97 protein-coding genes, 2 tRNA genes and 1 pseudogene (2 of these 100 cut by a window edge) are annotated in these 115343 nt (G+C 56.5%); 45 read left to right on the top strand and 55 right to left on the bottom strand.

Annotated features, from left to right (window positions below; genetic code table 11):
• The 16 genes from EDC27_RS07540 to EDC27_RS07465 form a co-directional block, all read right to left on the bottom strand.
• Window positions 1-354 carry the 5' portion of an NADH-quinone oxidoreductase subunit N gene (locus tag EDC27_RS07540; RefSeq protein ID WP_123289991.1) on the bottom strand. 1068 nt of this gene lie to the left of the window's left edge, so 354 of the gene's 1422 nt are visible here — the first part of the coding sequence; the start codon lies at window positions 352-354; its stop codon lies beyond the left edge, outside the window.
• Between the two features lie 22 nt (window positions 355-376).
• Window positions 377-1858 (bottom strand): complex I subunit 4 family protein, encoded by a 1482-nt coding sequence (locus EDC27_RS07535; RefSeq protein ID WP_245994335.1) that lies wholly within the window; start codon window positions 1856-1858, stop codon window positions 377-379.
• A 61-nt stretch (window positions 1859-1919) separates the two neighbouring features.
• A complete protein-coding gene (locus EDC27_RS07530) occupies window positions 1920-3839 on the bottom strand; it encodes an NADH-quinone oxidoreductase subunit 5 family protein (protein ID WP_123289990.1) in 1920 nt (639 codons plus the stop codon).
• A gap of 67 nt (window positions 3840-3906) precedes the next feature.
• Window positions 3907-4215: an NADH-quinone oxidoreductase subunit NuoK gene (gene nuoK / locus EDC27_RS07525; protein ID WP_123289989.1), complete on the bottom strand. Its 309-nt coding sequence runs from the start codon at window positions 4213-4215 to the stop codon at window positions 3907-3909.
• The gene (locus EDC27_RS07520) at window positions 4212-4739 is read right to left on the bottom strand and encodes an NADH-quinone oxidoreductase subunit J family protein (protein WP_123289988.1); all 528 of its coding nucleotides are present in this window, start codon (window positions 4737-4739) and stop codon (window positions 4212-4214) included. Before EDC27_RS07520 ends, nuoK begins: the two co-directional genes overlap by 4 nt.
• The gene (locus EDC27_RS07515; protein ID WP_123289987.1) at window positions 4736-5176 is read right to left on the bottom strand and encodes a NuoI/complex I 23 kDa subunit family protein; all 441 of its coding nucleotides are present in this window, start codon (window positions 5174-5176) and stop codon (window positions 4736-4738) included. Before EDC27_RS07515 ends, EDC27_RS07520 begins: the two co-directional genes overlap by 4 nt.
• A gap of 60 nt (window positions 5177-5236) precedes the next feature.
• Window positions 5237-6223 carry an NADH-quinone oxidoreductase subunit NuoH gene (gene nuoH, locus EDC27_RS07510; RefSeq protein ID WP_211334828.1) on the bottom strand — a complete coding sequence of 329 codons (987 nt, stop codon included), beginning with the start codon at window positions 6221-6223 and terminating at the stop codon, window positions 5237-5239.
• A gap of 83 nt (window positions 6224-6306) precedes the next feature.
• Complete coding sequence (locus EDC27_RS07505; RefSeq protein WP_123289985.1) at window positions 6307-7428, bottom strand: NADH-quinone oxidoreductase subunit D; 1122 nt, start codon at window positions 7426-7428, stop codon at window positions 6307-6309.
• Entirely contained in the window at window positions 7421-7894 is a 474-nt protein-coding gene (locus tag EDC27_RS07500; protein WP_170161678.1) for an NADH-quinone oxidoreductase subunit C, read from the bottom strand. Before EDC27_RS07500 ends, EDC27_RS07505 begins: the two co-directional genes overlap by 8 nt.
• Window positions 7895-7896: 2 nt before the next feature.
• The gene (locus EDC27_RS07495; RefSeq protein ID WP_123289984.1) at window positions 7897-8412 is read right to left on the bottom strand and encodes an NADH-quinone oxidoreductase subunit B; all 516 of its coding nucleotides are present in this window, start codon (window positions 8410-8412) and stop codon (window positions 7897-7899) included.
• Window positions 8385-8774, bottom strand: coding sequence for an NADH-quinone oxidoreductase subunit A (locus tag EDC27_RS07490; RefSeq protein ID WP_123289983.1), 390 nt, complete (start codon window positions 8772-8774; stop codon window positions 8385-8387). The genes EDC27_RS07495 and EDC27_RS07490 overlap by 28 nt, the downstream gene beginning before the upstream one ends.
• Window positions 8775-8785: 11 nt before the next feature.
• Complete coding sequence (locus EDC27_RS07485; protein WP_123289982.1) at window positions 8786-10639, bottom strand: NADH-quinone oxidoreductase subunit NuoF; 1854 nt, start codon at window positions 10637-10639, stop codon at window positions 8786-8788.
• 10 nt (window positions 10640-10649) lie between these two features.
• Window positions 10650-11120 (bottom strand): NADH-quinone oxidoreductase subunit NuoE family protein, encoded by a 471-nt coding sequence (locus tag EDC27_RS07480; RefSeq protein WP_211334814.1) that lies wholly within the window; start codon window positions 11118-11120, stop codon window positions 10650-10652.
• Window positions 11121-11255: 135 nt separating this feature from the next.
• A complete protein-coding gene (locus EDC27_RS07475; RefSeq protein WP_170161677.1) occupies window positions 11256-12380 on the bottom strand; it encodes an ATP-binding response regulator in 1125 nt (374 codons plus the stop codon).
• A gap of 191 nt (window positions 12381-12571) precedes the next feature.
• A complete protein-coding gene (locus EDC27_RS07470) occupies window positions 12572-12994 on the bottom strand; it encodes a response regulator transcription factor (RefSeq protein WP_170161676.1) in 423 nt (140 codons plus the stop codon).
• A gap of 155 nt (window positions 12995-13149) precedes the next feature.
• Window positions 13150-13734, bottom strand: a complete 585-nt coding sequence (locus EDC27_RS07465) for a GNAT family N-acetyltransferase (protein WP_170161675.1) — start codon at window positions 13732-13734, stop codon at window positions 13150-13152.
• 273 nt (window positions 13735-14007) lie between these two features.
• Here EDC27_RS07465 and proC point away from each other — a divergent pair, with 273 nt between their 5' ends.
• The 5 genes from proC (at window position 14008) to EDC27_RS07440 (ending at window position 19446) form a co-directional block, all read left to right on the top strand.
• Window positions 14008-14841 (top strand): pyrroline-5-carboxylate reductase, encoded by an 834-nt coding sequence (proC, locus tag EDC27_RS07460; protein ID WP_245994332.1) that lies wholly within the window; start codon window positions 14008-14010, stop codon window positions 14839-14841.
• Between the two features lie 205 nt (window positions 14842-15046).
• Window positions 15047-17203: an acetate--CoA ligase family protein gene (locus EDC27_RS07455; RefSeq protein WP_123289977.1), complete on the top strand. Its 2157-nt coding sequence runs from the start codon at window positions 15047-15049 to the stop codon at window positions 17201-17203.
• A 122-nt stretch (window positions 17204-17325) separates the two neighbouring features.
• Window positions 17326-17751, top strand: a complete 426-nt coding sequence (locus EDC27_RS07450) for a Crp/Fnr family transcriptional regulator (RefSeq protein ID WP_123289976.1) — start codon at window positions 17326-17328, stop codon at window positions 17749-17751.
• Between the two features lie 11 nt (window positions 17752-17762).
• A complete protein-coding gene (locus EDC27_RS07445; RefSeq protein WP_123289975.1) occupies window positions 17763-18266 on the top strand; it encodes a hypothetical protein in 504 nt (167 codons plus the stop codon).
• Window positions 18267-18321: 55 nt separating this feature from the next.
• Window positions 18322-19446, top strand: a complete 1125-nt coding sequence (locus EDC27_RS07440) for a sodium ion-translocating decarboxylase subunit beta (protein WP_123289974.1) — start codon at window positions 18322-18324, stop codon at window positions 19444-19446.
• A 213-nt stretch (window positions 19447-19659) separates the two neighbouring features.
• Here the strand turns inward: EDC27_RS07440 and EDC27_RS15795 are convergent, their stop codons facing one another.
• The 8 genes from EDC27_RS15795 to EDC27_RS07400 form a co-directional block, all read right to left on the bottom strand.
• Window positions 19660-19860 (bottom strand): hypothetical protein, encoded by a 201-nt coding sequence (locus tag EDC27_RS15795; RefSeq protein ID WP_148045707.1) that lies wholly within the window; start codon window positions 19858-19860, stop codon window positions 19660-19662.
• A gap of 325 nt (window positions 19861-20185) precedes the next feature.
• Window positions 20186-20890 (bottom strand): ABC transporter ATP-binding protein, encoded by a 705-nt coding sequence (locus tag EDC27_RS07430; protein WP_123289972.1) that lies wholly within the window; start codon window positions 20888-20890, stop codon window positions 20186-20188.
• Between the two features lie 5 nt (window positions 20891-20895).
• Window positions 20896-21615, bottom strand: a complete 720-nt coding sequence (locus tag EDC27_RS07425; protein ID WP_123289971.1) for an ABC transporter ATP-binding protein — start codon at window positions 21613-21615, stop codon at window positions 20896-20898.
• Window positions 21612-22598, bottom strand: a complete 987-nt coding sequence (locus EDC27_RS07420; protein ID WP_211334813.1) for a branched-chain amino acid ABC transporter permease — start codon at window positions 22596-22598, stop codon at window positions 21612-21614. Before EDC27_RS07420 ends, EDC27_RS07425 begins: the two co-directional genes overlap by 4 nt.
• 16 nt (window positions 22599-22614) lie before the next feature.
• Entirely contained in the window at window positions 22615-23490 is an 876-nt protein-coding gene (locus EDC27_RS07415) for a branched-chain amino acid ABC transporter permease (protein ID WP_123289970.1), read from the bottom strand.
• Window positions 23491-23670: 180 nt separating this feature from the next.
• On the bottom strand, window positions 23671-24864 hold the full coding sequence (locus EDC27_RS07410) for an ABC transporter substrate-binding protein (protein ID WP_123289969.1): 1194 nt from the start codon (window positions 24862-24864) through the stop codon (window positions 23671-23673).
• Window positions 24865-25149: 285 nt separating this feature from the next.
• Entirely contained in the window at window positions 25150-26121 is a 972-nt protein-coding gene (locus EDC27_RS07405; protein ID WP_170161674.1) for a queuosine 5'-phosphate N-glycosylase/hydrolase, read from the bottom strand.
• A 325-nt stretch (window positions 26122-26446) separates the two neighbouring features.
• On the bottom strand, window positions 26447-27781 hold the full coding sequence (locus tag EDC27_RS07400; RefSeq protein WP_123289967.1) for a CCA tRNA nucleotidyltransferase: 1335 nt from the start codon (window positions 27779-27781) through the stop codon (window positions 26447-26449).
• 93 nt (window positions 27782-27874) lie between these two features.
• Here EDC27_RS07400 and EDC27_RS16755 point away from each other — a divergent pair, with 93 nt between their 5' ends.
• On the top strand, window positions 27875-28006 hold the full coding sequence (locus EDC27_RS16755) for a hypothetical protein (protein ID WP_281273129.1): 132 nt from the start codon (window positions 27875-27877) through the stop codon (window positions 28004-28006).
• 350 nt (window positions 28007-28356) lie between these two features.
• A complete protein-coding gene (locus tag EDC27_RS07395; RefSeq protein WP_123289966.1) occupies window positions 28357-29871 on the top strand; it encodes a 2-isopropylmalate synthase in 1515 nt (504 codons plus the stop codon).
• 214 nt (window positions 29872-30085) lie between these two features.
• Here EDC27_RS07395 and EDC27_RS07390 read toward each other — a convergent pair whose 3' ends face one another.
• From EDC27_RS07390 to rlmD, 4 genes are all read right to left on the bottom strand, one after another.
• Window positions 30086-31261, bottom strand: coding sequence for an AI-2E family transporter (locus EDC27_RS07390; protein WP_123289965.1), 1176 nt, complete (start codon window positions 31259-31261; stop codon window positions 30086-30088).
• 47 nt (window positions 31262-31308) lie between these two features.
• On the bottom strand, window positions 31309-31896 hold the full coding sequence (locus EDC27_RS07385; protein WP_123289964.1) for a tetratricopeptide repeat protein: 588 nt from the start codon (window positions 31894-31896) through the stop codon (window positions 31309-31311).
• A 385-nt stretch (window positions 31897-32281) separates the two neighbouring features.
• Entirely contained in the window at window positions 32282-34534 is a 2253-nt protein-coding gene (locus EDC27_RS07380) for a PBP1A family penicillin-binding protein (RefSeq protein WP_170161673.1), read from the bottom strand.
• A gap of 13 nt (window positions 34535-34547) precedes the next feature.
• Window positions 34548-35966, bottom strand: coding sequence for a 23S rRNA (uracil(1939)-C(5))-methyltransferase RlmD (rlmD, locus tag EDC27_RS07375; RefSeq protein ID WP_123289962.1), 1419 nt, complete (start codon window positions 35964-35966; stop codon window positions 34548-34550).
• A 137-nt stretch (window positions 35967-36103) separates the two neighbouring features.
• Here rlmD and EDC27_RS07370 point away from each other — a divergent pair, with 137 nt between their 5' ends.
• Genes EDC27_RS07370 through EDC27_RS07360 form a run of 3 tightly spaced genes read left to right on the top strand, consistent with a single transcriptional unit; the run spans window position 36104 to window position 39578 of the window.
• Window positions 36104-36961 carry a UbiA-like polyprenyltransferase gene (locus EDC27_RS07370; protein ID WP_123290136.1) on the top strand — a complete coding sequence of 286 codons (858 nt, stop codon included), beginning with the start codon at window positions 36104-36106 and terminating at the stop codon, window positions 36959-36961.
• A gap of 44 nt (window positions 36962-37005) precedes the next feature.
• On the top strand, window positions 37006-37743 hold the full coding sequence (gene ubiE / locus EDC27_RS07365) for a bifunctional demethylmenaquinone methyltransferase/2-methoxy-6-polyprenyl-1,4-benzoquinol methylase UbiE (protein ID WP_170161672.1): 738 nt from the start codon (window positions 37006-37008) through the stop codon (window positions 37741-37743).
• Window positions 37740-39578 carry a menaquinone biosynthesis decarboxylase gene (locus EDC27_RS07360; protein ID WP_123289960.1) on the top strand — a complete coding sequence of 613 codons (1839 nt, stop codon included), beginning with the start codon at window positions 37740-37742 and terminating at the stop codon, window positions 39576-39578. Before ubiE ends, EDC27_RS07360 begins: the two co-directional genes overlap by 4 nt.
• A gap of 7 nt (window positions 39579-39585) precedes the next feature.
• Here the strand turns inward: EDC27_RS07360 and EDC27_RS07355 are convergent, their stop codons facing one another.
• Window positions 39586-40536: a ketopantoate reductase family protein gene (locus EDC27_RS07355; RefSeq protein ID WP_123289959.1), complete on the bottom strand. Its 951-nt coding sequence runs from the start codon at window positions 40534-40536 to the stop codon at window positions 39586-39588.
• Between the two features lie 1026 nt (window positions 40537-41562).
• On the opposite strand from EDC27_RS07355, the gene EDC27_RS07350 reads away from it, so the two are divergent.
• On the top strand, window positions 41563-43893 hold the full coding sequence (locus tag EDC27_RS07350; RefSeq protein ID WP_211334812.1) for a cysteine synthase: 2331 nt from the start codon (window positions 41563-41565) through the stop codon (window positions 43891-43893).
• Between the two features lie 73 nt (window positions 43894-43966).
• Here EDC27_RS07350 and EDC27_RS07345 read toward each other — a convergent pair whose 3' ends face one another.
• On the bottom strand, window positions 43967-44983 hold the full coding sequence (locus EDC27_RS07345; RefSeq protein WP_407923346.1) for a KamA family radical SAM protein: 1017 nt from the start codon (window positions 44981-44983) through the stop codon (window positions 43967-43969).
• A 78-nt stretch (window positions 44984-45061) separates the two neighbouring features.
• On the opposite strand from EDC27_RS07345, the gene EDC27_RS07340 reads away from it, so the two are divergent.
• The 8 genes from EDC27_RS07340 to EDC27_RS07305 all read left to right on the top strand — a co-directional run bounded on the left by EDC27_RS07340 (window position 45062) and on the right by EDC27_RS07305 (window position 58893).
• Window positions 45062-46315 carry an AmpG family muropeptide MFS transporter gene (locus tag EDC27_RS07340; RefSeq protein WP_211334811.1) on the top strand — a complete coding sequence of 418 codons (1254 nt, stop codon included), beginning with the start codon at window positions 45062-45064 and terminating at the stop codon, window positions 46313-46315.
• Window positions 46316-46392: 77 nt separating this feature from the next.
• Window positions 46393-49785, top strand: coding sequence for a M14 family metallopeptidase (locus EDC27_RS07335; protein WP_123289956.1), 3393 nt, complete (start codon window positions 46393-46395; stop codon window positions 49783-49785).
• A 13-nt stretch (window positions 49786-49798) separates the two neighbouring features.
• Entirely contained in the window at window positions 49799-51367 is a 1569-nt protein-coding gene (locus EDC27_RS07330) for an ABC transporter substrate-binding protein (RefSeq protein ID WP_123289955.1), read from the top strand.
• 17 nt (window positions 51368-51384) lie between these two features.
• Window positions 51385-52395 carry an ABC transporter permease gene (locus tag EDC27_RS07325; RefSeq protein ID WP_123289954.1) on the top strand — a complete coding sequence of 337 codons (1011 nt, stop codon included), beginning with the start codon at window positions 51385-51387 and terminating at the stop codon, window positions 52393-52395.
• Window positions 52388-53227, top strand: a complete 840-nt coding sequence (locus EDC27_RS07320) for an ABC transporter permease (protein ID WP_123289953.1) — start codon at window positions 52388-52390, stop codon at window positions 53225-53227. Before EDC27_RS07325 ends, EDC27_RS07320 begins: the two co-directional genes overlap by 8 nt.
• Complete coding sequence (locus EDC27_RS07315; protein ID WP_123289952.1) at window positions 53224-54201, top strand: ABC transporter ATP-binding protein; 978 nt, start codon at window positions 53224-53226, stop codon at window positions 54199-54201. The genes EDC27_RS07320 and EDC27_RS07315 overlap by 4 nt, the downstream gene beginning before the upstream one ends.
• Window positions 54174-55169 carry an ABC transporter ATP-binding protein gene (locus tag EDC27_RS07310; protein ID WP_245994330.1) on the top strand — a complete coding sequence of 332 codons (996 nt, stop codon included), beginning with the start codon at window positions 54174-54176 and terminating at the stop codon, window positions 55167-55169. The genes EDC27_RS07315 and EDC27_RS07310 overlap by 28 nt, the downstream gene beginning before the upstream one ends.
• Before the next feature lie 142 nt (window positions 55170-55311).
• On the top strand, window positions 55312-58893 hold the full coding sequence (locus EDC27_RS07305) for an AAA family ATPase (RefSeq protein ID WP_123289950.1): 3582 nt from the start codon (window positions 55312-55314) through the stop codon (window positions 58891-58893).
• 185 nt (window positions 58894-59078) lie between these two features.
• Here the strand turns inward: EDC27_RS07305 and EDC27_RS07300 are convergent, their stop codons facing one another.
• From EDC27_RS07300 to EDC27_RS07290, 3 genes are all read right to left on the bottom strand, one after another.
• Window positions 59079-59402: an HNH endonuclease gene (locus EDC27_RS07300; RefSeq protein ID WP_123289949.1), complete on the bottom strand. Its 324-nt coding sequence runs from the start codon at window positions 59400-59402 to the stop codon at window positions 59079-59081.
• Window position 59403: 1 nt separating this feature from the next.
• Window positions 59404-59985 carry a chalcone isomerase family protein gene (locus EDC27_RS07295; protein WP_123289948.1) on the bottom strand — a complete coding sequence of 194 codons (582 nt, stop codon included), beginning with the start codon at window positions 59983-59985 and terminating at the stop codon, window positions 59404-59406.
• 376 nt (window positions 59986-60361) lie between these two features.
• Entirely contained in the window at window positions 60362-61816 is a 1455-nt protein-coding gene (locus EDC27_RS07290; protein WP_123289947.1) for a DegQ family serine endoprotease, read from the bottom strand.
• Between the two features lie 137 nt (window positions 61817-61953).
• Between EDC27_RS07290 and EDC27_RS07285 the strand changes: the two genes are divergently transcribed.
• Window positions 61954-62274 carry a hypothetical protein gene (locus tag EDC27_RS07285; protein ID WP_123289946.1) on the top strand — a complete coding sequence of 107 codons (321 nt, stop codon included), beginning with the start codon at window positions 61954-61956 and terminating at the stop codon, window positions 62272-62274.
• 1 nt (window position 62275) lies between these two features.
• Here EDC27_RS07285 and EDC27_RS07280 read toward each other — a convergent pair whose 3' ends face one another.
• A complete protein-coding gene (locus tag EDC27_RS07280; RefSeq protein WP_123289945.1) occupies window positions 62276-64465 on the bottom strand; it encodes a RelA/SpoT family protein in 2190 nt (729 codons plus the stop codon).
• A 182-nt stretch (window positions 64466-64647) separates the two neighbouring features.
• On the opposite strand from EDC27_RS07280, the gene EDC27_RS07275 reads away from it, so the two are divergent.
• Together EDC27_RS07275 and EDC27_RS07270 are read left to right on the top strand one after the other, a co-directional pair.
• Window positions 64648-64721 (top strand) — tRNA-Gln (locus tag EDC27_RS07275).
• Window positions 64722-64728: 7 nt separating this feature from the next.
• A tRNA-Glu gene (locus tag EDC27_RS07270) sits at window positions 64729-64804 on the top strand.
• A 72-nt stretch (window positions 64805-64876) separates the two neighbouring features.
• On the opposite strand, the gene EDC27_RS07265 is transcribed toward EDC27_RS07270, so the two are convergent.
• The 4 genes from EDC27_RS07265 to EDC27_RS07250 all read right to left on the bottom strand — a co-directional run bounded on the left by EDC27_RS07265 (window position 64877) and on the right by EDC27_RS07250 (window position 67601).
• Window positions 64877-66025 carry a hypothetical protein gene (locus EDC27_RS07265; RefSeq protein ID WP_123289944.1) on the bottom strand — a complete coding sequence of 383 codons (1149 nt, stop codon included), beginning with the start codon at window positions 66023-66025 and terminating at the stop codon, window positions 64877-64879.
• 146 nt (window positions 66026-66171) lie between these two features.
• Complete coding sequence (locus EDC27_RS16750) at window positions 66172-66306, bottom strand: hypothetical protein (protein ID WP_281273128.1); 135 nt, start codon at window positions 66304-66306, stop codon at window positions 66172-66174.
• Between the two features lie 57 nt (window positions 66307-66363).
• Window positions 66364-66690, bottom strand: a complete 327-nt coding sequence (locus EDC27_RS07255) for a hypothetical protein (protein WP_123289942.1) — start codon at window positions 66688-66690, stop codon at window positions 66364-66366.
• A 68-nt stretch (window positions 66691-66758) separates the two neighbouring features.
• On the bottom strand, window positions 66759-67601 hold the full coding sequence (locus EDC27_RS07250) for a DUF169 domain-containing protein (RefSeq protein WP_123289941.1): 843 nt from the start codon (window positions 67599-67601) through the stop codon (window positions 66759-66761).
• A 461-nt stretch (window positions 67602-68062) separates the two neighbouring features.
• On the opposite strand from EDC27_RS07250, the gene EDC27_RS07245 reads away from it, so the two are divergent.
• The 14 genes from EDC27_RS07245 to EDC27_RS07180 all read left to right on the top strand — a co-directional run bounded on the left by EDC27_RS07245 (window position 68063) and on the right by EDC27_RS07180 (window position 89318).
• Window positions 68063-68704 (top strand): poly-gamma-glutamate hydrolase family protein, encoded by a 642-nt coding sequence (locus EDC27_RS07245; RefSeq protein WP_170161670.1) that lies wholly within the window; start codon window positions 68063-68065, stop codon window positions 68702-68704.
• Complete coding sequence (locus EDC27_RS07240) at window positions 68701-69825, top strand: glycosyltransferase family protein (RefSeq protein WP_123289939.1); 1125 nt, start codon at window positions 68701-68703, stop codon at window positions 69823-69825. The genes EDC27_RS07245 and EDC27_RS07240 overlap by 4 nt, the downstream gene beginning before the upstream one ends.
• A 43-nt stretch (window positions 69826-69868) precedes the next feature.
• Window positions 69869-70540 (top strand): ABC transporter permease, encoded by a 672-nt coding sequence (locus tag EDC27_RS07235; RefSeq protein WP_211334810.1) that lies wholly within the window; start codon window positions 69869-69871, stop codon window positions 70538-70540.
• Between the two features lie 5 nt (window positions 70541-70545).
• The gene (locus EDC27_RS07230; protein WP_123290134.1) at window positions 70546-71280 is read left to right on the top strand and encodes an ABC transporter ATP-binding protein; all 735 of its coding nucleotides are present in this window, start codon (window positions 70546-70548) and stop codon (window positions 71278-71280) included.
• Window positions 71281-71414: 134 nt separating this feature from the next.
• Window positions 71415-76139, top strand: a complete 4725-nt coding sequence (locus tag EDC27_RS07225; protein ID WP_170161669.1) for an FtsX-like permease family protein — start codon at window positions 71415-71417, stop codon at window positions 76137-76139.
• Window positions 76140-76142: 3 nt separating this feature from the next.
• Window positions 76143-78125 (top strand): DUF6785 family protein, encoded by a 1983-nt coding sequence (locus tag EDC27_RS07220; RefSeq protein ID WP_123289936.1) that lies wholly within the window; start codon window positions 76143-76145, stop codon window positions 78123-78125.
• A 153-nt stretch (window positions 78126-78278) separates the two neighbouring features.
• Window positions 78279-80243, top strand: a complete 1965-nt coding sequence (locus EDC27_RS07215; protein WP_123289935.1) for an OPT family oligopeptide transporter — start codon at window positions 78279-78281, stop codon at window positions 80241-80243.
• Window positions 80243-81616 carry a TIGR04282 family arsenosugar biosynthesis glycosyltransferase gene (locus EDC27_RS07210; RefSeq protein WP_123289934.1) on the top strand — a complete coding sequence of 458 codons (1374 nt, stop codon included), beginning with the start codon at window positions 80243-80245 and terminating at the stop codon, window positions 81614-81616. The genes EDC27_RS07215 and EDC27_RS07210 overlap by 1 nt, the downstream gene beginning before the upstream one ends.
• The gene (locus EDC27_RS07205) at window positions 81588-82730 is read left to right on the top strand and encodes an iron-containing alcohol dehydrogenase (RefSeq protein WP_123289933.1); all 1143 of its coding nucleotides are present in this window, start codon (window positions 81588-81590) and stop codon (window positions 82728-82730) included. Before EDC27_RS07210 ends, EDC27_RS07205 begins: the two co-directional genes overlap by 29 nt.
• Window positions 82730-83923: a two-component system sensor histidine kinase NtrB gene (locus EDC27_RS07200; protein ID WP_123289932.1), complete on the top strand. Its 1194-nt coding sequence runs from the start codon at window positions 82730-82732 to the stop codon at window positions 83921-83923. The genes EDC27_RS07205 and EDC27_RS07200 overlap by 1 nt, the downstream gene beginning before the upstream one ends.
• Window positions 83920-85263: a sigma-54-dependent transcriptional regulator gene (locus EDC27_RS07195; protein ID WP_211334809.1), complete on the top strand. Its 1344-nt coding sequence runs from the start codon at window positions 83920-83922 to the stop codon at window positions 85261-85263. Before EDC27_RS07200 ends, EDC27_RS07195 begins: the two co-directional genes overlap by 4 nt.
• A 309-nt stretch (window positions 85264-85572) precedes the next feature.
• Window positions 85573-86739, top strand: a complete 1167-nt coding sequence (locus tag EDC27_RS07190) for an iron-containing alcohol dehydrogenase (RefSeq protein WP_123289931.1) — start codon at window positions 85573-85575, stop codon at window positions 86737-86739.
• A gap of 462 nt (window positions 86740-87201) precedes the next feature.
• Window positions 87202-87492: a glutaredoxin family protein gene (locus tag EDC27_RS07185; protein WP_245994328.1), complete on the top strand. Its 291-nt coding sequence runs from the start codon at window positions 87202-87204 to the stop codon at window positions 87490-87492.
• Window positions 87493-87581: 89 nt separating this feature from the next.
• Entirely contained in the window at window positions 87582-89318 is a 1737-nt protein-coding gene (locus tag EDC27_RS07180; protein WP_123289930.1) for an aldehyde ferredoxin oxidoreductase family protein, read from the top strand.
• 247 nt (window positions 89319-89565) lie between these two features.
• On the opposite strand, the gene EDC27_RS07175 is transcribed toward EDC27_RS07180, so the two are convergent.
• The 9 genes from EDC27_RS07175 to EDC27_RS07125 all read right to left on the bottom strand — a co-directional run bounded on the left by EDC27_RS07175 (window position 89566) and on the right by EDC27_RS07125 (window position 99174).
• Window positions 89566-90015 carry a response regulator gene (locus EDC27_RS07175; protein ID WP_123289929.1) on the bottom strand — a complete coding sequence of 150 codons (450 nt, stop codon included), beginning with the start codon at window positions 90013-90015 and terminating at the stop codon, window positions 89566-89568.
• Window positions 90016-90118: 103 nt separating this feature from the next.
• A complete protein-coding gene (locus EDC27_RS07170; protein ID WP_123289928.1) occupies window positions 90119-91345 on the bottom strand; it encodes an MBL fold metallo-hydrolase in 1227 nt (408 codons plus the stop codon).
• Between the two features lie 217 nt (window positions 91346-91562).
• On the bottom strand, window positions 91563-91982 hold the full coding sequence (locus EDC27_RS07165; RefSeq protein ID WP_123289927.1) for a hypothetical protein: 420 nt from the start codon (window positions 91980-91982) through the stop codon (window positions 91563-91565).
• Window positions 91983-91995: 13 nt separating this feature from the next.
• A complete protein-coding gene (locus tag EDC27_RS07160) occupies window positions 91996-92280 on the bottom strand; it encodes a hypothetical protein (protein ID WP_148045706.1) in 285 nt (94 codons plus the stop codon).
• Between the two features lie 7 nt (window positions 92281-92287).
• Window positions 92288-92515, bottom strand: coding sequence for a hypothetical protein (locus tag EDC27_RS07155; RefSeq protein ID WP_123289925.1), 228 nt, complete (start codon window positions 92513-92515; stop codon window positions 92288-92290).
• A gap of 20 nt (window positions 92516-92535) precedes the next feature.
• Entirely contained in the window at window positions 92536-93003 is a 468-nt protein-coding gene (locus EDC27_RS07150; RefSeq protein ID WP_123289924.1) for a hypothetical protein, read from the bottom strand.
• A gap of 17 nt (window positions 93004-93020) precedes the next feature.
• Window positions 93021-94433, bottom strand: a complete 1413-nt coding sequence (locus EDC27_RS07145; protein ID WP_123289923.1) for a CaiB/BaiF CoA transferase family protein — start codon at window positions 94431-94433, stop codon at window positions 93021-93023.
• 1 nt (window position 94434) lies between these two features.
• On the bottom strand, window positions 94435-95922 hold the full coding sequence (locus EDC27_RS07140) for a CaiB/BaiF CoA transferase family protein (protein WP_123289922.1): 1488 nt from the start codon (window positions 95920-95922) through the stop codon (window positions 94435-94437).
• 978 nt (window positions 95923-96900) lie between these two features.
• On the bottom strand, window positions 96901-99174 hold the full coding sequence (locus tag EDC27_RS07125; protein WP_170161668.1) for a sigma-54 interaction domain-containing protein: 2274 nt from the start codon (window positions 99172-99174) through the stop codon (window positions 96901-96903).
• A 348-nt stretch (window positions 99175-99522) separates the two neighbouring features.
• On the opposite strand from EDC27_RS07125, the gene EDC27_RS07120 reads away from it, so the two are divergent.
• Window positions 99523-99705 carry a hypothetical protein gene (locus EDC27_RS07120; protein WP_123289918.1) on the top strand — a complete coding sequence of 61 codons (183 nt, stop codon included), beginning with the start codon at window positions 99523-99525 and terminating at the stop codon, window positions 99703-99705.
• Between the two features lie 159 nt (window positions 99706-99864).
• Window positions 99865-100817: pseudogene (locus tag EDC27_RS07115) on the top strand (IS481 family transposase).
• Between the two features lie 502 nt (window positions 100818-101319).
• Here EDC27_RS07115 and EDC27_RS07110 read toward each other — a convergent pair.
• The 7 genes from EDC27_RS07110 to EDC27_RS07080 form a co-directional block, all read right to left on the bottom strand.
• On the bottom strand, window positions 101320-102855 hold the full coding sequence (locus tag EDC27_RS07110; RefSeq protein ID WP_123289917.1) for an HDOD domain-containing protein: 1536 nt from the start codon (window positions 102853-102855) through the stop codon (window positions 101320-101322).
• Between the two features lie 25 nt (window positions 102856-102880).
• Window positions 102881-103852, bottom strand: a complete 972-nt coding sequence (locus EDC27_RS07105; protein WP_170161667.1) for a tRNA dihydrouridine synthase — start codon at window positions 103850-103852, stop codon at window positions 102881-102883.
• A gap of 13 nt (window positions 103853-103865) precedes the next feature.
• Window positions 103866-104201 (bottom strand): ferredoxin-thioredoxin reductase catalytic domain-containing protein, encoded by a 336-nt coding sequence (locus EDC27_RS07100; RefSeq protein ID WP_123289915.1) that lies wholly within the window; start codon window positions 104199-104201, stop codon window positions 103866-103868.
• Window positions 104198-104452: a glutaredoxin family protein gene (locus EDC27_RS07095; RefSeq protein ID WP_123289914.1), complete on the bottom strand. Its 255-nt coding sequence runs from the start codon at window positions 104450-104452 to the stop codon at window positions 104198-104200. Before EDC27_RS07095 ends, EDC27_RS07100 begins: the two co-directional genes overlap by 4 nt.
• Window positions 104453-104583: 131 nt before the next feature.
• Window positions 104584-105324, bottom strand: coding sequence for an amino acid ABC transporter permease (locus tag EDC27_RS07090; RefSeq protein WP_211334808.1), 741 nt, complete (start codon window positions 105322-105324; stop codon window positions 104584-104586).
• Entirely contained in the window at window positions 105321-106127 is an 807-nt protein-coding gene (locus EDC27_RS07085) for a transporter substrate-binding domain-containing protein (RefSeq protein WP_123289912.1), read from the bottom strand. Before EDC27_RS07085 ends, EDC27_RS07090 begins: the two co-directional genes overlap by 4 nt.
• Complete coding sequence (locus EDC27_RS07080) at window positions 106124-106951, bottom strand: TIGR02757 family protein (RefSeq protein WP_170161666.1); 828 nt, start codon at window positions 106949-106951, stop codon at window positions 106124-106126. Before EDC27_RS07080 ends, EDC27_RS07085 begins: the two co-directional genes overlap by 4 nt.
• Before the next feature lie 219 nt (window positions 106952-107170).
• Here EDC27_RS07080 and EDC27_RS07075 point away from each other — a divergent pair, with 219 nt between their 5' ends.
• The 7 genes from EDC27_RS07075 (at window position 107171) to EDC27_RS07045 (ending at window position 114941) form a co-directional block, all read left to right on the top strand.
• Window positions 107171-107872 carry an HD domain-containing protein gene (locus EDC27_RS07075; RefSeq protein ID WP_123289910.1) on the top strand — a complete coding sequence of 234 codons (702 nt, stop codon included), beginning with the start codon at window positions 107171-107173 and terminating at the stop codon, window positions 107870-107872.
• A gap of 53 nt (window positions 107873-107925) precedes the next feature.
• Complete coding sequence (locus EDC27_RS07070) at window positions 107926-108711, top strand: ATP-binding protein (protein WP_123289909.1); 786 nt, start codon at window positions 107926-107928, stop codon at window positions 108709-108711.
• A 35-nt stretch (window positions 108712-108746) separates the two neighbouring features.
• Entirely contained in the window at window positions 108747-109064 is a 318-nt protein-coding gene (locus EDC27_RS07065; protein ID WP_123289908.1) for a cupin domain-containing protein, read from the top strand.
• A gap of 228 nt (window positions 109065-109292) precedes the next feature.
• A complete protein-coding gene (locus EDC27_RS07060) occupies window positions 109293-109901 on the top strand; it encodes a helix-turn-helix domain-containing protein (RefSeq protein WP_123289907.1) in 609 nt (202 codons plus the stop codon).
• Between the two features lie 521 nt (window positions 109902-110422).
• Window positions 110423-111733, top strand: a complete 1311-nt coding sequence (locus EDC27_RS07055) for a bifunctional folylpolyglutamate synthase/dihydrofolate synthase (protein ID WP_123289906.1) — start codon at window positions 110423-110425, stop codon at window positions 111731-111733.
• A gap of 2 nt (window positions 111734-111735) precedes the next feature.
• The gene (locus EDC27_RS07050) at window positions 111736-113985 is read left to right on the top strand and encodes an LPS-assembly protein LptD (protein ID WP_123289905.1); all 2250 of its coding nucleotides are present in this window, start codon (window positions 111736-111738) and stop codon (window positions 113983-113985) included.
• A complete protein-coding gene (locus EDC27_RS07045) occupies window positions 113985-114941 on the top strand; it encodes a YbgA family protein (RefSeq protein WP_245994327.1) in 957 nt (318 codons plus the stop codon). Before EDC27_RS07050 ends, EDC27_RS07045 begins: the two co-directional genes overlap by 1 nt.
• A 3-nt stretch (window positions 114942-114944) precedes the next feature.
• Here the strand turns inward: EDC27_RS07045 and leuB are convergent, their stop codons facing one another.
• A protein-coding gene (leuB, locus tag EDC27_RS07040; protein WP_245994326.1) for a 3-isopropylmalate dehydrogenase crosses the window boundary here: on the bottom strand, window positions 114945-115343 show its 3' end. 708 nt of this gene lie beyond the right edge of the window; the window shows 399 of its 1107 coding nt (coding positions 709-1107); its start codon lies off the right edge, out of view; its stop codon occupies window positions 114945-114947.

Here is a 115343-nt window from a genome sequence, read left to right as displayed (position 1 = left end):
GCTCACCAGCATCATCATGGCCAGGGTGCAGACGGAGAGCAAAAAGTAAAACTCGCCGTGCTTTCTCGGCTCAATGCCCTGTAGCTCATTGCACACCAGAACCACAAAGAACATTCCCAAGGCCAAGAACACCTTGAACACTTGGCTGAACAGATCCACCCTGTAGGAGTCGAAAAACAGGAACCCCTCCATGCGGGCGCACGCCACCGTCACCGCCAGCCCGATGCCCGCCAAAGGCACCGCCCAGCGGTAGAGACGCCTCGGGTCCGCTTGCTTTTCCAAAGAACAGATGAAAAACACGGACGCCACGGCCACATAATACAGTTCAGGGGTAAACAGGGTCCATTTCATCATGACCAAATCATCCCTCGTCTCGCTACAGGCTGTTCACGAAAGGAACCACGGCACTTTGAATCACGTCGAGAATGAGCCTTGGGAAAAGGCCATAGAAAATCAAAATGCCCACCAAAATAATGCGCGGAGACGCTAAGAAAAGCGGCACATCGGGAATGTGTTCCCACTTGGGATTCTTGTCCCCGTAAAAGGTTTTCTGCACCACACGCAGCATAAAAAGAGCGCTTACCACCAGCCCCGAGACCGCCAAAATGCCACGCACAGGATAGGTTTTCACCGCAGAAATAAACACCAAAAGCTCTGCCCAAAAACTGCTCATGCACGGCACGCCGATGCCGCAGAAGGCTGCCACGATGAAGAAGGCCGACGCCTTGGGCATGGTTTTCGACAAACCACCCAGTTCCGGAATCATCTTGGTGTGGGTCTTGTCGTAGATGTAGCCCACAGCAGAGAAGAAAAGGGCAGTCATGATGCCATGAGAAAACATCTGAAAGACGGCGCCGTTGATGCCATCCACCGTCATGGTGGCCAGGCCCAGGCCCACAATGCCCATGTGGGACACACTGGAATAGCCAATCACATACTTCAGGTCCGTCTGGGCCAAACCCACAAAGGCTCCGTAGACAATGCCGATGGTCGCCAGCAACGCCATCAGATCCGCCCAGTACACCAAGCCTTCAGGACACAGGGTCATGCCCACGCGCAAAATGCCGTAAGCCCCCAGTTTCATGAGCACCCCCGCGTGGATCATGCTCACCGCCGTGGGCGCCGCCACATGGCCCACGGGAGACCATGTGTGGAACGGCCACACACCCGCAAGAATACCGAAGCCAAGGTAGAGCATGACAAAGGCGATGCGCTGCACTTGCACGTCAAAGCCCAATCTCTGCAGTTCAAAGAGATCAAAGGTGGTGCCGCCGGCCACGGCCCAGAGATACAGAATGCCCGGAAGGATCAACGCGCTTCCCGCAAGCAGGTACAGAGTGAGTTTCATCGCGCCGTATTCCTTGCGGGTGCTGCCCCAGATGGCAATGAGCGGGTACATGGGAAAGAGCGAAACATCATACCAGACGAAGATAAAGAACAGGTCCATGCTCATGAAGACGCCATAGACGCCGGCCACCAGCAGGTACGTCAAGGCAAAGTATTCCTTGACGCGCTTGTCCAATTCCCACATGGTGAGCACGCCTGTGAAAAGCACCACGGCCGTCAGCAGAATCATGGGCACATTCATGCCGTCCGCCGCCAAGAAATAGTAAATGCCCAGGCTCTTGACCCACAAGACTCGCTCCACGAACTGAAGGCCGCCTTTTTGCGGGTCAAAGGTCAGGTAAAGGTACAGGCTGAGCGCCAGCCCTAGGGCGGCAAAACCCAGACTCACCTGCTTGACCAACTTGGGCCGGTCATGGGGAATGAAAAGGATGACCAAAAGGGCCACCAGCGTGGAAAAGAGGATCGCCGAGAGAATCGGAAACTGCGCAAATTCCATTGCTGTCATAAGCATGCCCACTCGCGTCTAAACGTTCCCTTCGCTCGATTCGCGCCGCAGCCTCAGGTCGCCGCCCCTACAAGGCAAACACCAAGACCAGCACCCCTATGGCGGCTACCATGAGCACCAAATTGTATTGGAGCATCCCCGACTGAAGGAAGCTCACCGCACGGCCCCCTCCAACCGTAAAGCGACAAATGCCGTCGATGCCTCCGTCGATGACGCGGCGATCGTTTCGCGTAAAAATATTGGTGAAGCCACAGTAGACCAAAAGATCCAAAGCCTTGCGGTAGAAATGGTCCATGTACCAGCGGTTGGCAAAAAGCGCTTCCACAGCCGGAAACTTGCTGAGAAACCCTTTTTGCGAGGCCTTTTTCCAGCCAAATTCCAGGTAGGCGAAAAACACACCGCCCACCGCCAAGCTCACCGCCGTGATCAACAGCAGGTAGTGGCCCAGTCCATGGCCTCCATGTTCCGGCGCTTCATGGCCATGGGCCACGGCTCCGTGCCCCAGGAGGTAGCCCTGCAATTCGTTTTGAAAAAAGCCAAGCCCCAGCGTGATGGTCGCCAGAATCATGCACGGCCAGGCCATGGTCCAAAACACATGGCCATGATGACCCCCGCTATGATGGTCTTCATGATGAGGAGCCCCTTCGGCCGACGGGCGCGGAAAGAGAATGAAAAAAATCAGCCGGAAACTGTAGTAGGCCGTCATGAGCGCGCCGAGGAGTCCGGCCCCGAGATAAATCTTGTTGGGATACCCGGCCAGCACGCCGAGAATGGCTTCCTTGCTGAAAAAGCCGCTAAAAGGAAAGATGCCCGCCAACGCCAGGGCGCCGACCGTCATACAGATCATGGGAATGGTCAACTTACGGCCTCCACCCTGCCCAATTTCCCGCATATCGTTGGTGTGGTACTCGTGAATGAAGATGCCGGAACACAGGAACAACAAGGCTTTGAAACCGGCATGGGTGGTCAGGTGAAACACTCCGGCAAAGTACCCCCCGGCCGCCAGGCTCATGACCATGAACCCAAGTTGGCTCACCGTGGAGTAGGCCCAAACCTGCTTGATGTCATAGGTGACCATAGCCATGGTGGAGGCCAAAAGCATGGTGATGGTGCCGATAATGAGCGCCACCGCCATGGCATCGGGTGAAGCGGCAAAAAAAGGAAAGATGCGACTCATGAGATACACGCCCGCGGCGACCATGGTGGCCGAATGGAGCAACGCACTCACCGGCGTGGGACCTTCCATGGCGTCCGGCAACCAGGTCAGGAGCGGAAACTGGGCGCTTTTGCCCACTACGCCGCAAAAGATCAGCAGAGCGCCCAGGGTCACCACCCAGGGGTGAATGTCCCCGGCCTGCGCTGCTGCGTTCATGTGTTGAATCCCTAAGTCTCCGAAACCCAAAAGGACGGTGATGATGCCCAAGAAGAAGCCAATGTCTCCGAGCCGGGTCATGACAAAGGCCTTCTTACCGGCCTGCGACGCGCTCCACTTTTCATAGTAGTAGCCGATCAGCAAGTAGGACGCGAGCCCCACCAGCTCCCAGAAGATGTAAAGCTGCAGCATGCCCGGCGCGATGACCATGGTCATCATGGCCCAGGCGAAAAGAGACTGAAAGGCATAGTAGCGGCTGAAGCCGGGATCCCCGTGCATGTAGCCGATGGAATAGACCTGCACGAGAAAACTGATGACCGCCACAATGGTCAGCATGAGCAGACTCAGACGATCCAAAAGGAATCCAAAGGGAATGACCATGTCGCCGGAAATGATCCAAGCCCATTGGTATTCCACGGCCTCCGGGGCGTGGCGCAGCGTGAGGAGCAGGTACAGGGTACTGCCCAAACACACCGTAATGGCACTCACCGAAATGGCGCACGAGACTCTCGGGTAGGCTCGAGTAAAGATGAGGATCACCGCCATGGACAGAAACGGTAAAGTGGCACAGGTCAAAGCCGCGGTTAATACGGAATCATGCGGTAGCCACATCATGAACATCGTCCTTCACACGCTGAAGTTACGGATGAGAAAAAGCACACCAACCATGACGCCTGGGCTCTCAGCCGCGCAACCGCTGAGCCCGTTCGATGTTGATGGAGCGCAGCCTGCGGAACAGCGCCAGAATGAGGCTCAACCCGATGGCCGCCTCCGCCGCCGCAATGCCCATGACAAACAGGGCCACAATCTGACCCACAGCCGGCTCGGGCGCCAGAAAGCGGTTAAAGGCCATGAAATTGAGATTTGCGCCGTTGAGCATGAGTTCGATGGAGATGAGCATGCCGATGAGGTTTCGGCGCATGAGCACCCCGAACAGTCCCAGGCTGAAGAGTGCCGCCGCGATGATCAAATAGACGCTGAGTGAGTTCACGAAGACAACCTCCGGCTGAATCCTGTGGTCACTATGGCACCGATGATGGCCACCAGCAGCACCAGGGAGATGACTTCAAAGACCAGCGCGTAGCGCGTGAGCAACAAGTGGCCGATGGTTGTGATGGTCCAGTCCGCCCCCCGTTCCGCCGCCGGTTTCCACGCCGTTTTCCAGGCCACGGCCGCGATGGCCACAAAGAAAATGGAAGCCGCGCCGATACCCGCCGCCAGTTTGGGCATGCGCCTTTTGGGCACTTCCAGATGCAGAGGGCGGGAGAGCATGATGGCAAAGACGATAGCGATGCAGATGGCTCCCACGTAGATTAGAAGCTGCATCAAAGCGAGAAAGAAGCTTCCCAGGTAAAGAAAAAGCGCCGCCACACCGCTCAGGCACGCAATGAGGCCTAGGATGTTGTAAACAATGTTTCGAGGAAACACCGCCAGAGCGGCGCCTCCAATGACAATGCCCACCACCACCCAAAAGACGGCATGGGCCAAGCTGTCGACAAGTAAAGACCCGCTCATGATCGGCTTTCCTCCATCCTCAAGACCAAGTCCACCACACCATCCCATCGAGAATCGCCGGCCAATTCGAATTCCGTAGAAAACTTCAGGGTCTGGGTGGGGCAGCTTTCCACGCACAGTCCGCAGAGGCTACAGCGCGTGAAGTCGATGACATAGTGGGTGGCGATCTTGCCACTGCGGGCGTGCGCCTTCACCCCTTGAACCTTGATCACGTTCGACGGACAGACCCTCTGGCACGTTCCACAAGCAATACAACCGTGGGTTCCTGTTTCCGGGAAAATTTTAAATTCAATGTGCCCTCGGTATGCCGGGGACATTTCCAGGCGCTTTCGAGGGTACTGCACCGTGACCACCGGCTTGAAAAGAGCCCGGCCCGTCACCTTCATCCCTTCGATGAGGCTCCAGCCTCCCAGCACGATGTCTTTCCAGTATCCCATAGCCGCCCTTTAACTCCGCTTATGCCTTTGTCGTCCTATCGTCCTTAGCCCCTGGTCCCATCACACGATCTTGAGCACCAAGGCCGTGATCACCAGGTTGAGCATGCTGAGGGGAATGAGCACTTTCCAGGAAAAGTTCATGAGCTGATCGAAGCGCACGCGCGGAAACGTCCATCGAAACCACATGAGCACAAAAAGCAGCACATACGTCTTGGCCAGGAACCAAACCACGCCGGGAATCTTGAAGCTGAACCCAAAGGGCCCGTGCCATCCTCCAAGAAAGAGGCTCGTCGCCACGGCGCAGACGATAAACATGTTGGTGTATTCGGCCAAGAAAAAGAGGCCAAAGCGCATGCCGCTGTATTCCGTATGAAACCCGGCCACCAGCTCCGATTCCGCTTCGGGAATGTCAAAGGGGGCGCGGTTCGTTTCCGCTGTTGCGCAGATAAAGTAAATGATGGCCGCCACAGGCTGCAGAAACACGAACCAGATGCGCTGTTGCGCCATGACCAATTCACTGAACCGGAACGAATTCACCATGAGCACCACGCTCATGACCGAAAGAAGCAAAGGAATCTCGTAGGCCACGGCCTGGGCTACGGAGCGAATCGCCCCGAGAAGCGCGTACTTGTTGTTGGAGGCCCAACCGCCCACCAAAATGGCCAGCACACTGAAGGTGGAAAAGGCAAAGATCAACAGCAACCCCACATTCATGTCTCGAATGATGAGGTTTGGCCCAAAGGGCAGGACCAAAAAGGCCACCAGAACCGGCATGAAGACCAGGACGGGGGCGAGCGCATACAGCTTGCGGTCGGCTCGCGACGGCGTGATAAGTTCCTTACCCACCAGTTTGATGCCGTCCACAATGGTCTGCAGCAAACCGTGCGGCCCCACTTCCATGGGACCCAGCCGGACCTGAATGTGACCGGCCACTTTACGCTCCAGCCAAACGAGAAAGAGGGCATTGAGCTGGCTGAAAGCAAGGACGATGACCAGGCCCACAATGAGCCTCAGCCAAAAGGCACCCGAAGTTGCGGTGGCTTCCATCATGTGCAAACAATCTCCTTCCAGAGGTTGGTGCGGGCCGTCTTTTTCACAACCCAGGATTCATGGGCGGTCCCAAAGCCCCCTCAGCGATCGATTTCCGGAACCACAATATCGATGCTGCCCAGGATGGCGATGGTGTCAGCCACCAGGGTTTCCCTCAAAACCTCGGTCAAGCAATGGAGGTTGCCGAAGCTAGGCACCCGCACATGGACTCGATACGGATAAGGGCTGCCATCACTCACGAGATAGTAAGCCGTCTGCCCTCGGGCGCTCTCAAAGGCAAAGTACACATCGCCTCGAGGCGGCGTGAGCTTCAGCCGCACGCGTTCCTGGCGGTACGCTCCACCGGGAAGCTGATCCAAAGCCTGCTCGATGATGCGGCAGCTCTGCTCCATCTCTTCCAGGCGCACGCGATACCGGTCCAGAGCGTCCCCCTTGGTCCCCGTGGGAATCTCGAAATCGAACCTGTCGTAGACCTCGTAGGGTTCCACCTTGCGCATGTCAAATGGCACACCGGCGGCACGAAGGTTCGGCCCGGTGACGCCGAAACGGCGCGCCAGGTCCTTGTCGATGATGCCCACATCACGCACCCGGTGAATGAAGATGATGTTCTTGGTCACCAGATTGTGGTAATCCGGCCACCGGCTTCGCAGCCTTTTGATGAAGGCTCGAGTCTGGTCGATGAACACCTCATCCACATCGCGAGCCACGCCGCCAAACCGGCAGTAGCTGTACGTCAGCCGAGACCCGCTGACCCGGTCCAGAATGTCCAAGATGTTTTCACGATCGTCGAAGCAGTACAGGAACGGGGTGAAAGCCCCCAGGTCCATGAGAAAGGTGCCGAACCACAAAAGATGGCTGGAAATGCGGTTGAGTTCCGCGCAGATCACTCGAATGTACTTGGCCCGCTCCGGCGGATCGATCCCGGCAAGCTTTTCCACGGCCAGGCAAAACCCGTGGTTGTAGAGCAGCCCTGAGAGATAGTCCATGCGGCTGGAATTGGGCATGAACTGCAGGTACGTGCGGTTTTCTCCCATCTTCTCATGGCCGCGATGCCCGTAGCCGATGATGGGATCCGCTTTCAAAATGTATTCGCCATCCAGGGTGAGAAGCACGCGCAAGACACCGTGCGTGCTCGGATGCTGAGGCCCCAGGTTGAGACTGTAGAGCTGCTGCTGGACCGGTTGAGGAAAGTGTTCAGCCATAAACCTCTTCCCGTTTGCGGTAAGCGTGAACCGTACCGAAATCCTTGCGAAGCGGATAATAGTCCGCGTCTTCCGGAAGCAGAAGCCGCCTGAGATCGGGATGTCCACGGAAGCTAACCCCGAAAAATTCCCAGGCTTCGCGTTCTTGCCAAAGGGCCGAGTCGAAGATGCCTGTCACCGAGGGGACTTCGCCGTCATGCGGGCACAAAACCCGCACCGCCATGCGCGCCCGCGGTTCGTAGGTGTTCATATGATAGACCAGTTCCAGCGTGTCTTGAAAATCCAAGCCCGTCAAAGACTCCAGGTAAAAACCGCACGCATTGAAAATCTTCATGACCGATAACAAGGATTCCGGAGTACAGGAGATGGTCCAGGAAACCCCGGATCGAAACTCCACATCCTCCCGAAGAGCCCCCTCTCCAAGCTGTTCCCGAAGGCGCCGCACCGCTTCGTCTTTTGCCGCCATGATCAACTCACCTTTTCCAATCGTCGAAAACGACGCAACACGTTGCGCTGTTCCCCTTTGGTGATCTTGTCTTCCAAAGCCAGGATGCCCTGAATGAGGCCTTCCGGTCTGGGAGGGCATCCCGGAATGTGAATGTCCACAGGCACGATGAGGTCCGCTCCGGGAACAATGGCATATTGGCCCTCATAGGCAAAGGGGCCGCCGGAAATGGCGCAGTTGCCCATAGCAATGCACCATTTGGGGTTGGGCATCTGGTCCCACAACATCTGAATGGCCGGAGCCATCTTCTTGGAAATGGTCCCGGCGACGATCATCACGTCCGACTGGCGCGGCGACGGCCGAAACACCCCCGCGCCGAACCGATCCAAATCGAACCGTGCCGCCCCCGTCGCCATCATCTCAATGGCGCAACACGCCAGCCCAAAGGTCATGGGCCAGAGGGAATTGGCCCGGGCCAGATTGAGAAGGTCGTCCAGCAGGGCGAACTGGATTACCGGCTCTGTTCTTTGACTTTCCACTCAAAAACTCCTTTTCGCCACGCGTAGACAATCGCCAAGGACAGAATGCCCAAAAAGAGGACCACTTCGATGAAATCCCGAAAGGCATACTGCCCATAAGCCAGCGCCACTGGAAACAAATAGAGAACATCCACGTCAAAGGCCAAAAAAATCAGAGCGTAGATGTAATAGGCGGCCGTAAACTGAATCCAGGCGCTTCCGATGGTCTCCATACCGCTTTCGTACGTCTCGTCGCGTCGACGCCCCATGCTGCGCGGCACGATCAAGTGCGAAAGGATAATGGGAATCACCGCGAAGACCACCCCCACCACGAGGTAAAAGGCGACGGCCAGAAAGTCTTGAACCAGGGCTTGCGGCACCATAAAACGTCCTCTTATTCGATGTAGATGGCTTTGAACTTGCAAGTCTCAATACAAACGCCGCACCGAACGCACACTTCTTCGTCGATCACATGGCATTCCTTAATGACGCCGATAATGGCGTTTTCCGGGCAGCGCCGCCGGCATGCGCCGCAGCCCGTGCACTTGTCCGTATCGATCATGTACTGAATCAGAGGTTTGCAGATCTTGGCCGGGCACTTCTTGTCGTAGACGTGGGCTTCGTATTCTTCGCGAAAATACCGCAGCGTGCTGAGCACCGGGTTTGGAGCGCTCTTGCCCAAACCGCACAGAGCCGTTTCTTGAATGGCGTGGCAAAGCTCTTCTAGTTTCGTCAGGTGCTCCGGGGTGGCGCGCCCCTCGCACATGTCCACCACCAACTCATGCATGCGCTTGACGCCCACGCGACACGGAATGCATTTTCCGCAGGATTCCTCCACAAGAAAATTCAAAAAATACCGAGCCACATCCACCATGCAGGTGACTTCGTCCATGACGATCATACCGCCCGAACCCATCATGGATCCGGCTTCCTTGAGCTTTTCAAAGTCCACCGGAAGATCGATGAGCCGTTCCGGCACGCAGCCTCCGGAAGGGCCACCCGTCTGCACCGCCTTGAACTTGCGTCCTCCCGGAATGCCCCCGCCAATGTCCTCGATGATGGTGCGCAGCGGCGTCCCCATGGCCACTTCCACAAGGCCCGTGTTGTTAATTTTGCCGACCAGAGAAAAAATCTTTGTGCCCTTGCTGCGCTCCGTGCCAATGGAAGCGAACCACGCGCCGCCGTTGTTGATGATGAGCGGCACATTGGCCCAGGTCTCCACATTGTTGAGGTTGCTCGGCCGATTCCACAGGCCCTTTTCCACAGTATGAATGTGCTTGCCACGAGGCTCCCCAATCTTGCCCTCCAACGACGCCATGAGCGCCGTGGATTCGCCGCAGATGAAAGCTCCAGCGCCCCGGTTTACGTGAATGTCCAAACTGAAATCGGTTCCAAGAATCCCGTCGCCCAACAGGCCGTACTCCTTAGCCTGCTCAATGGCCCACAAGGCGTTTTCCACCGCCATGGGATATTCAAACCGCACGTAGACGTAGCCCTCCTTGGCCCCAATGGCGTAGCCCCCAATGATCATGCCCTCCAGCACTTGGTGGGGGTTGCCTTCCAAAAGCGAGCGGTCCATGTAGGCACCGGGATCCCCTTCATCGGCATTACACATAACGTATTTGATATCCCCATGAGCTCGCCGGCAGGACTCCCACTTGACTCCCGTGGGAAAGCCGCCGCCCCCTCGGCCGCGAAGCCCGGAAATCTTCACTTCCTCGATGACCTGCTCCGGGGTCATGGAAGAAAGCACTTTGGCCAGGGCCGAATAGCCGCCCCGGGAAATATAGTCTTCAATGTCCCGCACGTAGTTGCTGCCGGTGTCTCTGAAGACGAGGCGCTGCTGCTTGGCAAAAAAGGGAATCTCATACTCATGGACGATGCGATTCCCCGTGGTCGGATCCACATAGAGAAGATCCTCAATGACCTCATCGCCCAGCACGCTGCGCTCCACAATCTCTGCCACCCGCTCCGGCTTGACCCGCTGGTAAAAAACTTCCTCGGGCTCAATGACCACAATAGGCCCCGCCGCGCAAAAGCCGTTGCACCCCGTGGGCACCACCATGTACTCGCGCGCAACGTTTCTTTCCGACAACACCTTTTCAAAAGCATCCACCAGTTTATGACTTCCCTGGGAATGACACCCTGTGCCGTTGCACACGCGAATCCGCTTGCGAATGTGTTTGCGCTTTTCCAGAATCTGCTGCCGCAACGCGTCCAGATCTTGAATGCTTGTGAGCCGCTTCATGGTTTGTCACCTACGCGCTCTTGGCCTTGATCTCTTTGATCAGCGAGGCCATCTTGTTCGGGGTCATTTCACTGTGGGTTTCCCCACTGATGACCACCACGGGTGCCGACGCACACGCCCCCACACAATTGACCGTCTCCAAAGTCAGGGCCAAATCTTCCGTGGTCTGCCCCGGGTCCAAACCCAAATCCTGCCGCACACGATCCAACAGCTTGGGCGCGCCTTTCACGTGGCAAGCCGTTCCCGTGCACACCTGCACCATGGTGCGGCCACGGGGCATTAGGCTAAACACCTTGAAAAAATTGGCCACACTGTAAATTTGGTTTATGGGCATGCGTAACCGCTCGGAAATCCTCTGTAGGCTCTCCTTCGGCAGATAGTTGAACTTATGGTTCACATCCAACATGATCTGCAAAAGGGATTCCGGCTTGGCACCCCACTGATCAATGACCGCATCCACGTCCTGAAGCATCTGTTCCATACAGGAAAGCCTCCACACATCGTTGCGCCGGGGCCAATCCAGGCGGGACTATCGAACACAACCCCATAAAGCATGTGATTTTTTGCTCAACATATCTTTCAGGTCAAGGAGAAAGTTGTGCGTTTGTTAACACCCTCACGCACGCCGGCTCGAGTCGTCCTCTTGCCCTCGAACCACATTGAGCGGAAAAGCGAACACGGAGCCTCGCCCTTTCTCGCTGTCCACCGTCAAAGTGCCGCCGTGAGCCCGCACCACCTTTTGGGCGATGGTCAGGCCCAGGCCCGTTCCTTGTTGTGCGCGAATCTCTCGATCCTTGCCGCGATAAAACTGGTTAAAAATAAAAGGAATTTCCTTGGCATCGATCCCCACGCCCGTATCCTCCACCTCGACCAGAACACAGGACCCTTGTGAGTGAGCTCGAATGGTCACGGATCCTCCGGGGCGGTTGTAGTTGATGGCATTGGCCACCAGGTTGCTCAGGGCTTCTCGCAGCGAGTCGGTGTCGGCAAGCACGGGAGGAAGGTCTGCAGGAAGGTCCACCTGAAAAGTGATTTTTTTTTCCTGAGCCGCCCATTCCAAACCCTTGAGTGCCGCGTCCACACAGGGAGCCAGATTCGTCGGTTGGAGTCGTTTTACGATGTCACCTTCGCTCAGGCGGCTCATGTCCAGCCAGTCGTTGATGAGCTGCATGAGGGATTCAAGGCGTTCTTTGGCGCGATCGAGCATTTCCCGTTGGGCGTGGTCCAAGTCGCCTCCAATGCCCTCGAGAAGCACCTCGAAATATTGTAAAATGGCCGCCAGGGGTGAGCGCAACTGATGCGTGACCATGGTGACGAAATTGCGCTCCATCGCTTCCTTTTCTTCCCGAAGCGCTCGCGATTCCAGATCCAGGCGCCGCTTTTCCAGTCCTCGGCGCACCACAATGAGCAGTTCTTCGGGCGTGAAGGGCTTAGGCAGGTAGTCATAGGCCCCTTCCTTGACGGCCGCCACGGCGCTTTCGATGGTGGCATGGCCCGTGATGAGCACCGTGACGATACTGGGGTCCAATTCGCGAATGCGTCGCACCACTTCGACCCCGTCCATTTCGGGCATCTTGAGGTCCACCAGGACGAGATCGCAGGGCTCATTTAGAAGTTTTTCCAAGCCTTCGCGGCCGCTGGAGGCCAGGCTCACCTGCATGCCCTCTCGAGCCAACACGCGACGGCACGAGACGCGGGCGTTTTCCTCATCATCGATGACCAGAATCTTTGGAACATCCACAGGCACGCGCCTTTATGAATTGTCTTCGATGCGCCGAGAAATGATCATGGTCCTTTCGCGAGGCGGCTCGTGGCGCCACGACGCCCGCTGCCATCTTTCGTCCCACCGGCTGCGCGCTCGCGTTGACCCCACCTCTTGACCACGGTGCGGACGCAAACTCTCTGTGGACGACATTGGCTCTCTTTTGAAACTCATGAAGACCGACGCCGTGCCAAAAGATCCGCTACCCGATCCAGAAGCTCTTTGGGCTTGAAGGGCTTGTCCAGATACTCGTCGGGTTCGGACAGGGTCCCCATGTCTTCCGCATCATCAAAGGCAAACCGGGAGCCCGTATCCGCCCGAACGCTGGACACCATCAGAATGGGAATGTGTTTAAAAGCCGACAGGTTCGGGTCCGAGCGCACGCTGCTCATTAGGCTGAAGCCTTCGAAAATGCTTTCCATCATAATGTCCAAGATAATCAGATCTGGCTTTTCCTCTTGAACCTTACGAAGACCTTCCTTGCCATCCGAAGCCACAACCACCTCGTAGCCGTCGGCCAGCAAGATCATCTTCGTCGACTTGGCAAAATCCGCGTCATCATCCACAATCAGAATCTTTGCCTTGGTCGCCATGAGCTCTTCCTCCAGCCTTTCAGGCCTCTCGCGTCGGGAAGGGTGGCACACGCACATGTGAAATGTTTTCCTAAGCTACCGGAACCCCCCTTGTGTGTCAACGGAATATGGGCTAGCCTAAAGCGGTTGCGCCTTTCGGGCCGTCGGCTTCCAGGTCAAAAGAGGTAGAAGAAGTCTTCCTCCAGATCGAAGCGCAGCCTCTTGAGCATCAGGGCCACATCCTTGGTCTTGCCGTCTCGCGTCATGAAGTAGTCTTCCAGGGTGGCCTTGACTTCAAAACCCAACTGGCGAAAGGCTCGCAGGGCCAGTTGGTTTTCTACAAGTACTTTGGCCTTAAGGAAGTACAGGCCTTGGCGCGTGCCGATTTCGATGAGTTCTTTGATGAGCGACGAACCCAGGCCCAACTGACGATGGTCGGCACCCACCACCACGTAGATTTCGGCCACGTGCCTGTAGGCGCCGGCCATGCGGTTGAGCGAGGCGAGGCCGATGAGGCGGGTTTGAAGACCGTTCCAGGCGGCCAGAGGAAGGACGCGAGCCAAATCGAGCTGGCGAATCCAGGTCCCCACGGTGCGGGGATCCGGCACCTGGTCGCGAAAGCCTTCCACTTCATGGTCAGGTATATCGTGAAAAAAAGCGCGCACCGCTTCTTCGTCGTCTCGAACCAGCGCTTTAAAAAGGACCGGCTCCCCGTTGTTGAGAAGGCTTTCCCTGGGCTTTGGGGCTTCAAAGCGCGTCATCTTTTGCATCCTCCGGCCTCGTTGCGGGAAAATGTTCTGTGCCGCTCATGCTGCCAAAGGTCTTGTGCGCATCCAGTATCCTTTACTGGAAATCGTCGTGGCGCACAAGGTTTAAGCCGACTCGGACCACGATCTTTTCAACCCCCTGAATCCGATCTTTATCAAGAAAGTCCGGAGTCCCTTGCGGGAGCGCGGCATTGACGACGGAAAAAAGGAGCCGACACGGTTTTTCGGGACAACCCTTTGGACGATCCTTTTTGAATGGAGGAGGCCATGAACATTGGTTTCATCGGTGGCGGCAACATGGGGGAAGCTCTCATACGGGGTGTGATTCAGGCTGGCGTCGTTTCTTCCGATCGCATTCAGGTCTACGATGTGGCTGCCGAGCGCATGGATTTTCTTGCCCAGACGTTCGGAATTCTTCGAGCCGCCTCCCTTTCCCAATGTGTGCGAGCGTGCGATACGGTCGTTCTAGCGATCAAGCCCCAAAATGTGCCGGAAGTGCTCGAGCAGATGGGGCTTGCGGCAACCCATCGTCCTCTACTGATCAGCATCGTGGCCGGCATTCCTCTCTCGCGACTGGAAGCCGCTTTGCCCTCGGGAACTCCCGTGATTCGTGTCATGCCCAACACGCCGGCTCTTGTCCTTTCGGGGGCCAGCGCCTTGGCGCGGGGTCGGCATGCTGAAGACGTCCACATGGCATCGGCCCTCAAAATTTTTCGCGCCGTCGGTATCGCCCACGAAGTGCCGGAAAAGCTTCTCGATGCGGTCACGGGTCTTACGGGAAGCGGCCCAGCCTACGTGCTCTGTTTTCTGGAAGCCTTGATCGACGCGGGGGTGCTCATGGGACTGCCCCGCCCTATTGCGGCGGATCTCGTCATTCAAACGGTGCTCGGCACGGCACTCATGGTTCAAAAGACCGGAAAACATCCGGCCATCTTGAAAGACATGGTCACGTCCCCAGGTGGAACCACCATTCATGGATTGGAGATTTTGGAATCGCGAGCGTTTCGAGGGGCCGTTTTAGGCGCCGTGCGGGCGGCCACGGAACGGTCCACAGCTCTGGGGCTTGCCCAGAGCGCGCCCAAACCTGGCGCGGCGGCCTAGCAACATGTCCCAAGGTGTTTTTGCGGCTCAATCCTATGCCGAAGACTTATGAGCCCGTCACTTCAAAAACAAGAGAAGGCCACGGACGTTTGTTGCGGGCATCCTTTTGGTGCGTGAGTCACTTCCGGCCAAGCAAAAAGCCATAAACTATGGACAATGAAAATCCCCGCTGTCGCAGTAAATTCGAGAACACCAAGGAGGCGGTATGAATGCGTTTCTGAATCCGGCATCGGTCTTGCTCGTGGGCGTGACGCGCCAAACAGGGGTCGGCGCGTACAACAACCTGGAAGTGATGCGCCGGTACGGCTACAAGGGCCCCATTTTTGTGGTCCATCCTTCGGCTAAGGAAATCCTCGGCCATCCTTGTTACGGCTCGGTCTCTCATGTGCCGCAGGTGCCCGAATTGGCCGTGGTGTCGGTGGGTCGAGACCGCGTGCTGCCGGTGGTCAGAGACTGCCTTCACAAGGGTATCCGGAACCTTGTGATCATCAGCCAGGGGTTTGCCGATGCCGACGACACGGGACGGGCTCTTCAGGAAGAATTAGTCCGGCTGAGCCGTCAAGGCGGGGCCCGAGTGCTCGGGCCCAACACCATGGGGATTCTCAACGCCTTTGACGGCTTTAGCACAGCGTTCATCGACATTCCTCGAGACCCCTGCCCTCCGCCTCTGACCCTTGTGGCCCAATCGGGCGTGCTTCAAGTCGGCATTGAATCCTTCACCGGGCGGCTCGGCAAGGCCATCGACATCGGCAACGGCTGCGATATTCACTTCGTGGACGCACTGCAGTACTGTGCTCAAGATCCGCAGACAGAAATCATTGTGCTCCACATGGAAGGTATGCGGAATGGTCGCCGTTTTCTGGACATCGCCGCATCCATCAGCGCTCATAAACCCATCATCGTGCTGAAAACGGGTCGAAGCCAGGCGGGCGCTCGAGCGGCCCTGTCGCACACGGGATCTCTTGTGGGAGAAGACGCCGTTTTTGATGCGGCGTTTCAGAAGGCGGGTCTTCTTCGCGTGCGCAGCATGGTGGAATTAAGGGCCGTGGCTAAGGCATTTTTACATTTTCGCCCCATGGCCGGACCCAACCTGGCCGTGCTCACCGCCACGGGCGCCTGCGGCATCATGAGTGCTGATGCCTGTGAAGACTTCGGGCTACAGCTCGCTCCCTTTCCCGAAGAGGCTCGAGAAGGTCTTGAAAATCCCAAAATTCCTTGGCATCGCTTGGGCAATCCCGTGGACCTGTGGCCCTTGGGTATGGTGGGCGGCTCCTTTCCGCACGTGCTGGAAAAGGCCGCCACGGCCCTTGTGGCGCGACAGGACACCCATGCCACTCTCGCCATCTTTCCGCGCATGTCTTCACCTTTGCACGACAATTTGCGGTTCGAGGACGTTCTGCGCCGCGTGCAAGAAAAAAACGTGTCCCAAAAACCTTTGGCCTGCTGGGTTTACGGGGATGGTGCAGAGGAAGAATCGCGTGTTCTGGACCGCATTCCCGGGGTGGCCTGTTTTCCGAGCTTAGATGAGGCCGTCATGGGCCTTGCGGCCACGTACCGATTTGCCCAATGGCGCCAAAAAATGGCCATCAAGGCGTCGGCCCCTGAACCACCGAAAGTGTCGACCGCCCACGGCTCCACAACACCACGCACGCAGGGCCATGAGGAACTGGGGCCTGCCATGGGCAAGAACCTTGAAGACAGAATCACCGGTCCCAATGGCGTGGTTTTGGGCGATGAGGCCTTGGGATGGCTTGCCCGTTTTGGCATTTCCACGGTGCCGTCCACGGTGGTCACAAACGCCGACGGTGCCGTGCGCTGGGCCAAAGAAAACGGATTTCCCGTGGTGCTCAAGGTGGTTTCTCCACAATGGGTGCACAAATCCGACGCCGGCGGAGTTATGACGGACCTCGGCGATGCCGAGGCCGTACGCCGTGCCTTTGAAAAGCTCCTGGAACGTTTTCGAGCCACCACGCCGCAAGGGCACCTGGACGGCATTCAAGTGCAAAAGCAGATCAGCGGATGGGAAATGCTTCTCGGCCTGAAGCGCGATCCGCAATTTGGCCCCCTTGTGGTCGTGGGCCAGGGTGGCCTTTACGCCGAGGTCTTCAAGGACGTTCAGCGCGCTCTGGCCCCCGTCTCGGCCGATGAGGCCCGGTTGATGATCAGCTCTTTGCGACTGTTTCCGGTGCTTCAAGGCGTGCGAGGGCGGCCTCCCGCGGACCTGAAAGCTCTTGTGAATGCTGTGGTGCGTCTTTCGGACCTGGCATGGCATCATGAGGAAATCCAGGAACTGGACATCAATCCTCTGTTCGTTAGCGACAAGGGTTGCTGGGCCGTGGACTGTCGTATGGTGATCGAGTAGGATTGTCGTTGAACCCAAAGGCACACGATCGTAAACAATGACCAGGCGATGGGAGGCTTCCGCGTTGACGAGTGGGAAAGCCCTGAAGTTTGTTTTAAAGCTATGCGAAGGAGCACGGGTCCATGGTGGAAGTTTCCGAATTGGCACAAAGCCCTTTTCTTGCGGACATTCCGGAATCGGACATTCAACAGCTTGCCCAGATCGCCATCCTTTCCAATTTTCATGAAGGAACCGTCCTTTTTCAAGCGAAACAGCCGGCACGGTCTCTTTTTATTCTGAAATCCGGTGCAGTCCTTCTGTGTTTTCCTAGCGGCCGAGCGTTGGTGGTGCGCCAAACCGGGCAAGCTCTGGGATGGTCCAGCCTGGTCAGCCCTTTGCACTACACGGCCACGGGCATCTGTTTGGCGGATTCGGTGTTTTATGAGTTCCGAAATGCCGAACTCTTTGATCTGTTTCGCATGAATACGCCTCTAGCTTCCCGAATCATGGCCAAGATCGAAGCAGTCATGCAGGAAAGAAAACCGTATCGGCGACGAAAAGCAGCCTGAAAGGGGAGGTTATGCGGGGACTGTCGGCCATTACCGCCGCCAATGGATGGATGACGACCCTTGCGGGACTGAGCATTGTGTTCGTGGGGCTGTGTGTTTTGGCTGTCTTTCTCACGTACCTGGTCAGTCTTCTGGCGTGGTGGGACAAGTTGGTAGAGCGGCTGAAAACACCGCGGCACCGTCCGGAAATTCAGGCGCCACAGGTCACGGCGGCTGCGCCTTCTGGAGAGGCTGCGGCACCGGCCTCTTTGCCCAAAGAAATCGTCTTGGGACCCGAAGCCTTGGAAGCCTACCACGCCTTTAAGCTTCTCACCCAACGGGAGGGCCAGGCGTTCTCCCTATCCAAACTCATCGAGCAAGCGGAAAAGCGAGGTCTTCCCCGACCTCACTATCATTTGAACCAGTTCTTGCTTCAGGGCCTCATCGAGGAACTCTCGGGGGAAGATCAGGGATTTTACCGGTGGGCCTCATCTCTTGTGGTCCGCTCCGAAGAAACAATCCACGCTTCGACGTAAGGACCTCGCTTCAACCCTCACAACGCGCTCAAAAAAAGAGAAAGGAACGCGACGCATGGAGACGATCCTGCACTTTCTCGCCAACACCGGCTTTGGGCTTGTGGACTATCGACACGTTCTCATGATCCTTGTGGGCTGTGTGTTTATCTACCTGGGCATTGCCAAACACTATGAGCCCCTCTTGCTGGTCCCCATCGGCTTTGGCATTCTCATGGGGAACGTCCCGGTGTTCAAGGGATTCGGCTTGGGTATCTATGAATCCGGCAGCGTGCTCCATTACCTCTACTTTGGGGTCCGTCAAGGCCTTTATCCTCCTCTCATCTTTCTGGGCATCGGCGCCATGACCGACTTTTCCACCATGCTGGCCAGGCCAATCCTCATGCTGCTGGGCGCTGCCGCGCAAATGGGCATTTTCATCACGTTTCTTGCGGCGCTGGCTTTGGGGTTTCCGGTAAAGGAAGCAGCTTCCATTGGCATCATCGGGGGCGCGGACGGTCCAACCGCGATCTTTCTGACTTCCAAACTGGCTCCGGAATTGGTCGGGCCCATCGCCATCGCCGCCTATTCTTACATGGCCCTTGTGCCGGTCATTCAACCGCCCATCATGAAGTTGTTGACGACCCGAAAGGAACGCCTGATCCGCATGAGTGAGCCTCGAACGGTGAGCAAGCGGGAAAAAATCATCTTTCCCGTCGTCGGCTTTCTCCTCTGCTGTTTTCTCGCTCCGGCCGCTTTGCCTCTCCTGGGCATGCTTTTCTTTGGAAACCTTCTCAAAGAAAGCATGGTCGCCGAGAGGCTCGCCCATACCGCTCGCACAGCGCTCATCGACATCGTGACCATTTTACTCGGTGTGACCGTCGGCGCCTCCACCCAGGCCGATGTGTTTTTGACGGCAAAATCCGTGGGCATTTTTGTTCTTGGCGCAGCCTCTTTCATGGTTGCCACGGCCTCGGGTGTTCTCTTTGCCAAAATCATGAACCTCTTTCTCAAGGACAAGATCAATCCGCTGGTGGGCGCAGCGGGCGTGTCGGCTGTCCCCGATTCCGCCCGAGTCGTGCAAATGATCGGGAACAGGGAAGACCCTACCAATTTCCTTTTGATGCACGCCATGGCTCCAAACATCTCCGGGGTGATCGGTTCGGCCATTTCCGCGGGTATCCTCTGGTCTCTTTTCGTCTAGGCCTATTCATCGTGAAGGCCATACACACACAGGGAGGCTGAGCCATTTTGTTTTGATCGAAGAATGGGTGTCCTCGCCCGCCGTGGCCATCCATCCTGAAGAAACCATGCCAAAAGCGGTGAACCTAAAGAAAGACAGAGGCATTCGTCTTATGCCCGTTCTCAAGCAGGGACGGCTTTCGGCGCCATCGCCGACACGGACACCAAAGGGGCATCACCCTTCGGTGCGACGCTGCTCGAAATTCATGAACTGCTCTACCCGCTGGCCCGGATCACAGTTCAGGGCATCGTGAATAAGAACCTTGTCACGATTTCTGAAAATTTCACGGTGGAAGAAACCACAGAAAGGATTCTGGAATACGACATTTTCGGGGGGTACTGTGGTGGATGAGGCGGGCAACGTGGTGCGCGTCATCCCGCGAACCGACATCCTTAAGGTGCTCATTTCCCTATGCGGCCTGCGGCCTCGAGGGATCCAGTTCGCCTGTGAGATCCAAGACTGCCCTGGGTCCGTCAACAAGGAACTGGCAGATGTCCTTTGAGCCGCTGGCGGCCGCATGGCCAGCATTCTCAGTTCTTACGACCGAGCCCCTGCCGGCAATCGTCTTGTCTCCATTCGAGCTTTCAGGAAATTTACTTCCAGACACCAGAAGCTTCGCCGAATGGGCGGCGAAAAACCAAGGGGCGCGCCGCAAACAAAGCGGCCCCTTGGATCAACGACATGGATACTCGGCGCACGTCTAAAGCCCGAGAAAAGCCTCTTTAACCCTTTCGTCTTCGAGCAGCTCGCGGCCGTTGCCTTCCATGACAAGCCGGCCGTTTTCCAGCACATAAGCACGGTCGCACAAGGCCAAGGTCTGCTTGACGTTCTGTTCCACCATGAGAATCGTCATGCCCTTGCGGTGAATTTCCTGAACGAGACGAAAGATTTCTTGTGTCAGCCTCGGGGCAAGCCCAAGAGACGGTTCATCAAACAGAACCATGCGCGGCAGGGACATGAGGCCTCGTGCAATCGCGCACATCTGTTGCTCACCGCCGGATAAGGTCCCTGCAAGCTGCGCGGTGCGTTCCCTGAGTCGAGGGAACAGCTCAAAGACCCACTCCAGGGTTTCCTTGCGCTTGGCCTTCGCTTCACGGCTCAAAGCGCCCATTTCCAGATTTTCCAAAACGGTCATCTCGGGAAAGAGCTGGCGGCCTTCCGGAACGTGTGACAAACCGAATCGGATCACTTCGTACGGCTGCAGCCGGTCCAAGCGCACATTTTCGAAACGAATCGTGCCGCGTTTCGGCCGAATCAAGCCGGAAATGGTTTTCATGAGGGTGGATTTTCCCGCGCCGTTGGAACCCACCAAGGCCACAAATTCATTGGCCTTCACATGGAAAGTAACGTCCCACAGGACCTGAACATCGCCGTAAGCGACGTCTAATTGCTCCACCTGCAGCATGCCCGTTAATCCTTTCCGAGATACGCTTCGATCACCGCGGGGTCATTGGCCACCTCCTCGGGGCGGCCTTCAGCAATGCGCTGTCCATAATTGATACACAGAATGCGGTCGCACAGGCTCATGATCACCCGCATGATATGCTCCACGATGATGATGGTGATGCCTGAGTCTCGAATTTTGCGGATCAATTTCACCCCATCGGCCTGCTCCTGAGGTGTCAAGCCCGCCATGGTCTCATCGAGAAGCAGCAACTTGGGCTCGGTGGCCAAAGCGCGAGCAATTTCTAAGCGCTTGCGATCTCCAAGGGGCAGCCCTTTGGCGGAAGCGTCCTTTCTATCGATGAGGCCGCAAAATTCTAAGATCTCCAAGGCCTTTTCCCGACTCTTTGTCAACGAGTCCGTGTGGTTAAAGGCCGCCGTCATGACATTTTCCAAAACCGTCATGCGGCGAAGCGGCTTGACCACCTGAAAGGTCCGTGCAATGCCGAGCTTGCAGATTTTCCACGTGGGCAACCCGTTCAAGGACGTCCCTTGAAACCGAATCTGCCCCGAGGTGATGGGATAATAGCCGTTGATGAGATTGAACACCGTGGTCTTGCCCGAACCGTTGGGCCCGATCAGCCCAAAGATTTCGCCTTCCTGAACATGAAAGCTCAGGTTATTGACGGCTCGAAGACCGCCAAAGTCCTTAGTGAGCTCCTGGGATTCAAAAAATGGTGTGCTCATGAACCCTTTCCTACGACCCCCGGCGCGGATGGGCCTTTTGACGACCACAATCGTCGAATCTTGTCCCAATCGCCGACAATCCCGTTGGCCAAGTAAAGAATCACGAAAATGACCAGCAACCCGAACGCCAACACATGAAGTTCACTGACCCAGCGTGGCGCTAGGCCAAAGAAGGCACTGCGAAAAGTTTCCTGCAAAAGCACCATGATGAAGGCGCCAAGAGGCGGCCCCCACAGGGTGCCCACCCCCCCGATGATCCCGACCAGAATGGCCATGATGGAGATGTGGTGAAGAGAAAAAACCACTTCGGGGTCGATGAACGCCATGTAATTCATGTAAAAGGCCCCCGCCAGTCCGGTAAAAAAAGAACTGATGATCAAGGAGAGGCTCTTGTACCGAAAGGCATTGACGCCCATGGATTCCGCCGCGTCCTCATCCTCCCGAATGGCGACAAAGTAATAGCCCCACTTGGATCGCATGACCACGTGAATGGCCAGCAGGCACATAAGGGCGATAAAAAGGGCGAGGTAGTAGTAGGGAAGTTTGCTGCGAAAGGTTTGCATGAGCAAAATCCCCTGCATGCCTCCGGTGAAGCTGACCCACACCACGGCAATCAACCGAATGATCTCACCGACGGCAATGGTGGCCAGCGCAAAATAAGGCCCTCGCAGCCGAAAACAAATCCAGCCGATGACAAAGCCTATGAGCGAGGCCACGGGCCCGCCGAAGATCATGCCCCACCAGGCGGAGACGCCTAATTTATACGAGCACAACCCCGCCGTATAAGCACCGATGCCGAAAAAAATGGCATGCCCGAAGGACACCTGCCCTGTGTACCCGGCCAATAGGTTCCAGGACGACCCGATGACTACCCAGATCAAGGCCAAAATGATCACGTGCTGGTAATACTCCGATCGGACAAGGAGGGGAAAGACAAGGGACGCCGCCACAACCGCAGCGACCTGCCACCGCATGAGCTTCATGGTGCCTCCGTGCTTTTCAAATCTTGGTCAAACGCTTCAATCCGCCAGGCAAAAAGATGAGCACCAGCAGAAAGATTACCATGCCTACGGCATCTTTGAGGGCCATGGACACATAAGTTGCCCCCAGCGACTCTGAAATTCCCAAAACCACCCCCCCGACGATAGCTCCCACGGTACTGCCCAGTCCGCCCAAAATGGTGATGACAAAGGCTTTAAGTGTAAAGGCTCCCCCCAAATCCGGAAAAAGGTAATAAATGGGAAGAAGCAACGTGCCGGCGGCGGCCACTAACGCTGCCCCTAGTCCGTAGGTGAAAACGGTGATCCTCTCCGCGTTGATCCCAAGGAGCAACGCCGCTTCTTTATTCTGAGCCGTAGCGCGAACGGATTTGCCCATGTCCGTCTTGAGCAGGAAAACAAAAAGACCAATGGTCAGCAACACGGCAATCCCAAAGGCGATGCACATGGGCAGGTTGAATGCAATGGAGCCCAGATAGAGTGACATGGAGGTGTAGGCCGGGCGCACGGATTTGTAATCGGAATGGAAGATCAGGCGCGCAATCTCCGTCAGCACCATGCCGATTCCCACGGTCATCAGCACCTGGTTTTCGGGAAGAATGGCTTCCACTCTAATCAATGGGTTCAAAAGAAAGCGCTGAATGAGTGCACCCAGGACGAATAAGGCCGGCATGGTCACCAGCAATGCCACATAGGGATCCAGATGCGCATATTCATAAAGCACATAGGTGATGTACATGGCCACCATCATGAGCTGGCCGTGGGCCAGATTGATGATTTTCATCACGCCCATGATGAGCGTCATCCCTATGCCGACAAGTGCGTAAATTCCCCCTATCAGGATTCCGGCGACCACGGTTTGCACAAACACACCCATAGGGTCTTATCCTTGCTGGCTGAGCTGTTTTAAAGATGACTGTGCTGCGCCCACACGCGATCCTAGCGAAAGCGGCAGCCTAAACCGTCCGTCAAGGGCTGCCGCTTGCGGGGGGATGTCGCGTGGTCTAAAGGATTCTCGGACAAACGCATGCCGAGGTGTGTGACGAGATCTAGGCCTTTACTTCCACTCGGCTTCCCAGTCGATGGGATAAACATACGGTTTGCTGGCCAAGTCCGTGGGCCAAACCAGTTCCAATTGGCCATCAATCCATTGGACCAGGTAGGTGGGCAAACGATTCTGGTTGGTTTTCTTACCATAAGAAACAAACTTCACAGGGCCGAAAACCGTCATCAGATCGGTTTCCGACAGAGCTTGGCGAATGTCATCGGCACTCATGGATTTGGCTCTTTTTAGAACATCGGCAATGACATACGCCGCTGCATAGGCTTCGGCACCGTGGTATTCCGTAGGCTTATTATAGGCAGCCACGAACTTGTTATAATAATCCATGGCGCCGGGGTAGTTAAGCGTCTGGTACCAGAGGGTCGCCGAAAAGACCTTTTCCGCCGCTTTGCCGGCATTCTTCGGGAATTCAGGCAAGGTAAAACCGGCGGCTCCACCCACGAAAACCTTGGGTTGAATACGCAGCTCCATGGACTGGCGCATGAGCAGCGCGGCGTCCATCACATAGGAGATCATGTAAATGAGGTCAGGATTCTTGTTTTTAACTTTGACCAAAATGGGCTTGAAGTCCACTCCTCCGTGCTCGTAGCCTTCCTCAAGAACCACTTGAATACCTAGCCGTTCACAAATTTTTCTGAATTTAGCGGATCCCGAACTGCCGAAGTTGGTGTTCTCATAAAGGATGGCGGCGGTTTTCGGTTTCACCACTTCGGTGAGAAAGGATTCCAAACCCTTGGGATATTCGCTCACTGGTGGGTTCAACCGAAAGATGTATTCCCAATTTTGCTCGGTAATTTTGTCATCCGCTCCCGTGTTGACCAAGAAGGGAACGCGATTCTGCTGCGCCACACCGGCAATGGCAAAAGTTTCGGAACTGCCGTATCCTCCGCCCAGCATGAGCACCTTATCTTTGTTGATGAGTTTCTCCGCGGCCGAACGGGCCACTTCCGGGCGTCCCGTGTCGTCTTCGTAAAGAAATTCCAGCTTTTTGCCGTTAATACCTCCCGCATCGTTGATTTCCTTCAGAGCCATATCAAAGGAAAGCTTTTCGATCTCGCCGAACTTGGCCTTTGCCCCTGTCAGGGGAAGAATGATGCCCACGCGAAGCGCTTCCTCACCCCTAACGGGAACCACCCCCATCGCCCATACAAAACTTAGACACAGCGCCGCCACCAATAGCTTTTTCATGGTGCTTCCTCCCCTTTAGCCTTACCTTTTGTGATTCTTCAACCTTTTGCCAAGGATAAAAGCCCACATTCTGGAAATCAGGCCGCTAAATGAGTCACAATCCGTCAGGTGCCGGGCTAAGTGCCGAAAATGACAGGGGGGGATTGACGTAAACCACACTCATGAGAAGGAGTTTGTGCAGCCAGAGCGATCAGGAGCCTTCCCCCAGACTTCCACGGTTGAGAGTATCGGCCACAGGTTTGTTTGTCAAGCTTTTCACGAAGTCCCTGGCTTCTTTGCAAAATTTCAGTAAAAAATCGTGCGGCATCGGTGGTACGGGCGCCGGCGAAAAAGGTCCAGCTGACCCAGCGACCAGAGCCAGTGGTCCACATGGACACTGGTGATACGGCGATGCCCACGACGATGAAAAGCGTCTTTAAGTTTCTCGACGGCCACCAGCGTCATGGCACGAATTTCAATTTCCTCCCGACATCCCGAAGCAAGGAGCGCCTGATCGTCGATCTGTTGGGCCAAGTCGTCGCGGTATTGAAGGATTTCTAGCTCGCGAAGCACCTGGGGCAGTTTGTAGTCGGCAAAGGCCGTCAGGCGATCCATGTCCAGGAATCGGCCCGGCCCTTGTCCCTCAAACGCTGCGTGCAGATCGGCTGCAAAGATCTGAGCCCTTTTCCAAAAATAGACGGTCTGCCCGTCCACGAAAAAGTGGTCTCGAAAACTTGGGAAATCTTCCACCAACCGCGCCGCCAGTCGGCAGGCCGATCCCTGGGCCCACGCAATGAGGTGCATGACGTCCCCGCGCCACTTTTCCACGAGCACCCGTCCGGCCTCTCGAAGATTGTCCAGCCGAGCGCGCAACAAAGGGATTCGCCCGCGACCAGCAAGAATGCCTTCCAAATCTTTTAAAGTTAAGGATTGCAGATACCGAGCGTTCGTCAGAGGCGTTCCTTCCTCGTAAGCCTTTTTCAAGGCTGCCGCCAAGCCGCAGTAACCCGAATACCAGGTGCCGTCCATCTCCACTTCCCACAAGGGGTCGCCGGGGTCGGGCCAGAAACAGTGGTTGAGCACGTCCAGAACAAAAATCCAGCGGGCCGTCTCTTCCGTCCCATCCCAATAGTGAAAGGGCTGCTTCCATGACGGGACCTTTTGCACAAGATGTCCCCAGGTTTCGACAGCGGAATCCACCGCGTCGTGGTTCAAAAAGACAAACTTAGCGCGCGCCGCCAGCCAGGCAGCGGAGCCTAAAACAGGAAACTCAAACACCTTAGCTCTCCCTCTTTCTCTCTCGCAACGCACATTCCCTTCTTAGGACATCCCGGCCGACCAGAGGGCAACGCAAATGGGGAAACTCGTTTTCGCCGTTTTGGGTTTCCCGATATCAAAACTCAGAGACCCTCAGGCGGCCAAAGAGTCGCATGGGTGCCAAGCTGCTTCAATCCGGTTCGAAAACGGCCGTTGTCGAAGCATGAGGAGCCGCAAAAACCGATCGCGCCTTGCGGCGTTTTACCAAAACCCAAAGGAAATCGCATGATCGAATCAGCCCCTGCGGTCTCTATGAAATGCTAGAGGGTGACCTCTCTGGCATAAATCAAGATGTGACCCCCATGGCTTTTTCTTCCAGCCATTTTAACAGAAAATCGCGGTCGTTTTTGGCAGGATCCCTGAGCACCAGCTGAAACGCTTGGTTCAAAATGTGACCGACTTCGGGGCCTTGAGGCGTCCCGGTCACCTGCATCACGTCCCGGCCGTTGATGGCAAGCGCCTTGGGGCTCAAGGCCGGTTTCTCGTCTAAAATCCGTCGAATGCGAGCTCGAAGCCTCTCCACGCCATTGAGAGCCTCACTTGGCACGCCGTGGGCCAGCCGGTCCGCTCGCATAAGCTCCAGCAAATCGTCCACCAGAGGCAGCCCGACCCTGCGAATCAGCCGCCGCACCGCCGCGTCTTTCCAGGCGTCGGTATCATGCACCATGTGGTTTTCCACCAAAAGAACCACGTCGTCGGTCAATTTTTTGGAAGTGAGCCAGCGCTCCAGAATGTCCCGAGCCATGAGGGCGCTTTGTTTTTCATGACCATAAAAACGATAGGTGCCGCCAACCTTTGCGCGCACGCGCGGCTTGCCAATATCGTGCAAAAGGGCCGCCAAGCGCACGCGCAGCTGCGCTGGGCTATGATGAACACACAGGAGCGTGTGCCGGTAGATGTCGTAGCGATGATAACTGTTTTGTTTTTTTCTCCAACCTTCCAGCAACTCTGGAAGGAAAACCGCCATCAGGCCTGAACGGCGGCATAAGTCCAAGCCTTCCATGACGTGAGGTCCCAAAAGAAGCTTCCAGAATTCGTCCCGTATTCTTTCGACGGCCACGTGGCGCAACCAAGGTGCCGCATCGCGCATCGCTGCCCGCGTTTTGCGACTCACTTGAAAGCCGTATCGACTCACCAGACGGGCCGCTCGAAGGGGGCGCAGGGGATCTTCCCGGAATCGTTCCAGCGGATTTACCACGCCTCGAAGCCTTCGCGCTTTCAGATCCTTCAAGCCGCCAAAGGGGTCCAAAAGGGTGCCGTCGGGATAGGAGACGGCCAAGGCGTTAATGGTCAAATCTCGCCGTTCCAAATCTTTGTCAATGCCCCCGTGGCCATTGAGCGCCCATGAGGTGATTTCCACCATCCCGTCCGGTGTGACAACATGAGCGGTGCCGTGTCGCAACCCGAAAGTCACCACGCGATAAGGGGGACTGAGGATCGTGAGAATGTCCTGTGTGGGAGCGTTGGTGGAAAAATCCCAGTCGGCGGGAGGTACGCCCAGCACGTGGTCCCGTACCGCGCCCCCCACAAGCCACACGGCGTAGCCCGCCTGTCGCAGGCGTTCGGCCACACCGGCCACGGCATCGGGCATCTGCTCAAAAATACGGGGTATGTTCTCCATGTGCTTCAAAATTTCCTTGATCTCGGTTTTTTTTGCCTATATTAGATAGCGTGTCGGCGATGCTCAAGCGAAGTCAACATGAAGGAGAAGGCCGTGGACGCCATTCGCGTAATGGAAGAAGCCAACCGCATCATCGAAGATTTTCCATTGCACCAGTATGTTCTGTATGTCATGCTCTTTCTGTTGGAAATCGCCATCGCTTTTTGGATCGCTTTGAGTTTGTAAAATCGCGTGAGCGCCTCGAAGGCTTTTCCGCCGAAAAGACGCCGTAAACAAGGAATGCAACCTATGCAGCAAAGCCTATTGCGCCAACTTAGCCTGTTGTTGCTTAGCGGCGGGGCCCAGGTGGGGGAACCCTTCGTCTTCCGTGTGCGCCGAAGGTGACGCAGCGCATAGGCACAGGACGTGAAGGCCATGGGTTCCACCCCATGGCCTTTTTTATTTGCCGCGAAAGGAGGTGATGGACATGGGACTTGGCGGTCCAGTGGATTTGGGTGACGACGTCGGCCCGCTTGCGGACTTGAACACAGACGACCGTTTTCCAAAAAAAACTTCAAGGAAGAAAGGATTCCACCATGAGTCGCAAGATCTACGTTTTCGACACCACTCTGCGGGACGGCGAACAGGTTCCCGGAGCGAAACTCAACCGGCGCCAAAAACTGGAAATCGCCGAACAGCTGGCGAAACTGGGTGTGGATGTCATCGAAGCCGGCTTTCCCTGTTCTTCACCGGAAGATTTGAAAGCGGTGCAGACCGTGGCAGAACAGGTTAAAGGTCCGGTGATTGCCGGCCTGGCTCGCGCCGTTCCCTCGGACATTGATTTGGCCTGGGAAGCCGTTCAGAAAGCCGAGCGCCCCAGAATTCACGTTTTTCTCGGATCTTCGGACATTCATCTGCAAAAAAAGCTGCGACGGGACCGCGAAAGCGCTTTGCAGCAGGCGGTGGAGGCGGTCAAGTACGCCAAGAAGTACTGCGAGGATGTGGAATATTCTACGGAGGACGCCTCTCGAAGCGATTTCGACTACTTGTGCCGCGTCATTGAAGCGTGCGTCAAAGCGGGAGCGACCGTCATCAATGTTCCGGACACGGTCGGGTACGCCATTCCCGAACAGTACGGTGAACTCATTCGCCGTCTTCGAGAACGCGTTCCCGCGCTGGACAAGGTCATTTTGAGCGTTCATTGCCATAACGATCTGGGGCTGGCCGTGGCCAACAGCCTGGCGGCCATTCGAAACGGAGCCCAGCAGGTGGAATGCACCATCAACGGCGTCGGGGAGCGGGCCGGAAATGCTTCGCTGGAAGAAATCGTCATGGCCCTGCGCACTCGAAAAGCCTTTTACGACGCCCATACGGACATTGTCACCACGGAAATCTATCGCACTAGCCGCATGGTCAGTCGCCTCATGAACATTCCCGTGCAACCCAACAAGGCCATTGTGGGAGCCAATGCCTTTGCCCATTCTTCCGGCATTCATCAGGACGGCATTCTCAAGGATCGCTCCACCTACGAAATCATTCGTCCGGAAGACGTGGGTGTCAAAGCCCACAGCCTGGTGCTCACCGCTCGCTCGGGCCGGGCCGCCCTGCGCCATCGACTCAAGGAACTGGGGTACAATCTCACCGATGAGCAGTTCGAGCGGGTCCACAAACGGTTTCTTGACGTGGCCGACCGCAAAAAGGAAATCTCCGGCCAGGACCTCACCAGCATCGTGGAAATCGAACTGACCAAAGTGCCGGAAACTTACACCTTTCAGAGCCTGCAGATCATGAGCGGCAACACCATGCAACCCTTGGCTTCCGTCACGCTCATGAAAGATGGACAACCCCACACGGACGCCGCTACGGGAAACGGCCCCGTCAACGCTGTCTTCAACTGCATTGAGCGCATTGTGGGCCAAGAGGGAAAACTTCGAGACTACGACCTTAAGGCCGTCACCATGGGCAAGGACGCTTTAGGCGAAGCCATGGTTCGTGTTGAAATCAACGGCGCGGTCTATTCGGGCATCGGCACGAGCCCGGATGTCATTGAAGCCAGTGCGCGCGCCTACGTGAACGCGTTCAACCGCTTTTTTGCCAACGGTAACCTCTAGCTGCGTGCCCGAGAATGCCATCATTCTCGAGTTCGTGCTCAAAAAATGCCTCGCCTCACACCGAAGGAGCGGCGCAAGCCAGCATTCCATGTGGCGCGGCTTGCGTCGCTCGCCCCCTGATCCGTGCTCAGGCACGCTCCCAATGGATGACCAGAAAATCGCCCCATGCATTGTTTAATCCGCCCATGATATCCGGCACGGGTGGGTGCGCGCCTTACCGGGACTCTTTTCCGGAAGATTCCTCCGAGGCCGTCGGCCCGCTCTCCGCTACGGAAGCCGCATAGGTTTCCCGCGGCACGGGTTGCAGCATCTCGCGATATTCCACTTCGTAAATGTAGAGCATGACCATGGCAAAGGCGAGAATCAGGGGACCGTAAACGACGCCGGCCAGCCCAAACCATTGAACCCCTCCCAAGATGGCCAGGAAAATGTAAAAAGTGGACATGCCCGATTCGCCTCGCATGAAAAAGGGTCGCAGAAAATTGTCAATGGATCCCACCAGGACAACGCACCACAAGGTGAGAAAGACGGCCGAGGCCATTTTGCCGAGAATGACCAGATACACTACCGCGGGGACCCACACCAGAGCCGTGCCCACCACGGGAATAAACGACGTGAAGCCCATGAGTGTTCCCCAGAAGAGGCCAGGAATGCCCACCAGCTTAAGCCCTATGCCACCGGCGACGCCCTGAGCGACGGCGGTCAGAAAACTTCCCAAAAGAGCTGAGCGTGCCACGGCGTGCATTTTTTGTAAGATGCGGTCTTCTTGTTCATCTGGAAGCGGAGAGGCCTTCTTGAGGGCGTGAATCATGGTTTTTCCATCGCGAAGGAGGTAGAATGTAAAAAAAATCAGAAGGAAAAAGCGGGTCACCATTGTGGCCACATCGCCCAGCAAGGCCGCTCCTCGATTGATGAGAAAACGCCCGACATTCTTACTGACCGCCAAAAAATGGCCTTCCAGGTTCAATCTGGGAAAATCCACAAACGTCAAATGAGCCTCCAGCCACTGAGTGCTCTCCAGAATCCTGGGATGATCGGCCAGCTTGCGCAGATTTCCCTGGCGAATCCATTCCGTGACACGATTCACGGAATCGATGCCTTGGGCCACAAGACTGGACACAAAAAATATGAACGGGATGGCTATGACGAAGGTCACCAACAGCACCGTGATCAGAGCGGCCACATTGCGCCGCCCTCGGACCCATTGGCATATACGGTTATGGACGGGGCTGAAAAGAACGGCCAGAAGAGCGGCAAACACAAGGGTGTGAAGAAAGGGCTTGACGACCCCAAAAACCATGTAAAGGGAAAAAAAGAGAAGTCCCAACAAAAAGTAACGGTACCCTCCGCTCGGCCCTCCTTTGCTGCCCCCGCCATTCTCCTTTCCCATCTGAAGTGCCTCACGTCACCTTTCAAATTTCCAGAAAGCCGTCCGGATTATGGAACCTTCTGGGCCTTTTCCTTATAGACCTTGGCCGACTCGGGCTGATTGAGCATCTCATAAAGGAACGACTCCAGAAGATAGGTTTCGCGAAGTTCCTCGGGTCTATTTGTCAAAAGAATTTCCGCCTTCTTGGCAAATTCCAGAGACTTTTTGGGAACGTTCTTTTGCATCCAAACCTTGGCTAGACCGAGAAAGGCCAAGCCGTTGTACCCATCCACCTGTATCGCCTGTTCATAAAAGTTCAAAGCCCCTTCCAGGTCTCCGTTTGCCAAGGCTCGATCCCCTTCGTGCACAAGCTGTACGGAAGCGAGATACTGGGGAGACATTTGCGGCTTTGACGTCGGGGACCCACTGGGTGCCTCTTGGGGTGTTGAGGTCAAGGGCTTTTCCTTGATGGACGCCGAGGGTGCGCTCGGCGTCGATGGAACCGGCGCGGCCGTCGAGGGCGTCTGCGCCGTGGACGTCGAACCACCCCGTGGGCCTGGAATGAGCACCGGGCGTTTCGGAGCACACCCCGTGAGGAACGCTAAGCCAACACAGATCCATAAGAGACATAAGACCACGCGTCCCATCGTCCGCATCGCCAACTCCTTTGCCCCTTCAACTCGCAGCCTATCCTGCACAGTTTCACCGAGATATTCTTCCAACACTTTATGATCAACGCGGACTCAACAATGCTTTCTTCCCGAGGGCAGAGGCATCTCTCGCCCGCTCCGGATGCGGACCAAAGAGGCCCAAGCTCCCGGGTAAAAGTCCTGGTGAGTTCACGACCCTTAGGCTCCCCTGCACCCTGTTCTTCGCGTGTCCGAGAAAAGTCTTGCTTTAAAAAGGAGCGTGTACCCCCTTGGATCTCAAAGATGCGGCGGACTCCCGGCCCCGCATCCGCCTACAGCCATAGACGATCCTTTGAAAGGGCTACACCTTCCTTCGCCTCAAATTTATGTTACAAGTGACATTTTTTTCCCGTCAATGACCGTAAAGAGGACTCCCGGCGCTTGGCACCAGCTCTTCCAGGAAATAAACCGGCCGAGTGTGAAGGCATTCTGCGGTGCCTAGATGACTCGATTCCGTGCACACGAGCTGTTCCACCACCCCGGGCGGCACGGTAAAGGGTTGTGGAGAAATCCATGGACGCACGCCTTTCATGAAACGCGCCCAGAGGCGCAGAGCTCCCGCCGCCCCACTCAATCCCGTGGACCTATTGTCATCAAAGCCCACCCAAACCAGAGCCAGTAGATCGCTGGTGTAGCCCACAAACCAGGAATCCCGATAGTCGCTGCTGGTTCCAGTCTTTCCCGCACAGGGGAACGTGATCCCGAGGGAAGAAAGCCCTCGAGCCGTACCCTCCTTCACCACATTTTGCAACATGTGCGTTATGAGAAACGCCTTGGCGGCACTGGTGACAGTGGTCATTTCCACGTGACGCCGTTCCAGGACCGTGCCCTTGGGTGTGACCACCTTGCGAAGGGTCATCAACTCAGGCCTCTGCCCTTCATTGGCCAAGGCCGCATAGGCTCCGGCCAATTCCAAGGGCGTCACTTCAAAGGCGCCCAAGGCCAAGGATGGATACGGCTCGAGCCTGGAGCGAAATCCCAAACGCCTCGCCGTCTGCACCACCTGCTCGAAACCGATCTGCGCAGCCATGTTCACCGTGGCGGCATTCAAGGAATAGGTGAGCGCCTCCTGAACTGTCACAAGGCCTCGGTATCGCCCGTCATAGTTGCGCGGCGTCCACACCATGCCGCCCACCTGATACACTTTGGGCACGTCCTCAATGAAGCTGACGGGCGTTAGTTGGTCCAGGGCCGCAAGGTAGACGAAGGGTTTGAAAGCGGAACCCGGCTGCCGATGGGCTTGGAGCGCTCGATTAAAGCTGCTCCGCGCATAATCCCGACCACCAACCAGAGCGGTGAGCGCCCCCGTTTTGGGATGGACCACTACCAAAGCCGCTTGAAGCCTCTCCGTGGGGTCCTTCACCCGCAGTCGAGGATTTCGCCCTTCCAACTCGGCCAATCCTTCTCGAATGGTTTTTTCCGCTTCCAACGCCATTTCTGGATTATAGGCGGTGTAGATGACCAAGCCTTCTGAAGCCAGAGTGTCTTTGGAATAGATCGCCTCCAGCTCGGCCTTGACCAGATCGATGTAGTACGGCGCCACGGTGCCGAAGGCTGCACGCGGTGCCGTTCGAATGGGTTCCGATTGGGCTTGTTGATAGGCTTGGGGCGAGATGAATTCAAGATCCCGCATCCGCTGCAACACGACGTCGCGCCTCTCTCGACACAGATCAAGATTCCTGTAGGGCGAATACCGATTGGGCGCCTGAATCATGCCGGCCAACACCGCCGATTCCCCCAGGCTTAGATCCTCCACATTGCGACCGAAATAGAACTGTGCGGCCTCCCCGACGCCGTGAATCGCCATGCTTCGCCACTGCCCTAGGTAGATCTCATTTAGGTACATCTCCAGAATGTCTTCTTTGGTATACCGAGCTTCCAGCACCAGGGCCATGGCGGCCTCCAGAAGCTTTCTTTTGACCGTCCTTTTCGGTTCTAGAAAATAATTCTTCACCAGTTGCTGGGTGATGGTGGACCCTCCCTGCACGATGCGCCCGGCCACAAGGTCCGTCCACAGGGCTCGTGCGATTCCCCACCAGTCGATGCCGCGGTGCTCGAAAAATCGCCGGTCCTCAATGGCGATGACGGCCTTGATCAAGTGATCCGGCACATCTTTGAGGCGAATGAGCAGGCGGCTTTCACGATTTTCACCAAAAAGGCGCGCCAGCACCACCGGTTCCACCGCCACATAGGGGCGGCTGGCTCCGGACTCCTCAAGGCTCACCACCTTTTCTCCCTGAAATCGCACCAGCACTTGTCGGGATTTCAGCGCCGTGCCCGGATATGAAAAGTCTCGAAAATAGACGCGAATTTCGTCCTTTCCGAGCACGTATTCGCCGGGACTTGGCGTGGAGGCGGTGGTCAACCGGTAGCCCCGAGCCGTCAGGACCTCTTCGAACCGGGCCGCTCCCAGAGGCATGCCGGGGTAAATCACCAGCGAGTCACTCAACACCACCGCAGGCACACTCCACAACCGACCGGCAAAACGCTCTTCAATGGCTCGAGACAGATAGACGTAGCCTGCAAAGATGGCCGCGGCACAAAAAATTCCCAGCGCCACGCCAAGTCCCACAAGGCGGCGTACCCATGACTTTGTCTTTTTCATGAACTCACGCTCATCATTTGCGATCCAATCGAACAACGCATTCGATGTGCGGTGTGTGCGGAAAGAGATCAAAGGGCTGCACGGCATGTACCCTATAGGCGTGCGACAAGCCCGAGAGATCTCGCGCCAGCGTTGACGGGTTGCAGGAAACCGCCACAATGCGGCGTGGAGCCAGTTCAAGGAGTGTCTTGACAACCTTGGGGTGCATGCCTGAACGGGGCGGATCGGTGACGATCACGTCCGGTTGCCCTCCAAAAACGTCCAGGGAATGCTGCCGAAGCACGTCCTTGAGGTCCCCGGCAAAGAAGCGGCAGTTGTCCACGCCGTTGAGGGCCGCGTTTTGGTAAGCGTCCGCCACGGCCTCTTCCACCAACTCAAAGCCTGTCACGGTACGGGCCTGCCCCGCCAGCGTCAAGGCAATACTGCCGGTGCCGCAATAGAGGTCCCACACCGTTTCCGTACCCGTCAATTCGGCACTTTCCAAGACCGCCGCATACAGCTTCTCTGCGCCGAGGGTGTTTGTCTGAAAAAAGGATTGGGCGGAAATACGAAAGCGAAGCCGCCCCACATGCTCCTCAATGGCTCCCGACCCCCAAAGCACTCGAGAGCACTCGCCTTGGGCCACCTGGGCTCGTGTTCGATTGACGGAATGCACAAAAGTGGTCACCGGCGGTCCTTGGGATTCCAACTCTCGGGCCACCCGTTCCACAGTTCCATGAACCTCGGGAACATCCGCCGTGATGAGGTGCACCAGGCGCTGTCCCGTCTTTTTAGCTTCACGCACCACCACAAAGCGCCACACTCCCCGATGGGTGCGAATGTGGTAGGGAGCCAAACCACTTGCCTTGGCCGCACGCCGAAGAATATCCACCACGGCCATGGCTTCCGAAGATTCCAGACGGCAGTCGTGCACGTCAAAGACGCGGTCGTATCGACCGCGTACGTGCAATCCCAGGGCAAAGGACCGGTCGTAGGCCACGTCCGAGCAGGCCACTTCGTTCGGAGACAGCCATCGGTGAGCCGAAAAGGTAAATTCCATTTTGTTTCGGTACCCGTAAAGGACAGGGGACGGTATCACTTCAAAAACGGGAAAGTCGGCAGGATCTCCAAGGGCTAGGAGACATTCGCTCACGTGGCGATGTTTCCACACCAATTGCTGGGCATAGTCCAAGTTCTGCCACAGGCAACCGCCGCACACGCCAAAATGGGCACAGGCCGGGTCCACCTCATCCGGGGATCGTTCTAAGACTTCAAGCACTTGAGCCTCGGCGTAGTTGGCTTTCTTTTTGGCAATACGCACGCGAACCCTTTGGCCGGGCAAAGCGCGGTCCATAAGCACGACAAAGCCGTCAAGGCGGCTCAAAGCTTTGCCTCCGAAAATCAACTTTTCCACCGGGAGCGTCAGTTCGCTGCCCCTGCGAAGCGATTCCATTGTCTTGTCGTTCCTTTCACGTCCCCAAAGCTCTGGTCTATCTCAAGGCACCTATGCTAATAGATACGCTCTCGGAACACCAGATGCATTGTTGCGAAATCCAGCCATGCTGAAGGACCGTGACGGAGGCCTTGCCCATGCGATCCCTGCACACCTACGCAAAGCTCATCAAATTCAGCCACACCGTTTTCGCTCTACCCTTTGCCCTGGCTGCCGTCACCTTGGCTCACATGGAAAAGCCCTTGACAATCCCGACGCTTTTCTGGGTTGTTCTGGCCATGGTGGGAGCCCGTTCGGCGGCCATGGGTTTCAACCGTTTGGTGGATGTCCGCTTTGATCGTTTAAATCCCAGAACGGCCAATCGGCCGTCGGTCACCGGAGAGATTTCCGTTCAAGCCATGGTCGGGTTCGTTGCGGGCTCTTCGCTCGTGTTCCTGGTGAGCGCCGCCATGCTGGGACCCCTCTGCCTGAAGCTGGCCCTTCCCTGCCTCGCCGTGCTCTTTGGGTATTCCTACACCAAACGGTTCACGGCAGCCTCTCACATGTACCTGGGCGCCGCCATCGGACTGGCCCCCCTAGGCGCCTGGATCGCGGTCACCGGATCCTTGGATGCACGGATTCTTCTGCTCTCTGCGGCTCTCATGACCTACATCGCCGGTTTTGACATTCTCTATGCGTGCCAGGATGTGGATTTTGACAGATCCATCGGGTTGTACAGCCTGCCCTCCCGGTGGGGCATTCCCCGGGCCTTGCGTTTTTCCGAGGCACTGCACGCCACGACCGTCGTCTGCCTTTTAGGCTTGGGGCTGGCTTTTCAAAGGGGTCGCATCTTTTACCTTTTTCTTTGCGTCATTGCAGGCCTTCTTGTCCTGGAACACTGGCTCGTGCGGCCGCATCGGCTCAACCATATCCCCATTGCCTTTTTCCATGTCAACAGCCTGGTTTCCATTCTTTTGCTCGCTGCCGTGTGGCTGGATGTCCTGTGGCCAACGTAGGCCAAGAAATGGTCCCATTTTCCATGAGTTCGAGGAGCCTGTCCGTGTCGCAAGTGTCCCTGGAAAAGAGTCCGCACCGCATGGGGTCCATGTTCAATCGCATCGCCAGGACCTATGACCTGCTCAATCATGCCCTCTCTCTGGGTCTGGACCTGTGGTGGCGCCGCCAGGCGGTACACGCCCTCTGGCGCTTGGCACCCCATGCGCAACGGGTGTTGGATGTGGCCACGGGAACGGGAGATCTGGCCTTTGCGGCCTTGCGAAGGCGTCCTCACGTGACGGTGATCGGCGTAGACGTCGCTTGCAACATGCTGCGCCTGGCCGCAACAAAACGCCGCGCCGCCTCCGTTTCTACGACCCGCTACGGCCTCGTGGCCGCAGACGCTCTAAAAATGCCCTTTCCCGACGAATCCTTTGATGCACTCATGATCGCCTACGGCATTCGTAACCTGCCCGATATGCCCGGAGCCTTTCGAGAATTTCGCCGCGTCCTTCGTCCCAAAGGCTATTTGCTTATATTGGAATTTACCCTACCGCGGCATCCTCTTTTGAAAAAGGCTTATCTGCTTTACTTTGAAAAAATTCTTCCACGCCTCGGCGGTTGGGTGTCTCGAGACCGGGAAGCGTACCGCTATTTGCCCGCGTCCGTGGGGGCCTTTATCAGTCCGGAGACCATGAGTCGCCTTGGGGCGGCACACGGTTTTACCACATGTTGCATAAAGCCTCTCACGGCTGGGATCACCTATTATTGGATCGGCCGTTGCGCAAAGGATGCCTTATGAAAACCGCCTATAAGAATCTAGGAGATTTCGTCCAAGCTCTGGAAAAAGAAGGGGAACTGCTGCGCATACAGGCGCCTGTGTCCCGGGATTTGGAAATCACCCAAATCACCGACATCATGTGCAAAAGCCCGGGTGGCGGCAAAGCGCTTTTGTTTGAAAATGTGCTAGAATCTCCCTTTCCGGTGCTCACCAATGCCTTCGGCAGCGAAAAACGCATCACCATGGCCTTGGGGGTGCGCCACCTGGACGACTTGGCGGCTCGCGTGCGGCGATTCCTTGAAATAGAACCTCCCAAATCGCTGGCCCACGCGCTTCGATTGCTACCTCTGGGCCTGGATCTGTTGCGTTTTGTCCCTCGAAAGGTTCGCACGGCTCCCTGTCAGGACGTGGTGCTTCGCGGACCCGATCTGGACTTGAACCGGTTGCCTGTGCTCAAATGCTGGCCCAAAGACGGAGGGCCCTTTGTGACTCTTCCCGTTGTGATCACACGCAGCCTCAAGACCGGCAAGCGCAATGCAGGCATGTACCGGCTTCAAGTATACGATGCCAAGACCACAGGCATGCACTGGCATATTCATAAGGATGGGTCCCATTATTTTCAGGAATACCGAGCAGCCCGCAAACCCATGCCCGTGGCCGTGGCCGTGGGAACCGATCCGGCGACCACCTACGCCGCAACGGCTCCGTTGCCTCGCGGTGTGGATGAAATGATCCTTTCGGGATTCATTCGTCAAGCTCCCGTGCCCATGACCCGCGCCGTGACCGTGCCGCTGGACGTGCCGGCTGAAGCGGAATTTATTCTGGAAGGCTACGTGGATCCCGAGGAACTTCGAGTGGAAGGGCCATTTGGCGATCACACGGGTTATTACTCCCTTACGGACCTTTACCCGGTCTTTCATCTGACGGCCATCACGCACCGCAAGCATCCCATTTACCCGGCCACCGTCGTGGGGCGCCCTCCCATGGAAGATTGTTACCTGGCCAAGGCCACGGAACGGCTTTTTCTCCCTTTGCTCCAGACGGTTTTACCGGAAATCAAGGACTACTGGCTTCCATGGGAGGGGGTTTTTCACAATATTACGGTGGTCGCCATGGAAAAGGAATATCCCGGCCACGGACGCAAAGTCATGAGCGCCCTGTGGGGGCAAGGCCAGATGAGTTTTTGCAAGGCCTTGGTCATGGTGGATGCCCATGTGGATCTGCATCGCCCCGATAGGGTTCTGGAAACGGTGCTCAACAACGTGGATCTGGAGCGGGATCTTTACATTACGGAAGGGGTTCTGGACGTATTGGACCACAGTGCTCCGCAACCGCTCTTTGGCGGCAAAGTCGGCTTGGACGCCACCGCTCGACTTGCTTCGGAACCCCAAAGACCTCAACGGGCTCGGCCAGAATCATGGCCGGACGATGCGCAACTTCTCGCGAAGGCTCGCCAAATCAGCGAAAGGTTCACAGGTTGCCGACGGGTGAAGCTGGACGTTTTGAATCCCGTTTTGTTGCTCAACGTGATCAAGGACGGCACCGCGTCCGCCCGTTCCCTGGCACCGGCCTTGATGGAAGCCGATGCGCTAAAGCCCGTGACCATTTTCGTGCTTTATGATCAGGACATCGCCCTGCAGGATGGGTCCTTGGTCCTATGGAAACTCTTCAACAATGTGGACCCGCTTCGGGATATCGTCCGCAAGGGCTCTCGCCTCGTTGTCGATGCCACGAAAAAAGGTCCAGAAGACGGACATCTACGGCCTTGGCCCGACGACATCGTCATGGACCCTGAAGTGGTCCAGCGCGTACGGCGCCGAGCCCAAGAACTGGGTATTGCAGCCTATCTCGACTGAGAAAAGCTTAACGCTCCAGGAGCTGGCTAGCCCACACGGGGTTTTCGATTTTTTTGTTTTCCAGGTGCATGACGGCGTAGATAATGCTGTTGTAAGGCACAGGAACGCCATGGGCCTTGCCCAGCCTCACCACCATGCCGTTGAGGGCCTCTACTTCCGTCTTGCGGTGCCATTCCAGGTCGCGCAACATGGAACACTTGAACTTGGGATTGTAGGAATAGGCCAGAGCCAAGGCATCTTCCACGGCATTGTCCGGCAACGCGACGCCACACTTCTTGGAAACCTCCAAGACTTCCTTCATGGTCCCTTCCAGAATTTCCCGCGTCTCGGGACAATCCAGGATGAGCCCTAGGGGCGCGCGACCCAGTGTGCTTACACCATGCACACCGCAAATGAAAAGGAACTTGGCCCACAAAACCTTTTGAATATCGTCGGATACCTCGGCATGAATGCCTGCATGCTGAAAAGTTTCTAAAATTTTTTGAACGCGCTCCGTGCGCTCCCCCGAAAACTCTCCGAAAATAATTTTTCCGGGCTTGCCCATGTGCGCAATCACGCCTGGAGATGCAATGGTGGATTCGATAAAGACAGTGCCGGGCAAGATTTTTTCCTCACCGAAAACCTGAGCGAGTTTTTCAGCGTTGTCGATGCCGTTTTGAAGTGTAAGAATTGTGGTGTCGGCTTCCACCATGGGAGTCGCACAGCGAGCCGCCTTTTCGGTATCATGAGACTTGACGCAAAAGAGCAGCAGATCGACCGGGCCGATTTCTTCCGGTTCCGATGTGGCATGAATGCGCACTCGAAAATTCTCGTTATTGGTGACGACTTCCAAGCCCTCTTCCTGCAAGGCTTGCAGGTGCTTTCCTCGAGCTACAAAATGAATGTCCACGCCGGCGCGCGCGAGAAAACCTCCGAAGTAGCCGCCAACCCCTCCGGTTCCCATGACCCCGATCTTCATTGATCGCTCCTTCTCGTTCTAAACCTCGACGTTTAAGAGTGTCCTGCGTCAAGCCCTCCTTGAAGCACCTTTCCATGCCCTTAGCGGACAAATCCGGGTATATATAGCGTCTTGCTCAGGTCCCGTCAAACCTTGCCATCGGGTTTGCTGGCATAATTCCATCAAAGCCGGCCAAGCCGAGCGTAGGCCAGTGGAGCGTGTTGACCGCATTCCGGATTCAGCAACAGGCGGTCTCGGCGCCGCAACGATTGAGCGCGCTAACCATGCCATGCCACAGGCTTTTAAAAAGGCACCAGGAATGCATTCTTGTTCAAGACCTGATGAACTCCCATTGAGCTGGACGTCTTCGAGCCATCTTAGCCACTCCTCAAAGCGGAGAGGGCCAGGTACTCATGGCCCGCTCAAAACTCGTACTTCCAGGTAAGTCGCTTCACGGCGTCGAAGCTGCCCGTGCCGTCAGGCACCCTCTGGCCACGTCGGTGTGGAACTCGAAAAGCAGAATCCACCCAGAAAGCCTAAGAGTACGCGATACGTTATGAACGCACTCCCGTGGCAACCGTCTGTGTATCACGAACCCTGCCGACGAAGAAATCGATGCGGATCAAGTCTTTCTCTGACATGTAGAATTTTCTTCAATATTTTTATTTCGCACAGCAAAGGATTGAAGTATAGGCCACGGAGATGCTCTACCCATTTTGATTGGTGTCGAGTGCTCGAGTTATTCCTGAGCCGATCTATTAGGACGTATACTCAAGCGATGGCGTGGGCGTATTGATCACCGCGTACTAAAGCGCATGGGTCAAGTGAGATGATGACAGGATTTTTGGTGGCATGAACGCCGTGTGAGATTCACGGGCGGGTGCCCAAAATAGATGCATGGATGGAATTTCTTTCACGGGTTCAGGTTTGACAAAGCGGCGCAAAAATTTCAAGATACCCCCCGGTTTTCAATCGAATCGGCTCATCACATTCCAAGCCATGGGCGTCGCCTCGGTGGAGGGTGCGCTGTGGAGAGAGTTCTGGGTCATGAAAAACGTCTTTGACAATGTGCTGCAGGCCATCGGCAACACCCCTTTGGTTCGCATCAACCGCCTCAACCCCAACCCTCGAACCACCATCTATGCCAAGCTCGAATGCAAGAATCCCGGCGGTTCCATTAAGGACCGCCCGGCACTAGCCATGATCGAAGCGGCGGAACGCAGTGGAGAGCTGACACCTCAGAAAACCATCATCGAAGCCACCAGCGGCAATACCGGCATCGGGTTGGCCGTGGTGGCCGCCGTCAAGGGCTACCGCCTCATTTTGGCCATGCCTGAGACGGCCAGCAGTGAGCGCCAGAAAATTCTCAAGGCCCTGGGCGCCGAACTGCTGCTCACTCCCGGAGCCTTGGGCACCGACGGCGCCATTGAAGAAGTCTATCGCATGGTGCGGGAGCATCCGGACAAGTATTTTTTGGCCGATCAATTCAACAATCCGGCCAATCCCGAAGCACACTATCGAGGCACAGGTCCGGAAATTTATGAGCAAACCGAAGGACGGGTCAATGTGGTGGTGACCACTCTAGGCACAAGCGGCACCGCCATGGGCATCCTGCAGGCCATGAAGGAACGCAATGCCGCCATTGAAGTGGTGGCCGTGGAGCCCTACCCGGGGCACAAGATTCAAGGACTCAAGAACATGAAGGAGTCCTACGTGCCGGGCATCTTTGATCGGCACAAGCTGGACCGCATTGTTCATGTAAAAGACGAAGACGCTTTTGAAATGGCCCGGCGATTGGCTCGGGAAGAGGGCATCTTTGTGGGTATGAGTTCCGGGGCCTGCATGGCCGCGGCCGTGGAAATCGCCAAGGAACGGGAAAGTGGCGTCATTGTGGCCGTCCTACCCGACGGCGGCGACCGCTACCTCAGCACCAACCTCTTTACCACAATGCTGGAACCGGATTTTCGCTTTTTTGATTTTCTGCAGCGCACCAAAGTGAACTTCAAACCCGTGGTGGAAGGCACAATCCGCATCGCCGTGACGGGCCCTCCCCTGGATTCCTGCCTTTCTCTGGAAACCGCTCGAAGGCTTATGCTTGCAGATATTCTCACGCGATTCGTACGATCCAAAGGCTTTCGAACGGAAACCTATGTTTTCCTTCCCGACCTGGACAGCCGATCCATTCAGAGCGCTCTGGAAAAGAACACAGCCCTCGAAGACTACGTGGAAGAGCAGATGGCGGTTTTCACCACGGAATTGCAGAAGCTTGGCATGGCCTCGCAGCTCGGCCTGACCAAGACGAGCGACCATCTGGACGCCGTCGTCAACCTGGTGCGTTCCTTGATCAAAAAAGGCGCCGCTTACGAAAAGCTGCGATCAGTCTATTTCAGTGTAGCGCAGGTGGATGACTACGGACGGCTGCCCCGCATTGACCCCAAAAAGATTCGGCCCGGATCTTCGGTGGATTTGAGCGCCTACGAGAAGTTGAACCCCCGCGATTTCGCCCTGCTCAAGCGGGCCACCTTGGCCGAACTGAAACGCGGCCACTACATCAAGACCGAATGGGGCAATGTGGTGCCCACGTGGCATATCGCCACCGCGGCCATGGTCATGGATCAGCTTGGATTTCCCGTGGACATCTGTGTCAGTGCCATGGATTTTCTCTTTCCTCATTTGGAAAACCTGCGCACCATCGCCGCAGCCTTCACCGGAAAGGCCTACGCGAACACGTGGCTTTTGTGCGAAAGGATTCAAAGCGCGGAGGACGAAAGCTCGGCCCTGTGGAAGGCCGAGGAATCTGCAAGGCCGCTGACCCTTGAAGACCTCTACGCCCAAGGCATGACTCCCACTGAGGTCCGCTTCTGGCTGATCGCCTCCCATTACCGCAAACCCATGCGGCTTTCCAGGCAAAGTCTTCAAAGCGCCGCCCGGGGGCTCAAGAGGGTAAGGGAATTCATCCATCGGCTGCGCCATAGTCCGGTGGACGATGGCGCCGTCAACGGAGTGGAAGAAGAGGTGTTTTCGCTGGAGCGAGACTTTTTTGAGGCTCTGGCCAACGACGTGAACACACCCAAGGCCCTGGCAGCCCTTTTCGATTTCGTCCGCACAATGCATCAGCGCATGGATCAAGGCCCTCTGGCACCGCGGGCCAAGGAAGCCGCTCTTCAGGCGGTTCAAAACGTGGATCGCATTCTGGGTCTGTTTGAGCCGGAACTTCGCCCCTTGTCCAACGAAGAAAAGGCCCTCATGGATCAGAGGGAAGCCGCCCGCGCCCGCAAGGATTGGGCTCGAGCCGACGCGCTTCGAGAAGAGCTGCGCCGTCTGGGGATCGTCGTTCGAGATTCCGCCCACGGCCCTATCTGGGAACGAATTTCTTGATGCGGGCTCATCGGCCCAGGACGCCTCTCCGGTGCCCACGATGCCCATGAGCTTGGCTGTGCTTCGGCATGCCTCAGCCCAACCCCAAAATGTGCCGCAAACGTCCCCTTTCCTCAGGTTCCAGTGGATAGGCCGTGGCATGCCCGGCGAAATTCTGCAGGATCACACGGTCTGCATCCACGCGCTCGACGGCGGACGCCGTGATGGGCACCTTTCCCAAACCCTGGGGAAGGTCCACAACGAATTGGGGAATGGCCAGCCCGGAAATCCGGTTGCGCAAAGCCGCCATGAGTTCCGCTCCGGCTGCCAGAGGGGTTCGAAAGTGGCGCGTGCCCTGCATGAGGTCCATTTGCAGCAGGTAATAGGGGCGCACTCTGAGGGTGAGGAGTTCCGTGAACAGGCTGCTCAAGACAGGGGCCGAATCGTTAATGCCCTTGAGCAGCACCGTTTGGCTTCCCAAAGGAATGCCGGCATCGGCCAGCAGGCGGCAGGCTTCACGGCTCTCTTCGGAAATTTCCCATGGATGATTCACATGAATGTTCATGTACAAGGGACCGTAAGCGGCCAGGCGTCGCGCCACGGTGGGCGTGATGCGTACCGGATCGGCAAAAGGCACCCGCGTGCCGAGCCGAAGGAGGCGCACGTGAGGAATTTCCCGCACCTTGGCCATCAGCTCTTCCAGAAGCTCCAAGGGCAGCATGAGTGGATCGCCCCCGGAAAGAATGACATCATGAATCGCGGGGGTTTTTCGAATATAGTGCAACGCCTCACGAATGAGGTCGTCATGAAGAGGCACCGGGTGCGTCCAGCGCCGTTTTCGCGTGCAGAAGCGGCAATGCACGGCACAGGCGTCGGTGACAATCCACAACACGCGATCGGGATATCGATGAACAAGGTTGGGCACGGGGGAACGACGCTCCTCCCCCAAAGGATCCCTCAAGCCCACAGGGTCGCTTTCGTCCAGCTCTCTTGGGTCAGGCACCACCTGGCGCCACAAAGGATCCTCCGGGGTGCGGATGAGTCCGGCAAAATGACGGCTCAGAACGAAAGGGTAAACCCGGTGCACCGCCATCATGGGGGCCACGGGCATTTTCCATTGCGATGCAAAGTCTTCGAGAGAAATCACTCCTCGATGGCCTCGATGCTTTGATCCGTTTACGGAGGAAAAGTGTCCTCGTCCTGGTTGTGCGTTTATGGCCGACGACATGTGCTAGGTCTGCTGGGTCTAGGATTTTCGTCCGGCCTGCCTTTGGCCCTGACCGGAAGCACGCTTCAGGCCTGGATGATGTCCGAAAAGGTGGACATTCGCCTCATCGGCCTCTTTTCTCTGGTCGGCTTGCCTTATACGCTCAAGGTGGCCTGGGCACCCCTGATGGATCGTTTTACTGCACCTTGGCTTGGCAGGCGCCGGGGTTGGATCCTTACCACCCAGATCCTTCTCAGTGCAAGCCTTCTGATCCTGGGGTCGCTCACCCCCTCTCGCCATCTTCAGCTCATGGGCGCTCTGGCCTTCATCATCGCCTTTTGGAGTGCCAGTCAGGATATCGTCATCGACGCGTACCGAGCGGAAGTGCTGCCCGATGCGGACAAAGGGGCCGGAGCGGCCATGAGCGTCGTGGGCTACCGATTGGCCATGCTCACCTCAGGGGCCATGGCCCTGATCCTTTCGGACCATCTACCCTGGCGGACCGTATACCTTTCCATGGGCATGCTCATGGGGGCATGTACCCTGTGGACCTTCTTGTGCCCGGAGCCGGCCAACAGTGGGGAAGCGGCCGAACTCGGTCCCAAAAACCTCAAGGAAACCGTATGGGCTCCTTTGACCAACTATTTTACGCGCCCCGGCGCCGTGGCCATCCTGGTGTTTGTCATGGTCTTCAAACTCAGTGACGCACTGGCCGGCGCTCTGACCACGCCGTTCTTGCTAGACTTGGGCTTTACCCGAACGGATGTTGGTACTGTGAACAAGGCCTTCGGCCTGGTGAGCACCATCGTGGGCACATTAATCGGAGGGGCTCTGGTGCATCGCCTGGGCATCGCTCGGTCTTTATGGGTGGCAGCCTTCCTTCAGGCCTTTTCAAATCTCGCCTTTGTGGGTCTGGCCCTGGCTGGACCGAATTATGCCTTTCTGGTAGGGGCTGTAGCCCTGGAAAACCTGTGCGGCGGCCTGGGCACGGCGGCCTTTTTGGCTTTTCTCATGAGCTTGTGCGACAGGCGTTACACCGCCACACAGTACGCGTTGCTCTCAAGCCTCATGGCCGTTTCCAGAGTGTTGGCCGGAACCCCCACAGGATTTCTCGTGGCCGCCCTGGGATGGCCGTGGTTTTACACCCTGAGCGTCCTGGGTGCCGTTCCCGGCATTGTGCTTCTGCCGCGCTTTGCCCCCTGGCGCCGCCCGCCCTCACCCACGACCCTACCATGAAGGTGGCCATGGTTCTCCTCCGTGGACAAAGGAAACCTTCGAACACTTCTGAAACCTTTTCATGCCGTGGATGAAGTATGCTGGCGCAGCTTTTTGCTAGACAAAAAATCTATGAAGACACGGACGCGGACGGCGTCATCGACCGCGTGACCGTGAGGCTGGTTCTTCCGCGGAATCTGTCGTGGAGCGTGGTGTGGGCGGAGGCAGCGCATGTGGCATGCCGCTGGGCTTTTGACTCCGTGCGCCTTGAAGCTCCCCTCGTGCGATTTCGCGGACCTCAAGGCCCCCAACCTCACCTGGTGGTTCGCCTCCCCGCGCAGGCGGTCGAAAACACCCCTTCGCCGTCCCCGGTGCGCCTCGTTCGACAAAGCCTTGGCCGCGTCGTGGCAACCGGCCAGTCACCGGAGGCAATAGCCTCTTTTTTACGCCTCTTGGCGGTTTGCGATGCGCTAGATCTGCCCAATCTTCCCGAAACCTGGTCCGTTCTTCAATGGTTGCCCGACACCCAGGTGCTGATGGCCTGGAACACAGGTGACCTTAAGAAGCCGTGCCTTACGCACAAGATCAGCCAAGCCAAGGCGGCCCTTCTGGATCTTTCTTGTCCTCCAGTAAAGCGGCACCAGAGTTTAAACCCCAAGAACGCGCCGAATCTCTTGAATCTCTCAAGCCCTCACGGAATCTTCGAAACTCTCGAAGAAGACCCAAGGCAGCGATCCCTTTCCCTGACCGTGGCTCTCCCATCCCCAAGATTGTCGCCTCGCCTCGGATGGACCCTGTGCCATGTGCTGTCTCGACTCAGCTTGGAAGCCACGCAAATCCATATCCCTTTCATTTCTTTGGCTGCAGCGGACCAGCACGGCATCGTTTTGGAACTGCGAGAAAAAACTTGGGGCGACAAGGCCCTGGTCCGCTTCGCCGAAAAGAACTGCCGGCATCTCATCCTTGAGGGCTCAGGAGCCTCTCTGGAGAGGGCTCTTAAAGGCTGGCTTCTGTGGGCAGTCCGTGAGCCGGGTCCCGAAGCAGAGCCGATCGAGGCGCTGCGTGACAAGGTGCAGCTCATCACGAGGCTGGTGAAACGCTCGGCACCTGTTCAGTCCGAGGCATCGCATTCGCCCCTGATACGAGAGTGCCAATGGATCGCTGAAGACCTTCGACTGGAAAAGCTCGTTAGGCGCCTCCCTTCGGGGAGTGGTCCTCTTAGGGGAACAGTCTTTGTGAGCAAACCTGAACCGGTGCGATACCGCCTCAAGGCTCGCTTGGAGAAGATTCTCAAAGCCAAAGGTTACCAACCGTCCCTAGAAGTCTATAACGCTTACAAGCCAGGCCTTTGCTGGCTTTTGGAAAAAGTGCTGCCCGCCCTTCGCGATCTTCACAACGACAAGGACGCGTGCGTCCATACCCTGGAGCTTTCTTTCTCACCCTTTAGGGGCCCTGAGGGCAGCATGGAAACCCGCACGCGTTGGCTTCAGGAAATTTATCCAGGTCCAGACCTCCTCGCCCAAAGCCTCGAGTGGGATGTTTCGAAAATTCGCCTTCGCATGGATCCTGTCCAGCAGGACACCTATCGCGTCCGGGCCTGGAACCCTGAAGGGCAGCTTCTCCTGCACGAGGCATTGACTCCCCGCTGCTCGGCACTTCCTTACTTCGGGCAACTTGAACACGCCGGAACGGTCCACCCCACCACCTCGGGCCTCCGGTTGATGCAAGGATCCCATATCGTGCTGGACCGCTCCATTCCCACGGATCGCGAAGTGTTCTGGAGAGTCTTTGGCAAGAGATGGCTACCGGCACTTTGGAAATCCATGGAACGGCGCCTGTCCGTAGGCTCTCCGGCTCGGCTTCGAGCGTTCTGGAAAGAAATTCGCATCGACGTTCGGATTGAGGAAACCGAAAAAGCCTTGGGCCTGGACCAGGAAAGGCTCTCCCCCATGGAGGCCCTTCACGAGGACCTCTATTTCACGATTCTCGAAGCCTACAAAGAATTCGCCGCGCGCCATGACCTTTGCGAATCCTTGCAACTGGGACAGGTCATGCCGTTCGTGGCGTGGAAAAGTCCTGGGGGGCACGCCAGAGCTCGTCTGGAGGCCCAACCGTTTGCGGAATCCATAATCCATCCATTGGCCTGCGTTCAGAGTGTTCCCCAAGGCAGCGCCGACGCCGAAGAAGAGCCTCGCATCTCATGGCTGCGCTGTCACAAGCGACACTGGGATATGGCATTGGCCCTTTCCCCGCCGGCTTGTCCTCAGGACCAGCATCAATTGGGCAACATCCTGTCCCGACTAGGCCTCGACGGCGTTTTGTCGAACACAAAAGATCACATCGTCCTTCGATGTCCCGCCCCACGCCCTCCGCGCTCTCTGCCGAAAGCCCGTGAGCGTGAAGTCATGGATCCGCCGCCAACGGATCGCCTTCTTGCGTTTCGGGATGTGGCCCGATGGGTTCGAAAGCTTTCGAGTTTGCCGGGACTCAAGGCGTGGCAGGCGGCCAAAACCTTTCAGGGCCGCCCTGTCTGGGCCCTTGAAGCCACGCTTCCCTCGCCTTCCCAAACCGTCTCAAGATCGCGGTTGCGCCTTATAAAACCCACTCTGGTTTTTAACGCACGACACCATGCCAACGAAGTATCCAGCACCGAAGCGGCCTTGTTTTCGGCTTGGACGGCGGTATCCACAAACGAAGGACGAACTCTCCTTCAAAAGCTCAATCTCGCATGGATTCCCCTGGAAAACGCGGACGGCGTCGCCGCCTTTGAACGCCTTCATCTGAGGGCTTCAGGCCACAAACTGCATGCTGCACGATACAATGCTTTGGGCTGCGAATTTTATGAAGACTATTTCCTGGAAAGGCCCCGGTTTCCCGAAGCGTTGGCCAAGCGCCGCGTGTGGGAACGATGGCTTCCCGAAATGATCTTGGACGGTCACGGCGTGCCAAGCCACGAGTGGGACCAGCCTTTTTCCGGGTATCTTCCCGGCGTGTTTGCCGAACACTGGATCCCTCGAGCTTTTCTTTACGTCTATCTTCCCTACCTCGACGCACCCGAAAACCCCAACCACCCATGGGCTCTGCAGCTTGCTCGGAACATTCAACGGCATGTGCAGGACGAGGCTGAGTTGGTGCAAAAGAACGAGGAACTACGAGCGCGGTATCATCGCTATGCCGAGCGCTGGGAGCCGAAAATTTTTCCCTCTGTGATGCAAGGTCCCGCGGCGCTGCTTCCTCCCGTACCCCGGGTAGCCCAATTCCACTACAGCGCTCAGCAACCGCACATAACCTACCTTGAAGTGGTCACCGAAGTGGCGGACGAAGTGGCGCAAGGTCCGTGGCTGGACCTGTGCGTGCGAGGGCACCTGGCGGTGTGGAAGGCCATGATCGAGGTGTTGCAGGCCCACGCCCCAAAAACTATAACAACAGCCAAGATCTCCGGTCGCAGGGTAAGGTTTTCGTGGAGATGCGAATCCGTTAACCTAACATGACAAGGAGGAAGCCATGCGGAAGATGTTCGTGATCCTGGCCTTACTGGGTGTTTTCGTTTCAGCACCGAGTATGGCGGCGGATCAAGCCAATCCGGACGCCACGCTGATTTGGGGCCGAGGTGGGGATTCCGTTTCTTTGGATCTGGCGCAAGCCACCGATGGAGAATCCATCAAGGCAGGTATTCAGATTTATGAAAACCTTGTCAAATTCGGGGACAACTCAATGGACATCGAGCCTCAGCTGGCCACGGCCTGGGAAGTGAGCGCAGATGGACTCACCTGGACGTTTCACCTGCGCAAAGGCGTCACTTTTCATGACGGCACGCCATTTAATGCCCAGGCGGTCTACGACTCCTTTGCCCGAGTGATCGACAAGAACCATCCATTTTACGCCTACGGCAAGTGGGCCTATCTGAACCTCTCCCTGGGCATGGTGGCGCAGGTGAAGGTGGTGGATGAGTTTACCGTGCAGTTGATCACCAAGAAACCGTATGCTCCGCTGCTTAACAACCTGGCCCTCTGGCTTTGCCCCATCGTGTCCCCCAAGGCTTTGGCCGAATACAAGGACCAGATCGGCTTGCATCCTGTGGGTACAGGTCCCTTCAAATTCGTCAAATGGGTCAAAGACGACCAGATCGTGCTGGAACGCAACGAAAACTATTGGGGCAACAAGGCGAAGGTGGGACGGATCATTTTGAAGGCCATTCCTGAGCCTTCTGCGCGGCTCATGGCGCTTCAGTCAGGCACCGTGGATATCGCCGACGATTTGGATCCCGATTCCATCGCCCTGGTGAGAAAGGATCCAAACCTTAAGGTCATTGAACGTCCGAGCATCAATGTGGGGTATCTGGCTTTCAACACGGAAAAGCCGGCACTCAAAGACCCTCGAGTTCGCCAAGCCATCAGCCATGCCATCGACAAGGACACGCTGATTAAAGCGATCTTTCAAGGATTGGCGATTCCGGCCAAGAATCCATTTCCACCCACCATTTGGAGTTACAACGACAGTGTTCAGCCTTATGACTACAACCCTGAAAAGGCAAAGAAGCTGCTTCAGGAAGCCGGCTTTGATTTCAACACGGAACTGGAACTGTGGGCCATGCCCGTATCCCGTGCTTACATGCCGGAACCGGTGAAGACGGCTGAACTGATTCAGGCCTATTTGGGGGCTGTGGGTGTCAAAGCCAAGATCGTCCGCTACGACTGGGGCACCTACCTCAAGAAAACGGGCAACGGCGAGCATGACCTGTGCATGCTAGGCTGGTTGGGAGGGAATGCGGATCCCGATAATTTCCTCTACGGCCTGCTTTCGGCAGATACGGCCGTGACGCCGGGTGCCGCCAATGTAGCGCTTTGGAAAAACGCCGAATTTACGGACATGGTGAAACGTGCTCAAATAATCTTTAACAAAGATGAGCGGGCTAAACTTTACATGAAAGCTCAGGAAATCTTTCATCGAGAGGCTCCGTGGGTGCCTTTGGCCCATTCGACCATCGTGCGCTGCTACAGCAAGAGACTTCATGATGTGCCGCTTCGACCCAACGGCCTGAATTCCTTTGAAATGGTGTGGAAGGAAATGTAGAAGGAGGGACTCTACCCATGCCATGGGGCTACGTGGGCAGGCGTCTTGGACAGTTGATCGTTATCCTGTTCGGGGTTTCGCTGCTGGTCTTTCTCATGCTGCGCATGATTCCCGGTGACCCCGCGCAGCTCCTTTTGGGCGAATATGCCTCACCTGAAGAATTGGCACGTCTTCGTCACAAGTTGGGGCTGGACCGCTCCATGGCGGTCCAGTACTGGTTCTATCTCACGTCTGCCCTGAAAGGGGATCTGGGGGTGTCCTTACGCACGGGCACACCCGTCCTGAAGGAAATCGGCCCTCGGCTGTTGGCCACCGTGGAACTGTCTCTTTCGGCCATGTTTTTGGCCACCGTCTTGGGGATGGGTGCCGGCGTGGTTTCCGCCGTGCGTCAATATTCCTTGTGGGATTACAGCACCATGTTTCTCGCCCTGGTGGGTGTTTCCATGCCCATCTTTTGGTTGGGCCTCATGCTCATGTACCTTTTTTCCGTCAAATACCCTCTCTTTCCCATGATGGGCAGGATGGACATGAGCCTGAATATTCCGGCCATTACGGGTCTCGTGCTCGTGGATGCTGTGCTTTCGTGGCGCTGGAATGTTTTCTGGAACGGACTGCATCACCTAGCGCTCCCCAGCTTGACCTTGGCCACGATCCCCATGGCCGTGGTGGCACGCATCACACGGTCCAGCATGTTGGAAGTCCTGAACAAGGACTACATTCGAACGGCTCGTGCCAAGGGCATGGACGAATGGGTGGTGGTCCTTCGCCATGCCCTTCGCAATGCCATGCTTCCTGTGGTGACCGTTCTGGGACTGAATTTAGGCCTGCTGCTCAGTGGGGCGGTGTTGACGGAAACCATTTTTTCCTGGCCCGGCCTGGGGCGCTACGTCGTAGACTCTCTCATGGGGCGCGACTACGTTGCGGTGCAAAGCTGCGTTCTTATCTTTGCGGTCCTCATGACGCTGATCAATCTCCTGGTGGATGTGGTCTACGTGTTTTTAGATCCCAGGATTCGTATCCATGAATAGATCGGAACTGCTTCGCGATCTTCTGCGCCATCGCACGGCCGCTTTAGGCCTGAGCATCATCGTGGGCATTGTCATTGTTGCGGCGCTCGGACCCGCCGTAGCTCCTTACGACCCCTTGGTGCCGGCCCCGCTGGACCGACTGCAACCTCCCGGATCCAAACATCTCTTTGGCACCGACAGCTTGGGAAGGGATATTCTGAGCCGGGTCATTCACGGCAGCCGCATTTCCCTCCTGATCGGCTTGATCAGCGTGAGCATTTCCCTTGTTCCGGGCACTTTGCTCGGGCTCGTAGCAGGGTATTTCGGCGATCCACTGGACAGCCTCATCATGCGAATCATGGATGTCCTTTTAGCCTTTCCAGCCGTGCTGTTGGCCATTGTCATCACGGCCATTTTGGGTCCCAGTCTTCCCAACACCATGATCGCCGTAGGCGTCGTCTACATTCCCCATTATGCACGCATCGTGCGCTCCAACGTCTTGTCCCTCAGGCAGCGGCTCTTTGTCCAAGCCGTTCGACATCTAGGGGGAAGCCATGCTCGAGTGCTTTTCTTTCATATTTTGCCCAACACCTTTGCCCCCATTATCGTCTACGCCACGCTGGGCATGGGCACCGCTGTGCTGCAAGCGGCGGCTCTGGGCTTTCTCGGACTTGGAGCCCAGCCGCCGCAGCCTGAATGGGGTGCCATGCTCAGCGAAGGGCGGCAATACATCCAAACGGCACCTCATGTGGCTGCCTTTCCGGGTTTGGCCATCTTGCTATTGGTGCTCGGCTTTAACCTATTTGGAGACGGACTGCGCGACGTGCTGGACCCGACCTTGAGGTCTCGATGACACCCGCTCTGTTGGATATCCAGGGCCTGTGCACTGAGTTTCGCCTGCGGCACGGCGTCGTGCGTGCCGTGGACGGTGTGGATCTTCAGCTGCATCACGGCGAGACCTTGGGAATTGTGGGAGAAAGCGGATGCGGTAAGAGCGTGACGGCGCTTTCCATACTGCGGCTCATTCCCAAGCCTCAGGGAAGAATCGCCGCGGGGCGCATCCTGTATGCGGGTGTCGATCTTGTCTCCCTTCCCGAAAGCGCTTTGCGACGCCTGCGCGGCAACGAGATTTCCATGATTTTTCAGGAACCCATGACATCTCTCAATCCTGTGTCCACCGTGGGCTTTCAAATTCAAGAAGTGCTTCGCAAACACAGGGGATTGAGCAAAAAAGAAGCTGCGCGCGAAGCCGTCCGCGCTCTGTCCCTGGTGGGCATTCCCGATCCTGAATCGCGAGCGCACTACTATCCACATCAGATGTCCGGCGGCATGCGCCAAAGGGTCATGATTGCCATGGCCTTAGCCTGTCGGCCCAGAATCCTCATCGCGGACGAACCCACAACCGCCTTGGATGTGACCATTCAGGCTCAAATCCTGGATCTCATGCGCCGACTAAAAGAAGAAATCGGCATGGCTGTTTTGCTGATCACGCATGACCTGGGCGTTGTGGCGGAAACTTGCCGCCGTGTCGTGGTAATGTACGCAGGAAGGGTCGTGGAAGAAGCCAGCGTAGAAGAGCTGTTCTCCAATCCGGCACACCCGTACACTCAGGGGCTCTTTGCGTCTCTGCCCAAAATCGCTGGGCCCAGGGGAAAACTCACACCCATTCCGGGCACGGTGCCTAGCCTTCACCGGCTGCCTCAAGGCTGCGCTTTTCAGGACCGTTGCTCACGAGCCAAAGGGCCCTGCTTGGTTGACGTTCCGCCCTGGACAGAGCTTTCCCAAGGGCATCGCGTTCGATGCTGGCATCTGGTCATCGGGTCATGAAAGAAGTCATCTGCGAGGCGAAAAATCTTGTTAAACATTACCCCCTTCACGGAACGGGTTTTGGATCCAGGGCGGGTGTGGTTCGAGCCGTGGAGGATGTGAGTTTCTCCATAGCCCGTCGGGAAGTCTTCGCCCTTGTCGGGGAAAGCGGGTGCGGTAAATCGACGCTGGGGCGCCTCCTGCTGCGCCTGGAGGAGCCGAGCAGTGGGCACGTGTTCTTTGAAGGGAAAGATTTGGAATCCCTGAGTGCCCGAGAAATCTTTCAGTTCCGTCGCCGCGCTCAAATCATATACCAAGATCCCTATTCGGCCTTGAACCCCAGAAAAAAAATTGGTCAACTCATAGAAGAGCCCCTGGTGATTCATCGATGGGGCTCGGCCGCGGAACGTCGAGAAAAGGTCGCCGACTTGCTTCATCGCGTAGGGCTCAGGCCGGACCACGCCGAACGTTATCCTCATGAATTTTCCGGAGGACAACGCCAGCGCATTGTCATCGCTCGAGCCCTGGCCCTGAACCCGATCTTTTTGGTGGCCGATGAGCCCGTCTCGGCCTTGGATGTTTCCATTCAAGCCCAAGTGATCAACCTCTTGGAAGAACTTCAAGAGCAGATGAAACTCACCTACTTGTTCATTTCCCATGACCTGAGGGTGGTACAACACATGGCGCACCGCATCGGGGTCATGTATCTGGGACGTCTGGTGGAAACCGGCCCGAAGGAAGCTTTTTTTCAGGAACCCCTTCACCCCTATGCACAAGCCCTTTTGTCGGCCGCTCCCGTCCCTGACCCCAAGGCAGCAATTCGAAAGGCACGCATTCTTTTGGAGGGCGATGTTCCCAGCCCCATTCGACCCCCAAGTGGCTGTGCTTTTCATCCTCGATGCCGGGAACGAGAAGCCATCTGCAGCCAATGGGTGCCGCCGTTGAGAGACCTCGGCTCAGGTCGGCGCGTGGCTTGTCACCGTCGCTGACGTGCGGCGGAACGCCCCATGCAGGCCAACCCAAAACCTCTTCGACCGATGTCAAGGAAAAGCTTGACAAAAGAGGATCGGCGTGACGGGATCGTGACACGGCAGGGTGGAACGATTGTGAACGGATCATGGAGTTCAAAGCATGAAAATACTGCGCCTTCGCTTCAAGAACATCAGCTCCCTTCGAGGCGAATGGGACATTCGCTTTGATGCCCCTCCTCTTTCGGACACCGGACTCTTTGCCATCACCGGGCCGAACGGCGCGGGAAAATCCTCCATTTTGGACGCCATCACCCTCGGTCTGTACGGGGAAACCGCGCGCCTTCGCCATCCGGAACGGGACATTACCAGCTGGCTAGAAGAGGAATCCTATGCCGAGGTCACCTTTCAGGTGGCCGAAAAGGTCTATCGCAGCCGATGGTGGGCTCGACAAGGACCCAACGGGCTTCTCGGCCCCGAAATGTCCCTTTCCCTTGTTAATGGCACGGAAAAGCTTTTGGAAGATCGCGTGCTTCGCGTCCGCTCGCGACTGAGCGAACTCACCGGGTTGGATTTCAAACGATTCTGCCGCTCGGTTCTTCTGGCTCAGGGCCAATTTGCCGCTTTTCTGAACGCTCTGGAAAGTGAACGGGCGGAAATTCTTGAAATGATCATGGGCGCGGAAGTGGCTCAGGACCTGGCCCAGGAGCTTCAACACCGGACAGCGGCTGCACGGGAACGTTTGCTACAGCTCCAGGAACGTGCCGCCTCATATCCCCTGGTGGACCGAGAGCGCCAGCGGGAACTGGAACAACAGCGAAGCGAACGGCGGGCCGAACTGGACGATCTGCAGGCAGAAATGGCTCAACTGGAAGAAAGGAAACGCCGGCTCGAAACGGTGGAACGCTTGCACCAAGAGCTTCAACAAGCACAAGAAAACCTTTCGGCCGCCGAAGCCCAAGACCAGGCAGCGCAGCAAGCCCTGCAGCACATGGAAGCTCTGCGGGGTAACGAACCCGTCATGGAGGCCTTGCGGCGGTTCATGACACTAGAGGAAACCCGGCAAGGGCTTCAAAGCCGCATGGATCATCTTCGTCAAAAATCGGCCGAGGAACGAAAAACACTGCAGGAATTGCAAAACCGTTGGGCCATGGCCCGGTCTTCCTTGGAAGAAGCACAGCAACAGTACGCAGCCAGACTTCCCGATCTGGAACACGCCGCGCGCAAAGACCGGGAAATTCAGCGACACGAGCAGCGGCTTCAAGAGGCTTTGGCCCGATCCATGGAATTGGAGCGCGCTCATCGAGACGCGCTGGCCCGCCAAGATCAGATCAAGGCCCACCTGGAGGAAACATCCGCCCGAGCCACATCCCTGGCCGAGAAACTGGATCAAGACAGAACCGACGCCGCTTTGGCCAAAGACATGGTCAAGATTCAGGAACTTTTGGAGCGACTGGCGCGTCTTCGAGAAGAAGAAGACTCTCTAGCAGCTCAACTGCCGGAAGCCCAAAAGAGCCTTGAAAAAGTGGCAACGGACCTGGAACGGGCACGAGCGCGGCACCAGCGCATGCAGGCCAAAGCCGGTCGGGCTGTCCTCAAAAAAGAATCCCTCAAACAGGAAATTCGAGCGCTCATCGGGGACAAGACGCCAGAAAACTTGAAAGAAGACATCAAGAAACGCAAGAGATACCTTTCCGCTTACAAGAAACTTCTATCCATTTCCCGGCGCTTTCACCAACAAGGCCTCGCCACGGACATGGAAAAGGCGCGTGAAAAGCTGAGGGCACGCCGGGCGAAAACGCTCGCGGCCCTGGAAGAAGCCCTCGCGCACATTCGCCTTTATGAAGCCGACATAACGTGGAGGGAAAGTTTTCAAAGGGTCAGCAGCGAACGGGCCATGCTGCAAGAAGGAAAGCCATGCCCTCTGTGCGGTTCCCCCACCCATCCCTTTGTCACGGAAGGTCTCCCAGACTTTTCGGAACTTCACGGCCGAATCGATGCCCTTCAAGACCGTATCACCGCCCTCAAAGCCGAATTGTCAAATATGGACACTGAAAGCATTCAGCTGGAAAAAAAGGCGCAGGCTGCATCCCAAATCCATGAAGAATGGCAGGAAGTCTGCCGTAAAGCCGGCCTGAACGTGGACCTGGCCGAGCCGCACACCCTGGAAGAAACCCTTCGCGGCCTCCAAGAAGGCCTTCGGCATGCTCGATCGGTGCTTCGTTCCAGCCGGTTCAAAAGATGGCGCGTGGCATGGGTGGACTGGACGCTTCGCCGAAGACTTCGGGCTTCTTCAAGGGATGAAGAAAAGCGTCGGCGTCTTGAGGAAACATATCGAGAGCATCAAGAAGCCGTCATGAAGATCCAAAGATCGCTGGAGCAGTTGAGGGGTGACGCACAGGCCGTGGCTGGGGATCTCCAACGATTCTTACCGGCTTACGGAGAACGGCTTCCCGAAAAGGGTCAGGAGACCCCCCTGCTTCAGCGTCTTCATCGGCGCCGGCTTTCCTATGAGCGGGCGGCACAGGAACAGAGGGATCTTGCGGAGCGTATACCCTCTTTGAAGTCACAGTTGGAAGCCATTGCCCTGAACCTGGCGCGCCTGGAAAAGGAAAAAGAGGCAGCCGGCATGCAGGTCGAGTCTTTGCAATCCACCCTGGCATCCATGAAAGCTGAACGAGAAGCCATTTATCTCGGGCGTGACGCAGAGGCTGAACAGCGGAGCTTAGAGGAAAACTTGCAGCGGTGGAGTCGTGAACAGGAAGAACTGCAAGGGCGCATGGAAGAACTCCAACAAAGTCTCCAAGCGACGGCCAAAGAGCTGCTGGCCCTTGAAACGGAGCTGCAAACCAGTCAGAAAACTTATGAAGCCTTACGAAAGGAGCTCGAAGACTCCGTCAGGCTCATCGGGCTGGATTCCGTGACGACGGCGTTGGCTGCGTTCAAATTATTGAAGGACGAGCCGGCCTTTCGGGATCGGGTTGCCCATGCCCGCGAAAACTTGACAAAAGCTCGCGCCCTCGTCGACGCAGCACAGCAAGCCATTTCTGCGGTTGGGCCGGTCCTCGAAGAAGGGGCATCGGCGCAAGAGCTTGCCGAGCGCATCCTCGACCGGCACAAGCGCATTGAGAGCCTGCAGCAGGAACTCCACGACCTTGAGGCTCGGTTGGACCGCTTTCATCAATCAATTCAGGAACACCGAGAATTGCTTCAAGCCGTGGAGGATCAAGAGCGACTTCTGGGAGAACTGGCGGCCGAGGAAAAGGCCTTTCGGGAGGTACAGAGCGCCGAGGCTCGAGAAAAAGTGCGCCGGGCCATGCTGGAGCGCCTCATGGAACAGGCCAACACCCACCTGGAACTCCTCAGCGGCCGCTACAGGCTGCGCCCCATGAAAGACAACGGCTTTGGCTTGGTGGTCGAGGATCTCATGCACCAGAGAAGCCAGCGATCTGTGCGCACCCTTTCCGGTGGCGAGACTTTCGTGGTGAGCCTGAGCTTAGCTTTGGGCTTGGCGGACCTTGCCGCCCAACATCGAAAGATCGAGTCCCTTTTTCTTGACGAGGGCTTTGGAACTCTGGATGAAGAAACCCTTTACCGGGTCATCGCAGCGCTGCGTCGGCTTCAGAGCAACGGCAAGATGGTGGGCATTATTTCCCATGTGAAACGGCTGGCCGAAGAGATTCCAACCCAGATTCAAGTGGAACGGGAACCGGGGGGCATGTCTCGAATCACCGTGTTGCCTTAACGTCCCCTTTACGCACGGCGCATTCCCGAATCTTTCGCGTCTTCTCTTCAAGTTCGGCCATGGTGCGAAAAACCCATGTGCTGGGGTCCGAAAAACAATATACGGCCAAAGGGCATGCGCTACATTCCATCTGCTCTTCGCTCGAGGCGGGTTGAGTGACCGATGTCATCGCATCACCTGCACGATCACGAGGATGTCGTTTGCGCAAACCGCTTAAGGTAGTCCGCCCATTCCACGGGCAGCAGGTATTTTTTCTTGGAATTGCATTCTTTGCAGCAGGGCACCACGTTGCCTTTGGTGCTGCGCCCGCCGCGCACCAGGGGTACCACGTGGTCCATGGTCAGTTCCTTGGACGAAACCGCCTTGCCACAATAGTGGCAGCGCCCTTTGGCAAGCTGGCGCTGCCACCACTGGGTTTTTCTTAGAGCTCGAGCCTTTTCCTTTTCGCGCCGAATCTGCTCAGGCGAAACCGTGACCATAAAAGGCTCGAAAAACTCTTCGTGACGCATTCTACGATTGTCCCAACATGCCTTTCTTCAACGATTCCGAAGCAGGATTGTCGCCAAGGAAAATGCCCCAAAGCGCCTGCATGAAGTCGGCGCCCGGCACGACGCCCTTTTCCTGCCCCTTGATCACCACATGGGTTCCCAGGCCGGGTTCGTAAAGCAGCCGAATTTCCTCACCTTTCTTCACCGGTTCCGTGAAGTAGCCCATGAATTTCTCCACACGGCTCTTGAGGTCCGAACCGAGGTTGGGAGCGGTCTTTTCAAAGCCTTCCTTCCAGGTTTCCACCAGCTTTGGGGCTTCCACTTTCTTGTAAACGAAATGCATCACTATGCCCTTAGCCTCGTCCGCTTGAATGATCGTCTGGGGGTTGGAAGACTTTTCGGTCAAGTACAAAGCGCCATAATAAACGTCCACAATAAATTTCTTACGCACACCAAAGCCGTTCAGCACACAGCGCGACTGGCCGATGGACAGTTCACTGGGAAAATTCGGCACCTCCGCGGCCTTGACTCCAGCCGTCCACAACATGAAGACCAGGAGAATGATGACTCCAACCGCGCGTCCACACCTTCCAACCTGACCCATGCCATATCCCTCCTTTTGTCGAAATCCTCGTCGGTTGCCGGGGACAGCACAGTCCCCTTTTTGAAAAGTTCATCCCCTCCCTCTTTGAGGAACCCGCATCCTTGGGTTTTCATTGAATGAACGATACCCCTTCGGCACCGCTTTTCGATTCGTCCTCCATCATTCCCGCGCCCGCAGGAATCTACGCAAACCGCCCTAGGGTAAGACGCTTTTTCGAAGGTCATTCCGAGCCGCCAAAATCCCGCAGCTCTGGCCCATGCGACCGGGTTGTCATCACCGTCGTTCCCGAGCACGCGGGAATCCTGCGCTTCCCAAAGTTTGTGGACTCTCGCTGGCTCGACCGTAAAAGGATCCCCTTCCCACCGGGACAAGGCCGTTAACTTTCTGACCTCTGGAGCACCACGTAAAAGGATCGTTGTCCTCGCTTCACCAAAAGCAACAAACTTTTCTTCTTTTCCGCGCCTTTCATGGCCTGGTTGTAATCCCGCACATTTTGTATCTTTTTGCGGTTCACTTCCTTGATGAGATCTCCCGGCTGTATGCGAGCCTCCGCTGCGGGGCTGTCCGGCTCCACTTCGGTCACGATGACCCCGCGTTCTGAGGAGTCCCACCCGAAACGCTCGGCCAGTGGCTTGGTCATGTTTTGGACCTTGAGGCCCCACACGCTTTCTCTACTCTCGGGCTGAGCCGCCGCCTCCTCTTCGTCGGGCATGGTGCCCAAGGTGATGGTCAAAACTTTCTTGGAGCCATCTCGAAGCAATTCCACTTTGACCTTGGAATTGGGTGGGGTCGCCGCCACGCGTCGAGAAAGCTCGTGGGCGTCATGGACCTCTTCGCCGTTGAATTTCGTGATGATGTCTCCTACCTCAATGCCGCCTTTTTCGGCGGGACTGTCCTTAACCACATCGGAAACCAAGACTCCCTTAGTCTCCTTGAGGCCAAAGGATTCCCCGATTTCCGGCGTCACATCCTGAATCATGATACCCAGCCATCCTCGCACGATCTTGCCCGTGCGCAACTGGGGCAAGAGGTCCTTGGCCACATTGATGGGAATGGCAAAGCCTATGCCCTGCCCTCGGGCCACAATGGCCGTATTGATGCCCACCACTTCACCGTTCATGTTGAACAACGGCCCGCCCGAATTGCCCGGGTTGATGGCCGCATCGGTTTGCAGAAAGTCGTCGTATGGCCCCGCGCCGATGATTCGGCCCTTGGCACTGATAATGCCGACCGTGACCGTATGGCCCAGCCCAAAGGGATTGCCCACCGCCATTACCCAGTCTCCCACGCGCAAAGCGTTCGAATCCCCCAGTGCAGCGGGCTTAGGAAAATTCTTGTCAGGTTCCGCCTGAATGAGAGCCAGGTCGGTCTTTGGGTCCCGTCCCACGACCTTGGCCGCGTATTCCTGTCCGTTTTGAAGCTTGATCTTGATTTCTGTGGCCTTTTCCACCACGTGATTGTTGGTCAAGATGAGTCCCGAGGCATCGATGACCACGCCGGAACCCAAGGAGTTGGTCTTCCTAGATCCTTTGGGTATGTCCCCGAAAAAGCGCTTGAAAAACTCGTCCCCGAAAAACTCTCGAAAGGGAGAATTGGGTTCCATAAAAGGTTGCAACGGATGCCCCTTGATGACCTGCGTGGTGGAAATGTTGACCACCGAATCTTTAACTTTGTCCGCCAAGTCCGCAAAAGACGGAGGAAGATTGGACCCGAAAAGGCTCGCGGCCCCGTGAGCCTCATGCGGTATAGCTGAGGCTCCAAGCACCATGACGAATGCAAACACGGCCGCCATCCGGAATAGACGGCATCCACGCCTCGTTTCCTGAAACATGCTAAAAACTCCTTTCTGCCGAGCGGAAATTTCTTGCCTTCACATCTTTTCAGTTGTGCAAAAAATTTGCTATACACCATAAACCAAGACCAAGAAAAATCAAGAACAAGGCATGGCAAGGAGGTCACGAAAACCCGATGACATTGTTGCAGGCATGCCGCGAGAGTGCCAAGATTCTCCAAAGGAATCCCGAACTGGCCGCCCTGTACCGGGACGCCGTGCGTCGATACGGAGAAGGCGAACTTTTTTTGGTTCTCATGGACCTTATGGCCAAGGCCTATGAGGACGGCGCGTTGGAAGAGGCTGTTTTCAAGAATCCTCAGGGTCTTCTAAGCTTCTGCTGCGGGGCGTGGATTCAGTTTCTTCTCGTGGAAGTAGCCGGCATGAAAAAGACGGATCTCCATGCCGTGGCGCGAAAGATCTTCAAGGAAACCCACAACAATCGCTCCATTCATTGAATCAGTCCTCAAGATCCAGAGCGGCATCCAGAGAGGTGTACCTTTCCACAATAACGGCTCCTGAAGGAAAGCGCCCAAAGAGGTGCCGAGCGTCTTTAAAACTCTCCAAAATGACTTGAAAAGCCGCCCACTGAGGAAGGTCCTTGCGAAATTGCCCCTCCAGGCGCCTCACCTCAATTCCCAAAGGAATCTTTCCCAAAAGGGGCAGCAAAGCCTGTTTGTCCGAACTCAGCACCCTCACCCACATGGCCACGGGACTTCTCCAAGGAAGCGCCTCATCCCACTGCACGTCGAGAAGCTTGTGGGGCGGTAAACCGTGGCGTTCTGTCACATCGCTGCATTGAGACCGATGAAACGTGACGCCTCGTTCACTGAGCGTGGCCAGCACGTGGCGTTCCCCCGGATACGGATGGCAGCACCCCGCAAACTTGTGCACGGCGGGATCCAGATCGTTCACCTTGAGCACCTTGCGTTCGTGAATCGGTTCGTCTTCTTCAGGCCGTGGGCGCGCTTTGCCCATGGATTTCTTGGGCACATCCTGCAAATAATAGAGAAAAGCATGGGGTGAAAGGAGATCCTGGCCGATCATAACAAAAAGGTCTTCCAGGGATTTGACGTTGAGCACCTCCAAAATAAGGGGAACTTCCTCGCGTTCCAAAGCTTTCTGCGTCCACCCATGCTGCGCCAGTTCTTGAAGCAAGAGATCGCGCCCGATGTCATGGGCGCAGTTTCGCCGCCGCCTTGCAATTTCCTTGGAAATGGCGTTGCGGGCCTTTGGCGTCATGCAAAGGCGCTCCAGGTCGGGATCAAAGCGCACGGCCGTGTCTACCTTGAGCACCCGCACGGTGTCGCCGTCTTTGAGTTTGTGCGTCGGGGGCACACGGCGCCCGCCGATGATGCCTCCCACACAGTGGTTGCCCAAATCCGAGTGAATCTTGAAGGCAAAGTCCAGCACGATGCTTCCTAGAGGAAACGTGTGAGCGTCCCCGTGTGGTGTGTAAACCGTCACCTCCTCGGCCTCAGAGAGCTGAATGAGGTTCCGGCGCTGAGGCGCCGGGCCGCCGTATTCGCCCACACTGCGCAAAAACTCGCTGATCTCTTTGAGATAGGCCTCTGAGATCCTTTCCGGATTGTTCCATTGGCTCAGCACGCCGTAGGTGGCCCACTCATCCATAGCGGCCGTGCGCACCTTGACCAAGTAATTTTCGCCTTTGTAGTGAATCCGGGTGTGCAGGCTCATGTAACCATTGTTCTTGGGGTTTGCGATAAAATCCCGAAGGCTGCGCGGCACTGGAGTCAGGGAGGTATTGACAACGCCCAGGGCGCAATAGCAGGCATCCACGTCATTGGACGGCAACACTACCGTGAAATCCACCCGGTTTTCCGCGTTGGCCAAACGCAAGGTTCCTTTGGCCGCATCGTAATAGGTGCCCAAGCCTTTGACGCGACTGCGAAGAATCACGTCCATACTTCGGCGCGCAAAGGCTTCCTTGAGGCGCTCCGTGATTTCCAGAACACTGGCATGGGAGTAGAGCGAGCGCAGGGCATTGAGGATTTTTTTGCTTTTCTTGGGGTAGAGGTAGGAAAGGGAAAGGTGGTAAAGTTCGCGCTTAAGAGGAAAAATATTGAGCTTGGCGGCCAGGGGCGCATAGATTTCTACGGTTTCCTGGGCGATGCGCTGTCGCTTGGGTTTGGGAAGATAATGCAGGGTGCGCAGGTTGTGCAGGCGATCCGCAAGCTTGACGATCAAGACCCCCAGCCTCTGACTGGCCGTCTGCAAAATCTTGCTATGGGTCAAGTCCTTGAGCACGGCACGGTCCTGATGCAGACGGGTCATTTTGGTGCACCCTTCCACCAGGTCCGCCACAGTCGTACCAAAGGCTTGCTCGATGACTTCGTAGTCTATAGATGGAACGTCTTCAATGACATCGTGTAAAATGGCCGCGGCCAGCATTTCCGGGTCCCGGATTCTCATTTCCTTGGCCAGAATATAAGCCACGGCACAGGGATGGCTGATGTAGGGCGCCCCTGATTTTCGAATCTGCCCTTCGTGAAGGACGAGCGCATACTCCAGTGCCCGGTAAAACAAGGCATTGGCCGGATTGTCATGCGGCAGCAATTCCTCCATGCGCAGGCGATAGAGGCCCACGTCAAATTGTCCGGGTTCTTCTGCAAGCAGATGTTGGTACAATGTCTCTCCCCTCTTTCGTGCCCACTCGGCGCTGGCAGGCGCCCCATGGTTACTCGTTGACAATATAGCCAATCTTTCGAGCGGCGCACAGGTGGAAATGGAGCAGCAAAGCCTTTGGCTTTGCCCGCCATGTTTGGGCCTTGACTTGACGAAGAGATTCCATTAGGCTGTCGCCATTCCGTTGGGGGATCGTCTAGCGGTAGGACGGCGGACTCTGGATCCGCTAGCCTAGGTTCGAATCCTAGTCCCCCAGCCATTTTTTTGGTCCCATCGTCTAGCGGCCTAGGATACTGGCCTCTCACGCCAGAGACACGGGTTCGAATCCCGTTGGGACTACCAGAATGGAAAAAGGGGGCACATGAAGCCCCCTTTTTTGTTTCCCGCCCTTGATGCCCCGCAGCTGCACATAGCTTATTCAAGGGGCGCGGCGCGCAAGGCCTTCTCCAGGTCCCTGGCATGTTCCTCGAGGTGTCGCAAAACCAGCGGGGCTTCCTCGGCATCCACCACGAGATGGTCCTGCAGTACGGAACCGACGGCTTCCCAGTCCTCGGCATCAAAAGATTGAAATGTTGTGAAAATCTGCTGGGCTGTCAGGGGTTCCTGATCGAGTGCGGCATCGGTCCAACCTCGAAAAAAGCCGCGCACGACCGCGCGCAGCCAGGGTGCTGAAGCCCACACCAAGTCTCCCACGCCCTGGTGGCGATCCACACGCATGCGAAAGGACAGCATGAAAAAGAAAGCGGCCACCGCCGAAAGTCGTTCATGATCCTGGGAACCTGGCGGCATAAACACGGTACGATTTCGAGCGGAAATAAGGCGAACGGCCACTTTGTCTTGGTCAACGGCGACCACGAAATCCCCCGCAGCGTGATGCCAGGGATAGACCTGAAGATAAGACTCTCGGTCCAACGCGAGCGTCAGGATGTAGGCCGCCTGTTCCATGAGCTGCGCCGTCTGGCGTGGCGTGAGCACGGTTCCTTTGGGGGAATCGTCCCAAACCCTGACGGTTTCCCCACACCCGTCGGGACCCTTTTCCATATGCCACTCGTGGAAGCCTTCAAACCACCGACCAAGAAAAAAGCCAAAGGGCCTGGCCTCGGCGCTTTCATCATGCCAATGACCTCGCCCCAAATAAAGGGCTTGCGGCACATAGGGTCCCACGGGCGTTTGGACAAGGGACTGCAAGGTGTGCCATTCCCGCTGGAGAGCCTTTTGCCTATGAAGGTGCATGGCTGAGTTCAAGACGAAGGTATGGTTTCGGCCGTCCAGGGACACCGTGATTTTGGCCACGTGGTATAGGGCGCCGTGCTTGACGCTGTCGATTCGCACCTGGCGAATCCATTTTGCTAGGACGGGCATTCCCGTGAGGACTTCCAAACTCCGCCGCAAAGGCTCCAGCGCATTCTGCTGCAAAGCCTCTTCCAGTGCCCTGAAGTACTGGGCATAGGTCATGGACGGCGCATCCAGCGTTAATCCTGTGGGAAGCCGGCGCCCCAGCGCGTCCTCATCCACCGGCTTTCCGTCAATGAAAAAGACGAAGTCCGAATTCCGCTTCGTCATGACGGCTCCTGGGAAGGCTCTTGGACCGGGTCTTCCTTGTCTGCATTCGCGGCGTGACAGGGGATCTTGCTAAAAGGAAAAGGGCTGGTTTTTTCGGTAAGAACCTTTGTGGCGTCCAGCCACCAGTCGGCAAACCCGCACCCCAGTCAGTGTCGAGAACGGCTCAGGCACCCCTGAAGGGCCTCTTCCAATTCCTCAACGCGCCGGCGCAAAAGGTCGCGTTCCTTTTCCAGGGCGCTGATGGTCTCCAACCACCGCGACTCCTGATCTTTCTCGCTCATGGATCCCTCCTTCACGCATACCACGGCGCCCGGCCCGTCCCAAGGACCGCGCACCCGTTACTTCAGGCCGTGCTCCTTAAAAAGCCTTTCCAGCAATCGAGCTTCCTTGCCCTTGTCCGTGCAGGGATCCTCGCCGTTATGGTTCACTTCTTCTACATGAAACATGCAGTCCACCAGAATTTCGTAAGGGGTCACCGTCGTGTGGCTCTTGTAAAATCCTTTTCCATTGGGCTGATACACATGAAGGAAAAGACTTCTGCGTTGTTTCATGGCCTGCTCAAGGGCCGATTGAAAGCCGTGCCGATCCATGTCCGTATAGATGCGAATGCAGCAGCGCGTCCTCTTGAAAATCACGTAAACTCGGCTCATCACAGGAACGTCCATGGGCACTCCCTTTAACAAAACGCACCTTTTCCGGCGCACCCCTCCACGCCGCAGAAGCCTTCTGGCTATCACGGAGTGCCTGTCTTGGCAATCCCCAATCGTGCCTTGAGCTGGCTCCAGACGGATCGGTCCGCAAAACTGCCCGTCACGTTTTCCTCAAGCTCCATGAAAAGCCTCCACGGAGCCGCAAAGGTAAACACATGGTCACCCATGGTCTTGCAGACATTCAGGCGTGCGGAAAGATCCATCTGGCCGATCACACCGCGAGGTTTTTTCTTTTGGCCTTCGTGATAAGCATAGATGCCGATGCTTTGGCACCCTGCCGCAAAGGGAACGATCACATGCTCGTTACCTTCCCGACCGTAGTTGGTCAAGACGACCAACGCGGCCAGCTGGTGCGGCTCAGCCCAAAAGACAACCACCTGCGGCGCCCCTTGCGTGGCATTCGCCGCGCTGAGCGGTTGAAAGACCACGTAGCGCGCAGGGATCTCCGTGATGGGCAGGTCTTGAACGAAGCGCTCAACAAGCTTGGGATCCTTGAGATACGCTTCGCCTTCTCGAAAATCCTCCACAAATGCTGCAGCCCCGGAATTTTCCATCTTTTCACAGACGGCCCGCCCCTGCTCCCAATGCTTGTTTCCAACGGACAAAAAATAGTGAAAGCACGCTTCGCCTCCCGGAAACGCCCTGTACTGATTGCCAAAGCCCAAACCGACGCCCCCTCCCCAACACCCATAGGATTCTCGATCGAACGCCGCGGGCTTTCCTCGAGACGCTCCCACCAGCATCCACATGACACAGCCCCATTTGCCCGGGCGAAAAACCGAAGCGCCCTGGGGCTTTTCGTCCGTCCAAAAAATGGCCACGGGCTCGTGCCGCATTCCTAACGCTTGGACCACTTTGCTTTCCATGGACACCCTCCTCCTCGTTGACATCTGTACACGGATTTTTGTGGCAAAATTCTTCTTTGAATATCGCCACGCCTGGTTCACTATCTGTGTGTGCAGTCCGGCTTATCGGAGGTGGCGCTTTACCTTTGCACATGAGGTTAGGCAAGAACGCATGCAAAGATAGAAAAAGAGCCTACAGGAAACCCTATTAAAAGGTAGCCGAGGCGGTCCGCATTTTCAAAAAGATTTCGAGCACCCTGAGAAAATGCCTTTAGAAGGATTCGGTTGGATCGGCCATCTCGGCCCACGTCCCCCTTGTCTAAAGCGCGCAGGGGCGATAGGTAAACCGCGGTCGACTACGCAAGCAAGCATCAGGACCAGGGCGCATGGGCGGGTTCACAAGCCGCCCCTACCTTGCCCATATGCCCCTCACACCCTTTTTGCGGTCACGGAAAGTTGAAGAATCCCGGACGTGTGGGTCCATGAACTCTTATGAATCTTACTATGCCTTAGTGAGGCGCGAAGTTTCCGGTCGAGACTACGTCATCGAATGGCGCACAGGTCGATCTGGATTGGCGGTTATGGCCCCACACGGCGGAGGCATAGAACCAGGGACGTCGGAGGTGGCGCGCTCCATCGCCCAAGGTTCCCACTCTTTTTACCACTTCGACGGGCTCAAAAGAGAGAACAATGGGACCCTGCACATCACCAGCACACGATTTGACGAACCCGTAGCGCTCGCCTTGGCGGCCGTTTCCTGGAAAATCGTGACGATTCACGGATGCACTCATGACGATGTGGACATTTATCTTGGCGGCCTCGACACGAATTTCCAAGCGGCCTGTGCCGAAGCCCTGACAAACGCAGGATTTATCGTGGCTTGTCATCTGGATTTTCAAGGCTTACAACCGGAGAACTTGTGCAACCGAGGCCGTTCAGGCAAAGGTCTTCAACTGGAATTATCTCTGAGGCTTCGCCGACGCCTTTTTCACAGACTGAACCGAGCAGGACGACAACAGCCTACGGCCCTTTTTGGACTTCTGAACGACACCCTTCGCCGAGTGCTGGCCCGTGAGGCCTTTAGCGACTCTTTCTCTCATGTGCATGGAATCCTAAGCTCATGAAAATTCTACAGTATTGCCAGCATGTGCTTGGAATTGGCCATTTTCTTCGAAGCATGCTTATCGCCGAAGCGTTTTCCGATCATGAGCTCTATTTTGTGGAAGGGGGTCAGCCCCTGCCGGGCTTTCGGGCCTCGAGTCATGTGCGCCGCATCGCTTTGCCGCCTCTCATGATGGATCCCCAGTTCACCGCTCTGGAGACCGACCGAGGGGATGTTCGAGAAGTTCAAGAGGCACGCCAAAAAATTCTTCTCGACCTCCATGACGCCATTCAACCGGATGTTTTGCTTCTCGAACTCTTCCCCTTCGGCCGAAAGCGATTTCAGTTTGAACTTATTCCTCTTTTGGAAAAAAACGCCGCATCCGCTCACCGAGCCCGCGTGGTCTGCAGTCTTCGAGACATTCTGGTGGAAAAAGCCGACGCAAAAGCTTTTGAAGAAAGAGTGCTCAAGATCGTCAACCGCTACTACGACCTCATCTTGGTCCACGCCGACCCGGCCTGTGTTCGGTTGGAGGAAACATTTGGCCGCGTGCCGGATATTGACCCACCCATTCATTACACGGGTTACGTGACCCGTAACCACCTCGATCCCCAACCCCACAGGGAAGCCGGACGGATTGTGCTGAGCACGGGCGGCGGTCGCGTTGGCGTGGAATTGATTCGGGCTGTCTTTGACGCCTTTGGGAAGATTCCCCATGCTGGCCTTCGTCTTCACGTTCACGAAGGTCCTTTTATGGAATCCCAGGACCGCGAAACCCTGCGAGCCCTGGCTTCCAGAGACCCAAGAATTTCGTGGCAGCCCTTTTCCCATGTTTTCTTGAACGTCTTGGCCCAAGCAGAGCTTTCCATCAGCATGGCAGGCTATAACACCTGCATGGATATCATCGCCTCCGGCGTCAAAGCCCTCGTGTACCCCTTTCCGCAAAACCGCGAACAGGCTTTGCGCGCTGAGCGTCTGGAATCTTTGGGCGTATTGCGCATTCTTCGCTCACTGGATCCCAACCGGCTGGCTGCCCAGATTCAGGAGGCACTCTCAAGCCCGCCGCCGGCTCCAGGCCGTTTGAAGACCAACGGGGCTCAAGAAACGGTGCGGGCCATTGAAAACCTCGTCCTGAAAGCTTAAAGAATGCTCTAGCACTTTTTGTCGTGACCCGAGGTCCCTTGGCGTGAGTAAAGAGCCCATGGCCCACAGTATCGATCGACAAAACGTCCTCCCCTGGTCCCAAGTCCTTCGCATTTCCTTCAATGCTCTTCGAGCCCGCCTGTTTCGTTCCATGATCACCACCTCCGCGTTGGTCTTGGCGGTCGCTTTTTTGGCCTACACCTTTGCCGTGTACGTCATTCTGGAAGGGCTATGGCCCTCGGCCGATGAGGCTTTTCGCCAGCGCATTCTTTCCGCCGGCTATGTGCCGACAAACGGCCACTTCGGCAGCAATGCCAAGGACCGATGGCTCGTGGTGCTTTCCCTTTTGGTCTGCACCGTAGGGATCGTCAATGCACAGCTCATGGCCGTCACCGAACGATTTCGAGAAATCGGCACCTTGAAGTGCCTGGGCGCTCTCGACAGTTTCGTCATCAAGCTCTTCGTCCTGGAAGCTGCCTACCAGGGACTGATCGGCGGATGCGCAGGCAGCCTTTTGGGGGGAATCACGGCGGTGGTGACCCTTGCGCTGCGCCTTGGCCCCTTGGTCATCGTGCATCCGCCCTTGGGCGCCATGGCGTTCCTGATGCTAAAATCTGTGGCCCTGGCGGTGGTTCTCAGCCTTGTGGGGGTGATGTACCCGGCGTGGGTGGCCGCGCGCATGGAACCGGCCATGGCTTTGAGATCGGAGCCTTAGTGCGCATGAGTGAAAACGGCACGCACAATGTGGTTCGGCTGGTGGATGTCATGAAGGTCTTTCGCATGGGCCAGGAAGAGGTCCAGGCCCTTCGCGGCGTGTCCTTGGAAATCAAGGCGGGAGAATACCTGTCCATCATGGGACCGTCCGGGTCTGGCAAAACCACCCTCTTCAACATGATCGGCGCCCTGGACAAGCCCACATCGGGGCGCGTTTTCATCGACGAAGTGGACGTCGCGCAGCTGGACGCCTACGAGCTGGCATGGCTTCGATGCCGCAAGATCGGCTACATCTTCCAAACCTTTAACCTCATACAGGTGATGACGGCCATCGAGAACGTCACCCTGCCCATGATTTTCGCCGGCATGGGCCGAGACGAGTCCATGGACAAGGGCATGGAACTCTTGAAACTTGTCGGTCTGGCCGAACGATACCAACACAAGCCTTCCGAACTTTCCGGCGGTCAGCAACAGCGGGTGGCCGTGGCTCGAGCCCTGGCCAATGATCCGGCCATCATTTTGGCCGATGAACCCACGGGAAACCTGGACTTGACCACAGGCGAAGAAATTATCTCGCTTCTTAAGGATCTGTCCCAAGAACGTGGCGTCACCATCATTTCGGCCACACACGACCTGAAGATGATCAGCGTGTCGGACCGAGTCGTGTGGATTCGAGACGGCCGCATCGATCGTATCGAAGATCGCGAAAAGCTGAAGATCTCCGTAGGCCAGGTGCTTTGATGGTCCTGTCGATGAACCCAGTGCCAGGGAAGGCGCAACGGGGCTGCTTGTGGAGGCGTGCAGGCGCGGGGGTTCCTTCCTCGCGTGGGCCGCTTGGGGCTTTTTTTCTTCTCATGGGCTGGATTGTCACCGCCATGCCCTTCACGAGCGGGGCGGCTTCGAACGATGCGCTGGTTCAGCATCTGCAGAGGCTCACTCAGGTGGCAGATCGTTCCACGGGCACACCGGGTTGTGATGCCGCTGCCGATTACATCGCCGACACCTTTAAGCGCCTGGGGCTGAAGTCTGTGGGGCGCCAGGCGTTCTTCGTTCCTATACCCGTTTTGGACGAGGGCCACATTAGCGTGGGCTCTAAGCGGTATCCACTTTATCCTTGGGCGCCCAACATGGCTCTGCTGTCCCAAACCCCGCCCGAAGGTCTGGAAGGACCTTTGGTGGACGTTCAGGACGGGGCTTTAGACCGCTTTGACGGACACAACATCGACAACGCCCTCGTGCTCATGGACGTCTCCTCTGGCGAGAATTGGTGGCTGGCAGCCCAACTGGGGGCCAAGGCCGTCATCTTTCTCGGCCAAGACACCGACACGCGCGATCAGTTTCTCATCAAGAACGTTCCCACGCCCTTGGATTTTCCTCGGTTTTATGCCCCTCCGCACGTGGCTTTCGCCTTGCGACGTGCGGCATCCAATGGCGAGCGTGCCCACGTCCTGGTGCGCAGTCATTGGGAACATCGTCTGGGATACAACGTCTATGGCTTGGTGCCCGGATCTTCCCCCCACCTTTCCAGGGAACTGGTCATCATTGAAGCGCCGTACGACGCGGCATCCCCCGTCGTCGGGCTGGCTCCGGGAGCGGACCAGGCGGTTTCGGCAGCCATATTGTTGCAGTTGGCCGAATATCTGGCCGTGCATCCGCCGGCCCGCACCGTTCTTCTGGCGGCCGTTTCCGGCCACGGCCAAAGCCTTTTGGGCACGCGCCATCTTCTGTGGACGCTGGAAGGACCTCGTCGAAGTCTGCGTAGGGAACAACGGTCTTTGAAGGATCGAAAACGCCAACTCCAGGAACTTTACAGGCTCCTTAAACGCCCCGATCCCTTAAAGCCCGAGCCAGATTCTACCCCCTCCCAGAACCTGGTTTGGTCCTACGTGGTGGTCCGAGCCAAGGATGAGGCGGACCGACTGAGCCGGGAAGCTCAGGGGGATTTAACGATCATGGGGCAGGCGCTGAAGTTTCGGCGTCTGAGCTGGAAAAAAGCCCATGAAAAGCTGAGCCGCGAAGAGAGGCTCTTGGCTTTGGAACTCATTGCCCAAGGGTTACCGGACCTTCAGGGCGAGCGCAATGAGGTTGCGGCGCGCCTCAAAACGGTCAAGTCGTGGATCGCGCTGCGCAACGTGGTGGACGACTACGAAAGGGTGTTGCACTTGGGGCTGTCCCTTTCCTCAGGGTCTGATCTGCTGACCTTGAGCGAATGGGGTGGTACGTTCCCTTTGCGGGAGCCGGTCTATCGCTTGGTGCGAAACGTTTTTCTGGTCGAAACGTTTCGACGCGCTGCGGAAGACGTGGCGAAAAAGATTCAGGAACCCTCCGTATTTGCCGAAACCGGCCGCCATGGCCGTGAATTCACGGCCCATGCCGTGGAAAGCCACGGAACCATGTGTTTGGCCTGTGATATTGGTGCCCTTTCCAGTTGTCCATCCTTTGCCGTGACCAGCGTCAATAATTACCGCACTTTTTGGGACACGCCCAACGATACAACCGTCCACGTTAACCTCCATGTACTGCAGCGGCTTCAGAAAAGCTTTCCTCAGCTCATGGCCAAAGTTCTCGACGACCCAAAACTCCGAGAAAGTTGCCGAGCCGGTATACAAGGCTTGGCGTCAGTGGAAGGCCGAGCCCTTTTTACACGGCAAGGAGAACTCTTTCCGGACAAGCCGGCTCCTGGAACCATCGTGTGCGCGTTGCAGGGCCATTCCATGGTCCGCGCCATGACCTTTCAGGACGGGTCCTTCTTTATTCCCGCGGTGGCCAACATGCGGGTGGCTTTTCAAAAGCTCATCCTCGAACCTTACGGGGTCGATTCCAACACCGGCAAGATTCGATGGGTTGCCGACAAAGTGCAGACCTCCAAAGAAAACTACCGTCTCAAAATCAAAGGGCGCATCGCCAGTACCACCCTTGTCATGTTCCACTGCCGGCAAACTGATGTTCTCGGGATGTTCAACCCGCAGCGTATGGACTATTTAACAAAACTCACCGTGCTGGACGGGGTGACGGAAGCCCGCCCTCTGCGGTATTGGTACAGCCGAGTGGACGGACGAGACACCTTTGCCGTGTCCCTTTTCTTGGAACAGGGCAGCCGTTTCAAGCTCATTCTTTCCGATACGCTTCTCCGCAAGGAACTGCTGCTTCTTAACGCCAGCACGGCCAACCCCATGGGCCTTGGCTACCTCATTGGGCAGCCGGAACTCATCACGAAAACGGCCGCCCGCGTGGCGGACGATCTGATCCATTTGGTGGGACAACGCCTGAAAAACCTCACCACCCACGGCATCAGCAACCGCTACCTGGAAAATCTTTACCGGGAAGCGGTTCAAGAGCGGGAACGAGCCCGTGAAGACGAGGCCTCTTTGCGACACAGCCGGGCATGGGAGGGGACCGTTTCCGCCTGGGCCAAGCTCAACACGGTCTACAACGAAATGGAAAACACGCAACGAGATGTTCTCGGCGGGGTGATGTTCTTCATCGCCCTGTTTGTTCCCTTCGCCTATGGCCTGGAACGGTATCTCTTTTGCTTTAGAAACATCTACAAACAGATAACGGCATTTTTTGTGCTGCTCATCGCCACCATTCTCACCATTCGCGCTCTGCATCCAGCCTTTCGTTTGACGTACAATCCCATGGTGGTGATTCTGGCTTTTTTCATCGTGGCCTTGAGTGTCACTGTGGCCTGGATTCTTTTCGTGCGCTTTGAACGAGAAATGGCCGCGTCGTCGGCTCGAGAAGGAATCGCAGCGGCCAAGGACAGCGTCAACAAATGGCAGGCCTTTGGCGCCGGGTTCGCCATCGGGGCTTCCAACCTCCACCGCCGTCGCCTGCGCACGGCGCTCACATCCACCACGCTCATTATCCTGACCTTTACCATCATGTCCTTCACCAATGTCAAAACCCTGACCAAGACCACCATGACTCGCGTGGGTCAAAAACCCACCTACACCGGCGTGCTCATTCGGCATCATATCTGGCGGCCCCTGACGTCCATCTCCTTGCAGAGCCTTGCCGCCCGCTATGGGCATCGGGCCACGCTATGGCCACGTTCCTGGATCGATCCCGCACACCCCTCCCTGCGCGCCGTGGCCTCCATCAAAGCCGAATCCGTGAGCCTTCCCCTGGAAGGGGTCTTGGGCGTGGGTCCCCATGCACCGGAACCCTTGAAAAAGATCGTGCGCGTGGGCCGCTGGTTTCGAGACGACGACACGCAGGCCATACTCCTTTCCACGGATCTTGCGGGAAAGCTCGGCCTAGACCCTTCCCGTGATGTGGGAAAAACCGTGAAACTGTGGGAACTGCCCTTTACGATCGTCGGCTTTTTTGATGCCGATCGCCTGGAAACTTTTACGGATCTGGACGGCTCCTCCATCAAGCCGGCTTATCTCGAAGTGGCCCCCGACGAAGATCTCACGGAAAAGGAAGTGGAGGCTATGGAAGGCGGCGAAACCGTCATGCCCATGGTCGAACGGTTTCGTTCGGCATCTGCTGACGCCACCGTCTTGATGCCCCACAGCACGTGCATGTCTCTGGGAGGAACCGTGCGAGCGGTGGCGCTCATCACCCCTGAGCCTTCCGAAGCGGTGGAAATCGCCGACGACCTGTCCCGCCGACTGGCTTTCCCTCTTTTCGTGGGCGCCGACGTCACCTACTTTCACTCCGCCGCAAAGACCCTGCGATACCAAGGCGTGGCCAACCTGCTCGTGCCCATGCTCATCGTGGTCTTCATCTGCCTCAACACCATGATCGGCCATGTTCACGAGAGGAAATCGGAAATCGGGGTCTACACGTCCGTGGGACTTGCCCCCAACCACGTGGGATTTTTGTTCATCGTGGAAGCCCTGTCCCTGGCCGTCCTATCCACGGTCATCGGCTACATTGTGGCGCAGCTTACGGCCCATTTTCTCGGCACCACGCAGCTCTTTGCCGAACTCAGCTTCAATTATTCCTCCTTAGCCAGCGTGGCCTGCATGGTTCTGGTCTTTTCCGTGGTGCTCCTGGCGTCCTTATACCCGGCGCGACTGGCTGCCACGTTGGCCATGCCCGATGTGACCCGCACATGGACGGTCCCCCCGGCCCAGGGCGATCTTCTGGAGCTTCGCCTGCCTTTCCTGCTCAAACCCGAAGAAGAGGCGGGCATTATGGGCTTTTTGACCCGATTCATTCTAGACCACCAGGACGTGGCGCAAGGGCCCTTTATTGTGGACGACGTGAGCCTCACTCCCCAGTCGCCCAGTGCCGATGGAAGCCAGCTTCCCGAACCCGTCTGTCTCTGGCTCTATGCTAATGTGTGGCTGGCTCCTTTTGATTTCGGCATCAAACAGCGCCTTCACCTCCACTGTTGCCCTTCGCCGGATGAACCGGGCTACATGGAAGTGGCCCTTCAGATGATTCGTCTCTCCGGGGAGAGAACCACCTGGCAGCGCGCCAACCGCAACTTCATCAAGGTGATGAGAAAGCAGATGCTTTTATGGCGGCTTCTCGATGCGGACACCAAGGCCATGTACGGAAGGTCGGTGACCACTGCAGGGATCCAGGCCCTTGAGGGCAACCGTGAAGCCTCCTTTTCCGGCCGCGGATCGAGCCAAGGATAGACCATGAAGGGACGTCGATTGCGCTGGAGTGCCATCGCGCTGGGCCTACTCTTGTCCATGATTCTTTGTGCCTTGACACCCTATAACAACGTGCGCTTGCAGAACACCCCCTTGGCCGGCGGGCACTTTCCGTTGGCGTCTTTCGCCGTTTTGTTGTTTTTCGCTGCTATCTACAACCCCTTGGCTCGTTCCCTTCATCGAAGCGCGGCCTTGGCGGCCCATGAGCTGCTGCTGCTGTGGGCCATGGTCACCGTGGCCACGGGCATCGCCTACACCGGTCTTTTTCGAACCTTTCTCATCAACATTACCACGCCGGGGTGGCTGGCCACCACGGGACACCCCGCCGGCAAGACCCTCACAGAGCTCTTGCCCGAAACCCTCTTTCCAAAACAACCCGATGTCCTCCAGCTTCTGTATCAAGGCTTTGAAAGCGGCCGCAACCTCCCTTGGTATGAAGTGCTGGCCCGCATCCCTTGGGCACAATGGGCGACGCCTTTGGCCCTATGGGGACTTTTTATCGGATTTATTTACGCCGCCTTCGTGGGGCTCACCGGCCTTTTCAGCCATCAGTGGATTGAAAACGAAAAGATGAATTTTCCACTTCTTCGCGTTCCCATGGAAATCAGCGAGGAATCGGAACGCGGAAACCTAGGGGCTTATCTGTCGCATAAATTTTTCCTGGTGGGTTTTTTCATTCCCGTCATGCTGCACCTTTTGAACGGACTGCACACCTATTTCCCTCAGGTGCCTCAGATTCCCGTGTTGTTTCTCGCGCAACCCTATATTCCCCCGGAAGGGCTCCTTTCCGGCTTTTATAAAGTCAAGATTTATGTCTACCCGGCCTTTATCGGCTTTGCCTATCTTACCTCCAAACAGGTTTCGTTCAGCTTATGGTTCTTCTTTTTGCTGGGAGGATTGCTGCCGGGTCTGCTGCAGGTGGTGGGGTGGAGGTTGCCGTCGGCCGCCTTGGGCACCACCTTTGGTCCGGTTCTGGCGCGCGTGGAAGAAATGCAGATGATCGGCGCCTTTGCGGTGTTTTTTTTCTTTATTCTGTGGCTCGCTCGATCCCACCTGATGCAGGTCTTTGCCGGCCTTTGGCATCGCCGTGTTGAGGCCGAAGAGCCTCTCAAGAGCCTTGTGGCTCCGAGAAAAGCTCTGATCCTTTTCGTTCTTGGGGCCGGTGGAGCGGTTTTGTGGATGGTGCGTTTTCACATGGATCCCTTGCCGGTCTTACTTTTTCTCGGGGTGTGCTTCATGCTGCACCTGGTGACGGCCCGCCTCATTTGCCAGGGAGGGCTTCCCTACTTCACGCTGACGGCCGCACCGTCCGATGGTTTTCTTGCCATGATGGCCTCCAAGACCATCGCCCCGATCACTTTGGCCTTGGGATTGGCCGTGCAAAAGGTGGCCTTTGTGGATGTGCGTGAATCCTTGCTCCCGTCCCTGTTGCATGCCACTAAGGCCGCCGAAGGGGTGCAGACGCGACGTCGATTTCTTATCGGTGTGGTCGCGGCCCTTTTCGTCGGGGTCGTGGTTTCCGGTGCGGCCATGCTGGTCATGAGCTTTCAGTACGGCATCTCCATGCTTCCAGACGATTGGGCCGTGGAGACAAGCCGTCGCGTTCATGAAGGGGCGGCACAACTGCTGCGTTATCCTGAAGAGGCCAAGACGTGGAGCATGGTGTTTGCCGGGGTCGGAGCCACTGTAATGGCCCTCCTTGTTTTGGGATATCGGCGGTTTTTGTGGTGGCCTCTGCATCCCATAGGATACCTGACCACGTACAGTTCGGCTTTGCGCATTCTCTGGTTTAGTTTTCTTCTGGGCTGGCTGTGTAACACGTTGGTCCTTCGCTACGGCGGCGTGAATGCCTTCAAGGAAGTGCGGCGCCTCTTCGTGGGCCTTGTGGTGGGGGACACGGTCATGGCCATCGCCTGGCTTATCGTGGGGCTTTTTACGCCAGTGAGTTACCACGTGTTGCCCCTATAGGAGCTTGTCTGAGCGTGCGCTTGATGCTTTGACCTCGTGAAGGCCCGCAAGGGCGAGAAGGTTCCGCGGCGTGCGCCGCGCCCACGGGCTACATTTTCCGACGTGCTGCTAAGCCTATGGGCCACGGCTGGGGCTGACGCAGGGAGACGTTTCATGATCGAGGACAAAGAACTCAAAGAATACCGAGATCTGCTCACGCCACCGGAACAGTTTCGAGACGGTTTCGGGTGGAAATCGGTGATCGGGGCCATTTTCATCGGATTTCTCATGATGCCGGGATCCATGTATTTGGGCCTGGTCATCGGCACGGGCATCGGACCGGCGGCACGCTGGGTGACCATCATTCTTTTTGCCGAAGTGGCCAAAAGGGCGTACACGCGTCTGAACCAGCAAGAAATCTTTGTGCTCTATTACATGGCCGGAGCCGCCATGGCCTCGCCTTTTTCCGGACTGTTGTGGAATCAGTACCTGGTCCAATCGGAAGCCGCTCGCATTCTCGGCCTCACTCAGCACATTCCTTCATGGGTCGCGCCGCAGCCCGGATCCGAATCGCTCATTGAAAGAACTTTTTTCCACCGAGACTGGCTGATTCCCATTCTCCTCATGGTGGGTTTTGAACTCATTCAGGCCGTGGATCATTTCGGATTGGGTTACGCTCTGTATCGGCTGACCTCCGACGTGGAAAAGTTACCCTTTCCCATGGCGCCCGTAGGAGCCTTGGGCAACATGGCCTTGGCCGAATCCACGGAAAAGACAGAAACGGGCTGGAAATGGCGCCTGTTTTCCATAGGGGGGATGGTGGGTTTGTGTTTCGGTGCCATTTACGTGCTGCTGCCGGCGGCTTCCGGAGTGATTCTCAACGAACCCGTGAGGCTGCTTCCCATTCCTTGGATCGAACTGACACCCGTAACCGAAGACATTCTGCCGGCGGTGGCCACGGGCATTCAGTTGGACTTGGGACTTCTTTTCATCGGCATGGTGTTGCCCTTTTGGGCGGTGGTGGGGGGCGCTGTGGGATTTCTTATCACTTTGGCGGCCAATCCCATTTTGTACCATCACGGCATTTTACAGCGATGGCACAAGGGCATGGGAACGGTAGATACGGTTTTTGCCAACAACTTCGACTTTTACATGAGCTTTGGCATTGGCATCGGGTTGGCCATCGCCTTGATCGGCATCGTCCAAGTGCTTCGAGGGCTTAGATCCGACGCCCTAGCCCCCTTTCGGCAACGCATACAGAAGCTCTTTACTCCCCCTCCTGGGCGAGGGGATTTCAGCATTTGGATTGCCATCGGCATTTACGTGGGCAGCACTCTGACCTACGTGATTCTTTGCTCTTTTTTGGTTCCCGGTTTTCCATGGATTTTTTTAGTGGCTTACGGGTTCGTCTACACGCCGTTTATCAGCTATGTGTCGGCGCGCATGGAAGGCATCACGGGCCAGTTCGTGAGTCTACCCATGGTGCGGGAAGCCAGTTTCATCGCGGCGTCCAAGTTTTTCGGCTATCACGGCATCGGCATCTGGTACGCGCCCATTCCCTTTCACAACTATGGCAAGGCCACGGTGCGCTGGCGCGAAATCGAGCTCACGGGAACCAGTTTTCGAAGCATCATCAAGGCGGAAATTCTGGTCTTTCCCGTGGTCATGATCGCCAGTCTGCTGTTTTCTCAATACATCTGGCGCTTGGCGCCCATTCCATCAAGCCAATACCCCTATGCCCAGGAACTCTGGCACCTGCAGGCCCTCAACACCCTGCTACTGCAAAGCGCGACGCTGGAGGGCTATTCGCCCTTCTTTGAAGCGCTCAAGGGCCACTATGTGCTGTGGGGCTTAGGGCTTGGCGCCGTGGTCTATTGGATTCTGAGCGTTTTGCACTGGCCGATTTTACTCATCTACGGCATTGTTCGAGGTCTGGGGCAGTCGACACCCCACGGCATTTTCTTGGAAATCATCGGCGCCTTTCTGGGGCGGTACTACTTTTCCAAAAAATACGGGCTGGCCTGGCGCCAATACGCCCCCGTCCTTTTGGCCGGTTTTTCGTGCGGCATGGGCCTCATGGGCATGCTGGCCATGGGCTTTACCTTGATCATGCGTTCTCTCAGCAGTTTGGCGTACTGATGCCCCGGCAAGCCGTTATCGTGTTCGCGCGTTATCCTGAACCGGGAGCGGTCAAGTCGAGACTGGCCCGCGGTGTAGGAGCTGCAAAGGCCTCCGAAATTTACGAGCAACTCCTTCGCTACGCCTTTGGGGTCTTGGACGACTTTCAGAGACTTTGTCCCCAGACGACCATTGAGGTGAGTCTGGCGACGGCGGATCGCGTTCATGATTTTCGGCGCCGTTTTGCCGTGCCCTGGCCTGTGGTCCCTCAAGGAGAAGGACACCTGGGAAAGCGCATGGCCGAGGCCTTTGAACGGCTTTTCGCCCGCGGCTTTTCCCGCGTCGTCCTCATGGGCTCAGATGTGTGCGACATGTGTGCGCAGGATCTTTCCGCAGCCTTTCGTCTTCTTCAATCCCACGAAGCTGTGTTGGGTCCTGCCCGGGACGGCGGTTTTTACGCCATCGGTTTGCGTCGTCCATGCCCGGAAATTTTTTCTTTTTCCACATGGGGATCGGCCGACGTCTTTCAAAGAACGCAGCATACTCTCTCCCGTCTTGGCCTTTCCTTGGCGGTTTTGCCCTTGCGAACCGATATCGATCGACCTGAAGATCTAAGGCTCCTGGAGCGTCACTGGGCTTTCCGAAATTCCCTGGCCGTGGTGGTGCCAACCATAGGTGGTTTACAGAGTCTCACACCATGGCTTGAAGATCTTCGCAGGATCTTGTGGCCCGGAGATACGGTGTGCATTGTTCAGGGCACGACCGCTTTGGCTTCCCAAGAACCCATCCGCACAGGCGACGTCATTCGGGTGCAAAGCCCTCTAGGACGGGGGCTGCAACTCAATGCCGGCGCTCGAGCGTGCCCCGGGGAAGTTTTGTGGTTCCTACACCATGACTGCTCACCAGGTTTTTGCGCGGCCTATCACGTGCGTCAGATCTGCCGAGATCCTGGAGCGGCCTTGGGGGTGTTTCGACTTGGATTTTCACCGACCAATCGCGCATTGCGGGCCGTGGCCCGCTGGGCCAATTGGAGAACCTCACTTTTTCGGTTACCCTACGGCGATCAAGGCTTCTTCTGCCGCCGTGAGACCTTCGATGCGGTCGGCGGCTTTAGGGCACCGTACATTATGGAAGATGTGGATTTTGTGCGCGCATGCCGCCGGCTGGGACGGCTGTGGGTGGCCCCTGATGTGCTTCTCACCTCTCCACGGCGTTATCTTTCCCAGGGCATTTTTAAAACATCCCTTCGCAATCACATCACCCTCTTCGGTCATTTTCTGGGGGTTTCCAATGCGGTGCTGTATCGGCGATACTACGGCCTATCTCACGGCCCGTTGGGTGGGACGCATGCCTTGAGGCAAGCCCATGCAAATCACGAAATTTTCCATTCCTGAGATCATCTTCGGTCGCGGTGCCCTCAAATACGCCGCCCTCTGCGCCAAAAGGCTCGGTGGGGAAAAGCCCATGGTCGTGAGTGATCCGGGGTTGCGGGAGGCTGGGTGGGTTTCACGCCTTTTCGACGTTCTCACATCGGAAGGCCTTCAATGGTGCTATTACGAAGACGTCGTCTCCAATCCTCGGGACACGCAAGTGGCTCATGGCGCGCTGTTTTACGCCGAACATAAAGCCGACGTGATCATCGCCCTAGGGGGCGGCAGCCCTATGGATGCAGCCAAAGGCATCGCCATTGTGGCCGGCAACGGTGGTCGAATCCATGATTACGAAGGAGCCAATCGAATTCATCGACCTTTGCCGCCCATGGTCTTTCTGCCCTCAACGGCAGGCAGTGGGTCGGACATTTCCCAATTCGCCATCATTACCGATACGCGCCGACGCCTAAAAATGACCATTGTCAGCCGAACTCTCGTGCCGAACATCTCCATCATCGATCCGGTCCTGCTGACCACAAAACCTCATCATTTGGTGTTGGCTGCCGCCGTCGACGCCCTCGCTCACGCCGTGGAGTCGTACGTGTCCATCATCGCTTCGCCATTCACGGAAGTGCAGTCCCTGAAGGCCGTGGAGATCATTGCCAAGTCGCTACCTCGAGCGGCTCAAGAGCCTTCCCTGCCCGTGCTCGAGTCGCTGAGCATCGCCAGCACGGCGGCGGGCATGGCTTTCAGCAATGCCAGTCTGGGGGCGGATCACGCCCTTGCCCATTCCCTGGGCGGCATGTTTGATGTGCTCCACGGAGAAGTGCATTCGGTGTTGCTGCCAGCCGTCATGCGGTTCAACGCAGAAAGGGCCCTGACCAAAATGGCCCAAATCGGAAAAATTCTCACGGGAAAAACCTGGAGAAATGACCGCAAGGCAGCCCTGGCCGGCATCGAATGGCTGGAAAACCTTTTCAGTTCCCTTGGCATGAAGCATCGACTGCGAGACCTTGTGCCCGATTCGAGTCATCTGCCCACCGTATGCCGTATGGCTTCCCATGACGCATGCCTTCTGACCAATCCACGACCTGCAACATGGGAAGATCTTCTGGCCATCTGCGAGGAGGCGTGGTGATGAAACCCCTTCCCAGTCTGGAAGACCTCATCGGAATTGAATACTCTAAACTGGGCTTTTTTCGAGAAGCTCAGGAAAAGATCGCCCAACTCCACGCCTCCACGCTGGAACTGGAGCGGCGGCGCCAGCAGATTCAGGCTATTCTCGACGGCATTACGGACATCATGGCAGTAGTCAGCCCGGAAGGACGCATCACGTCCGTCAACCGCGTCTACCATGACGTTTACGGGGGAAGCTCTCCCGTGGGACGGCTGTGCTATCATGTCTTTCGCCAAGCCCACAAACCGTGCCGTCCATGCCCGGCTGACATTGCCTTTCGCACCAACCGAGTGTGCCGGCAAGAACATATCTACACCGTGGGAGAGGCGACGCGCCATTTTGAAATCACGGCCTCTCCCTTGAGGAATTCCCAAGGGCGTCCCTGCCACATCCTTTTACTAAAACGGGATGTCACGTTGGAACGCGCCTACCAGGCAAAGCTTCAGCAGGCGGAAAAGATGTCCACCGTAGGGCTGTTGGCAGCAGGAGTTGCCCACGAGATCAACAATCCTTTGACGGCCATCTTGGGTTTTGCTCGGGCCATCAAAAAGCGTCTACCGGACGTAAGAGACCGACTGCCCAAGGATTTCGAGTCGGATTTGAGCGAATCCGTAGAAATCATTCTCAACGAGTGCGCCCGATGCCAAGACATCGTCCAGGGGCTTTTGCATTTCAGTCGATCCCATTCGGGCACCATGGTCGCGGTGAACTTGAACGATTGCGTGCGTGAAACGGTGCGGCTGGTGCAGCACAAGATCAAAGAACATCCCCATATCGTGCTGCAGCAGAAGCCCTTCGAGCCTCTCCCGCTCATTCGGGCCACCCCTTCAGAAATCAAACAGCTGCTCCTGAATTTGCTCCTCAACGCCCTGGACGCCTTAGCCGAAAAAGGGGGAACCATCGAGGTGCACACCGGTGTGCGCCACGACCAATGGGTCTTTTTGGAAGTCAGGGATAACGGCTGTGGCATCGCCCAGGAAAACATGGCAAAGATTTTTGATCCTTTCTTCACCACCAAACCTATAGGACAGGGCACGGGCATGGGGCTTTCCATGTGCTATGCCATAGCGCAAGCCCATGACGCGTCCATAGAAGTGGAAAGCCGACTGGGAGAAGGATCGGTATTCCGCGTCGTTTTCAGGAAGATGCCATGATTCCAATGCGCGTTCTGGTCATTGACGACGAAGCGTCCATTCGCAAGCTAGTCGAAAAGGAACTGGCCGTACCCCACAGGCACGTGGTCACAGTGGAAAGCGCCGCGGCCGCCAGGGTTCTCATTGACCGAGAAACATTTGACGTCATCGTCACCGACATCCGCCTTCCAGACGGGGACGGGCTGGAGTTGTTGCCGATGTTTCGAGAAAAGCTTCCGGATGCGGAAGTGATTATGATCACGGGCTACGGTACGGTGGAAAGTGCCCTTAAGGCCGTAAAGCTTGGCGCCTACGATTACATCACCAAGCCGTTTACCATGGAAAGGCTGGAGGTCATCTTAGACAGAGCCTACGAGCGAGTGTGTCTCAAGAGGCACAATCGGCGACTGCTTCAGGGACATGTGGACACAGACGCCCCTCGGCTCGTCGGTCGATCCCAAGCCATGCGACACATCATGGAACTCATCGCCAAAGTGGCCCCCCACGACACCTCCGTGCTCATCACAGGCGAATCCGGCACGGGAAAGGACGTGGTGGCGCGAAACATCCATGCCATGAGCAGACGCCGTGAGGGCCCCTTTGTGGTCAAAAACTGCGCTTCTTTGCAAAAGGATCTTCTCCGAAGTGAGCTTTTCGGGTTTGTCAAAGGAGCCTTTACCGGGGCAACAGAAACACGGGAAGGCCTGGTGAATCTGGCCGAAGGCGGCACCCTGTTTCTGGATGAAATTGGGGACATGCCCCTGGAGCTGCAAGGCAGCATGTTACGGCTGTTGGAAACGAAAAAGTTCCGCCGCGTCGGTGAACAGCAAGAACGACGCGTAGACGTCCGCTTTGTGTTTGCCACGCACAGGGACCTTGAAGCCGAAGTGCAAGCAGGTCGATTCCACGAGGCACTCTATCATCGACTCAATGTGTTTCGTATTCACCTTCCACCACTGCGGGAAAGGCGAGAAGACATCCCCCTTTTGGTGGAGCACTTCCTGGGAGGGTTAAGCCCTCCGGATCGGCCTTTCCGCCTCGCAGACGAAACCTTGATGCACCTTACAGCCTATGACTGGCCAGGGAACGTACGGGAACTGCGCAACGTTTTGGAACGCTGCCTTATTCTTTCGGAAAACCAGCTGATTTTGCCCCAAAACCTTCCACGGGAATTGACGGGAAACCTTCGCCTTTCCAACGCCACAGCCCCCGCATGTCTTCCGTTGCACGAAGTCGAACGCCTGCACATCCTTAAAGCCTTGGACCTGTTTGCGGGCAACCGCACTGAAACGGCCAAGGCTTTGGGCATTAGCCGAAAAACCCTTTACCGCAAAATCAAGGCCTACGGTCTGGAATACTAGACCCGCCCCCCTTGCGTATCCTTTTGACACAGCACGGCACCACCAGGAGACAAAACGCCTCGCACAGCAAGATTCTTCGTGGATTCGCCGGCATGCGCGGATCCTGCTCTTTTGGCGCGTCAAGCTGCGAAACCGATGCGGCCAAAAAGCCCCAAGAAGGGGACCCATGTCTTGACCTAGGCATTTTAAGTATTTGCATTTCAATGCTTTTTTATCTTGGTATTCTTCTTGATAGAACCTGTCATGACGCGTCCTTTCAAAATGGGGTGCGGTTTGAAAACTTCTTCACAACACACAAGGAGGCATGTCATGGCGGTTCGAGAACAGGTGTACGGCTTTTTCATTCCCACGGTGACCTTGATGGGCATTGGAGCCCACAAAGAGATCGGCAAGCAGATCAAAGTCCTCGGCGGCAAGAAACCGTTTCTATGCACGGACAAAGGAATCGTCCATGCTGGAGTCGCCGACCAGATCATCAAAATTCTCAAAGAGGATGCGGGACTGGAGGTGGTGGTCTTTGACGAAACGGTTCCCAACCCCACGGACGTGAATGTCCATGACGGTCTGAAGGTTTTCCAACAAAACGGCTGCGATTCCATTATCTCACTCGGCGGCGGCAGCTCGCACGACTGCGCCAAGGGCATCGGCCTTGTGGCCACCAATGGCGGACACATTCGGGACTACGAAGGCATTGATAAGTCTTCCAAGGCCATGCCCCCCTTCATCGCCGTCAACACCACCGCGGGAACGGCCAGCGAAATGACCCGCTTTTGCATCATCACCAACACGGACACCAAGGTGAAGATGGCCATCGTGGACTGGAGGGTCACACCGAATGTGGCCATCAACGACCCATTGCTCATGATGGGCATGCCGCCGGCCCTCACCGCGGCCACCGGAATGGACGCGCTCACTCACGCGGTGGAAGCCTATGTTTCCACCATTGCCACGCCGGTGACAGATGCCTGCGCTCTAAAGGCTATTGAACTCATTGCCGAAAACCTGCGTGCAGCGGTTGCCAACGGCAACGATGTGGAAGCACGGGACAAGATGGCCTATGCCGAATATCTCGCGGGCATGGCCTTTAACAACGCAAGCCTCGGCCACGTGCACGCCATGGCTCATCAGTTGGGCGGCTTTTATGACCTGCCTCACGGCGTATGCAACGCCATTTTGCTTCCCCATGTGGAACGTTTCAACATGATTGCCAAAATGGAACGGTTCGCGGATATCGCTGCCGCCATGGGAGAAAACATCGCCGGGCTTTCCACGCGCTGCGCTGCAGAGAAAGCTCTTGAAGCGATCGTCACCCTATCCCAGGATGTGGGCATTCCTCGGGGACTTCGGGAACTGGGCGTGCAGGAAAAAGACATTCCCATAATGGCCCAAAACGCTCAAAAAGACGCCTGCGGCCTCACCAACCCTCGGTGCCCCACGTTGGAAGACGTGATTCAAATTTACAAGAACGCCCTTTAAAGGCGCCGATCTGTGCGACAGAATCAGCTTTACGTGAAATCTCTCTTGACGTTGCGCTATGGCCCTTGAGGCATCAATTCTCAGCCAACACCGGTCCCCGCATAGGGACCGGGTTTTTTCTTGGTCCACAGGCATTCACCCCACACAAGGATATGTGACCATGCCCATCTTTGCCTGCTTCAGGTCATGGCTAGAAAGACTCAGTTAAAAGGTCCTGGCCTTTCGGTCTCCGGTGAGCGCATCGGAAGGTTTTGAAGACAAGATCGGGACGTGGATTAAAAACGGGAGGCATCTATGAATGGCAGTTTACGCGCAAGGGACAGATTCATCACTTCTCAAAAGCCTCTCCGAGTGGGCTTTACATCGAACCAAAAGTGTGGTATATATAAGCAATTAGGCCCAAAAGAGATTCAATGATAAAAACCTTCTCCAGGGACATCATGGGCTTGAAAAGGAGTCCCAGTGAACGAAACACGGCCTGCGAATCCAAAACGGATCACACTCTATGCTTTGCAAACGTGCCCTCATTGCCGTCGGCTCAAGGAGTATTTGAAGGAGCACGGGGTAGAGCATGAGCTGGTGCTGGTGGACCTATTGACAGGAGACGAGCGCTCGGCCGTCCTTGCCGCCGTGAAACGAATCAATCCTGCGAGCAGCTTTCCCACTCTCGTCATCGATGATCAGGTCATCGTGGGCTATAAACCCGAGGAGGTGGAAAAAATTCTGCACAAATTCGGCGCCGTCTCCCATTAGACATTGGCGACAGGGCCTCTTTTCGGTTTTTGAAAAAGGGGGCTGTTTTCACAGTGTGAAACCCATGGTGACAGACAGGAGGACAAGGGATGGACAAAATTTTGCGTGTCAATATGGGAGCTGAAGGCGGTCCCAAGGTCAGCGTCGAACCCTTGGGGGCCTACGCCGGACTGGGAGGCCGAGCCATGACGTCGGCCATTGTGTCCAAGGAAGTTCCGCCCACGTGCCACCCTCTGAGCGCCGAAAACAAGCTGGTCATCGCTCCGGGCCTTCTCAGCGGAAGCACGGGAGCCATGACAGGGCGCATCTCCGTTGGCTGTAAAAGCCCGCTCACCGGAGGCATCAAGGAGGCCAACGCCGGCGGACAGCCCGCGCAGGTGCTGGGTCGTTTGGGTTACGCGGCCATTGTCTTGGAGGGCCAACCCAAGGACAATACGTTATACAAAATCGTGATCAACCATCAAGGGGTCAAGGTTCTTCCCGCCAACGAATTGAAAGGGCTCGGCAATTACAAGACCGTGGAAAAGGCCAAGGAAGAGTACGGAGACAAAATCGCGTGCATTTCCATCGGCCAGGCTGGCGAAATGAAACTGGCCGCCGCCTCGGTGGCCTGCACGGACCCGGAACTGCGCCCGACGCGCCATGCGGGCCGAGGCGGCGTCGGAGCGGTCATGGGAGCCAAGGGCGTCAAGCTCATCGTGCTGGATGATACCGGCGCCAAGATGCGTTCGCCCAAAGATCCGGAAAAGTTTAAAGACGCCAACAAACGGTTCGTGGAAGGGCTTCGACGACACCCGGTGACCGGCCAGGGACTTCCCGCTTATGGGACCAACGTGCTGACCAACGTCATCAATGAGGCGGGAGCGTACCCCACGTACAATTTCAAGGAAGGGCGGTTTACCGGAGCGGCCAAGATCAGTGGCGAAACGCAGGCCGAGACGGAAAAGGCTCGAGGAGGCAATCCTACCCATGGATGCCACCGGGGCTGCGTGATTCGTTGTTCCGGCATCTACGTGGATAAGGATGGCAACTACATCAGTAAACAGCCTGAATACGAAACCGTCTGGGCCCATGGGGGCAACTGCGGTATTGACGATCTGGACGCCATCGCACAGATCGATTTTCTCGATGACGACATCGGGCTGGACACCATTGAAATGGGCGCCACCATCGCCGTGGCCATGGAGGCCGGCCTAGCCAAGTTCGGCGATGCACAGGCGGCCATCGAATTGGTCAAAGAGGTGGGCAAAGGGACACCGCTTGGGCGCATTTTGGGCAGCGGCGCGGCGGTCACAGGAAAGGTCTTTGGCGTGGAACGTGTGCCGGTGGTCAAAGGCCAGGCCATGCCCGCCTATGACCCTCGAGCCGTCAAGGGCATCGGGGTCACCTACGCCACCAGCACCATGGGAGCGGACCATACGGCGGGATACGCCGTGGCCACCAATATCCTCAAGGTCGGTGGCAACGTGGATCCCTTGTCTCCCCAGGGGCAGGTGGAACTTTCCCGCAATCTGCAAATCGCTACAGCCGCCATCGACTCCACGGGCATGTGCCTTTTCATCGCCTTTGCCCTTTTGGATCAGCCGGACACGTTTCAAGCCCTGGTGGATATGATCAATGCCTTTTACGGCCTCAACATGAGCGCCGACGACGTGGCCGCCCTGGGCAAAAAGGTCCTCAGCATGGAGCGGGACTTCAACCTTAGGGCCGGGTTCACGAGCAAGGACGACCGGCTGCCGGATTACTTTAAAAAAGAAGCTCTTCCTCCGCACAACGTCACTTTTGACGTGCCCGATGAAGAACTGGACAAGGTGTTTAACTGGTAGGTCTTCAAATGTCGACTTTTCAGGACGGGGCGGTTAGCACCGCCCCTTTTTTCATGCTCCGTGCCGGTTTCCCTGCCGTGAGCCGACCGAGGCGTGTTGCCCGCCGGCCCGCTCACTGTGGTCGCCTTCCCTGAATACGGCGGCGTTGCAACCGTTCTTGGTGCGGGCCACACGCCCACTCGCCCGAAAAACATCCTTTCGAGTCCATGATGAAAACACGGTGTTTGGGGGCTTCGAGGCGAGAAGGTCAGCTGTGAGAAATTTCGTTGGCGGTCTTGTTCTTGGCCAGGTTCTTTCCGCCGCTCACCAGTTCATGGTCAAAGTCGGCGAGGATGTGGCGCACCATGGTTTGAATCTCCCATGGCGCATAGGGTTCGACCACGCAACCGTACACCCCGGCTTCCATGGCTTCACGAATAAGCCCTCGAGAATCCTGGGCGCACAGCAAAATGACACGGCATGTCTTGCACGCCGCTCGCAGGCGTCCGTAGATCGTCGGCCCATGACGATGAATGGCCTCGCTGTCCAGGATCACGATGGCGTGGTCCACCTCCGCGAGACGTTCCATGAGGGCCGAAAAGCTCTCGACGCTTTCCGTTGGGGCTCCCGCGTGCGCCAAGGTTTCCAGCACGTGCGCGCGAACTTCCCCGCGCGAAACCCACAAATAAACTTTAGAGGGTTCCTTCCTGATGACCATATATTCCTGAGCGCCGAGCTCGGGCCGTGACCACACCCGGGCACCGCGAAGATAAGGTTCTACGGAATCACCCTGGCTCCATGGAAGCAGGGTCCGTGTACGCTTAGCCTTTTGCCGTCACCTTTTGCATCAGCTCCTCTTTAAAGCGCCCGACAAATTCGTCACGAAATTCACCAATGTCCATGGCTTCATCATGCCGGCCGGCAAGGTGCAAGGCCATGCCTTTGTACACCAATGCTTCCTTGATCCGCCCGTGTCGGGTGAGCACGTCGTCAAAGACCGCCACAGCCTCCTCATAGCGCTCCAACCCCATCAGAGCATACCCTGTGGCTATGGACTGGAACGGCTCCTGCTCCTCGTCCGCCTCGGGCAAGATGCTTTTCAGCACCGCCAAGCTCTCTAAGGCCTCTTGAAAGCGGCCCATGTCATTCAAGCACACGATCTTGAGGCGCAGCATCGCGGTGGCGTCCGAGGGCCCACACTGCAAGGACTTTTCCGCGCAATAGAGGGCTTCTTCAAACAATCCTTTCCCTATGAGGCGGTTCGCCGCCTCCTCGCACGATAGCTCGCGATTCACCCCCAGAAGGTGCTTGATCACCTCCTCATAGCTGGCTTCCAAAACCTTTCGACCCAGCCCGAATACAGGCCAGCCATGCCCCGGCATCACATGGTCGATGTTCATGCCCAGAAGATTTCTGAAGGTCTGAAGCATGTGGTCGAGCCGTCCGCCGCCGTGTTTGTCCGGCGCCGAAAGGCCGTAGGGCAAAACCGCATCGCCGCTGAAAAGGCTTCGCGTCTCCTTGTGGTAAAGACTGATGCCGTCAAATGTGTGGCCCGGTGTGTGCACGACCTGAAAGCTGAAGCGTCCCGTGTGCACCGTCTCCCCGCCTTGAACCAAACGCAGGGGGAAAGACAACGGTTCAAGATTTTTCTTCAACTCTTCCGGGCCGGCTTCATGGATGATAATTTCCATGGAGCCCTTTTCCCGAATGCCCCGGTAGTTGCACAGTTCCAGAACACCCATAGCATGATCAAAATGGCCATGCGTGATCATGACACGCCGGACCTGTGCCGGATCAAAGCCCAGATCGAAAAACTGCAGATAGGCTGTATAATCGTTTCCGGGATCGATGACGGTCAGACCATCATCTTCGATGACGTAGATGTTGGAAGAAAAATTGTATCCTTCAAGAAACCAGGTGTTTCTCCACAGAGGCTCATCGCTGTTGAACATCTCGCCGAGGCGTGTCCACCCTTGCGTGGGCTTTTCCAAATCGTAGGGCGTGCATTGAAGGTTTTCATGTTCGTTATCGCAGGGGGTTGCGGGCATGAGAGCATCCTTTCCTAGTGCCAGTGGCTTCTGATGACGCGGTAACCGCTGGTCTCGCCCTTATCTGAAAACGGCAGGAATGCCGGCCGGGAGGGATAGGTGGCCGAGGGCGGCTTCCTTCTGTTCCGAAGTGCCGCCCGCACGGTCATAGGGTTTACTCCAAGGGCCTCTCCTCGGCCCGTTCAAGGAACCAAGGAAAGGCCCTGGCTTATATGAGCTACGGCGCCGCATAGGGCAGGAAGTAGCTCAGTTTCATCTTCTCTGTGGGCCACCACTTGGTCTTCTTTTCCTCACCGGGATACACATCGGCTTCGTTGATCTTATTGATCACCAGTTCAATGAAATGAAATTCCGTCAGTTCGTATTTGGTGATGACCTCCGGGGGTAAATTCACGGCGTAACCCGTCTCTTTGCTGGTTTCCCAGCGAAACTCTTCGTTGGGTTCCGCTGTTTTTTCCCCTTTGGGGTTATAGACGGCCAACAGCCTGCCGATGACTTTGTCCCCGGGTTTCACTTTGAAATCGTTGTACACGTCATCCGGCAAATACCACCACAGGGCCCTGTAGCCCGTTTTCACGTAACCCCGAACCAACATGGGGTCAAATCCGCACACGCTCACTCGGCATTTTTCGGGCATGCTCACCCTCCTTTTACGTCGATAAAAGCGACCGCAGGTCCCTGACCTGGCCGTAGCAAAATTCCCAGAAAGCACTCACCTGATCATCGTCCAACTGTTGCGTCATGTGCATGCGGCGAACAAAGGGGCCCATATACTCTTCAATTTCCTGGGCAAATTCCATGACCAGAAAATCGTCCGTGCCGTCTCCATCCGCCATGTCCACATAGCTGGCTTTCCAGGTGAGCACCATGGATTTGAGGCGTTCCAGTTCCTGGGCCGCTTGGATTCGTGCCTTTTCCAATTGGACATCGCGCATAGGCATCCTACTGTTTCGCTTCAAAGGCGTAGCACTTTTTCACCACGTTGAAATCGGCCACGCACCAATAGTGAGGCCAATGGATTTTCTTGCACCAGCCGATAATGTCCGCCGGCGGGAACTTAGACCCCTTCAAAACCGGTTTGAGATGGGCGCATTGCCAGCAAATATGGTCGCTTTGCTTCTCGGGCACCAGAATGGTGTCGAGAAATTGCCGCGGGGTTAATTCTGCCATGGTCGCACCGCTCCTTTCTTTTACCATTCACTCACTTCGCCCTTTTTAATCTTTTCCTGGTACTCCTCCCAAACTTCAGGCGAAAGCTTTTGAATGTCCCACGTAAAGCCACACGATCCCGCCACACCGGTGGACGGCGGCTGCGGACGCCATCCTCGAACGGGGCGGCCGCGGATACTGAACTTGACCATATCGGCCTTGCCAAGATAGATCTCGCGCGGTAAGCAGTTGTAGGGGCGGGTCTTTCCCGACGTGCCGGGAAGGATCTCCTCGTAGCCGTTGTTTGGTTTGTCGGCGTACACGGGCAGAATGTCCGGTTTCTCTCCCGGTTTCTTGTCCGGCCCCTTGTACATGTGGCCTTGAATCATGTAGATGTAATAAACGTTTTCACAGCCGGCACACTTGATTTTGCCTTCCCAATTCCAAAAATAATACGGATCCAGGTAGTTGACCGTATCACAATCCTTGCACCAAATGATGTCACACATGGGCGGCTCCTCCCCCTCTAAATGAGGTTCTTTTCGTACCATTCTTCGATCTTGCTCATAGGGTACCCGAGCATTTCATGATAGATCTTGACGTTGTCCGCCCCCACGGGCCGCCAGATCCAGTTGACCCGGCGCGGTGTCTTGCTCAAAAGGCCGGCACTATGGCCACTCTGAATCAGCACGTCGCCGAAAAGAGGATCCTCCAGCCACCGGACCGTGCCTCTCTGCCGAAAATGCTCGGATTCATACACCTCTTTATCGTTCATGACGGGCATGGCCAAAAGGCCGGCATCGGTAAGAGTCTTGACCACCTGGGATCGCGTCTTATCCGCGGCCCATTCTTCCAAGGCTTTATAGATAACGATCTGGGCCTCAGGCCGCACGCGATCCTGCAAGGTTTTGTACTGATCCCACAGGTCGTTTCGACCGATGATGGCACACAACTCCTTGAAGTCCGGATCGTTGAAAGCGCTCACCACAGCATAGCGGGCTTCGTACTTGAGTTGGGGGTTGGGCTCATCGGGATAATCGCTTTTGCCACACAGAATAATGCCATGGACGCAGAGCTGCGTATCCCAGTTACCCCAACGCTGCCGCACAATGCCAAAACGGCCGTAAAGGGGCGCGGCATAGCCCAAGCACCTGGTGGCCGCCTGAACCTGGGAGAACTCGATCATGGTGCCCAGTCCCGTTTTTCGCCGCCAATACAACGCCGCCAAAATGGCCACCGTGATCTGGGTTCCGGAATACCAGTCGATACACCAGTTGGAATGCTTTGTGCAATGACCGCCAAAATCTTCATGGAAACCCGTAACGCTGGCCAAACCCGCATGGGCCTGCCCGAGAATGTCATAGGACCCGCCAAAGACCTTGGGACCATAGCCGAAGCCACCGCCCCACACATAAATGAACCGGGGGTTAATCTCCTGCAAATACCGGTAACTCTGTTTCCACCGGTCAAAAGTTCCGGGGCGATAGCATTCGGTCAGACCGTCGGATAGCTTCACCAGCCGGTAGAAGGCTTCCTTCATCTCCGGCACGTGATAGTCCATGGAAATATAATATTCGTTACTATTGGCATTCGTGAAGCCAAGGCCTGTTCCGGTCATGGGACGGGTGTCGTGCAGTGGGTAAAGGTAGCATTCGTTGAAAGGCGATGTGTGCCGCATGGGGTCCCCCATGCGCGGCATCTCTATCTTGATGCACTCCGCGCCCAATTCGGCGAGGTTGGCCACCGAATGGGGTGTGAAAATGTACATGGTGGTGCTCAACCATCGAATGCCTTTGAGGGCCTCCGGTTTGGTCTTCTCCTGGCCCGGCGCGAAGACCTTGCGGCAATACTCCTCATAAGGCATTTTCATTTCTTCCAGTTCCCCCTGGCTCTTGGGCCCTGGCAGATCTTCGATCCTGGTCACTCTCTGATCTTTCATCTCAGATCACTCCTTGTTCCTTGAGTTCCCTCAATTCACTCTGACCCAAACCGATGTATTTCATGAAAATTTCGGCGTTGTCATGGCCCAGAGGTCGTCCGAGCCATTTGACGCGAGCGGGGGTCCGCATTTGGTAGGCCGTGGTCGCCTCGGAATACATCAACGTTCCATACTGTTCATCTTCCAGCACGTTCACCCAAGGGCGATACTTGAAATGCGGGAACTCGGCCACTTCGTCGATGTAGAGCAGCGGGCCCGCTGCAATTTCGTATTCCATGAGCTTTTCTTCGGCTTCCACGCGGTTGATGTTGCGCAGCCACATGGCGGTCATGGTGTAGGTTTTGGTAAGGGCCTGCAGGGCATTGCGGGCGGCCATTTCCTTCAAGAGCGGGTCTTCGTGGATCAGACGGCCGAAAATGGGCAGTTCCCGCTCAATACACATGCCGATACGGTACCACAGACGGTCCGTCTGGCCCCCGATCATCATGTAACCGTCTTTGCAGGGGTTCCAGGCATACTGGTTCAGGTTGGGATCCCAACCACCCGTGCGGGCCTTGATGCTCTTGTTAAATCCGTACCACGTGATATCGAAGTCCAAAATATCCATGAGGGCTTCGGCAGCCGTGGTTTCGATAAATTGGCCTTCTCCACTAAACTCATCACGCCAGAAAAGTGCCGCCAGGGCATTGACCGCCGTCTGTTCCCCAGCCACGTAGTCGGCGAACCAGACGCCGGATCGGGTGGGATCGCCGCCCTTGCCTCGAGGCAGCAAGTCCTCGGGAAAACCCGTGTTGTGAATAAAAGAACAGGCCGCCTGGCCAAAGGGATCCAACATCCACTGGCCATACTTGGACACCCTGTCCTTCATGGGCCCCCATTGGCCATGCTCACCAATCCAGCAATAGATGAGCTTCGGGTTGATCTGGGACAATTGCCGATAGCCGATACCCAGATTGTCCATGTATCCAGGTGGATATTCTTCGATCAAAATGTCCGCATGCTGAGCCAGTTTGGTATAGAGTTCGCGGCCCTTTTCCGTTTCCAAGTTAATGGTCACGGAATAGGCGTTCCGCAGTTCATGAATGAAGTCCAAACCGCACTTGTCACCGTTTTTGTCTTCCAACATGTATTCTTCGCGGCCGAACGGGCTGAGCTTGCGCAGGGGATCCCCCGTAGGCGGCTCCACGTTGATCAATTCGGCACCCAGTTCACTCAAAAGTCCTGAAGCAAACTTATGACCCATGCGCCACTGACCGCACGACAGGACTCGAACCCCTTGCAGGGCTTCTGGTTTGCCCCGCGCGTAGTCAATCCGCAGATTGTCCTCGCACCATTTGCCGAATTCTTCCGCCTTTCTGCGCGCATAGACGGCCGCCACTTCCTCCGGGGACGGAGGTGGTGTGACCGGCCAGGGCCGAACATCCGGCCCCATCAATGGCAGGGTATCCTCCCGACTGTTAATCTCCACTTCCCGAGCTTTTTTCGCCATCTTTTGACCTCCTTAAGTTCCTGAACCTTCCCCATCGACACTTTTGCACCTTCGGGCTTCGCAACCCCAAATCCTGCCCCTCCAACAAGGGAAGTCCTGGCCCCGAAGTCCCGGTGCTTCATGCAGCCCTTTCGCCCACTCCCACCCCCTTTCCGCGCCAAGATTTCAGCGCCTCGCATCAGACCTTGCCGCCTTTCGAGGTCCGTGCCCGGATTGAGCCTTTGATCGCCTCCAACGGCTCCCTCTCCTTTGAAGAACGCTCAAGAGGCACCGGGGGCTCCTGGTTTCACCACGACTCAGAGATCAAAAAACCCGTCGCTTTTGAGATCACGCCCCACCCGACAACGCCCTATGCCTCAAGCTTTTTAGAACGCCTTGTGAAGCTTCTCGCCGACCTTTCCGCACCCGCGACAGGACGGCCTTGTCTTCAAGCGATAGACAGCAAATTTTTGCGAAGGCCAGCGGCCGACGGGCTCACGGCCGCACGGCTCACAACAGTTCAGGACGCTTTGTGACATCAGGGACGCTGACAATCTTTCACACTTACCTAACCATCCATCAACACGACGTGGCTATGGAAAAAGACCAACCGTGGGAAATAGTACGAGGAACGGAAGCGCCGCCTCATCGTCAGAAAGGGGAACAGGAAAAGGGACGACCGCCCGGAACGCTCCGGCACTGGAACCATCCACAGGCTCGAAGGACCACCTTTTTGATCGCCATTGCTTATTTCACAACTTCCGTGCCATGTGTGGCGGCTATGATTGTGCTTCATTTCACGCACCCGTTCTCGATTTCTTTTCAGACTCTTAAAGGATTCATGAAGTCTTTGGCTTTGGCGGCTTTCAAAGCTTTGGGGCAGCCTTGTGTCGCATGATCAGTCCGAAATTCGACGGAGAGCCTGCCATTTCACGTTTATACTTCTGGTTATCTTACACAAATCTCAGTTGTTTTTTTTCCGACTCTATTTTCCAGAATTTAGGCGCTGCCTTCGGGTCGCAAGCCGTAACGTTGAATTTTGCTGTAAAGCGTGCTTCGGCTCACCTGGAGTTTTCGGGCCGCTTCGTGCTTGTTCCACTGGGTTTGACGAAGCACTTGAAGAATCAAGCGCTTTTCGTTTTCTATCAGGGAGGCGGTGGGGGCCGCTTCGTGGGCGTGAACGAGAAAACGGGGCAGGTGTTGGCGCCGAATCGTGTCTTCCTGAGCCAGAATGACGGCATGACTTATGGCGTTTTCCAATTGCCGCACATTGCCCGGCCAATCGTAGTCCATCAGGGTCTGTAGGGCTCCGGAGGAAAACCCACTGACGGTCTTTCCCTCTTTGGCGCTATATTTTTTGAGAAAGTAATGGCTCAAATGGGGAATGTCCTCTTTGCGGTCTCGCAGGGGCGGTAAATGGATGGAGATAACATTGAGTCGGTAATAGAGGTCATCTCGAAATCGGCCGTTTTCCACTTCTTTGATCAGGTTGCGGTTCGTGGCCGCCAAGACCCGCACGTCCGCCTGTAGGGTGGATTCTCCACCGACCCTCTCAAAGCGGTGGTCCTGCAGAAAACGCAAAAGCAAAACCTGGGTGGCAGGAGCGATATCCCCGATTTCGTCCAAAAAGAGGGTCCCGCCTTGGGCTCTTTCGACGCGGCCCTTCTTTTGGCGAATGGCCCCTGTAAAGGCGCCTTTTTCGTGGCCGAACAGTTCGCTTTCCAGTAGGGTGGGAGAATAGGCGGAGCAGTGGGCAACCACGAACGGTCCCTTTTTGCGATGACTACGGTTGTGAATGGCGTGGGCGACGAGTTCCTTGCCCGTGCCGTTTTCTCCGGTGATGAGCACCGTGGCGTCGGAGGCAGCCACCAGGTCGATGAGTTCATTCACCTCTCGCATTTCCTTGCTGCACCCGATGATGCCATCTCGGTTCGTCAGAACGACGTCGTGAAAAGAAGGGCTGGCCACGGCGGTTTCTTCCATCACAAGGCGGTTTATGGCTTCGGAGGTCAGGGAAAAAAGCGTGTCCATGTAACTGCGCACATCTTGGGAAAGAGCTTTTACGGTGTCGGAGAGCCCCACGTACACGCCTAAAGCCCTTGGCGAGCCATTTGGCAAAGCATTTAAAAGACCAAAGTGCACCACGTATCGCGGCGCGGCCCAACGCCGCAGAATTTCCCGCAGGGTCTCGGCCGCCTCCGCGCTCTGCCCATTTGACAACCCTCGCCGCAACCTCTCAAAAACCCTCCCCGTTCGATTGGCTTCCACCAAAAGGTTCTTCAAGTTTTGAAGGGCTTGAGGAGCAACGGTCGAAGGTTCGCAAAAAATCAAATGGTCTTTGCCTGCCGCATCGGGCAAGACAAAAACCACGTCCACCGGGCCCACATCTTGGCGCACAGCCTGAGAAAGCCCGGCAAGAAGGCTGCTAAGGGTGGGAGCTCGTGTGGCTTCCGACACCACGTGCTGTAGCCTCTCGTAACTTGGAGCGTTTCGGATTTTTGCCCTGTCGCCAACCCTTGAGACTTTCCGGCCCGCCCCTTCCCCCCACGCCTTGTGGCTATCGGCCCATTCCATGCCGACCACGTACAAGCCTTCGCCTTCCTGCCGTAGGGGCGTCAACCGCACCACAGGCATATCGTTTGTGTTTCCATCCCCGTTTGGGCAAAAGGCGTGGCGCCCCTCAGGATCCATGAATTCCAGCGGGCATGTTTGGCCCAAAGACGTGCACGGATCCATGAGGCCTCGAACGGCTTGATAGCAAGGCTTGCCGATGGCCAGAGGGGGCCTTAAACCTCGCTTGAAATGAAACGTTTCATTGGCGTACACGATGATCTTGGATCGCGCTTCCACGACGAAAAAACCTTCACGTAACCCCTCCACGGCCCATTGGACAAGACTCCCATTTCCGCCCTCGACAACACTTAAATGCCGAGGGGCACCCATCTCATAGATCAGGCCCACCAAGGCCACCTTAGCCTTGACAGACACCGCCTCCATAACCACGCGCCATCCTTGCCTTTCAGCGCTCACGCCCCCCTGGTACTCCACGGGCTTGCTTCCTGCCCGCCGTAGATCCACTGCCAGTTGGCGCGGTGAAATGGAACATCCCAGAACCTTGAGAAGCTTTTCCAGAGGCCACCGCGGCGTATGTGGGCCGTAGGCAATGCCCAGGGCTTGTTTGAGCGCATCATTCAGATAGATGATGTTCCATGTGGCATCGACGAGGAAAAACCCTCGAAAGGTGTCTCCGCCCATCCCACTCCTCCGATCCATGGAAGTCCTTCGTCTGCTGGGTGGCGCATCTCTTAGGGACAACCCCTCATCGCAAGGACCCCCAAAGCCAAAACCCGACATGAACCATCTAGATTCTTCAAAAGCCTTCGGACAGGGACAGGGACAGGGACAGGGAGGATGAACGACTGCCATGAGTATGCACAGGAAAACCCGCTCAGTTGCTCACACTATGGCACCAGCACGGGGAATCTGTCAACAAAGTTCGCCGGAAAAAAGGCTCCCTCAACCGCTCTCCAACCCGCCCCTTGACCTGAAGGAAAAAGGTTTTAGTTTGTCAAGCAAAGGAATAACGAGAAACAATTCTCAAGACAGCAAAGGAGGTTGCCCATGGTGACCTTGAACATCGAAAAGCTACGAAAGGAAGGCCGGCCACTGTGGATGACGCACTGGGGCGTGGAAAATGTGGCTGACTTTTTGGGTGGTGGTGGCGATCTCTGGGCCGACCGGCTCCATGCGGAATGGGCTCGAGACGCTGGAGAAGAGGTGACGGAGCGCGAATCGGTCCACTAGTTTGAAGCCGCCTCTTCAGCAAGTCAAAGCCCGGTGTGCGCCGGGCTTTTTTTTGTGTGCTGCTTTGTCTCTAGCTGTGATCTCTTCGTAGGTTGTTCATCCGGAACCAACTGGCAAAAATAGGGCGAGCAAACCAATACGATCCACCAGGAGGTCAGAGTGAACAACCATAAGAATGCACGTCTAACGTTCCATGGTCGTGTCCTGCTCGTGCGCAGGGTGTTTGAGGAAGGACTTAGACCAACCGAAATCGCCCAGGCGATGGGTGTCCGTGTGAGAACCGTGTACAAGGGGCTTCGTCGTTACCCCGAAGAAGGCGTAAGTGGCTTGGAAACCCGCTCATTCCAAGCCCACCGCAGCCCGCTGGCAACGCCCAAGCCAGTGTGGTCAACGAGGTTCTTGCCAGGCGGCGACAACGGCAAACCTATCGGTAGATCGCCCACGCCGTCGGTAATGGCCAGAGCACGGTCGCTCGACTCCTCAAGCGGGCAGGGTTTAACCGTCTGTCCGCGCTGAAGCCACCCAGACCGGACAACCGCTACGCACATGAAGCCCCGGGTGACCTGTTGCATCTGGATATCAAAAAATTGGGCCGGTTCCAGCGCCCAGGGCATCGGGTGACCGGAAACCGGCAACAAAATACACATGGCGCTGGCTGGGACTACGTCCACATTGCCATTGATGACCACTCCCGGCTAGGCTTTGCAACCTTCCAGCCCGATGAAACCGCACGGAGCGCCAGCCGTGCCCCGCTCCAGACAGTCCGCGACAACGCTCCGCTGGGATTTCGTTTCAAGCGCGTATTGAGCGATAACGGTGCCGCCTACCGCTCGAGACGCTTTGAACGTCTTTGCCAACGCTTTGGCCTGAAACACCGCTTTAACAAGCCATACAGCCCCCCGAACCAATGGCAAGGCCGAACGCTTTATACAAACCGCCTTGCGTGAATGGGCTTATGCACAGTCCTATGACAGCTCTGAACAGCGAGTCCAAAAACCCCGCTTTGTCTGCATCAGGACAACTGGCATCGGCCCCACGCCAGCCTCCATGACCGGCCACCGATTAGCCGAAGAGGCGTCCCCATGAAAGACGTCATGAAATTACACAGCTAGCTCTTTCGCTCCATGAATAAAGCTCAAAAGGTCTTGTTTTGAAGCGAAAAGCTTGTGTTTGGCTGATATCAATCGCGTTGCCAACGGAGTGTTCGAAAACGCTCACAGGCTAAGGAACAGGGGGGTGTGTCGCGGCCTTTTAAATGCGCGCCAGGGGCTGAGCTGTTTGGAAATAAAACGCGGGTGAGCAACGTGTTCTTGGGTGCCGGAAGGAAACTGTGGCATGTTGTGGACTCCCGCATGCGCGGGACTGACGCGGGCGAGACCGCAAAAAATTGCCCAAAAAACTATAGGCTCACGCGTGCGTGAGAGTGACTATTTTCGGCCGCAAGAACTAGGGAATACAGGCCATGAACTCGCGCGGGTAAGTCCCCGACGATGTTGACCTTACTCGGAGAATAGGGGCCGAAGCCCCTTGTTCAAGAGAGTCCTCATGTCTTCGCGGCGAAAGAGCGCCGCACGGCATGAGGCGCTTTTCCAGGCTGCCTTTGCAGACGGCTTCTCAGGGCGCAGTGCGGCGCAGGAGGGCAAGGCCGAGGGTCGCCAGGTGGCAGAATCGACGAAAGGCCAGAAAAGCCCTTTCGTCCAGGGGCCGGTTTCCGGGCAGACGATCTCCGGCAAAAACGCCGGCCGGTTGATGCGCCCATCCCACCCGTCCCACGAACAGTTCTCGAGCGGGAAAAAATTGAAGTACCTCCGGCGTGATGAGCCCTTTGATGCTGGGTGGACTCTTCTCATGCACCCACAGCCACGCGGGTCCTCGAAGGACGTGGGCCAAGAGGTTGGGATACGGCTCAACGGGCACGAGCAGGCCTTGAAAGCGAGCATCCAAGGGCCCGTAAAGGTTTTTCAACTCAAGGAATCTTTCATCGGGTGTCAAGCGAAAGTAGCCCAGGCGGTCCAAGCCGGCCCCTTCGAGAAGGCCGCGTGCGGCTCGATCGAGAACACCTTGGGAGTGTCCGCGCGCCTCATCCACCAGGTACGCCAGCAGGTCATCCAGAAGTTCCAGTTGCCTTTCGGCATCGGCCGGTCCCCAGAGATCCTCGCGCAGCATCGGGGGTTCCTGCTCTCGAATCTCAACGAGTCGCGTGGCCATCACGTCCTTTTCTTTGGCCGCCGCTGTCGGTTCTTTGGCTGTCAACAACGCTTCCTCTGTCATCGGAAGTTCTTGGGAAAATTCCCGCGCCTTTCTTTCGGCGGCTTCCAGCAAGCGCAGCACGGTCGCTTCGGGAACTTTCAACCGATCCACCGCCGCTTCCAGTGCCGCAGTCCACGCTTCGGATTCGCGTCCTTGCTCAAAGGCGAGTGAGAGCGCCGATGCGGCGCGCACGCATTGAATGCGAGCATCGGTTTCTTCCCGATGCAGGGCCGCCTTTTTGACCAGGTCCCCCAAAGTCCATTCTTCGGCAAGGCGCACCGTGAGCCGGCGCGTTTCAAAACCAAACACCTCCTTTTCCATCGCGGGTTGTTCTGTGGCGGCGCACCGGGAGCGTTTTTCCCGAAAGGCCAATACGGTCTCCAAAGGAACCACGCACAGAAGGCTCAGGAGTCCAATATCCAAAAGCAATCCAGCCGCATACAGCTCCTCCGGCGAGCCGTCCCTTAGGGTCTCTCCGATCCATTGGGCCATCAGAGCCTGTCTGTAGGCGCGAAGAGCGCAGCGCACAATCTCGTAAAGCCGTTGGTCGCTGTAGGTTTCTTCCACAAAGCGTGCAAACAGGCACGCTTGGCGCACGGCATCAAATCCCACAACCACCACGGCTCGCGGAATGGCTATAACTTTTTTCAAACCGGGATTGTAAAAGGCACTGTTGGCCATGCGCAGAATTCGGGCGCTCATGAAAGGGTCTTTGGCCACGGCCTCGGCCATGGCGGCGGAGGACGTGCCGGTCTGGGAAAACACGCGAGCGATGGCCATGACCGTCGAACGCAGGATCGGCAATTCGGCGCGTCCCACCTGGCGTGCCCAATAATTGGCCCCTCGAAACCCGGACACCTGCACCGCCCCAGCCGTTGTCCCTTTGTCGGATTCCTTCATAAGGTTCTCGCCACTCCTAGTCCCCTCACATCATGAAGGGCCGAACGGGATAGTCGGGCAGAGAATCCCGGGACACGAAGCCCTGCAGGGTTTCCACCATGGCCTGCAAGGTCGAAGCGCGGCACGATTTGTGGTAGTAGTAGGCTCCGTAAGAATAGTTCTGGCAGATCCAAAAGGCAAAATGGCGAAAACGCCGCACGGCTTCCCGTTCTGGCACGCGTTGACGAAGGAGAAGTCCGTATTGTCCCACCACGTGAGCCACATTCGGGGGATCGGGAAGGGTGCCCGTGGCACGAAGATGGCATAAATCCGAAAAAATCCAGGGACGCATCAGGGCCGCTCGACCAATCATCACCCCATCGCATCCTGTCTCTTCCATCATGCGAAGCCCATCCTGGGGTGAAAACACGTCGCCGTTTCCAATAAGGGGTATGGCAAGAAGGCGCTTCCACTGCTTCAAAACATCCCAACGCGCGGGCCTTTTGAAAAGGTCCCGTGGATAACGGGCATGTAACACCACCGCATCCACGCCGCACCGGTGCAACAGTTCCGCCCACCGCTGCGCCGTCTCGTTGGGCCCTTCCGGAATCCTCATCTTCACCATGAACGGGCCTTCCAGCACGCGCCGGGCTTCCCTGAGAATTTCACGCACTCGTTGGGGACGCTGCAACAGAGCAGCCCCCCATCCGTATCGAGCCGGCATGCCCCGGCAACAGCCCAGATTGAAGTTAAAAACATCAAATCGGCCAAGAGCTTGCAACTTTTCAAAGGCCTTGGCCACCACGACAGGGTCGTCCCCCACCACTTGGCATGCACGGGGTCGATCCTTCAGGCCTGCGGCACAGTAAGGATCTTTTTCTGGACGGGAAGACGCCACAATGCGGGCGTTGAGCATTTCGGTGAAGTAAAGTCCACATCCACCCCATTGCGCCACCAGATCTCGAAAACACGCATGGGTCAAATCGGCCATGGGAGCCATGACCCATGGAATTGGCAAATTCATCCTGATCTCAGAAAAACATCTTTTCCGGGGGTCTTCTTTCGGGAACCACCACACGAGGGATCTTTCCCTCATTCCAGGCCTGGGACACGTACAAGCCACAGTAGCAGCTGCCGTATTCCGCCACGTCGGGATCTCGATAGGCGCACGGGCAGATGATGTCCTGGTCCTTTTCGCGGTCACCGGACGCTAATCGGCACGGGCACACCATGTACCCGTACCGGTTTTTGTTGATGAGAAGGCTTTCCAGAAGAGGCAACGTCATGCCCTCAAGATCTCGGTTGAAGTAGAAACCTTTGGCTTCCTGAATGGGGCGAAGCTTTTCATAAAGCTCAGCGGCCGTCATTGATTCAAAGCCTCCTGAATTTCATCCTTTCGAAACCCCACGATGACCTTATCGCCAATAAGGATGGTCGGAAAGGTGCAGTTCGGATTGAAACGCTTAACCTCTTCGATCATCGCTTGGCGTTCTTCGCCCTGTAGAGTATCCACGTCCACACAGTCATAGGCGACGCCGCACTCGTTGAGAAAATCCTTCGTGTGGCGACAATGAATACAGGTGCTCAGTGCGTAGAGCTTGACCGGTTTGTCCGACATGCGACTTCTCCTTCTTGCTATCCATAGCCGTTGACAAAATCTTTTCTCTGGCCCTTCTAACATAAAAGCCCAGGTTGTCCAACGCAAGTTGAGCGAAATGGAAGCGGCGCAGGGCCTGTCTTTTCAAACGGCTATGGTTTTCCGTTGCTTAGGATCTGTTCCAGCTTTCGCGTCAGGTAGGACAAGGGATAGGTCAAGGCCAGGTAAAGCAGCGCCAAGGGCAGGTAGGCTTCGAAGGTCTTGTAGGTGGTGGCGTTGATGACTTCCGAGGCTTTGGTCAGTTCTCGCACGGAAATAACGGACAAGAGCGACGAATCCTTGATCAAGGAAACGAATTGTCCTGTCACCGGTGGAATAATGCGCCGAAAAGCTTGAGGCAGCACCACGTAGCGCATGGTTTGACGGTCGCTGAGGCCCGTGGATTTGGCCGCCTCGATTTGCCCCGGATCAATGGATTCAATGCCGGCCCGTACCATTTCTGTAATGTACGCTCCGGAAAAGAAGGCCAGCGTCACCATGCCGATGACAAACGGATTGTCATAGCGAACGGCCGGGGCCAGGCAAAAATAGAAAATATAAACCTGCACCAGCAATGGGGTGCCGCGAAAGAGTTCCACGTAATAGGACGCCAGGGCTCGAAGGATTTCGTTCCTGGAAACCCTAGCCAACCCTCCGGCCACACCCATGACAAAACCCATGGCGATGGCACCCAGGGAAATCCACAGTGTGTAAACAAACCCTTTGATAAAAAGGCTTCGATACTGCCATGGAACTCGCCAATTCCAAGGGTATTCCAGAGCGCCCAACAAAAGGGCCAAGGTCGCAACGACCAAGGCCCCAAGAAGACAGCGCACAGCGATGCGATACATCATGGATGGATCACGGCTCCGAGGTGTTTCTTGTACAACGCGTCATAGCGGCCGTCACCTTTGATGGTGTCCAGAAAGGTGTTCAGCCAGTTGAGAAAGTCAAAGTCCCCCTTGCGCAAGGCCATGGCAAAGGGTTCATAGGTAAAGGGCTCAAGAATGGCTCGCGTGGTGCTCTTGTTCTGGCTGTGGTGTTTGGCAATGGAAATCTGATCATAAAAGAAGGCATCGGCCCGCCCTTCCACCACTTCCCGCACGCAGGCGGTTTCATCTTTGAACCGGTTGATGGTGGCGTTGGGAAAGCGTTTGGTGGCCACCAGGTCTCCTGTGGTCCCTGTTTTGACGGCAAGAATGCGTCCGGAAGCGTTTAGATCCTCCACGGAGCTAACATCCGCGGCCCTCTTGGCGCTCAACAGCACACACAGGCCCGTGGTGAAGTAAGGTTCCGTAAAGGTGACCGCCTTGGCCCTTTCCAAAGTGCGCGTCATGCCGGAAATAACCAAGTCCACCTTGCCACTTTGAAGGGCCGGAATCAAACCCGTCCATTCCATGTCCTTGATTTCCAGTTTGACGCCCAGCTCCTGCGCGATGAGCTTGGCCAGATCCACATCAAAGCCCATGGGTTCACCCTTGGTGTCGGCATATTCAAAGGGGTAGTACTCCACCTCCATGCCCACAATGAGGGTGCCTCGCTGAAGGATTTGGTTCAGGGTGCTGGCCTGAAAAATTTCGTGGGGCGTCACCGCTTGGGCGCCCACCGACGCCCACACCATGCCCATCATCACCGCCACGATCAGGGCTCTTCTCATGACGTGCCTCCTTTGCTATGTTGGAAAAGTTCCCACCATTTTTCCAAAAGCTCTCTTTCCCTCATGGCCATTCGTGTCAAAGAAAAATCATACCGCACAGGATCCTCGGGCTGCAGGCGCCGAAACGCTTCAGTGATCTCCATGGCGGTCTTCATATCGGCATGCCGGCGCTGGGTGAGGCCGCAGGTTTGGGCGATGGCCAGCATGTGCGTATCCACAGGGACCATGAGATCCCTTGGATGCAGGCACGACCATCCACCGGGATCCACGGCGTCGCAGCGCACAAGCCAGCGCAAAAAAAGGTGCCATCGCTTGCACGCACTGCCGCAGGACGGCCTGGCCACCAGTCGATGCCGTGCCGGCGGTTCGGCCGAGCCGGAACGCGTCATAAGTCCCGCAAAGAGATCGATGCCCTTCACAAGGTCCCCTCGACTCCGCTTCAAACAAGACGCCATGGCCGATTCCAGCGATCCATAGGTACGAAGCACATGGGAAAGACTCTTCAAAAACGATCGAAGATCCTCCTCATGAAAAAACCGGTACCGGAATCCTCGGCACACCGCCATCAGATCGGCCGCATTGGCGTTTCGTAAAAAGAACGCAGGGCTGTTCCCCAGTCGCTCGAGGACGCCCTGCACCTGGTCAACGATGCTCTGCGCTCTTCCCACGGCAAGGGAGGCGGCGAGAAGAGCCGCCACTTCCCGATCTTCAAGCCTTTCATAGGCATAGACGCATTGAAGTGGATCGGGCGGCACCATATCCCGGCGATGAAACCGTTCAAACACAAAGTCCACAAAAAACTTCAGACGCTCAGAATCCTTCACCGCCTTGCCCGTCCATCGCCTTGACAAGATGTCGCCATTCAAAAGTTCTCTTTCTTTGTAATGCATTTTGGCTTGACGGCAAGAGCGCTTATGGAGTTCGCCTGGAGGTGTTACAAAAAAAGGCGGTTTTGACTTAAATCAAGGCAAAAGCCATGTCAGGGTCTTAGATTATGGCTGCAAGCATCACCACGAGCCGAGCCGCGAGAAAGGAGTGCCGTCATGAGATGTCCCGGACAAGATAGCCGGTTCTGGAAACCAGGGGCCATTTTTGAAGCCAAGTGCCCACAGTGCGGACAATCGGTCGAATTCTTCAAGGACGAAACGAGCCGAAAGTGCGCTCGATGCGGCCATAAGTTCGTGAACCCTCGCATGGACTTTGGTTGCGCGGCCTATTGCAAGTTTGCCGACCAGTGCCTGGGAGATCTTCCGCCGGAGCTGCTGGCACAAAGGGAAAATCTTCTAAAGGACCGAGTGGCCGTGGAAATGAAAAAAAACTTCGGACGCGATTTCAAACGCATCGCCCATGCGGGCCGAGTGGCCCGCTACGCGGAGAAACTGGCCGTCCCCGTGGGGGCCGATCCCGCGGTGGTGCTGATCGCCGCCCTGCTTCACGAAGTGACGCCCAATGGAACACCGGACCCGGCTTCCACAAAGGCCAAAGAACTGCTTTTTCGGTTGGGAGCCCGCCCGGACCTGGTGGACGAAGTCTGCGCCGTCATCGACGCCATAGCCCACTCCAGCGGCCAGGGAAGCCTTAATGAACAGTGTCTTCGAGACGCCCATCGCCTGGCCGAATTGGAGGAAATCGTGGCCAAACATCCCGAAGAGGCCGAGTTTCAACGGGAAACCATGTCGAAAGACTTCCTTACGGAAACGGCACGATCCCTGGCCGAACGCCTTATGCGCGGCGAAAAAGTCTGACGGACACCCTCGCGATTCATTCATCCTAGGTCTAGCTCAAAGGAGTCCGCATCATGAAAGTGATCAGAAAAATCATCGAAATCGATCCGGACCGCTGTGACGGCTGCGGCCAATGCGTTATCTCCTGCGCTGAAGGCGCCATCGAAATCATCGACGGTAAGGCCACACTGGTCTCCGAAGCCTATTGCGACGGCCTGGGCGCCTGCCTGGGCGAATGCCCTCAAGGCGCTTTGAAGCTTGTTGAAAGGGAAGCCGAGGACTTCGATCCCGAGGCCGTGGAACACTACCTGGAACATAAGCACGCCGGACAAGCGGCAAAGGCCCGGACCTTTCACGCCGTCCCTCAGTGCCCGTCGCATCAGATCCACATGCTTAAGAAAGAGCCGGCTCCGTTCCACAACCCTAACCCCGCTTCCACAGCATCGGCGCTGTCCCACTGGCCCGTGCAGATTCGCCTCATTCCACCTGACGCCCCCTTTCTGCAAGAGGCGAATCTTCTGGTGGCCGCCGATTGCACCGCCGTGGCCGTGCCGAATTTTCATGAAAAATTCCTTAACGGTCGTGTGGTCATGATCGGATGCCCCAAGTTTGACAACATTATGGACTACGCGGAACGGTTCGCCAAAATTTTTGCCCACAACGCCATTCGCCGCGTCACCGTGCTGTCCATGGAAGTTCCGTGCTGTTCGGCCCTGTTGGGCGTGGTCCGCAAAGGCATGGAAAACGCGGGTAAAAAAGTGCCCCTGGAAGAAGTGGTCGTCGGCATTCAAGGCGACGTGCTGGAAACTCGAACCATCATCCCCGACAACAGCCCTCAAACCTCGTCAAACCAGGACTGATGCGCAACGAACCATCCCCATCAAGGACAATGCCCATGAAGCACATGAATCTCTTCACAGCCAACGATTTTTCGAAAAAGGCTATGAAACGGCTGCTCGTGCACGATTCCCCTTACTTTAAGATCCTGAACTTCAACTTCTTGCCGGGCCAAGGTCTGCCCCTGCATGCCCACGACATCGAGGGGCAGGTGAGCCTGATTGTCCTCGAGGGCGAAGGAGAATTTCTCGCGGGGGAAGGACAAACCCTTCCCGCCAAGGCCGGGGATATTGTGGTCTGCAATATTGCCGAACCCCATGGCGTCCAGGCACGAACCCCCATGCGCGTCCTGGTGACCATCGCGCCACCCATCTAAACACCGCGCGTGCCGTCACCACGGCGCTACGCCCAGATGCCTCCAGGTTCCTTCGCCCCTGTCACAATTTTTGTTCTCATCAAATTAACTTTCCGCTAAAATGGACCTTCAAGAGCATGGGGGCCCAACTTCCCAATCTTGTCTCCTCCTCCGCACGAGATCTTTTCGCAACACATGCTCCTCGGGCCGATGCCGCACTGCAACGGAACTTGGGACAAAGGAGGCACGATGGCAAGACAAGACGACATCCACCTGGCTGTGAAGGCGTTGAAAATCGGGCACAAAGTGCGAGGACTTCGCCAGCAACACAAGTACACCCTTCAGGACCTTGCGCAAAAGACGGGCTTATCCAAGCCTTTTCTCTCGCAGATAGAAAACGATCACGTGGTCCCGCCCATTGCCACACTCATGAAACTGGCCCGCGCCCTCAACGTGACCCTCGCCCATTTCTTTCAAGAACAGGAAACCGACCAAAAGATTTCCATCACACGGCCCGAAGATCGGTCTCGGCTGGAGAGGCGGCCTCATCAGAGCAAAGGGGAAAGCCACTACATCTACGAATCTTTGGAATTTCGCAAAAGGTCCAAGCACATGGAGCCTTTTTTGGTGGAATTTCCTTTGCACGCAGCGGATCAGATGGTCTTTCAAAGCCATGAAGGGGAGGAATTTCTCTACATTCTGGAAGGAGAAGTGGAGTTTCGCACGATCGATCGGGTGGAGATTCTGCATCCGGGAGACAGCATTTACCTGGATTCGGACATCAGCCACAGTTTTCGATGCGCGGGAGACAAGCCCGCCAAAGCCGTGGCGGTGCTCTATTCGCCACGGCCCACATGAGGGCCGAGACCTGCGCGGAGTGAAGCCTGTCCCAGAAGGAATTCATGGCTTCATCTTCTGCAATGGAGCAAAGGATGACAGAATTGTGCGGCGTGCGTTGCTCCCTCATTCGACCTTTTCGAACGCGATCAAGGGTGATGCCTAGTCCGACGCCGTGGGATTGACTCCGGTGAGTTGACCCGGCGTGCGAAAAATCGCCGGGTCTCGCGAACAAGAGCGTGGGCTTCGGCCCTTAGGCTGGGCACCGGACCGTCTCCTCTTTCATGTCTTTTATCGCCCTGCAAACTGTGCTAGGTATGGATGCGGTTCGAGAAGGTGAACTTTCGAAGCGGCGAAAGCCGTTAAGCTTTATGAAGTCCGGCGGCGCTCCTCAGGCATAACACCTTGAGGTCCTGCTTGGACCTGCTGCGAGAAAGGCGGGCGCGTCACGGCGCCGCGCAAAGAAAGCTCGCCCCGGCTTAGGAGGGCGGGGTGAATTTGGTGCATAGGCACACGAAGGGCACAATCCAGAGCACACGGTGATGACACGCTCGGCGGTCGATTTTGCATCCGCGGTGGATTTCCTGTGCCACCTTCAAAAGGTGGGCATCAAATTTGGTCTCAACCGAACGGAAAACCTTTTGGAACGCCTGGGAAATCCTCACCGTCGGTTTCGCTCAATTCACATCGCGGGCACCAACGGCAAGGGATCCACGGCCGCGATACTTTCCTCCATTCTCACACGGCACGGCCTACGTGTCGGTCTCTACACGTCCCCCCACCTGGTGCGTTTCACGGAGCGGTTTCGCATCAACGATGAAGAATCGCCGGCGGAACGCATCTTTCAGGTGTTTCAGGACGTGATGGAGGTGGTTGAGGGGGAAGAATGGCCGACCTTTTTTGAAGCGGTGACGGCCATGGCCTTTCACTATTTCGCGCAGGAAGGTGTGGACTGGGGCATCATTGAAACGGGCATGGGAGGGCGCCTGGACGCCACCAACGTGGTTCGCCCGCACGTTGCCATCATCACCAACGTGGCCATGGATCACCAGGAGTTTTTGGGATCCACCTTGTCGGCCATTGCTCGAGAAAAGGCAGGGATCATTAAGGATTTCACGCCCGTGGTGACTGCCGTCAAGCAGCCCGCGGCCCAAAGCACACTAAAAACGGCGTGTTTGAAAAAAGGGGCGCCCCTCTATCGGTACGGCATTCATTTTCGAGTCCAGAAAAACGGCTCGCAGCATTTTCATTATCAGGGTTTTTCACGGCGCTGGTCCAACCTGCCATTGGGCCTTTTGGGAGAACACCAGTACACCAATGCGGCCTTGGCTTTGGCGGCCCTGGAAGTTCTTGAAGCTCAAGGGCTTTTGACCCTGGACTCGGACAAGATTGCGCAAGGGCTGATGCAGGTTCGATGGCCCGGACGCCTGGAAATTTTGGAAACGCAGCCCTTGGTGATTTTGGACGGCGCTCACAATCCCCATGGAGCGGAATGTCTTCGAACGGCTCTGAAAACCCAGTTTGCGCACCGTCGCTTGCATCTGGTCATGGGCATTATGGCGGACAAAGACATTCGAGGCATTTTTCGAAGGCTTCTTCCTCTTGCGGAAACCGTCGTTTTTACGCAACCTCGATATGGAAGAGCCGCCCACCCTGATGTGCTGCGGCGCCTGGCCTTTCCCTTTCTCAAGAAGATTTTCGTGATCCCCAAACCCGCCGACGCCATTGCTCAGGCCAAAGCCTTGGCTGCCCCTGAGGATGTGGTGTGCGTCACGGGTTCCCTTTATTTTGTCGGGGAGGTCAAAGAGATCTACGGAGAACCTTCCCAAACCCATGATCGGTTGTTGGCGTGACCATGGGCACAAGCCGCCTTCTCATTCGGTTGACCCTTGTGACCACTGCCCTGGTGATGGCCTGGGTGTCTCCTGGCCGGCTTGAGGCGCAGACCGCTTCCAAGAAGTCTTCACAGACTCGAAACTTCTTTGCTCAGACGGGGGCTCCCTGGACCATCGAGGCGCAGACCCTTCGCTACGACGCCCTTCAGCGCCTTTACCAGGCCGAGGGGAAAGTCCATATCACGTCGGAAAACAAATCCATTCGCGCCGACTGGGCTCGGGTGGACTTGGAAAAACAGGAAGTGCAACTGGCGGGATCGGTGCGTATTCAGTACGGATCGGATTGGCTCACGGGAGACAAAGTCATCTGGCATCTGGACACCGAAACGGGCTGGGTGGACGGCGGAACCGTTTATTTTTCAGAAAACGGCTTCTACATTTCGGGGAAAAACATTACCAAGCGCGGGCCCGATCGCTACCACGTCTCCCGAGGAACCCTCACCACCTGTGACCCGGCTTCTCCGGATTGGTCCATTGCCTTTGCCGATCTGGACGTGACGGTGGACGGCTTGGGCTGGGCCAAGCACGGATCGTTTCGGTTCGGAAAACTGCCCGTTTTTTACCTCCCCTTTGCCCTTTTTCCCGTCAACAAGGAACGCCAATCGGGCCTGCTCATGCCTACCCTGGGCTCCAGCAACCTTCACGGCCTGTACCTGGAAGTGCCGTTCTACTGGGCATGGCGTCAAGACATGGATTGGACCTTTTACGCCAACGCCATGGAAAAGCGGGGTCTGATGCTGGGCGCCGAATACCGGGTTCACCACGCGGCCTTGGGGGAAGGGGTCTGGTTTCTGAATTTCCTCGAGGATCAGGCGGACCCCGACGACTTGAGAGCTAGGGGATATCCTTTTCAGGAAAAGGATCGGTACTGGCTTCGAGCTCGCCACACGGTGGATCTGCCGCACCAGATGAAAATGTTTCTGGACCTGGACCTGGTGAGTGACCGAAATTTTCTGAAGGAATTTCAGTCGGGGTCCGTGTCTCAATCGGCGACCAACCGGGCGTTTCGCCAAGTGAGCCAGCGGGAAATTCTCAACGACCAGACGATCACGGCGCGGGAATCCAGCCTGTATGTGTTGAGGCGATGGGAATCGGGCGTGGCCAGCATGGATATTCGTTATTGGAATCAGCTCGATCGAAAGCTCGATGAAACGACGGTCCAGCAAGTCCCCTATCTTCGAGCTTCCGTCACGCCTTCGTCTCTGGGTCTGGGATCGACCTATTACACCCTGGATGCTTCCGCCGTCCATTATTGGCGCCCGCAGGGGGACACGGGCCTTCGCACGGACGTCTTCCCGGCCTTGGCCTACCCGATCCATTGGTTTCCCTACCTTGCCGTGGAACCCTCCCTAGGGCTGCGATCCACGCTGTACCAGGTGGATATGTCTGAGAAGAACAATACGACGTTCCAGTCGCGCTGGGTGCCGGAAGCTCGGCTGAGCGCGTCCACTCGCCTGGAACGCGTGTATCGCCCTTCCAACACCCTTGCGGTGCAGCATGTGATTCGCCCAGACTTCCAATACGTCTTTATTCCGGACATCGATCAGGAGGATCTGCCGCTGTTTGACGACCTAGACCGAATCGGACGCCAAGACACCGTCCTTTACGGTTTTTCGAGCTTCTTGACGACAAAGAAAACGCACACTCCGCCGGGCCAAGATCCGCAAGCGGTATACAAAGAGTGGGCCAGGTTGGGTGTGCACCAGGCGTATTTGTTGGATGAGCCCATTCCAAAACCACCCATCGAAACGCAACCGGGGAAACGCTTCTCCGATATTTTGATGTCCCTGGACCTGACACCTGAGCGGTACCTAAACCTATCCTACGATGTCACCTACTCCCCCTACCAAGGGCGCACCAATATTCATGATTTATCGCTTTGGCTCAATTCCCATCGAGGCGACCGGGCTCACGTGACCTACCGTTATCGGCAGGACATGGCGGTGGATGAAATCATCGGGGACATCCACGTGCAGGTGCGTCCGACTTTGAGTCTCTATGCCCTTTATGACTATTCTTTCGACAAACATGAAACCTTCAAGCAATCCTACGGAGTTCATTACCGTCACGGGTGTTGGGGACTTCGCCTGAGTTACCGCGAAGAAGCGGAAGAAAAAGAGGTTTCGCTGGCTTTGGTTCTGGTCGGCTTGGGACAAATCGGCGGCGTCTTGGCTCAGGACGGCCTCGTCTCAATGACTTCCAACCCTTGATGAAGACCATGGACAAGATTCGGCTTGGCGTCAGCGCGTGCCTTTTGGGCCATGCCGTGCGATACGACGGCAGCCATCAACGCAACCGCTATGTGACGGATATCCTGGGGGCCTACGTTCAGTTTGTGCCCGTGTGTCCCGAAGTAGAATGCGGCATGGGGATTCCTCGCGAGGCCATGCATCTGGAAGGAGACCCAGAAAATCCTCGCCTTATCACCACCCGCACCCGCCGCGACGTCACCGATCAGATGCTGCGCTGGGCCGCCCAACGGCTGGAAGAACTCAAGAAGGAAAATCTTTGCGGTTTTATTTTCAAGAGCAATTCCCCCAGCAGCGGCATGGAACGGGTTAAGATTTTTGACACCAAGGGCATGCCGCATAAAAAGGGCGTCGGCATTTTTGCGCGTCTTTTTATGAAAACCTTTCCGCATCTTCCGGTAGAGGAAGATGGGCGCCTGAACGATGAAGTTCTTCGGGAAAATTTCGTCGAAAGACTCTTTCATCGCAAGCGCTGGGACGACCACGTTCGCGGCGGCAAGGACTTGGGGCGCCTTGTGGAGTTCCATACCGACCACAAGCTGCTTTATTTGGCCCACAGCCCCAAGCATCATCGAGAATTGGGAAAACTGGTAGCGGAAGGCAAGTCCCTGCCCCTAGAGACGCTGTACGAGCGCTATGAACACCTGATGAGCGAAGCCCTGAAACTCAAAGCCACCGTCAAAAAAAACACCAACGTGCTCTATCACCTGATGGGATACTTCAAGAAGGAGTTGTCGCCCTCGGAAAAGGAAGAGCTACGAGAAATCATCGAAGCCTACCACCGAGGCCTTTATCCGCTCATCGTCCCTATCACCCTCATCAACCACTACGTTCGAAAATACGATCAGCCCTACCTAAAGCGCCAATTCTACCTCAACCCTCATCCCTTGGAACTCAAACTCCGTAACCACGCTTGACCTCTATGACCGGCGCACGCGCTCCGCGATGGCATCGCCCATGGCTGTCGTACTCACAGGCCTCTGCGCTCCGCGCGCAATGTCCGCCGTGCGAAGACCCGCTTCGATGGTTTCGGCCACCGCACGTTCCACAGCCGACGCCGCATCTTCTCGATGAAAGCTGTGGCGCAACATGAGCGCTGCGGATAGAATTTGGGCAATGGGGTTGGCAATGCCTTGGCCGGCAATGTCCGGAGCGGAACCTCCAGCAGGTTCATAGAGACCAAAGTCGGAAGCGCCTAGGCTCGCCGACGGCAGCAGCCCCAGAGACCCGGTCAGCATGGCGCATTGGTCCGAGAGAATGTCGCCGAACATGTTGCCGCACAGAAGCACGTCAAACTGGTGCGGATCGCGCATGAGCTG

The sequence above is a fragment of the Desulfosoma caldarium genome (assembly GCF_003751385.1).
Taxonomy (GTDB): Bacteria; Desulfobacterota; Syntrophobacteria; order Syntrophobacterales; family DSM-9756; genus Desulfosoma; species Desulfosoma caldarium.
Note: the sequence above shows the minus strand (reverse complement) of the source record. Positions and strands in the feature narration are given on the sequence as shown.

Excerpts from the sequence above, each read along its gene's own strand:
- EDC27_RS07180 (WP_123289930.1), top strand. The coding sequence starts at position 87,582 with ATGGACAAAATTTTGCGTGTCAATATGGGAGCTGAAGGCGGTCCCAAG.
- EDC27_RS07535 (WP_245994335.1), bottom strand. The coding sequence starts at position 1,858 with ATGCTTATGACAGCAATGGAATTTGCGCAGTTTCCGATTCTCTCGGCG.
- EDC27_RS07255 (WP_123289942.1), bottom strand. The coding sequence starts at position 66,690 with ATGGACGTTCCTGTGATGAGCCGAGTTTACGTGATTTTCAAGAGGACG.
- EDC27_RS07110 (WP_123289917.1), bottom strand. The coding sequence starts at position 102,855 with ATGAAGGAATCCGACAAAGGGACAACGGCTGGGGCGGTGCAGGTGTCC.
- EDC27_RS07530 (WP_123289990.1), bottom strand. The coding sequence starts at position 3,839 with ATGATGTGGCTACCGCATGATTCCGTATTAACCGCGGCTTTGACCTGT.
- EDC27_RS07095 (WP_123289914.1), bottom strand. The coding sequence starts at position 104,452 with ATGTCGGACAAACCGGTCAAGCTCTACGCACTGAGCACCTGTATTCAT.
- EDC27_RS07250 (WP_123289941.1), bottom strand. The coding sequence starts at position 67,601 with ATGGAAAGCAAAGTGGTCCAAGCGTTAGGAATGCGGCACGAGCCCGTG.
- EDC27_RS07240 (WP_123289939.1), top strand. The coding sequence starts at position 68,701 with ATGAAAATTCTACAGTATTGCCAGCATGTGCTTGGAATTGGCCATTTT.
- EDC27_RS07205 (WP_123289933.1), top strand. The coding sequence starts at position 81,588 with ATGCAAATCACGAAATTTTCCATTCCTGAGATCATCTTCGGTCGCGGT.
- EDC27_RS07140 (WP_123289922.1), bottom strand. The coding sequence starts at position 95,922 with ATGGCGAAAAAAGCTCGGGAAGTGGAGATTAACAGTCGGGAGGATACC.
- EDC27_RS07490 (WP_123289983.1), bottom strand. The coding sequence starts at position 8,774 with ATGGTGCCGCAAGCCCTGGTTCAAGACTTTCTGGCCGTCGCCTTTTAC.
- rlmD (WP_123289962.1), bottom strand. The coding sequence starts at position 35,966 with ATGGAATCGCTTCGCAGGGGCAGCGAACTGACGCTCCCGGTGGAAAAG.
- EDC27_RS07200 (WP_123289932.1), top strand. The coding sequence starts at position 82,730 with ATGAAACCCCTTCCCAGTCTGGAAGACCTCATCGGAATTGAATACTCT.
- EDC27_RS07480 (WP_211334814.1), bottom strand. The coding sequence starts at position 11,120 with ATGGAACAGATGCTTCAGGACGTGGATGCGGTCATTGATCAGTGGGGT.
- EDC27_RS07335 (WP_123289956.1), top strand. The coding sequence starts at position 46,393 with ATGCTGGCGCAGCTTTTTGCTAGACAAAAAATCTATGAAGACACGGAC.
- EDC27_RS07370 (WP_123290136.1), top strand. The coding sequence starts at position 36,104 with ATGCGATCCCTGCACACCTACGCAAAGCTCATCAAATTCAGCCACACC.
- EDC27_RS07350 (WP_211334812.1), top strand. The coding sequence starts at position 41,563 with ATGAAAAACGTCTTTGACAATGTGCTGCAGGCCATCGGCAACACCCCT.
- EDC27_RS07400 (WP_123289967.1), bottom strand. The coding sequence starts at position 27,781 with ATGGAGAACATACCCCGTATTTTTGAGCAGATGCCCGATGCCGTGGCC.
- EDC27_RS07060 (WP_123289907.1), top strand. The coding sequence starts at position 109,293 with ATGGCAAGACAAGACGACATCCACCTGGCTGTGAAGGCGTTGAAAATC.
- EDC27_RS07430 (WP_123289972.1), bottom strand. The coding sequence starts at position 20,890 with ATGCTGCAGGTGGAGCAATTAGACGTCGCTTACGGCGATGTTCAGGTC.
- EDC27_RS07285 (WP_123289946.1), top strand. The coding sequence starts at position 61,954 with ATGACATTGTTGCAGGCATGCCGCGAGAGTGCCAAGATTCTCCAAAGG.
- EDC27_RS07355 (WP_123289959.1), bottom strand. The coding sequence starts at position 40,536 with ATGAAGATCGGGGTCATGGGAACCGGAGGGGTTGGCGGCTACTTCGGA.
- EDC27_RS07485 (WP_123289982.1), bottom strand. The coding sequence starts at position 10,639 with ATGAAGCGGCTCACAAGCATTCAAGATCTGGACGCGTTGCGGCAGCAG.
- EDC27_RS07470 (WP_170161676.1), bottom strand. The coding sequence starts at position 12,994 with ATGGCGACCAAGGCAAAGATTCTGATTGTGGATGATGACGCGGATTTT.
- EDC27_RS07295 (WP_123289948.1), bottom strand. The coding sequence starts at position 59,985 with ATGGGTCAGGTTGGAAGGTGTGGACGCGCGGTTGGAGTCATCATTCTC.
- EDC27_RS07090 (WP_211334808.1), bottom strand. The coding sequence starts at position 105,324 with ATGATGTATCGCATCGCTGTGCGCTGTCTTCTTGGGGCCTTGGTCGTT.
- EDC27_RS07225 (WP_170161669.1), top strand. The coding sequence starts at position 71,415 with ATGCCCTTCACGAGCGGGGCGGCTTCGAACGATGCGCTGGTTCAGCAT.
- EDC27_RS07425 (WP_123289971.1), bottom strand. The coding sequence starts at position 21,615 with ATGAGCACACCATTTTTTGAATCCCAGGAGCTCACTAAGGACTTTGGC.
- EDC27_RS07245 (WP_170161670.1), top strand. The coding sequence starts at position 68,063 with ATGAACTCTTATGAATCTTACTATGCCTTAGTGAGGCGCGAAGTTTCC.
- EDC27_RS07265 (WP_123289944.1), bottom strand. The coding sequence starts at position 66,025 with ATGACGAAGCGGAATTCGGACTTCGTCTTTTTCATTGACGGAAAGCCG.
- EDC27_RS07385 (WP_123289964.1), bottom strand. The coding sequence starts at position 31,896 with ATGCGGACGATGGGACGCGTGGTCTTATGTCTCTTATGGATCTGTGTT.
- EDC27_RS07155 (WP_123289925.1), bottom strand. The coding sequence starts at position 92,515 with ATGGCAGAATTAACCCCGCGGCAATTTCTCGACACCATTCTGGTGCCC.
- EDC27_RS07395 (WP_123289966.1), top strand. The coding sequence starts at position 28,357 with ATGAGTCGCAAGATCTACGTTTTCGACACCACTCTGCGGGACGGCGAA.
- EDC27_RS07230 (WP_123290134.1), top strand. The coding sequence starts at position 70,546 with ATGAGTGAAAACGGCACGCACAATGTGGTTCGGCTGGTGGATGTCATG.
- EDC27_RS07505 (WP_123289985.1), bottom strand. The coding sequence starts at position 7,428 with ATGGCTGAACACTTTCCTCAACCGGTCCAGCAGCAGCTCTACAGTCTC.
- EDC27_RS16750 (WP_281273128.1), bottom strand. The coding sequence starts at position 66,306 with ATGAGCGAGAAAGATCAGGAGTCGCGGTGGTTGGAGACCATCAGCGCC.
- EDC27_RS07190 (WP_123289931.1), top strand. The coding sequence starts at position 85,573 with ATGGCGGTTCGAGAACAGGTGTACGGCTTTTTCATTCCCACGGTGACC.
- EDC27_RS07390 (WP_123289965.1), bottom strand. The coding sequence starts at position 31,261 with ATGGGAAAGGAGAATGGCGGGGGCAGCAAAGGAGGGCCGAGCGGAGGG.
- EDC27_RS07150 (WP_123289924.1), bottom strand. The coding sequence starts at position 93,003 with ATGTGTGACATCATTTGGTGCAAGGATTGTGATACGGTCAACTACCTG.
- EDC27_RS07210 (WP_123289934.1), top strand. The coding sequence starts at position 80,243 with ATGCCCCGGCAAGCCGTTATCGTGTTCGCGCGTTATCCTGAACCGGGA.
- EDC27_RS07045 (WP_245994327.1), top strand. The coding sequence starts at position 113,985 with ATGAAGACCATGGACAAGATTCGGCTTGGCGTCAGCGCGTGCCTTTTG.
- EDC27_RS07175 (WP_123289929.1), bottom strand. The coding sequence starts at position 90,015 with ATGGTCATCAGGAAGGAACCCTCTAAAGTTTATTTGTGGGTTTCGCGC.
- EDC27_RS07300 (WP_123289949.1), bottom strand. The coding sequence starts at position 59,402 with ATGCGTCACGAAGAGTTTTTCGAGCCTTTTATGGTCACGGTTTCGCCT.
- proC (WP_245994332.1), top strand. The coding sequence starts at position 14,008 with ATGAACATTGGTTTCATCGGTGGCGGCAACATGGGGGAAGCTCTCATA.
- EDC27_RS07310 (WP_245994330.1), top strand. The coding sequence starts at position 54,174 with ATGCTGGCATCTGGTCATCGGGTCATGAAAGAAGTCATCTGCGAGGCG.
- nuoH (WP_211334828.1), bottom strand. The coding sequence starts at position 6,223 with ATGGAAGCCACCGCAACTTCGGGTGCCTTTTGGCTGAGGCTCATTGTG.
- EDC27_RS07330 (WP_123289955.1), top strand. The coding sequence starts at position 49,799 with ATGCGGAAGATGTTCGTGATCCTGGCCTTACTGGGTGTTTTCGTTTCA.
- EDC27_RS07125 (WP_170161668.1), bottom strand. The coding sequence starts at position 99,174 with ATGGATCGGAGGAGTGGGATGGGCGGAGACACCTTTCGAGGGTTTTTC.
- EDC27_RS07520 (WP_123289988.1), bottom strand. The coding sequence starts at position 4,739 with ATGAGCGGGTCTTTACTTGTCGACAGCTTGGCCCATGCCGTCTTTTGG.
- EDC27_RS07215 (WP_123289935.1), top strand. The coding sequence starts at position 78,279 with ATGATCGAGGACAAAGAACTCAAAGAATACCGAGATCTGCTCACGCCA.
- EDC27_RS07465 (WP_170161675.1), bottom strand. The coding sequence starts at position 13,734 with ATGACGCGCTTTGAAGCCCCAAAGCCCAGGGAAAGCCTTCTCAACAAC.
- EDC27_RS07075 (WP_123289910.1), top strand. The coding sequence starts at position 107,171 with ATGAGATGTCCCGGACAAGATAGCCGGTTCTGGAAACCAGGGGCCATT.
- EDC27_RS07100 (WP_123289915.1), bottom strand. The coding sequence starts at position 104,201 with ATGACGGCCGCTGAGCTTTATGAAAAGCTTCGCCCCATTCAGGAAGCC.
- EDC27_RS07070 (WP_123289909.1), top strand. The coding sequence starts at position 107,926 with ATGAAAGTGATCAGAAAAATCATCGAAATCGATCCGGACCGCTGTGAC.
- EDC27_RS07445 (WP_123289975.1), top strand. The coding sequence starts at position 17,763 with ATGCGGGGACTGTCGGCCATTACCGCCGCCAATGGATGGATGACGACC.
- EDC27_RS15795 (WP_148045707.1), bottom strand. The coding sequence starts at position 19,860 with ATGACGCGCACCACGTTGCCCGCCTCATCCACCACAGTACCCCCCGAA.
- EDC27_RS07360 (WP_123289960.1), top strand. The coding sequence starts at position 37,740 with ATGAAAACCGCCTATAAGAATCTAGGAGATTTCGTCCAAGCTCTGGAA.
- EDC27_RS07065 (WP_123289908.1), top strand. The coding sequence starts at position 108,747 with ATGAAGCACATGAATCTCTTCACAGCCAACGATTTTTCGAAAAAGGCT.
- EDC27_RS07320 (WP_123289953.1), top strand. The coding sequence starts at position 52,388 with ATGAATAGATCGGAACTGCTTCGCGATCTTCTGCGCCATCGCACGGCC.
- EDC27_RS07440 (WP_123289974.1), top strand. The coding sequence starts at position 18,322 with ATGGAGACGATCCTGCACTTTCTCGCCAACACCGGCTTTGGGCTTGTG.
- EDC27_RS07305 (WP_123289950.1), top strand. The coding sequence starts at position 55,312 with ATGAAAATACTGCGCCTTCGCTTCAAGAACATCAGCTCCCTTCGAGGC.
- EDC27_RS07415 (WP_123289970.1), bottom strand. The coding sequence starts at position 23,490 with ATGGGTGTGTTTGTGCAAACCGTGGTCGCCGGAATCCTGATAGGGGGA.
- EDC27_RS07420 (WP_211334813.1), bottom strand. The coding sequence starts at position 22,598 with ATGAAGCTCATGCGGTGGCAGGTCGCTGCGGTTGTGGCGGCGTCCCTT.
- EDC27_RS07325 (WP_123289954.1), top strand. The coding sequence starts at position 51,385 with ATGCCATGGGGCTACGTGGGCAGGCGTCTTGGACAGTTGATCGTTATC.
- EDC27_RS07165 (WP_123289927.1), bottom strand. The coding sequence starts at position 91,982 with ATGCCCGAAAAATGCCGAGTGAGCGTGTGCGGATTTGACCCCATGTTG.
- EDC27_RS07195 (WP_211334809.1), top strand. The coding sequence starts at position 83,920 with ATGATTCCAATGCGCGTTCTGGTCATTGACGACGAAGCGTCCATTCGC.
- EDC27_RS07500 (WP_170161678.1), bottom strand. The coding sequence starts at position 7,894 with ATGGCGGCAAAAGACGAAGCGGTGCGGCGCCTTCGGGAACAGCTTGGA.
- EDC27_RS07050 (WP_123289905.1), top strand. The coding sequence starts at position 111,736 with ATGGGCACAAGCCGCCTTCTCATTCGGTTGACCCTTGTGACCACTGCC.
- EDC27_RS07455 (WP_123289977.1), top strand. The coding sequence starts at position 15,047 with ATGAATGCGTTTCTGAATCCGGCATCGGTCTTGCTCGTGGGCGTGACG.
- EDC27_RS07515 (WP_123289987.1), bottom strand. The coding sequence starts at position 5,176 with ATGGGATACTGGAAAGACATCGTGCTGGGAGGCTGGAGCCTCATCGAA.
- EDC27_RS07380 (WP_170161673.1), bottom strand. The coding sequence starts at position 34,534 with ATGAAAAAGACAAAGTCATGGGTACGCCGCCTTGTGGGACTTGGCGTG.
- EDC27_RS07085 (WP_123289912.1), bottom strand. The coding sequence starts at position 106,127 with ATGAGAAGAGCCCTGATCGTGGCGGTGATGATGGGCATGGTGTGGGCG.
- EDC27_RS07290 (WP_123289947.1), bottom strand. The coding sequence starts at position 61,816 with ATGTTTCAGGAAACGAGGCGTGGATGCCGTCTATTCCGGATGGCGGCC.
- EDC27_RS07450 (WP_123289976.1), top strand. The coding sequence starts at position 17,326 with ATGGTGGAAGTTTCCGAATTGGCACAAAGCCCTTTTCTTGCGGACATT.
- EDC27_RS07160 (WP_148045706.1), bottom strand. The coding sequence starts at position 92,280 with ATGCGCGATGTCCAATTGGAAAAGGCACGAATCCAAGCGGCCCAGGAA.
- EDC27_RS07055 (WP_123289906.1), top strand. The coding sequence starts at position 110,423 with ATGACACGCTCGGCGGTCGATTTTGCATCCGCGGTGGATTTCCTGTGC.
- EDC27_RS07170 (WP_123289928.1), bottom strand. The coding sequence starts at position 91,345 with ATGCCCGCAACCCCCTGCGATAACGAACATGAAAACCTTCAATGCACG.
- EDC27_RS07315 (WP_123289952.1), top strand. The coding sequence starts at position 53,224 with ATGACACCCGCTCTGTTGGATATCCAGGGCCTGTGCACTGAGTTTCGC.
- EDC27_RS07220 (WP_123289936.1), top strand. The coding sequence starts at position 76,143 with ATGAAGGGACGTCGATTGCGCTGGAGTGCCATCGCGCTGGGCCTACTC.
- EDC27_RS07145 (WP_123289923.1), bottom strand. The coding sequence starts at position 94,433 with ATGAAAGATCAGAGAGTGACCAGGATCGAAGATCTGCCAGGGCCCAAG.
- EDC27_RS07120 (WP_123289918.1), top strand. The coding sequence starts at position 99,523 with ATGGTGACCTTGAACATCGAAAAGCTACGAAAGGAAGGCCGGCCACTG.
- EDC27_RS07345 (WP_407923346.1), bottom strand. The coding sequence starts at position 44,983 with ATGCCCGTGGCCCCCATGATGGCGGTGCACCGGGTTTACCCTTTCGTT.
- EDC27_RS07410 (WP_123289969.1), bottom strand. The coding sequence starts at position 24,864 with ATGAAAAAGCTATTGGTGGCGGCGCTGTGTCTAAGTTTTGTATGGGCG.